110 protein-coding genes, 1 other RNA gene, 1 pseudogene and 1 other annotated feature (2 of these 113 cut by a window edge) are annotated in these 115,343 nt (G+C 52.0%); of the genes and pseudogenes, 41 read left to right on the top strand and 71 right to left on the bottom strand.

Features of this window, described 5'->3' with window-relative positions:
* From htpG to FDW92_RS18110, 6 genes are all read right to left on the bottom strand, one after another.
* Positions 1 to 985, bottom strand: the 5' portion of a protein-coding gene (htpG, locus tag FDW92_RS18135) for a molecular chaperone HtpG (RefSeq protein WP_042310038.1). Its footprint begins 890 nt before the window's first position; only the first 985 of its 1,875 coding nucleotides appear in the window; it begins with the start codon at positions 983 to 985; its stop codon lies beyond the left edge, outside the window.
* A 110-nt stretch (positions 986 to 1,095) separates the two neighbouring features.
* Positions 1,096 to 1,701, bottom strand: coding sequence for a recombination mediator RecR (gene recR, locus FDW92_RS18130; protein ID WP_003021767.1), 606 nt, complete (start codon positions 1,699 to 1,701; stop codon positions 1,096 to 1,098).
* The gene (locus FDW92_RS18125) at positions 1,701 to 2,030 is read right to left on the bottom strand and encodes a YbaB/EbfC family nucleoid-associated protein (protein WP_003021764.1); all 330 of its coding nucleotides are present in this window, start codon (positions 2,028 to 2,030) and stop codon (positions 1,701 to 1,703) included. Before FDW92_RS18125 ends, recR begins: the two co-directional genes overlap by 1 nt.
* Before the next feature lie 57 nt (positions 2,031 to 2,087).
* Positions 2,088 to 4,013 (bottom strand): DNA polymerase III subunit gamma/tau, encoded by a 1,926-nt coding sequence (gene dnaX, locus FDW92_RS18120; protein ID WP_042310043.1) that lies wholly within the window; start codon positions 4,011 to 4,013, stop codon positions 2,088 to 2,090.
* Positions 2,691 to 2,755 (bottom strand) — a sequence feature (DnaX frameshifting element). Its footprint overlaps the gene before it by 65 nt.
* Positions 4,014 to 4,130: 117 nt before the next feature.
* Complete coding sequence (gene apt / locus FDW92_RS18115; protein ID WP_006685676.1) at positions 4,131 to 4,682, bottom strand: adenine phosphoribosyltransferase; 552 nt, start codon at positions 4,680 to 4,682, stop codon at positions 4,131 to 4,133.
* Positions 4,683 to 4,959: 277 nt separating this feature from the next.
* A complete protein-coding gene (locus tag FDW92_RS18110) occupies positions 4,960 to 5,337 on the bottom strand; it encodes a DUF454 family protein (RefSeq protein WP_042310044.1) in 378 nt (125 codons plus the stop codon).
* Positions 5,338 to 5,406: 69 nt separating this feature from the next.
* Here FDW92_RS18110 and priC point away from each other — a divergent pair, with 69 nt between their 5' ends.
* Positions 5,407 to 5,934, top strand: a complete 528-nt coding sequence (priC, locus tag FDW92_RS18105; protein ID WP_042310045.1) for a primosomal replication protein N'' — start codon at positions 5,407 to 5,409, stop codon at positions 5,932 to 5,934.
* Between the two features lie 14 nt (positions 5,935 to 5,948).
* Entirely contained in the window at positions 5,949 to 6,110 is a 162-nt protein-coding gene (gene rsmS / locus FDW92_RS18100) for a pleiotropic regulatory protein RsmS (RefSeq protein ID WP_064507026.1), read from the top strand.
* A 75-nt stretch (positions 6,111 to 6,185) separates the two neighbouring features.
* Here the strand turns inward: rsmS and mscK are convergent, their stop codons facing one another.
* Together mscK and acrR are read right to left on the bottom strand one after the other, a co-directional pair.
* Positions 6,186 to 9,551: a mechanosensitive channel MscK gene (mscK, locus tag FDW92_RS18095; RefSeq protein WP_042310047.1), complete on the bottom strand. Its 3,366-nt coding sequence runs from the start codon at positions 9,549 to 9,551 to the stop codon at positions 6,186 to 6,188.
* A 127-nt stretch (positions 9,552 to 9,678) separates the two neighbouring features.
* A complete protein-coding gene (gene acrR, locus FDW92_RS18090; RefSeq protein WP_042310049.1) occupies positions 9,679 to 10,329 on the bottom strand; it encodes a multidrug efflux transporter transcriptional repressor AcrR in 651 nt (216 codons plus the stop codon).
* Between the two features lie 141 nt (positions 10,330 to 10,470).
* Between acrR and acrA the strand changes: the two genes are divergently transcribed.
* From acrA to FDW92_RS18060, 6 genes are all read left to right on the top strand, one after another.
* The gene (gene acrA, locus FDW92_RS18085) at positions 10,471 to 11,664 is read left to right on the top strand and encodes a multidrug efflux RND transporter periplasmic adaptor subunit AcrA (RefSeq protein ID WP_038638348.1); all 1,194 of its coding nucleotides are present in this window, start codon (positions 10,471 to 10,473) and stop codon (positions 11,662 to 11,664) included.
* A gap of 22 nt (positions 11,665 to 11,686) precedes the next feature.
* A complete protein-coding gene (gene acrB / locus FDW92_RS18080; RefSeq protein WP_038638345.1) occupies positions 11,687 to 14,836 on the top strand; it encodes an efflux RND transporter permease AcrB in 3,150 nt (1,049 codons plus the stop codon).
* A 487-nt stretch (positions 14,837 to 15,323) separates the two neighbouring features.
* Positions 15,324 to 15,698, top strand: coding sequence for an Hha toxicity modulator TomB (gene tomB, locus FDW92_RS18075; protein WP_003021733.1), 375 nt, complete (start codon positions 15,324 to 15,326; stop codon positions 15,696 to 15,698).
* Between the two features lie 27 nt (positions 15,699 to 15,725).
* Positions 15,726 to 15,944, top strand: a complete 219-nt coding sequence (locus FDW92_RS18070) for an HHA domain-containing protein (protein ID WP_002892050.1) — start codon at positions 15,726 to 15,728, stop codon at positions 15,942 to 15,944.
* Positions 15,945 to 16,125: 181 nt separating this feature from the next.
* Positions 16,126 to 16,677: a maltose O-acetyltransferase gene (gene maa, locus FDW92_RS18065; RefSeq protein ID WP_042310052.1), complete on the top strand. Its 552-nt coding sequence runs from the start codon at positions 16,126 to 16,128 to the stop codon at positions 16,675 to 16,677.
* A 116-nt stretch (positions 16,678 to 16,793) separates the two neighbouring features.
* Positions 16,794 to 17,264, top strand: coding sequence for a YlaC family protein (locus tag FDW92_RS18060; protein WP_042310054.1), 471 nt, complete (start codon positions 16,794 to 16,796; stop codon positions 17,262 to 17,264).
* A 73-nt stretch (positions 17,265 to 17,337) separates the two neighbouring features.
* Here FDW92_RS18060 and ykgO read toward each other — a convergent pair whose 3' ends face one another.
* Together ykgO and FDW92_RS18050 are read right to left on the bottom strand one after the other, a co-directional pair.
* On the bottom strand, positions 17,338 to 17,478 hold the full coding sequence (gene ykgO, locus FDW92_RS18055; protein ID WP_005125190.1) for a type B 50S ribosomal protein L36: 141 nt from the start codon (positions 17,476 to 17,478) through the stop codon (positions 17,338 to 17,340).
* A gap of 1 nt (position 17,479) precedes the next feature.
* Positions 17,480 to 17,740, bottom strand: coding sequence for a type B 50S ribosomal protein L31 (locus FDW92_RS18050; protein WP_038638331.1), 261 nt, complete (start codon positions 17,738 to 17,740; stop codon positions 17,480 to 17,482).
* 187 nt (positions 17,741 to 17,927) lie between these two features.
* Here FDW92_RS18050 and FDW92_RS18045 point away from each other — a divergent pair, with 187 nt between their 5' ends.
* The gene (locus FDW92_RS18045) at positions 17,928 to 19,481 is read left to right on the top strand and encodes an EAL domain-containing protein (RefSeq protein ID WP_042310056.1); all 1,554 of its coding nucleotides are present in this window, start codon (positions 17,928 to 17,930) and stop codon (positions 19,479 to 19,481) included.
* A gap of 51 nt (positions 19,482 to 19,532) precedes the next feature.
* Here the strand turns inward: FDW92_RS18045 and FDW92_RS18040 are convergent, their stop codons facing one another.
* Complete coding sequence (locus FDW92_RS18040; protein ID WP_042310059.1) at positions 19,533 to 19,886, bottom strand: DUF1428 family protein; 354 nt, start codon at positions 19,884 to 19,886, stop codon at positions 19,533 to 19,535.
* Between the two features lie 64 nt (positions 19,887 to 19,950).
* Positions 19,951 to 20,580, bottom strand: a complete 630-nt coding sequence (locus FDW92_RS18035) for a membrane protein (RefSeq protein WP_042310061.1) — start codon at positions 20,578 to 20,580, stop codon at positions 19,951 to 19,953.
* A gap of 87 nt (positions 20,581 to 20,667) precedes the next feature.
* On the opposite strand from FDW92_RS18035, the gene FDW92_RS18030 reads away from it, so the two are divergent.
* Positions 20,668 to 22,095 (top strand): PLP-dependent aminotransferase family protein, encoded by a 1,428-nt coding sequence (locus FDW92_RS18030; RefSeq protein ID WP_042310062.1) that lies wholly within the window; start codon positions 20,668 to 20,670, stop codon positions 22,093 to 22,095.
* A gap of 59 nt (positions 22,096 to 22,154) precedes the next feature.
* On the opposite strand, the gene FDW92_RS18025 is transcribed toward FDW92_RS18030, so the two are convergent.
* From FDW92_RS18025 to FDW92_RS18010, 4 genes are all read right to left on the bottom strand, one after another.
* The gene (locus FDW92_RS18025; protein WP_042310063.1) at positions 22,155 to 22,373 is read right to left on the bottom strand and encodes a hypothetical protein; all 219 of its coding nucleotides are present in this window, start codon (positions 22,371 to 22,373) and stop codon (positions 22,155 to 22,157) included.
* A complete protein-coding gene (locus tag FDW92_RS18020; RefSeq protein WP_038638313.1) occupies positions 22,370 to 22,621 on the bottom strand; it encodes a hypothetical protein in 252 nt (83 codons plus the stop codon). Before FDW92_RS18020 ends, FDW92_RS18025 begins: the two co-directional genes overlap by 4 nt.
* Before the next feature lie 378 nt (positions 22,622 to 22,999).
* Positions 23,000 to 23,227 (bottom strand): DUF2188 domain-containing protein, encoded by a 228-nt coding sequence (locus tag FDW92_RS18015; protein ID WP_024183738.1) that lies wholly within the window; start codon positions 23,225 to 23,227, stop codon positions 23,000 to 23,002.
* 217 nt (positions 23,228 to 23,444) lie between these two features.
* A complete protein-coding gene (locus FDW92_RS18010) occupies positions 23,445 to 24,065 on the bottom strand; it encodes a recombinase family protein (RefSeq protein WP_072202902.1) in 621 nt (206 codons plus the stop codon).
* A 464-nt stretch (positions 24,066 to 24,529) separates the two neighbouring features.
* Between FDW92_RS18010 and FDW92_RS18005 the strand changes: the two genes are divergently transcribed.
* Positions 24,530 to 25,336 carry a chaperonin gene (locus tag FDW92_RS18005; protein WP_137400671.1) on the top strand — a complete coding sequence of 269 codons (807 nt, stop codon included), beginning with the start codon at positions 24,530 to 24,532 and terminating at the stop codon, positions 25,334 to 25,336.
* A gap of 52 nt (positions 25,337 to 25,388) precedes the next feature.
* On the opposite strand, the gene FDW92_RS18000 is transcribed toward FDW92_RS18005, so the two are convergent.
* From FDW92_RS18000 to ffs, 7 genes are all read right to left on the bottom strand, one after another.
* Entirely contained in the window at positions 25,389 to 26,168 is a 780-nt protein-coding gene (locus tag FDW92_RS18000; protein ID WP_042310064.1) for a nucleotidyltransferase, read from the bottom strand.
* On the bottom strand, positions 26,165 to 26,674 hold the full coding sequence (locus FDW92_RS17995) for an SLATT domain-containing protein (protein ID WP_042310065.1): 510 nt from the start codon (positions 26,672 to 26,674) through the stop codon (positions 26,165 to 26,167). Before FDW92_RS17995 ends, FDW92_RS18000 begins: the two co-directional genes overlap by 4 nt.
* Before the next feature lie 181 nt (positions 26,675 to 26,855).
* A complete protein-coding gene (locus FDW92_RS17990; RefSeq protein ID WP_080395567.1) occupies positions 26,856 to 27,212 on the bottom strand; it encodes a hypothetical protein in 357 nt (118 codons plus the stop codon).
* Between the two features lie 26 nt (positions 27,213 to 27,238).
* The gene (locus FDW92_RS17985) at positions 27,239 to 27,802 is read right to left on the bottom strand and encodes a hypothetical protein (RefSeq protein ID WP_042310068.1); all 564 of its coding nucleotides are present in this window, start codon (positions 27,800 to 27,802) and stop codon (positions 27,239 to 27,241) included.
* Between the two features lie 895 nt (positions 27,803 to 28,697).
* Positions 28,698 to 29,207: a hypothetical protein gene (locus FDW92_RS17980; RefSeq protein ID WP_042310070.1), complete on the bottom strand. Its 510-nt coding sequence runs from the start codon at positions 29,205 to 29,207 to the stop codon at positions 28,698 to 28,700.
* A gap of 663 nt (positions 29,208 to 29,870) precedes the next feature.
* The gene (locus FDW92_RS17975) at positions 29,871 to 30,941 is read right to left on the bottom strand and encodes a site-specific integrase (protein ID WP_042310076.1); all 1,071 of its coding nucleotides are present in this window, start codon (positions 30,939 to 30,941) and stop codon (positions 29,871 to 29,873) included.
* 109 nt (positions 30,942 to 31,050) lie between these two features.
* Positions 31,051 to 31,147: signal recognition particle sRNA small type (gene ffs / locus FDW92_RS17970), an RNA gene on the bottom strand.
* An 84-nt stretch (positions 31,148 to 31,231) separates the two neighbouring features.
* On the opposite strand from ffs, the pseudogene FDW92_RS17965 reads away from it, so the two are divergent.
* Positions 31,232 to 31,621 (top strand): annotated as a pseudogene (locus FDW92_RS17965) (MGMT family protein).
* 31 nt (positions 31,622 to 31,652) lie between these two features.
* Here the strand turns inward: FDW92_RS17965 and FDW92_RS17960 are convergent.
* Positions 31,653 to 32,222 (bottom strand): YbaY family lipoprotein, encoded by a 570-nt coding sequence (locus FDW92_RS17960; RefSeq protein ID WP_042310078.1) that lies wholly within the window; start codon positions 32,220 to 32,222, stop codon positions 31,653 to 31,655.
* Between the two features lie 211 nt (positions 32,223 to 32,433).
* Here FDW92_RS17960 and tesB point away from each other — a divergent pair, with 211 nt between their 5' ends.
* Entirely contained in the window at positions 32,434 to 33,294 is an 861-nt protein-coding gene (gene tesB / locus FDW92_RS17955; protein ID WP_042310080.1) for an acyl-CoA thioesterase II, read from the top strand.
* Positions 33,295 to 33,366: 72 nt separating this feature from the next.
* Here tesB and amtB read toward each other — a convergent pair whose 3' ends face one another.
* The 5 genes from amtB to decR all read right to left on the bottom strand — a co-directional run bounded on the left by amtB (position 33,367) and on the right by decR (position 39,288).
* Positions 33,367 to 34,653: an ammonium transporter AmtB gene (gene amtB / locus FDW92_RS17950; RefSeq protein WP_042310082.1), complete on the bottom strand. Its 1,287-nt coding sequence runs from the start codon at positions 34,651 to 34,653 to the stop codon at positions 33,367 to 33,369.
* Between the two features lie 31 nt (positions 34,654 to 34,684).
* A complete protein-coding gene (gene glnK / locus FDW92_RS17945) occupies positions 34,685 to 35,023 on the bottom strand; it encodes a P-II family nitrogen regulator (RefSeq protein ID WP_006685697.1) in 339 nt (112 codons plus the stop codon).
* A 218-nt stretch (positions 35,024 to 35,241) separates the two neighbouring features.
* Positions 35,242 to 37,020 (bottom strand): SmdB family multidrug efflux ABC transporter permease/ATP-binding protein, encoded by a 1,779-nt coding sequence (locus tag FDW92_RS17935; protein ID WP_042310086.1) that lies wholly within the window; start codon positions 37,018 to 37,020, stop codon positions 35,242 to 35,244.
* The gene (locus tag FDW92_RS17930) at positions 37,013 to 38,785 is read right to left on the bottom strand and encodes a SmdA family multidrug ABC transporter permease/ATP-binding protein (RefSeq protein WP_042310089.1); all 1,773 of its coding nucleotides are present in this window, start codon (positions 38,783 to 38,785) and stop codon (positions 37,013 to 37,015) included. Before FDW92_RS17930 ends, FDW92_RS17935 begins: the two co-directional genes overlap by 8 nt.
* Positions 38,786 to 38,829: 44 nt before the next feature.
* Positions 38,830 to 39,288, bottom strand: a complete 459-nt coding sequence (gene decR, locus FDW92_RS17925) for a DNA-binding transcriptional regulator DecR (RefSeq protein ID WP_003831023.1) — start codon at positions 39,286 to 39,288, stop codon at positions 38,830 to 38,832.
* Between the two features lie 116 nt (positions 39,289 to 39,404).
* Between decR and FDW92_RS17920 the strand changes: the two genes are divergently transcribed.
* A complete protein-coding gene (locus tag FDW92_RS17920) occupies positions 39,405 to 40,460 on the top strand; it encodes a PLP-dependent cysteine synthase family protein (RefSeq protein ID WP_227255150.1) in 1,056 nt (351 codons plus the stop codon).
* A 50-nt stretch (positions 40,461 to 40,510) separates the two neighbouring features.
* Here FDW92_RS17920 and cof read toward each other — a convergent pair whose 3' ends face one another.
* Complete coding sequence (gene cof / locus FDW92_RS17915; protein WP_042310091.1) at positions 40,511 to 41,329, bottom strand: HMP-PP phosphatase; 819 nt, start codon at positions 41,327 to 41,329, stop codon at positions 40,511 to 40,513.
* A 100-nt stretch (positions 41,330 to 41,429) separates the two neighbouring features.
* Between cof and FDW92_RS17910 the strand changes: the two genes are divergently transcribed.
* Positions 41,430 to 43,130, top strand: a complete 1,701-nt coding sequence (locus tag FDW92_RS17910) for an SgrR family transcriptional regulator (protein ID WP_137400670.1) — start codon at positions 41,430 to 41,432, stop codon at positions 43,128 to 43,130.
* Between the two features lie 64 nt (positions 43,131 to 43,194).
* A complete protein-coding gene (gene queC / locus FDW92_RS17905; protein WP_003021638.1) occupies positions 43,195 to 43,890 on the top strand; it encodes a 7-cyano-7-deazaguanine synthase QueC in 696 nt (231 codons plus the stop codon).
* Between the two features lie 103 nt (positions 43,891 to 43,993).
* On the opposite strand, the gene fadM is transcribed toward queC, so the two are convergent.
* The 9 genes from fadM to bolA all read right to left on the bottom strand — a co-directional run bounded on the left by fadM (position 43,994) and on the right by bolA (position 54,412).
* The gene (fadM, locus tag FDW92_RS17900; protein ID WP_042310094.1) at positions 43,994 to 44,392 is read right to left on the bottom strand and encodes a long-chain acyl-CoA thioesterase FadM; all 399 of its coding nucleotides are present in this window, start codon (positions 44,390 to 44,392) and stop codon (positions 43,994 to 43,996) included.
* Between the two features lie 102 nt (positions 44,393 to 44,494).
* The gene (locus FDW92_RS17895) at positions 44,495 to 44,869 is read right to left on the bottom strand and encodes a helix-hairpin-helix domain-containing protein (protein WP_042310096.1); all 375 of its coding nucleotides are present in this window, start codon (positions 44,867 to 44,869) and stop codon (positions 44,495 to 44,497) included.
* 146 nt (positions 44,870 to 45,015) lie between these two features.
* On the bottom strand, positions 45,016 to 46,890 hold the full coding sequence (gene ppiD, locus FDW92_RS17890; RefSeq protein ID WP_042310097.1) for a peptidylprolyl isomerase: 1,875 nt from the start codon (positions 46,888 to 46,890) through the stop codon (positions 45,016 to 45,018).
* 267 nt (positions 46,891 to 47,157) lie between these two features.
* The gene (hupB, locus tag FDW92_RS17885; RefSeq protein ID WP_003021629.1) at positions 47,158 to 47,430 is read right to left on the bottom strand and encodes a nucleoid-associated protein HU-beta; all 273 of its coding nucleotides are present in this window, start codon (positions 47,428 to 47,430) and stop codon (positions 47,158 to 47,160) included.
* A gap of 209 nt (positions 47,431 to 47,639) precedes the next feature.
* The gene (gene lon, locus FDW92_RS17880; protein WP_038638272.1) at positions 47,640 to 49,994 is read right to left on the bottom strand and encodes an endopeptidase La; all 2,355 of its coding nucleotides are present in this window, start codon (positions 49,992 to 49,994) and stop codon (positions 47,640 to 47,642) included.
* 184 nt (positions 49,995 to 50,178) lie between these two features.
* Positions 50,179 to 51,453 (bottom strand): ATP-dependent protease ATP-binding subunit ClpX, encoded by a 1,275-nt coding sequence (gene clpX, locus FDW92_RS17875; RefSeq protein WP_003831013.1) that lies wholly within the window; start codon positions 51,451 to 51,453, stop codon positions 50,179 to 50,181.
* 126 nt (positions 51,454 to 51,579) lie between these two features.
* Positions 51,580 to 52,203 (bottom strand): ATP-dependent Clp endopeptidase proteolytic subunit ClpP, encoded by a 624-nt coding sequence (gene clpP / locus FDW92_RS17870; RefSeq protein ID WP_032939995.1) that lies wholly within the window; start codon positions 52,201 to 52,203, stop codon positions 51,580 to 51,582.
* A 246-nt stretch (positions 52,204 to 52,449) separates the two neighbouring features.
* The gene (tig, locus tag FDW92_RS17865; RefSeq protein ID WP_003021622.1) at positions 52,450 to 53,748 is read right to left on the bottom strand and encodes a trigger factor; all 1,299 of its coding nucleotides are present in this window, start codon (positions 53,746 to 53,748) and stop codon (positions 52,450 to 52,452) included.
* Positions 53,749 to 54,094: 346 nt separating this feature from the next.
* Complete coding sequence (bolA, locus tag FDW92_RS17855) at positions 54,095 to 54,412, bottom strand: transcriptional regulator BolA (protein ID WP_042310099.1); 318 nt, start codon at positions 54,410 to 54,412, stop codon at positions 54,095 to 54,097.
* Positions 54,413 to 54,718: 306 nt separating this feature from the next.
* Between bolA and FDW92_RS17850 the strand changes: the two genes are divergently transcribed.
* The 8 genes from FDW92_RS17850 (at position 54,719) to FDW92_RS17815 (ending at position 63,593) form a co-directional block, all read left to right on the top strand.
* Complete coding sequence (locus FDW92_RS17850) at positions 54,719 to 55,297, top strand: lipoprotein (protein WP_003021617.1); 579 nt, start codon at positions 54,719 to 54,721, stop codon at positions 55,295 to 55,297.
* Positions 55,298 to 55,341: 44 nt separating this feature from the next.
* Entirely contained in the window at positions 55,342 to 56,817 is a 1,476-nt protein-coding gene (ampG, locus tag FDW92_RS17845; RefSeq protein ID WP_038638261.1) for a muropeptide MFS transporter AmpG, read from the top strand.
* 460 nt (positions 56,818 to 57,277) lie between these two features.
* Positions 57,278 to 58,234: a cytochrome o ubiquinol oxidase subunit II gene (gene cyoA, locus FDW92_RS17840; protein WP_042310101.1), complete on the top strand. Its 957-nt coding sequence runs from the start codon at positions 57,278 to 57,280 to the stop codon at positions 58,232 to 58,234.
* A gap of 10 nt (positions 58,235 to 58,244) precedes the next feature.
* Positions 58,245 to 60,236 (top strand): cytochrome o ubiquinol oxidase subunit I, encoded by a 1,992-nt coding sequence (gene cyoB / locus FDW92_RS17835; RefSeq protein WP_042310102.1) that lies wholly within the window; start codon positions 58,245 to 58,247, stop codon positions 60,234 to 60,236.
* On the top strand, positions 60,226 to 60,840 hold the full coding sequence (locus FDW92_RS17830; protein WP_003831007.1) for a cytochrome o ubiquinol oxidase subunit III: 615 nt from the start codon (positions 60,226 to 60,228) through the stop codon (positions 60,838 to 60,840). The genes cyoB and FDW92_RS17830 overlap by 11 nt, the downstream gene beginning before the upstream one ends.
* On the top strand, positions 60,840 to 61,169 hold the full coding sequence (locus FDW92_RS17825; RefSeq protein ID WP_003831006.1) for a cytochrome o ubiquinol oxidase subunit IV: 330 nt from the start codon (positions 60,840 to 60,842) through the stop codon (positions 61,167 to 61,169). Before FDW92_RS17830 ends, FDW92_RS17825 begins: the two co-directional genes overlap by 1 nt.
* 11 nt (positions 61,170 to 61,180) lie before the next feature.
* The gene (gene cyoE, locus FDW92_RS17820; protein WP_003831005.1) at positions 61,181 to 62,071 is read left to right on the top strand and encodes a heme o synthase; all 891 of its coding nucleotides are present in this window, start codon (positions 61,181 to 61,183) and stop codon (positions 62,069 to 62,071) included.
* 157 nt (positions 62,072 to 62,228) lie between these two features.
* A complete protein-coding gene (locus FDW92_RS17815) occupies positions 62,229 to 63,593 on the top strand; it encodes an MFS transporter (RefSeq protein ID WP_042310104.1) in 1,365 nt (454 codons plus the stop codon).
* A 79-nt stretch (positions 63,594 to 63,672) separates the two neighbouring features.
* Here FDW92_RS17815 and FDW92_RS17810 read toward each other — a convergent pair whose 3' ends face one another.
* Positions 63,673 to 64,164: a YajQ family cyclic di-GMP-binding protein gene (locus FDW92_RS17810; protein ID WP_003831002.1), complete on the bottom strand. Its 492-nt coding sequence runs from the start codon at positions 64,162 to 64,164 to the stop codon at positions 63,673 to 63,675.
* Positions 64,165 to 64,338: 174 nt separating this feature from the next.
* On the opposite strand from FDW92_RS17810, the gene panE reads away from it, so the two are divergent.
* Genes panE through FDW92_RS17795 form a run of 3 tightly spaced genes read left to right on the top strand, consistent with a single transcriptional unit; the run spans position 64,339 to position 66,888 of the window.
* A complete protein-coding gene (panE, locus tag FDW92_RS17805) occupies positions 64,339 to 65,250 on the top strand; it encodes a 2-dehydropantoate 2-reductase (RefSeq protein WP_038638233.1) in 912 nt (303 codons plus the stop codon).
* Positions 65,213 to 65,803, top strand: coding sequence for a protein deglycase YajL (yajL, locus tag FDW92_RS17800; RefSeq protein WP_042310107.1), 591 nt, complete (start codon positions 65,213 to 65,215; stop codon positions 65,801 to 65,803). Before panE ends, yajL begins: the two co-directional genes overlap by 38 nt.
* Before the next feature lie 32 nt (positions 65,804 to 65,835).
* Complete coding sequence (locus FDW92_RS17795; RefSeq protein WP_042310108.1) at positions 65,836 to 66,888, top strand: hypothetical protein; 1,053 nt, start codon at positions 65,836 to 65,838, stop codon at positions 66,886 to 66,888.
* Between the two features lie 100 nt (positions 66,889 to 66,988).
* Here the strand turns inward: FDW92_RS17795 and thiI are convergent, their stop codons facing one another.
* Positions 66,989 to 68,437 (bottom strand): tRNA uracil 4-sulfurtransferase ThiI, encoded by a 1,449-nt coding sequence (thiI, locus tag FDW92_RS17790; protein WP_038638226.1) that lies wholly within the window; start codon positions 68,435 to 68,437, stop codon positions 66,989 to 66,991.
* A gap of 208 nt (positions 68,438 to 68,645) precedes the next feature.
* Here thiI and xseB point away from each other — a divergent pair, with 208 nt between their 5' ends.
* Genes xseB through yajO form a run of 4 tightly spaced genes read left to right on the top strand, consistent with a single transcriptional unit; the run spans position 68,646 to position 72,706 of the window.
* Entirely contained in the window at positions 68,646 to 68,888 is a 243-nt protein-coding gene (xseB, locus tag FDW92_RS17785) for an exodeoxyribonuclease VII small subunit (RefSeq protein ID WP_038638224.1), read from the top strand.
* Positions 68,889 to 69,788 carry a (2E,6E)-farnesyl diphosphate synthase gene (gene ispA, locus FDW92_RS17780; protein ID WP_042310111.1) on the top strand — a complete coding sequence of 300 codons (900 nt, stop codon included), beginning with the start codon at positions 68,889 to 68,891 and terminating at the stop codon, positions 69,786 to 69,788. It begins immediately after the preceding gene.
* 24 nt (positions 69,789 to 69,812) lie between these two features.
* The gene (gene dxs, locus FDW92_RS17775) at positions 69,813 to 71,675 is read left to right on the top strand and encodes a 1-deoxy-D-xylulose-5-phosphate synthase (RefSeq protein ID WP_042310113.1); all 1,863 of its coding nucleotides are present in this window, start codon (positions 69,813 to 69,815) and stop codon (positions 71,673 to 71,675) included.
* A 56-nt stretch (positions 71,676 to 71,731) separates the two neighbouring features.
* On the top strand, positions 71,732 to 72,706 hold the full coding sequence (yajO, locus tag FDW92_RS17770) for a 1-deoxyxylulose-5-phosphate synthase YajO (protein WP_042310115.1): 975 nt from the start codon (positions 71,732 to 71,734) through the stop codon (positions 72,704 to 72,706).
* Between the two features lie 57 nt (positions 72,707 to 72,763).
* Here yajO and pgpA read toward each other — a convergent pair whose 3' ends face one another.
* From pgpA to nrdR, 6 genes are all read right to left on the bottom strand, one after another.
* Positions 72,764 to 73,282 (bottom strand): phosphatidylglycerophosphatase A, encoded by a 519-nt coding sequence (gene pgpA / locus FDW92_RS17765; protein ID WP_042310116.1) that lies wholly within the window; start codon positions 73,280 to 73,282, stop codon positions 72,764 to 72,766.
* A complete protein-coding gene (thiL, locus tag FDW92_RS17760) occupies positions 73,260 to 74,237 on the bottom strand; it encodes a thiamine-phosphate kinase (RefSeq protein ID WP_042310118.1) in 978 nt (325 codons plus the stop codon). Before thiL ends, pgpA begins: the two co-directional genes overlap by 23 nt.
* Before the next feature lie 75 nt (positions 74,238 to 74,312).
* On the bottom strand, positions 74,313 to 74,732 hold the full coding sequence (gene nusB, locus FDW92_RS17755; protein WP_000801129.1) for a transcription antitermination factor NusB: 420 nt from the start codon (positions 74,730 to 74,732) through the stop codon (positions 74,313 to 74,315).
* A gap of 19 nt (positions 74,733 to 74,751) precedes the next feature.
* Positions 74,752 to 75,222: a 6,7-dimethyl-8-ribityllumazine synthase gene (gene ribE / locus FDW92_RS17750; RefSeq protein WP_003021575.1), complete on the bottom strand. Its 471-nt coding sequence runs from the start codon at positions 75,220 to 75,222 to the stop codon at positions 74,752 to 74,754.
* Positions 75,223 to 75,312: 90 nt separating this feature from the next.
* Positions 75,313 to 76,416, bottom strand: a complete 1,104-nt coding sequence (gene ribD, locus FDW92_RS17745; protein ID WP_042310120.1) for a bifunctional diaminohydroxyphosphoribosylaminopyrimidine deaminase/5-amino-6-(5-phosphoribosylamino)uracil reductase RibD — start codon at positions 76,414 to 76,416, stop codon at positions 75,313 to 75,315.
* A gap of 3 nt (positions 76,417 to 76,419) precedes the next feature.
* Positions 76,420 to 76,869, bottom strand: coding sequence for a transcriptional regulator NrdR (gene nrdR, locus FDW92_RS17740; RefSeq protein ID WP_016152032.1), 450 nt, complete (start codon positions 76,867 to 76,869; stop codon positions 76,420 to 76,422).
* A 154-nt stretch (positions 76,870 to 77,023) separates the two neighbouring features.
* On the opposite strand from nrdR, the gene FDW92_RS17735 reads away from it, so the two are divergent.
* Together FDW92_RS17735 and FDW92_RS17730 are read left to right on the top strand one after the other, a co-directional pair.
* A complete protein-coding gene (locus FDW92_RS17735) occupies positions 77,024 to 77,563 on the top strand; it encodes a DUF3251 domain-containing protein (RefSeq protein ID WP_042310122.1) in 540 nt (179 codons plus the stop codon).
* Positions 77,564 to 77,861: 298 nt separating this feature from the next.
* Positions 77,862 to 78,725 (top strand): nucleoside-specific channel-forming protein Tsx, encoded by an 864-nt coding sequence (locus tag FDW92_RS17730; protein WP_003021561.1) that lies wholly within the window; start codon positions 77,862 to 77,864, stop codon positions 78,723 to 78,725.
* A 44-nt stretch (positions 78,726 to 78,769) separates the two neighbouring features.
* Here the strand turns inward: FDW92_RS17730 and FDW92_RS17725 are convergent, their stop codons facing one another.
* The 7 genes from FDW92_RS17725 to queA all read right to left on the bottom strand — a co-directional run bounded on the left by FDW92_RS17725 (position 78,770) and on the right by queA (position 85,484).
* A complete protein-coding gene (locus FDW92_RS17725; RefSeq protein ID WP_042310124.1) occupies positions 78,770 to 79,462 on the bottom strand; it encodes a YafY family protein in 693 nt (230 codons plus the stop codon).
* A 23-nt stretch (positions 79,463 to 79,485) separates the two neighbouring features.
* Entirely contained in the window at positions 79,486 to 79,851 is a 366-nt protein-coding gene (locus FDW92_RS17720) for a VOC family protein (RefSeq protein WP_042310126.1), read from the bottom strand.
* 169 nt (positions 79,852 to 80,020) lie between these two features.
* Entirely contained in the window at positions 80,021 to 80,992 is a 972-nt protein-coding gene (secF, locus tag FDW92_RS17715) for a protein translocase subunit SecF (protein WP_038638190.1), read from the bottom strand.
* A 10-nt stretch (positions 80,993 to 81,002) separates the two neighbouring features.
* Positions 81,003 to 82,850 (bottom strand): protein translocase subunit SecD, encoded by a 1,848-nt coding sequence (gene secD / locus FDW92_RS17710; protein WP_071888113.1) that lies wholly within the window; start codon positions 82,848 to 82,850, stop codon positions 81,003 to 81,005.
* A 27-nt stretch (positions 82,851 to 82,877) separates the two neighbouring features.
* Positions 82,878 to 83,210 (bottom strand): preprotein translocase subunit YajC, encoded by a 333-nt coding sequence (gene yajC / locus FDW92_RS17705; protein ID WP_003021544.1) that lies wholly within the window; start codon positions 83,208 to 83,210, stop codon positions 82,878 to 82,880.
* A 22-nt stretch (positions 83,211 to 83,232) separates the two neighbouring features.
* Positions 83,233 to 84,360, bottom strand: a complete 1,128-nt coding sequence (tgt, locus tag FDW92_RS17700; RefSeq protein WP_003021535.1) for a tRNA guanosine(34) transglycosylase Tgt — start codon at positions 84,358 to 84,360, stop codon at positions 83,233 to 83,235.
* 53 nt (positions 84,361 to 84,413) lie between these two features.
* Positions 84,414 to 85,484 (bottom strand): tRNA preQ1(34) S-adenosylmethionine ribosyltransferase-isomerase QueA, encoded by a 1,071-nt coding sequence (gene queA / locus FDW92_RS17695; RefSeq protein WP_038638182.1) that lies wholly within the window; start codon positions 85,482 to 85,484, stop codon positions 84,414 to 84,416.
* Positions 85,485 to 85,574: 90 nt separating this feature from the next.
* Here queA and acpH point away from each other — a divergent pair, with 90 nt between their 5' ends.
* A complete protein-coding gene (gene acpH / locus FDW92_RS17690) occupies positions 85,575 to 86,156 on the top strand; it encodes an ACP phosphodiesterase (RefSeq protein ID WP_042310128.1) in 582 nt (193 codons plus the stop codon).
* A gap of 168 nt (positions 86,157 to 86,324) precedes the next feature.
* Positions 86,325 to 86,927: a peroxiredoxin gene (locus FDW92_RS17685; RefSeq protein ID WP_003021524.1), complete on the top strand. Its 603-nt coding sequence runs from the start codon at positions 86,325 to 86,327 to the stop codon at positions 86,925 to 86,927.
* A 52-nt stretch (positions 86,928 to 86,979) separates the two neighbouring features.
* Here the strand turns inward: FDW92_RS17685 and FDW92_RS17680 are convergent, their stop codons facing one another.
* The 5 genes from FDW92_RS17680 to FDW92_RS17660 all read right to left on the bottom strand — a co-directional run bounded on the left by FDW92_RS17680 (position 86,980) and on the right by FDW92_RS17660 (position 94,348).
* Positions 86,980 to 88,377, bottom strand: coding sequence for a DUF3999 domain-containing protein (locus FDW92_RS17680; RefSeq protein WP_042310130.1), 1,398 nt, complete (start codon positions 88,375 to 88,377; stop codon positions 86,980 to 86,982).
* A complete protein-coding gene (locus tag FDW92_RS17675) occupies positions 88,374 to 91,031 on the bottom strand; it encodes a DUF2339 domain-containing protein (protein WP_137400668.1) in 2,658 nt (885 codons plus the stop codon). The genes FDW92_RS17680 and FDW92_RS17675 overlap by 4 nt, the downstream gene beginning before the upstream one ends.
* Before the next feature lie 136 nt (positions 91,032 to 91,167).
* Positions 91,168 to 93,036 carry an amidohydrolase gene (locus FDW92_RS17670; RefSeq protein ID WP_042310134.1) on the bottom strand — a complete coding sequence of 623 codons (1,869 nt, stop codon included), beginning with the start codon at positions 93,034 to 93,036 and terminating at the stop codon, positions 91,168 to 91,170.
* Positions 93,037 to 93,057: 21 nt separating this feature from the next.
* Positions 93,058 to 93,603, bottom strand: coding sequence for an antibiotic biosynthesis monooxygenase (locus tag FDW92_RS17665; RefSeq protein ID WP_042310136.1), 546 nt, complete (start codon positions 93,601 to 93,603; stop codon positions 93,058 to 93,060).
* 103 nt (positions 93,604 to 93,706) lie between these two features.
* Positions 93,707 to 94,348, bottom strand: a complete 642-nt coding sequence (locus FDW92_RS17660) for a hydrolase (RefSeq protein WP_042310138.1) — start codon at positions 94,346 to 94,348, stop codon at positions 93,707 to 93,709.
* Between the two features lie 273 nt (positions 94,349 to 94,621).
* Here FDW92_RS17660 and FDW92_RS17655 point away from each other — a divergent pair, with 273 nt between their 5' ends.
* Complete coding sequence (locus tag FDW92_RS17655; protein WP_042310140.1) at positions 94,622 to 95,524, top strand: LysR family transcriptional regulator; 903 nt, start codon at positions 94,622 to 94,624, stop codon at positions 95,522 to 95,524.
* Here FDW92_RS17655 and malZ read toward each other — a convergent pair.
* The 5 genes from malZ to phoB form a co-directional block, all read right to left on the bottom strand.
* Positions 95,518 to 97,332, bottom strand: coding sequence for a maltodextrin glucosidase (gene malZ / locus FDW92_RS17650; RefSeq protein ID WP_042310143.1), 1,815 nt, complete (start codon positions 97,330 to 97,332; stop codon positions 95,518 to 95,520). The genes FDW92_RS17655 and malZ overlap by 7 nt on opposite strands.
* A gap of 139 nt (positions 97,333 to 97,471) precedes the next feature.
* Complete coding sequence (gene proY, locus FDW92_RS17645) at positions 97,472 to 98,845, bottom strand: proline-specific permease ProY (RefSeq protein WP_042310145.1); 1,374 nt, start codon at positions 98,843 to 98,845, stop codon at positions 97,472 to 97,474.
* A 79-nt stretch (positions 98,846 to 98,924) separates the two neighbouring features.
* Positions 98,925 to 100,244, bottom strand: a complete 1,320-nt coding sequence (gene brnQ, locus FDW92_RS17640; RefSeq protein ID WP_038638153.1) for a branched-chain amino acid transporter carrier protein BrnQ — start codon at positions 100,242 to 100,244, stop codon at positions 98,925 to 98,927.
* Positions 100,245 to 101,375: 1,131 nt separating this feature from the next.
* Entirely contained in the window at positions 101,376 to 102,671 is a 1,296-nt protein-coding gene (gene phoR, locus FDW92_RS17620; RefSeq protein ID WP_042310177.1) for a phosphate regulon sensor histidine kinase PhoR, read from the bottom strand.
* Between the two features lie 50 nt (positions 102,672 to 102,721).
* A complete protein-coding gene (gene phoB, locus FDW92_RS17615; RefSeq protein WP_042310178.1) occupies positions 102,722 to 103,411 on the bottom strand; it encodes a phosphate response regulator transcription factor PhoB in 690 nt (229 codons plus the stop codon).
* A 190-nt stretch (positions 103,412 to 103,601) separates the two neighbouring features.
* Here phoB and sbcD point away from each other — a divergent pair, with 190 nt between their 5' ends.
* The 3 genes from sbcD to araJ all read left to right on the top strand — a co-directional run bounded on the left by sbcD (position 103,602) and on the right by araJ (position 109,290).
* Positions 103,602 to 104,804: an exonuclease subunit SbcD gene (gene sbcD / locus FDW92_RS17610; protein WP_042310180.1), complete on the top strand. Its 1,203-nt coding sequence runs from the start codon at positions 103,602 to 103,604 to the stop codon at positions 104,802 to 104,804.
* Positions 104,801 to 107,947, top strand: a complete 3,147-nt coding sequence (gene sbcC / locus FDW92_RS17605; protein WP_042310182.1) for an exonuclease subunit SbcC — start codon at positions 104,801 to 104,803, stop codon at positions 107,945 to 107,947. Before sbcD ends, sbcC begins: the two co-directional genes overlap by 4 nt.
* A gap of 173 nt (positions 107,948 to 108,120) precedes the next feature.
* Positions 108,121 to 109,290, top strand: coding sequence for an MFS transporter AraJ (gene araJ, locus FDW92_RS17600; protein WP_042310183.1), 1,170 nt, complete (start codon positions 108,121 to 108,123; stop codon positions 109,288 to 109,290).
* 6 nt (positions 109,291 to 109,296) lie between these two features.
* On the opposite strand, the gene mak is transcribed toward araJ, so the two are convergent.
* Positions 109,297 to 110,205 (bottom strand): fructokinase, encoded by a 909-nt coding sequence (gene mak, locus FDW92_RS17595; protein WP_042310184.1) that lies wholly within the window; start codon positions 110,203 to 110,205, stop codon positions 109,297 to 109,299.
* 91 nt (positions 110,206 to 110,296) lie between these two features.
* Here mak and rdgC point away from each other — a divergent pair, with 91 nt between their 5' ends.
* Positions 110,297 to 111,208 (top strand): recombination-associated protein RdgC, encoded by a 912-nt coding sequence (rdgC, locus tag FDW92_RS17590; RefSeq protein ID WP_003021479.1) that lies wholly within the window; start codon positions 110,297 to 110,299, stop codon positions 111,206 to 111,208.
* Positions 111,209 to 111,258: 50 nt separating this feature from the next.
* Here the strand turns inward: rdgC and ppnP are convergent, their stop codons facing one another.
* The 5 genes from ppnP to FDW92_RS17565 all read right to left on the bottom strand — a co-directional run bounded on the left by ppnP (position 111,259) and on the right by FDW92_RS17565 (position 113,944).
* Complete coding sequence (ppnP, locus tag FDW92_RS17585; RefSeq protein ID WP_038638136.1) at positions 111,259 to 111,543, bottom strand: pyrimidine/purine nucleoside phosphorylase; 285 nt, start codon at positions 111,541 to 111,543, stop codon at positions 111,259 to 111,261.
* A 71-nt stretch (positions 111,544 to 111,614) separates the two neighbouring features.
* Complete coding sequence (locus FDW92_RS17580) at positions 111,615 to 112,292, bottom strand: AroM family protein (protein WP_042310187.1); 678 nt, start codon at positions 112,290 to 112,292, stop codon at positions 111,615 to 111,617.
* Positions 112,293 to 112,539: 247 nt separating this feature from the next.
* Entirely contained in the window at positions 112,540 to 112,731 is a 192-nt protein-coding gene (gene yaiA, locus FDW92_RS17575) for a protein YaiA (RefSeq protein WP_042310190.1), read from the bottom strand.
* A gap of 26 nt (positions 112,732 to 112,757) precedes the next feature.
* Positions 112,758 to 113,303: a shikimate kinase AroL gene (aroL, locus tag FDW92_RS17570; protein ID WP_042310192.1), complete on the bottom strand. Its 546-nt coding sequence runs from the start codon at positions 113,301 to 113,303 to the stop codon at positions 112,758 to 112,760.
* 185 nt (positions 113,304 to 113,488) lie between these two features.
* The gene (locus tag FDW92_RS17565) at positions 113,489 to 113,944 is read right to left on the bottom strand and encodes a YaiI/YqxD family protein (protein ID WP_042310194.1); all 456 of its coding nucleotides are present in this window, start codon (positions 113,942 to 113,944) and stop codon (positions 113,489 to 113,491) included.
* Between the two features lie 273 nt (positions 113,945 to 114,217).
* Here FDW92_RS17565 and proC point away from each other — a divergent pair, with 273 nt between their 5' ends.
* On the top strand, positions 114,218 to 115,027 hold the full coding sequence (proC, locus tag FDW92_RS17560; protein ID WP_038638118.1) for a pyrroline-5-carboxylate reductase: 810 nt from the start codon (positions 114,218 to 114,220) through the stop codon (positions 115,025 to 115,027).
* Positions 115,028 to 115,044: 17 nt separating this feature from the next.
* Here proC and adrA read toward each other — a convergent pair whose 3' ends face one another.
* Positions 115,045 to 115,343, bottom strand: the 3' portion of a protein-coding gene (gene adrA, locus FDW92_RS17555) for a diguanylate cyclase AdrA (RefSeq protein WP_052511195.1). 817 nt of this gene lie beyond the right edge of the window; the window shows 299 of its 1,116 coding nt (coding positions 818–1,116); its start codon lies off the right edge, out of view; it ends in the stop codon at positions 115,045 to 115,047.

Here is a 115,343-nt window from a genome sequence, read left to right as displayed (position 1 = left end):
CGTTGGAATCTATCAGGCCGCGCACAAAGCGCAGATAGTTCGGCATAAACTGCTCGGCGTCGTCCATGATGAACACACGCTGAACGTACAGTTTCAGACCATGCTTGTGATCGCGGTTCCACATATCCCACGGCGCCTGCGACGGAATGTACAACAGGCTGGTGTATTCCTGCTTACCTTCCACACGGTTGTGGCTCCAGGTCAGCGGGTCAGTGAAGTCGTGGGCAATATGCTTGTAGAATTCGTTGTACTCGTCGTCTTTGATTTCCGACTTGTTACGGGTCCACAGCGCCTGCGCCTTGTTGATCTTTTCCCAGGAAACCACGGTCTCACCGTCTTTCTCTTCGGATTTTTCGATCTCGACCGGCAGCGCTATATGGTCGGAATATTTGCTGATGATGGAACGTACGCGCCAGTCATCAAGGAACTCGTCTTCGCCTTCGCGCAGATGCAAAGTGATTTCGGTGCCGCGATCGTCTTTGGTGATGTCGGCAACGGTGTATTCACCTTCGCCCGCAGATTCCCAGAACACGCCGTTCTCAGGCTTGTCGCCCGCAGCGCGGGTACGTACGGTCACTTTATCAGCCACGATAAACGCCGAGTAGAAGCCAACTCCGAACTGACCGATCAACTGACTGTCTTTCGCCTGATCGGAGCCCATGGATTCGAGGAAAGATTTGGTACCGGATTTCGCAATGGTCCCCAGATGATCGATGACGTCATCGCGGTTCATCCCCACGCCGTTATCAGCAATGGTCAACGTACGCTTATCTTTATCGAAGGAAACACGCACGCGCAGTTCACCGTCACCCTCGTACAGATCCGGGTTAGACAGTGCACGGAAACGCAGCTTGTCTGCTGCATCTGAGGCGTTAGAGATAAGCTCACGCAGGAAGATTTCTTTATTGGAATACAGAGAATGGATCATCAGGTGCAGAAGCTGTTTTACTTCTGACTGAAAACCACGAGTTTCTTGTCCTTTCATGTAGATCTACCTCAACAATGCCATTTTCAATGGTAAAAACACGTTGAGGGTGAAATGGGGACAAGCGGGAAAGATTTCAAGCGGAAGCCGCCGTCGCGGCCTCCGTTTGTTCAGAATTTAATCTTGTGACGCCCAGCCAGAGAGTGCGACAGCGTGGTGCCGTCGACCATTTCCAGCTCGCCGCCGACCGGTACGCCATGGGCGATACGGCTGGCTTCAACGCCATACTGCATGCAAAGCTCAGCAATATAGTTGGCAGTCGCCTCTCCTTCGACCGTGGGATTGGTCGCGAGGATCAGTTCGTTGATTTGCTCAGACGCCAGTCGCTGTTCAAGGCGATCCAGCCCGATATCATCAGGGCCAATACCGTCCAGCGGCGACAGGTGCCCCATCAGCACGAAGTAACGTCCAGAAAATTGGCCGGTTTGCTCAATGGCATAGATGTCCGCCGGACTCTCCACCACGCAAATCTGACCATTTTCCTGACGACGCGGGTTCGAACAGATGTTACAGACGTCCTGCTCTGTGAAGGTGCGGCAATCGGCACAGTGGCCGATTTCCGACATCGCCTTCGTTAACGCCTGCGCCAGACGCATCCCGCCGCTGCGATCGCGCTGAAGTAGCGTGAACGCCATGCGCTGCGCAGACTTCGGGCCAACGCCCGGCAGACAGCGCAGTGCTTCCATAAGCTGAGTTAACAGCGGGCTGGTTTGCATCAGAACGGCATCTTAAAGCCAGGCGGCAGCTGCATTCCGGAAGAAACAGAAGCCATCTTCTCTTTCTGCGTCTCTTCAATGCGACGCGCCGCGTCGTTGAATGCCGCAGCAACCAGGTCTTCCAGCATCTCTTTGTCGTCTTCCAGCAGGCTTGGATCGATCTCCACGCGACGGCAGTTGTGCGCGCCGTTGATAGTCACTTTTACCAGACCCGCACCAGATTCGCCGGTCACTTCCAGCTTGGCGACTTCTTCCTGCATCTGCTGCATTTTTTCCTGCATCTGCTGGGCCTGTTTCATCAGGTTACCCAGACCGCCTTTACCAAACATAGGCTTCTCTCTCAATCACGTTAAGGGATGACGACCGTCCAACCATCAGGCTGACGATCAAATGGGGCGAATACTCTCTTCGTCCAGGTCTGCATCGAAAAAACGACGCAACGTCTGAATGTTATTATCCGCAATAATCGACTCACGCGCCTGCGCGAGTTTCTCTTCATAAATGGCCTGACGCCACTCCAGCGGCGTGCGCACCGCTGGATTATCATCTTCAACGATGGTCAATTCAACCGTTGACCCCGTTAAGGTACTCAATGCTTCGGCCAGTTTTTGCTGCGCGCCGCTGGAATTAAGGTGCCGTTGTGTGGAACGCAGGTGCAGGCAAACCACGTTGCCATTCTCTTCTTTCCAGGCATTAAGCGCCACCTGCTCCACCAGTTTAGGCAGCGAAAGCTGGCTCACCTGAGCAGCCCAGGGATCGCGCTCAATGGCTTCTGCCGCCAGTTTTGCCGCCAGTTCCGGCGTTTTTTCATGCTCAAGAGCTTTTTTCAGTGCTTTCGGCGTGGCAACGACTTCTTTGACTTCGGCTACGGGATTGGTCGTTTTCCAGCGATACGCTTCCTTCTTCGCTGGCGCTTTTTCCAGCGCAGAAACGGCCGGACGCGCCTGAACACGTTCCGACACCGAAGCCAGTCTTTCCAGCGCAGCATTATTCACCGGCCGCGCGCGGGAAGCGGCTGCCGGTTCACTCTTTTTTGGTTTGGTTGCTCCCTGAGCGCGTTGCAGTTGGCTGCGCGCCGCCAGCACCTGGCTGGTGGCATCGGAGAGCGGCACATTCTGTTGCTGTTGCGCTGGCGCAGGCTGCTGCACCTGCGTCGGGGTCATCACCGCAGTGGGCGCGACGGGGGCAAACGACTGGCGTGGGACTTCAGGCTCCGGCAGCGGCATGCGCGGATGAAAAGCCAGCGCACGCAGTAGCGTCATTTCGACACCCATTCGTCTGTCTGGTGCATACGGCAGTTCTTTGCGCCCAATTAATAGGGTTTGATAGTAAAGCTGTATATCGGTTGGCGGGACGATTCGCGCCAGTTCGCGCATACGCTGTTCAATGGCGGCCATATCGCTGCCGAGAGCAGCGGGCGAAAGTTGTACCATAGCAATGCGATGCAGCAAAGCCGACATCTCAACCAGCAGCGCTTCCCATTCAATACCCCGTGCGGCGGCATCGTTCACCAACGTCATAACGCGTTCGCCGTCAGCCGCGACAACCGCTTCAACCAGCGAGAGTGCCTGGTTATCGTCCAATGTGCCGAGCATGGTGCTGACCGCGTCGGTCGACACCAGACCATCGCCGCTGGCAATCGCCTGATCGGTCAGACTCAGCGCATCGCGCAGGCTGCCGTCCGCGGCGCGGGCCAGCAGTTGCAACGCGCGTGGCTCATGGGCGATATGCTCTTCTTTGAGGATATGCTCAAGCTGATGGCGAATTTGTTCAACATCCAACGCTTTAAGATGGAATTGCAGACAGCGCGACAGGATAGTCACCGGCAGCTTCTGCGGATCGGTGGTCGCCAGCAGGAATTTAACGTGCGCAGGCGGCTCTTCGAGTGTTTTCAGTAAGGCGTTAAAGCTGTGGCGCGACAGCATGTGCACTTCGTCGATCAAATAGACCTTGAAGCGACCGCGTGCGGGCGCGTACTGAACGTTATCCAGCAGATCGCGAGTGTCTTCGACTTTGGTGCGTGAGGCGGCATCGATTTCAATCAGATCGACAAAACGCCCCTGCTCGATTTCACGGCAGTTATCGCACACGCCGCACGGCGTGGCGGTGATGCCGGTTTCACAGTTTAGTCCCTTCGCCAGCAAACGGGCGATAGAGGTTTTCCCGACGCCACGGGTGCCGGAAAACAGATAAGCATGATGAATACGCCCTAACGACAAGCCGTTCGCCAGTGCCGTCAGCACATGTTCCTGGCCGACGACGTCAGCAAAGGTTTGGGGGCGCCATTTTCGGGCTAAGACCTGATAACTCATTGGCAGGCTCTGAAAGGCTGGAGGGTGGATTCACAGGAGGATAATGCTAACACAACCTCGCAGCGACGGCGAGGTTGTGTGTCTCGGTATTACTTCAGCCGAGATGAGATAGCCGACTTAGTGTCCCGGGAACGGAACCAGGCTATAACAGGTCAGCCCCTGTTTTTCCAGGCGCTGTTCGCCGCCCAGGTCAAACAGGTTAATGATAAAAGCAGCATCGGTCACTTCGCCACCCAGACGGCGGATCAGTTTCACGGTGGCTTCAATCGTGCCGCCGGTTGCCAGCAGGTCGTCCACAACCAGTACCTTATCGCCCGGTTTGATGGCATCAACGTGGATTTCCAGCTGATCGGTGCCGTATTCCAGCTCATAGCTCTCGGCGATCACTTCACGCGGAAGCTTGCGGGGTTTACGTACCGGAACAAAGCCGACGCCCAGACCCAATGCTACCGGCGCGCCAAACAGAAAGCCACGCGCTTCGGTGCCAACCACTTTAGTGATACCCGCATTTTTGTAGCGTTCAACCAGCAATTCAATGCTGAGGGCGTAGGCTTTCGGGTCTTCCAGTAAGCTGGTGACATCGCGAAAAAGAATGCCCGGTTTCGGGTAGTCGTGGATGCTTTTGATGCTATTTTTGAGAAACTCAAGCTGCTGTGCAGTCGCGGTCATAAGTTTGTGCCTGATTAATTCGGTATTACTTCACGGCGCACTATACACTTCATCCTTCAAGCTACCTCTTTGTTGGCTGCCTTCATTCATCCCAGTCACTTACTGATGTAAGCTCCGGGGATTCATTCAGTTGCCGCCTCGACGTACCTTGAATGATTTTGTGTCTATATTAAGGGCCAGGGTTACATTTGCTTAACCTTTGACCACCTGCGCCTGTGCTCGAAAACGGTCGAATTTACTGGCTGTGAGAGACAATTGCAACAGCGATTATTGCGCTTTACTGCTTTTGTTGTTTTTCATCAATCACCGGGATCCGCCACATAAAAATCAGTAAACAGGCGAGAATAACCAGCAGCAGGCCGCGTACCCACATCATATTGACCAGCCACAGTGAAATACCAAACGTCACCAGGATCAACAAAATAGCGCGCGGCTTTGCTCCCGGCGGCATCGCACGGTGTTTTTGCCAATGGCGCAGATACCCGCCGAACCACGAACGATACAACAGCCAGTCGTGAAAACGCGGCGATGAGCGGGCAAAACACCAGGCAGCCAGCAGGATAAACGGCGTCGTGGGCAATAGCGGCAATACAACGCCCAACGTTCCTAATACTACCGCTAGCCAGCCAATGATGATTAGAATAATGCGTTGCATAATATGAGTACTTAACACAGAGAATCGCTACTTTAGCATAACAGTTCTCATTTTCATCGGAGTGTTGTCGTGAAAACCGTCATGCTGCTACAGACGCTCGAAAACCAGCTTAACCGCCTGCGACAGCGTTGTGCCCCGTTGGCGCATCATACAACGCTTAGCGCCCGCTTTGACAGGCATCTGTTTCACACTCGCAGTACGTTACTGCAGGCTTGTCTGGATGAAGCAGAAGAAAATCTTAAGGCCCTACGCCGCGCGGTTGATCAGCAACAACTACCACAAATTAGCTGGCTTGCGGAACATCTTGCCTCACAGTTAGAGGCGATTTCACGCGAAACCACCAGCTGGTCGCTCAGAGAGTGGGACTGCGCCTCTCCCGGTCTGGCGCGTTGGCAGCGCAAGCGGGTTCAACACCAGGAGTTTGAACGCCGGCTGGTTGAAATGACGCGTGAACGCAAAGAGCGCCTGGCTCAGGCTACTGGCTTTGAAGAACAGCAAAAACTGCATCGTGAAGTAGAAGCATTCGAAGCGCGACTCGCGCGCTGTCGTCATGCACTGGCAAGAATAGAAAATGTGCTGGCGCGTTTAACCCGTTAATACCCGGAGAATTTATGTCATTAGAGAACGCCCCGGACGAGGTCAAACTGGCCGTCGACCTGATTGTTTTACTTGAGGAAAATCAGGTTGCGCCTGAGACCGTGCTGAAGGCGCTAGAGATTATTAAACGGGATTACGAAAGGAAGCAGCTCTCTTCTTCTAAAAAAGCGCTATAGCTGAAATGCCTGATGGCGTTGCACTTATCAGGCCTACGAATGAATCAAAGCTCGCAGGCCTGATGATTTTTTCTATTAACCTACCGAAGGCGTCGGATCGTCACCCTTGATGATGTCACGCTTAACCTCGGTCACAGTGTCCCCTTTCGCATTATGCAGGTGCACTTCGAGCTGGTTAAAGGCGATATCAATGTCATTTTCACGGCACAAACGATCGACCGCACGGTTAAGTTCGTCAACCGTATGGCTACGATCGCGCAGTTCACGCACGTATAAACGCAGCTCATGATCCAACGTGCTGGCACCAAAGGCGGTAAAGAACACCGCTGGCTCCGGATCGTGCATCACTTTCGGATGTTCCATCGCCGCCTGCAGCAGCACTTTCTTCACTTTCTCCAGATCCGAACCGTAGGCCACACCAATGCGGATCACCAGACGCGTAGTGGTATCGGAAAGCGACCAGTTGATCAAACGCTCCGTCACAAAGGCTTTGTTCGGGATGATCACCTCTTTGCGATCAAAGTCGGTAATGGTGGTGGCACGGATACGGATCTTGCTGACCGTTCCCGAGAATGTTCCGATGGTCACGGTATCGCCGATACGTACCGGGCGCTCAAACAGAATAATCAGACCGGAAACAAAGTTACCGAAAATCTCCTGCAAACCAAAACCAAGACCAACCGACAAAGCTGCGGCCAGCCACTGTAGTTTATCCCACGAGACGCCGAGCGAACCGAAGACCGTCATCGCACCGATAGCGATGATCGCATAGTTAAGAATGGTGGTAATCGCATACGACGCCCCCTGGCGCATTTTCAGTCGCGAGAGTACCAGCACTTCCAACAGGCCGGGTAAGTTGCGGATCAGCGCCCATGCGACCATTGACGCAATAATCGCAAACAGCAGACTGCCCATGGTGACGCTTTTCACCACTGCGGCCCCCGCTTCTGTAGCGTTATAATGCCAGAGCGTAATGCTGTCGAGGTAACTGAACACGGTGATCAAATCGGACCAAATTGCCCAGAACAGAACACCAAACAAGGCAACCATCACCAGCATGGTGATACGCAAGGTTTGCTGGTTAACCTGCTCCAGCGCAATGGTCGGCTCTTCTTGCGGTTCTGCGCCTTCAGCCCCTTCTTTCACCAGGTTCTGACGACGCGCTAACGCACGACGCCAGGCGATGCGCCGCGCCGCTACGCTCAACCCGCGAAGTACCGTCTGATACAACAAGTTCCAGACAATAACCAGATAAACCGTTTCAATCCAGCGCCCCGACAAGCGCAGCGTGGTATAGAAATACCCTGTCGCCGTCAGCACCATCAATGCGATAGGGATAATAGACAGCACGGTAATGGTGACCAGACGCAGACCATGCGACTCTTTGTCACGCCAGCTTTCACGGCACATTGGCCATACCAGGAAGGCGATCAGCAACAGATTGAGGAAAATGACGGACTGACCAAGCACATCATCCATCAAATTGAGCGGTGACAGTTCAGCAACAACCGACCAGAAGTTAAGCGGTAACAACGCCAGGCTAATACGCACAATCTGGCGACGCCAGTGGCTGGTTTGCTTTGCAGGCATGCCAAAATGGCGTATCGCCACGCCATCTTTTTCCAGCACCTTCCAGCACAGACCAAACACCAGCCAGAAGACGGTCATCTTTTTACTGAACGCCCACAGCAGGTCGCTGATATTCAGCTGCATGGTAAGCAGAATCAGACCCACGGCGAGGATAATCAGACAGGCCGGCAGCGCTCTGATGAGATCGATCAGTATTGCTTTTGGCGTATTGAGCTGACTGTCATTACGCAGGTTGCCTACCGCAGCGGCTAATTTCGCCTGATATTCTTTCAGCCATTTCAAACGCCAGCGGATTAACCCGGCGATGAGCAGCAGCGGCAACCCTGCGAGGAATGCAATAAATACCGCTGGCCAGGCTTTTTCCCAGTTCACGGTGATTTTCATCGATTTAAACTGGTCTTTCAGCGTTTGCGGGAAGGCTTTGATCCAGTCCCAGTCCATTGGGCGGTTACTGTTAACCCAAAAAATTTGCTGGGTGAGGATCCCTTTCAGGTTTTTTGACACGCTCATCAACTGCTGCTGGTTGATTTGCAGGTTAATCGCCATCATCAACTGGTTACCCAGTTGCTTATTCAGTTGATCCAATAGCTCCCGGCGCATATCCACGACCTGCAGCAGGGCATCATGAACTTCACCGTTGACTTCGCTGCTGTGCCCTTCTTCCAGTTTGGCGACAAACGCATCATTCTGGAACAGGGCGTCACGTTGCTGATTGACCTCGAACTGCTCCAGACGCAAATCGGCGATCCGGTTGGTCATATCGGCAAGCTCATCTGCCGACGGCAGCGTTTGTTGCTGCTGGTACAGAATACGTGACAGCAGCAGACTGCCTTTCAGGACAGCGATCTGCTCTTTAATATTGCGTTCGGATTGCAGCGCGCGATCGAGCCAGTTTTTGACCTTAATGTTTTGCTGCATCAGGTTATTGCCGTTTTCGGTCGCGGCGATTAGACGCTGGCTAAGCTGATGGTTGACGTCCAGTTCCTGCTTCACTAACGGATTAGACTGAATACGCTCAGCTTCGTCAGGCGATACCGCTTCCTGCGCCGTCTTTTCGGTTAACGTCAGTCGTTTGCTGTTTACCGCTTCTTGCAGGAGCTGGAGCTGGTGTTCAAGACGATTGCTGTTTGCCGTCACGTAATCGCGTTGTTTTTGCAAGGTGTCCTGCAAAATCGTATTACCTTCAAGGCTTTTACGTTGTTGGTCGATCTGCGCGTTCAGGAGCGCCTGCTGTGCCTGCAGCAGGACCTGCTGGCTGGGGCGCAACGCCGCCTCACCCACGTTATTACCATCAAGCCGATTGCGGATTTGCTGCATTTGCTGCGACGCGGTGTACATCGCATTTTGCACGCGCTCTGGCTGAGTCTGCAGTGATACCAGTTGGCTGTTATAAGCGGCCAAATCGTTTTGCGCGCTTTGCAGGTCATCCAATACCTGCGCCACGCGCGACTCCAGCTGGCGTAAGGAGAGCGTACTCAGCGTTTTTCGCGTTTCATCGTCATTATCAACATCGCTGAGCGAATTTAACGCATCCATTGCCTGACGCATTTTTTCCGGCGCCTCGGCAACTTTCTGCCGAAGCTGTACGGTCTCATCTTTCACGCGATCGATTTTATCCAGCGTGGCGATGGTATCGGTCAGATCCTGCTGAACCAGCTTATCCTGCGCGGAGAGATCTTTTTGTTTATTCAGCGCGTCCAGCTGGCTCTGAATATCCGCTTTCGTCGGCAGATCCCCACTCTGTTGCGCCCGTGCAAATGCTGACGACTGGCAAGAAAGCAATAGAATGAAGAAAAGAAAGGTAATAGCAATAAGATGCTGTGAACGTTTATAGAGCTGCAACATAGTCATGAGAATGAACGTTTCTGAACCGGAAAAGTGACCGGAAATAGTCAAGCGGCAAGAATATCACGGCTGTGAGCGGCAGAATAGCAGCAGGCAAAACGACCAGGATAATTCCTGGTTCAGACAGCAAAAGTTAGCAGGATTTCGCCACATTAACCCGCAGGCTTGGGCAGAGAAGACACATCTCCAGCAGCACTGCGACGTATTCACGCGCTTCTTTTTTCAGATCAAAAGATTCAGGGGCAAATAACCAGTTCTCTATAATTCCGGTAACATAGCTACGCAGCAGCACCGCCACGCGCCGCGTGTTCAGATTTTCCGGCAGCATGTTGGCATTCATGCAGTGCCGCAATGTTTGTTCGATACGGTCGTAATTCTCAATACACAGACTGCGTTGAGCTAGCTGAACAGTGGCCATTTCCCCGACAAATTCGCATTTGTGGAATATAATTTCCAACAACAAACGTCTGCGTTCTTCTGTCACGGTAGCTTCAAGAACGTAAATTAAAATTTCTCTTAATACTGATAGTGGATCGTCGGGGAATTTTGCTTGATACTCAGTCTCTAACTCATCAATGTTAGGTTTTGCTAGCTCCCAAATTTCACTGAATAAATCCGATTTGTTTTTGAAATGCCAATAGATTGCGCCGCGCGTGACACCAGCGGCTTTTGCGATCTCCGCAAGCGAGGTGGATGATACCCCTTGTTGCGAAAACAAACGCAGAGCAACATCGAGAATGTGCTGTCGTGTTTCCTGTGCTTGTTGTTTGGTTTTTCGTGCCATAGGTCAGTGAATTTACAGGCGTTAGATTTACATACATTTGTGAATGTATGTACCATAGCACGACGATAATATAAACGCAGCAATGGGTTTATGGGCTTTAAGCCATTGATCAATTTGAAATCGGACACTCGAGGTTTACATATGAACAAAAACAGAGGGTTAACGCCTCTGGCAGTCGTTCTGATGCTCTCAGGCAGCTTAGCGCTAACAGGATGTGACGACAAACAGGCCCAACAAGGGGGCCAGCAGATGCCAGAGGTTGGAGTTGTTACGCTCAAAACTGAACCTCTACAGATAACAACCGAACTCCCGGGTCGCACCAGTGCGTATCGCATTGCTGAAGTTCGTCCTCAGGTTAGCGGCATCATCCTGAAACGTAATTTCACGGAAGGTGGTGACATCGAAGCGGGTGTATCTCTCTATCAGATTGATCCTGCGACTTATCAGGCCGCTTATGAGAGCGCAAAAGGCGATCTGGCCAAAGCACAAGCCGCAGCAAATATCGCTCAACTGACGGTTAAACGTTATCAGAAACTGTTGGGTACTAAGTACATCAGTCAACAGGATTACGATAGCGCGCTGGCAGACGCACAGCAGGCGAACGCCGCCGTCGTCGCCGCGAAAGCCGCAGTAGAAACTGCACGCATCAATCTGGCCTATACCAAAGTGACGTCGCCGATCAGCGGCCGCATTGGTAAGTCATCCGTTACGGAAGGTGCTCTGGTGCAAAACGGTCAGGCGACCGCACTGGCTACCGTTCAGCAGTTGGACCCTATCTATGTGGACGTGACGCAGTCAAGTAACGACTTCCTGCGCCTGAAACAAGAGTTGGCCAACGGCACGCTGAAGCAAGAGAACGGTAAAGCGAAAGTCGAGCTGGTGACCAATGACGGCATTAAGTTCCCGCAGGCCGGTACGCTGGAATTTTCCGATGTTACGGTAGATCAAACCACCGGTTCGATTACGTTACGCGCAATCTTCCCTAACCCGGATCACACCTTACTGCCGGGAATGTTCGTCCGTGCTCGTCTGGAAGAAGGGACTAACCCAACTGCATTACTGGTTCCGCAGCAAGGCGTTACCCGCACACCGCGTGGTGATGCCAGTGCCTTGGTTATTGGTGCAGATAACAAAGTTGAAATGCGTCAAATTGTCGCCGCACAAGCGATTGGCGATAAATGGTTAGTCACTGATGGACTTAAGCCGGGCGACCGCGTGATTGTCACAGGGTTGCAAAAAGTACGTCCTGGCGCGCAGGTAAAAGCCCAGGAGATTACCGCGGATAATAACCAGCAAGCCGCAAGCGGTAGCCAACCTGAACAGTCCAAGTCTTAACTTAAACAGGAGCCGTTAAGACATGCCTAATTTCTTTATCGATCGCCCAATATTTGCGTGGGTGATCGCCATTATCATCATGTTGGCAGGGGGGCTCGCGATCCTCAAATTGCCGGTAGCGCAATATCCGACTATTGCACCGCCAGCAGTGACGATCTCCGCGACCTACCCTGGCGCTGATGCCAAAACAGTACAGGATACTGTTACGCAGGTTATCGAACAGAATATGAACGGTATCGATAACCTGATGTACATGTCCTCAAACAGTGACTCCACGGGTACCGTGCAGATCACCCTAACCTTCCAGTCTGGTACTGATGCGGACATTGCGCAGGTACAGGTGCAGAACAAACTGCAGCTGGCTATGCCATTACTGCCGCAGGAAGTACAGCAGCAAGGGGTTAGCGTTGAGAAGTCATCCAGCAGCTTCCTGATGGTCGTCGGTGTTATCAACACCAATGGCACCATGACGCAGGAGGATATTTCCGACTACGTTGGCGCCAACATGAAGGATGCCATTAGCCGTACTTCAGGCGTGGGCGACGTTCAGCTGTTCGGTTCGCAGTACGCAATGCGTATCTGGATGGATCCAAACAAACTGAACAATTTCCAGCTGACACCGGTTGATGTCATCAACGCAATCAAAGCGCAAAACGCCCAGGTTGCAGCCGGTCAGTTAGGTGGTACGCCGCCGGTGAAAGGCCAGCAGCTTAACGCGTCGATCATCGCGCAGACCCGTCTGACCTCCGCCGATGAGTTCAGCAAAATTCTGCTGAAAGTAAATCAGGATGGTTCCCAGGTTCGTTTGCGTGACGTGGCGAAAGTAGAGCTGGGCGGCGAGAACTACGACATCATTGCGAAGTTCAACGGTAAACCAGCATCCGGTCTGGGTATCAAGCTGGCGACAGGCGCTAACGCCCTGGACACGGCAAATGCTATCCGCGACGAACTGAAGAAGATGGAACCGTTCTTCCCGTCAGGTCTGAAGATCGTTTACCCATATGACACCACACCGTTCGTGAAAATCTCTATTCACGAAGTGGTGAAAACGCTGGCGGAAGCAATCATCCTCGTGTTCCTGGTCATGTATCTGTTCCTGCAGAACTTCCGCGCGACGTTGATTCCGACTATCGCCGTACCGGTAGTGCTGTTGGGTACGTTTGCCGTCCTTGCGATTTTCGGCTTCTCGATAAACACCCTGACGATGTTCGGGATGGTGCTCGCCATCGGCCTGTTGGTGGATGACGCCATCGTGGTGGTCGAGAACGTTGAGCGTGTTATGGCGGAAGAAGGACTACCGCCGAAGGAAGCGACACGTAAATCAATGGGCCAGATTCAGGGCGCGCTGGTGGGTATCGCGATGGTGCTGTCAGCGGTATTTATCCCGATGGCATTCTTCGGGGGGTCTACCGGTGCAATTTACCGTCAGTTCTCCATCACCATTGTTTCCGCGATGGCGTTGTCAGTACTGGTGGCATTGATTCTGACCCCTGCTCTGTGTGCGACCATGCTCAAACCGATTGCTAAAGGCGATCACGGAGAAGGTAAAAAAGGCTTCTTCGGCTGGTTTAACCGCATGTTCGATAAGAGCACGCACCATTACACCGACAGCGTGGGCGGTATTCTGCGCAGTACCGGTCGTTATCTGGCGCTGTATCTGATCATCGTCGTGGGCATGGCCTATCTGTTCGTTCGTCTGCCAAGTTCGTTCCTGCCAGATGAAGACCAGGGGGTATTCCTGTCCATGGCTCAGCTGCCAGCGGGTGCAACGCAAGAGCGTACCCAGAAGGTGCTGGACGAAATGACGGATTACTATCTGACGAAAGAAAAAGCGAACGTTGAATCGGTATTCGCCGTTAACGGCTTCGGTTTTGCGGGTCGTGGTCAGAATACCGGTATCGCGTTCGTCTCGCTGAAAGACTGGAGCGAACGCCCAGGTAAAGAGAATAAAGTTGAGGCGATTACCGAGCGTGCGATGGGCGCATTCTCGCAGATTAAAGATGCAATGGTCTTTGCCTTCAACCTGCCAGCGATTGTGGAGTTAGGTACCGCCACCGGTTTTGACTTCCAGTTGATTGACCAGGCAGGTTTGGGCCATGAAAAACTGACCCAGGCACGTAACCAGCTGTTTGGTGAAGTTGCGAAACATCCTGATCTGTTAGTCGGCGTACGTCCTAACGGTCTGGAAGATACGCCGCAGTTCAAGATCGATATCGATCAGGAAAAAGCGCAGGCGCTGGGTGTTTCCATTAGTGATATTAATACAACGCTGGGTGCAGCATGGGGCGGAAGCTACGTGAATGACTTCATCGACCGTGGTCGTGTGAAGAAAGTTTACGTCATGTCTGAAGCGAAATACCGTATGTTGCCGGAAGATATTGGCAACTGGTACGTCCGCGGCAGCGATGGACAGATGGTCCCATTCTCCGCCTTCTCTACCTCACGTTGGGAATATGGTTCACCGCGTCTGGAACGCTATAACGGTCTGCCTTCCATGGAGATCTTAGGCCAGGCCGCACCGGGTAAAAGTACCGGTGAAGCGATGGCAATGATGGAGCAACTGGCCAGCAAACTGCCATCCGGTATCGGTTATGACTGGACAGGTATGTCCTATCAGGAACGACTGTCTGGCAACCAGGCCCCTGCTCTGTATGCCATTTCACTGATCGTCGTCTTCCTGTGCCTGGCGGCATTGTACGAGAGCTGGTCTATTCCGTTCTCCGTAATGCTAGTGGTACCGTTGGGGGTTATCGGCGCATTGCTGGCGGCAACGTTCCGTGGCCTGACTAACGACGTTTACTTCCAGGTAGGCCTGCTCACAACCATTGGGTTGTCGGCGAAGAACGCGATACTTATCGTCGAATTCGCCAAGGACTTGATGGATAAAGAGGGCAAAGGACTGATTGAGGCAACGCTGGACGCGGTCCGCATGCGTTTACGTCCGATCCTCATGACGTCACTGGCCTTTATTCTGGGCGTAATGCCGCTGGTAATCAGTTCCGGCGCAGGTTCCGGCGCGCAGAACGCCGTTGGTACTGGCGTAATGGGCGGGATGGTGACGGCAACCGTGTTGGCTATCTTCTTTGTTCCGGTGTTCTTTGTGGTGGTACGCCGCCGCTTTAGCCGCAAAAATGAAGATATTGAGCATAGCCACTCAGTCGATCATCATTGATACCTCTCTAAAGATAAGGCCGCGCAAGCGGCCTTTTTTCTGGAAAAATCATAAAATCCACTTATTGCGATTCTGTTTATTTGCTCCAGCTTAAATAAGCGATATAATCCCTGTAGCCTTAAAGGCTATTCTTAAAAAGTTTTGAGAGTTCTTATTTACGTTAATAAATATTAAGATTATTCCTGGCTATCGGTCGATCTTGTCGGTTGTTGCCTGTTGTTGCTATAGCTAATCAAGATAACCCGATGATTGCCCGAAGAATAAAGAATTTGTCCGATTTCGAATAACTGCATTTATCTGTTAAAATGTAAAAATGACGCTACATCATAATTTTGCATAATTGTAATTTTTCGTGATATGACGATGAAATCTTTTTTAGAGTAGATTATAGTTAAATCATCAGGAGTCGCGGGCAAGTTCCAGGTAGTTTGTTGTATCCATCCCGAAGGTGTTCGGTTAGTTTAAGCCACGAAGAAGGGGATGCGTTATGGATGAATACTCACCCAAAAGACATGATATCGCGCAGCTTAAATTTCTCTGCGAAACTCTGTATCATGACTGTCTTGCAAACCTTGAACAAAGTAACCATGGCTGGGTTAACGACCCTACCTCTGCAACCAGCTTACAGCTCAATGAACTGATAGAGCATATTGCAACCTTCGCACTTAATTATAAAATTAAGTACAATGAGGACAATAAGCTGATTGCGCAGATAGATGAATACCTGGATGACACTTTTATGTTGTTCAGCAGTTATGGTATTAATACGCAGGATCTGCAGAAATGGCGGAAATCAGGTAATCGACTGTTTCGCTGTTTTGTCAATGCCACCAGGGCTAATCCTGTTAGTTTGTCTTGTTAAAAATTATTACAATCATAGGTAAGAGTTATGTCTGATAAACCATTAACTAAAACAGATTATTTGATGCGCCTGCGACGCTGCCAGACAATTGACACGCTTGAGCGCGTTATTGAAAAAAATAAATATGAATTGTCCGACAACGAACTGGCTGTATTTTACTCAGCAGCGGATCACCGCCTTGCTGAATTGACCATGAATAAGCTCTACGACAAGATACCAACTTCCGTTTGGAAATTCATACGCTAATTGTTCTCAAGGTTAAGTCAGGTATAGCGGTACATTTGTCTGACTGACCATTTTCGCATTTACAATGGTTATTTAATTCAAATCACGTGACTACGATCACAGCGAAGTAACGGGAACGTTCCCCTTATTTGCATTGCGTTTTACTGTGCTGAAATGTTCATCAGTACACAGGGAATTCGTAATGAGTAAAGAAAAGCAGAAAATGATCGCCGGTGAACTCTATCGCCCGGCAGATGAAACGTTGCGCGACGACCGACTACGCGCTCGTCAGTTGACCCATCGCTATAATCTTACTGCGCCAGACGCAAAAAGTGAGCGTCAGGCCATCCTGCATGATCTGTTGGGTCAAAGCGAGGGCGCGTATATTGAACCCTCTTTCCGCTGTGATTACGGTTATAACATCTACCTCGGTAAAGAATTTTACGCCAACTTCGACTGCGTCATGCTTGATGTCTGTCCAATCCATATTGGCGATAACTGCATGCTGGCACCCGGCGTCCATATCTACACAGCCACGCATCCGCTGGATGCGACCGAACGCAACAGCGGTCTGGAGCTGGGAAAACCCGTCACTATTGGCAACAACGTCTGGATAGGCGGACGTGCAGTAATAAATCCAGGCGTAACGCTCGGAGATAATGTCGTTGTAGCATCTGGCGCGGTGGTGACGAAAAGTGTTCCGGCAAACAGCGTAGTCGGCGGTAATCCCGCGAGGATCATCAAAACACTGTGATCTTAAATGTAACTGTTATGCTAAATTGTGGTTAATCTGTTACTTTCTTCAGAAGGTGTCCCCTTTTAAAATAGGGCGATCCCTCCTGAATTTTGCAGATATCACGAAGGCAAGAGATGACAGAAATACAGCGCCTGCTTACCGAAACAATCGACGACTTAAATATTCGCGAGAAGCGCGACAACAAACCGCGCTTTAGCATCAGCTTTATTCGCAAACATCCGGGGCTGTTTATCGGTATGTATGTGGCGTGGTTTGCTACGCTGGCGGTAATGCTACAGTCAGAAACGCTGGTCGATTCGGTATGGCTGCTGGTAGTGCTGTTTGTCATACTTAACGGCTTTTTCTTTTTCGACGTGGCGCCGCGCTATCGCTATGAAGACATCGACGTCCTGGATTTCAGAGTTTGCTATAACGGTGAATGGTACAACACGCGTTTTGTTCCCTCCTCACTCATCGACTCTATTTTGCACTCCCCTTCAGTTGATAGCGAACATAAAGCACAGCTGCAAAAGATGATTTCACGTAAAGGCGAACTCTCGTTCTACGATGTGTTTACGCTCACCCGCCCGCAGGCCAGCCAATAATTTCGCCGTTACCATAAAAAAGTGCGTCACTGTGAAGGAAACGCACTTTAATCCCTGAATGCTGGCAATGAAACTAACGTCTTTTTTTACGGCCCTGTACCGCTTTAAATCGCGGATTCGTTTTACAGATAACATACAAGCGCCCTTTGCGTTTCACTATCTGGCAGTCAGGGTGCCGCTGTTTTGCGCTGCGAAGCGAATTGAGTACCTGCATTTTAACCTCGCTTAGCGCCAATAAAATGACCAAAGCGTTTCTGGAAGCGCGCTGCGCTACCTTCGTTATCAAAGGTCTTTTGTTTTCCGGTGTAGTATGGATGTGACTTAGAGGAGATATCGAGGGTCACATACGGGTACGTTTTCCCCTCGAACTCAATCTCACGTTCGGTTTTGATGGTCGAACCGACCTTAAAATATTCATTGGCACTGGTATCGTGAAACACCACGGTACGATAAAAAGGATGGATATCCGGTTTCATGGCAACCTCAATTGTTACGTTATAACATAACCATAAAAATACACCACTCTTGTTTAAATCACAACCTGATTTACGCTACGGACAAACAAACGGGATGATAAGTGGCCCTAAATATATGATGCCAATCGAATAGCTTTTTCGGCTTTCAGATATACTTTCCTTACGCTGTGTTAATAAGGATATCATTGTGACAACACGACATCTGATAAGCCTGGTAACCGGGGTGCTGTTTCTTTCTATTCTCGCGCCCGTAGGTTTAAGCTTGTGGCTGGCACATCGTCAGGTCGAAACAAAATTTATCGATGAACTCGATATGTTCTCAACACGAGTCGCATTGCGCACGGAACGCGTCGGCGAGCAGGCCAGGAAAGCATTACGCCACATAGAATCCTTTCAGGGGGTGCCTTGTAGTGACGAGCATCTGCTGGAAATGCGTCGCTTGTCATATAGCTATCGCTATATTCAGGAAGTGCTGTATCTCAAAGACAATGTTCCGCAATGTTCATCTCTGGAAAAAAACAGCCAGGCTGCCGCATTTCCACCAGCAATGAAAGTCACGCCGGATGGATATCGCGCATGGCTTACTACGCAAAATGATTTGGGCATCAAGCGTTTTATGGCAGCTTTAGGTAGCGAGCATTATGTTGTGATGGTCGATCCGGGCTCTTTTATTGACGTCATCCCGTTTGGCTCATGGCCGATAGAAGTCACAATCATTGGCACCGCACGCAACGTGGTGGTTGCCAGTAGCGCCGCGCTGCCATCAGACGTTTTGCAACACGTGAAACAAGAACATTCGATCACTCATTTTCAGAAAGGTAGCAGTATTTTTAATGCTCGCCCCTTCCCCGAACTGGGCATCACGATCGTCACCTGGGCATCTACCCTACCCTTACAAAAAACCTGGCACCGACAGGCCCTGATCTGGGTCCCGGCAGGGATTATCATCGGCCTGCTTACCGCCGCCTTTATTCTGCGCATTTTGCGCCGCTTACAGTCCCCCCATCACCAGTTGCAGGATGCCATCCAGAATCGGGATATCAAGGTCCATTACCAGCCGATTATCTCACTCACAACGGGAAAAGTGGTCGGGGCAGAAGCGCTGGCCCGTTGGCAGCAGGCCGATGGGAGCTATTTGTCGCCCGAAATTTTTGTCGCGATGGCGCAGGAGACCGGACTGACAAAACCCCTCACGCGTTTGATAATTGAAAGCGTATTTGACGATTTAGGAAAATGGCTGCGTCAACATCCGGATCAGCATATCTCCATTAACCTTGAGTCAGCCGATCTGGCTTCTGAAACGCTTCCCGCTCTGTTAGGCCAGAAGGTAAAGCACTGGCAGCTTAAGCCTGCGCAAATCGCGCTGGAACTGACCGAACGCGAGTTTGCCGATCCGAAAAACAGCGCGCCGTTTATTGCTAAATATCGTCAGGCGGGACACTCGATATACATCGATGACTTTGGGACCGGCTATTCCAGCCTGAGCTATTTACAGGATCTGGATGTGGACATCCTGAAGATAGATAAATCCTTTGTTGATGCCCTGGAGTACAACAACGTGACGCCGCATATCATTGAGATTGCCAAAACGCTGAAGCTGGAAATGGTGGCAGAAGGTATCGAAACTGAAAATCAGGAAGCCTGGCTACGACAACATGGCGTGCAGTATGGTCAGGGCTGGCTTTACAGTAAGGCACTGCCAAAAGCGGAATTTATTCTGTGGGCTGAAAAACGGCTTTAACAGGGCTGTTGATGTTGAGATGGCTGGCGGCACGCCGCACAGCCAGTCACATCACTCGTCCATAATGGGCGCAAATCCACCGTAGATCATTCGCTTGCCATCAAATGGCATAGATTCACCGAATTCCTTCATACGGGGATCGGACATCATCTTCTGATTCGCCGCATCGCGGACCTCTTTGGATGGGTATTCAATCCAGCTGAATACCACCTCTTCATGATCCTGCGCTTTCACTGCCATGCGAAAATCGGTCAATTTGCCGTCGGGGACATCATCAGCCCAGCACTCCACCACGCGTAATGCGCCGAACTCCTTGAAAAGCGGAGCTGCTTTTGCCGCCATCGCAATGTACGCCTCCTTATTTTCAGCGGGTACGGCAACCACAAAACCATCAACATACTTCATGAGAAAAACCTCCGAAGTTTACTGCGCAGCAAGCCGATTCTGGCCGCGTCAGTCGAGGTTAAGTTTAGTCGCCAGCGGACGATCGTGCCCCAGACTCACTCCTGACACGAATGCGCGACTGTGGCTGGTGGCGGAACCACGGCAGGCAAATCTGAATTAACGGCCCAATAGCCAGCGCATACAACACCGTGCCAACCCCCACGGTCCCCCCCAGCAGCCAGCCGATAAGCAACACTGACACTTCGATTGCGGTGCGAATGCGTCGTACTGGCCATCCGGTACGTGCGTGAATACCGGTCATCAGACCGTCCCGTGGGCCCGCGCCAAAACCAGCGCCAATGTATAAACTGGTGGCTAATGCATTCAGTATCACCGCCATCACCAGCAGGCCGCTGCGCGCCAGCAGGGATTCAAATCCCGGGATCACCACCAGCGCGGCATCTGCAGCCAGCCCAATCATAATGACATTGCTCAGGGTGCCAAATCCGGGACGCTGGCGTAGCGGTATCCACGCCAGCAGCACCAACACGCCTACGACAATAATCACCACGCCGATATTCATCGACAGTAAATTGGCCACGCCCAGATGAAATACGTTCCACGGATCGGCCCCTAAATCGGCACGAACAAACATGGCTGTCGACACACCGTACAGCGCCAGACCGATATACAGCTGAAGTAAACGACGCAGCATGCTTTTTCCCTCTCATTCTCAGATAGCTTTCATCTTCCCCGTAATTGGCACTATGATTAATGTCCAGTTTTCAAAAAGTGGACTGCTATGTCATCTCGCCGTTATGGAAGTCAGTCTTTGCAGCGCCTGCTCGGCCACTGGCAGGAAAGCCCTTCGCGAACGCCCCTCTGGCGACAGCTGGCAGAAGCGCTACGTCTATTGATTCTCGATGGTCGTCTGGCGCTGGATAGCCGCTTGCCCGGCGAGCGTGAACTCGCTGCCGTTCTGGAAGTGAGCCGAACCACCGTTGCCAGTGCTATGGCACAACTGCGTGAGGAAGGCTATCTGGAGAGCCGTCATGGGAGCGGTTCACGGGTTATTCTGCCGGAACACATTCGCCATGTGCCAACGCGAACCAGCGCTGGCACTGCGCTTGATTTGTCCACGGCAGCGCTCAGTGCCGGTCCCGAAATTCATCAGGCTTATCAGCAAGCGTTGTTCGCGATGCCGCAGCATCTGCTGAGTTCCGGGTATCTGCCGCAGGGGCTGGCAGCTTTACGTGAATCCATCGCCCGGCATTATTGCGAGCGCGGACTCCCCACGCAGCCCGATGAAATAATGGTGGTGAATGGCGCGGTCAGCGGTCTGGCGCTGATCCTGCGTTTGCTGACAGGTCCTGGCGATCGCGTCGTCGTTGATCACCCCACTTATCCGCTGGCGATTGCCGCTATTCAGGGCGCGTCCTGTCGGCCTGTTGGCGTGTCGCTACCCGAGCAGGGTTGGGATACGGCCGGTCTGGTCGCCACCATCGCGCAAACGGCGCCCAGAATGGCCTATCTGATGCCAGACTTTCATAACCCGACCGGGCGCTGCATGGACGCCGCAACACGCCAGGTTGTCGCAGATATTGCCGAAAGAACGCGTACCACGTTGGTAGTCGATGAGACGATGGTGAACCTGTGGTACGACGCCCCACCCCCACCGCCGCTTGCCGCATTCAATCGTGATGCTCCGATCATTTTGCTGGGATCGGCAGGGAAAAGTTTTTGGGGTGGATTACGTTTGGGTTGGATTCGGGCCTCGTCACGAACGATTGCCGCCCTGGTACAAACCCGCGACACCTTCGATTTGGGCTCTCCGGTACTTGAACAACTCGCCACCCGTTGGTTGTTGGATAACGCTGAGCGCTTTCTGCCTGACAGAAGACGGTTGCTGACATCGCAGCGCGACCTGTGTTCCAGTCTGATGCATACACATTTCCCGGAATGGCAGTTTACCCAACCACAAGGAGGACTCTCTTTCTGGGTCGAACTGCCCGATACGCTGGCGACTCTCTTTGCCACGCGCGCCGAAAGCGCGGGGATTCAGTTAGGAACCGGTACGCGCTTCGGCCTCGATGGCGCATTCGATCGTTTTTTGCGCATGCCCTTCACATTGCCGGATGATACAGCACGCGCCGCCTTCAGGGTGTTGCAACCCATTTGGGATAACCTACGTTTGCAGGCCAGCAGCGGGAAAATGCGCAAAATAATTTAAGCGACGAGCCAAAGGACTCGCCCTTGTATGCCGTAACGGACAAGGAAGTCCGGGCAATATTACAACTGCGGAGGAACCGGAAAACCTTTCAGGGAAATCACAAAATTCTCACCGTCCTTCTTAATTTTTGCCCCGGCATCACACCAGTCGGAAGCAATACGGAAGAACTCATCGCTACCGACATTCCAGCTCAGGCGAACATGTTTCACATAGCCGGAACGCAGCAATTCACAGGCTTCGCCGTAATTACAGGCGGTTGAGAGCGATTGTTGTTTCATTTTTTCTTCTTCAGTAATCTGCGCAATGCTTTGATTTCTTTAGGAGTCAGTGCGTCAACGACGGATTCTTCCGTATGCTGGCTGTCGATATCCTCAGCGGAGACTCCCGCCTCTTCAACGGCGGAAAATGCTATCAGCAGCAGCTTTTCCGTCGCGACACTTAAATTTTCATTATGCACTTCGGCGTAATGACGAAGTTTTTCTTTCAGCGCTTCATCAATTTTGACATTCAGTACAGCAGTCGACATTGTAAAAAATCCTTGTGATCGGCGACGGTAAAAGCGCCAAACAACATCCCCGAAACACATTGACAGCATTTGATGACAATAAAATGACGATACGGTGACAAAGAAAAGAAGATAAACAGAAAGGAAATTGCCGGACGGCAGAATTGGGTGGGGGCCCTGCCATCAGCCATTAGTACTAAATTGTGTTGGTTAATCAATTGGTTATCATGTTAGTACTACAACAGTACTGTACCACTCTAGATAGTACCGTCCAGCACAAAATCTTGCAAGGTAACGTGCCGTCATGGTTGGAGACATGACATGCACTTTTCGAAATTTATAGTGTCGGAAGTGCCTACCCGATGTACATAAAAAAGGGGCGACAAGCCCCTTATTCAATTACTTCTTATCCTTTGGTGGACAAGGATCGTTACCATGCGAATCTTTTTTTGCGATCCTGCCATCCTTGTTATGGATCACAAGCTCACTTTTTTGGTTTGTAGCAATCCCTCTTGCAGCGTCCACCGCAGATTGCTTTGTTGAGTGAACGGAGGTCGCTTTACTGTTTCCTGCCCCCTTAACGGCCCAACCTCCATCATGAGGAACAACATGCTGATCTTTACCCATTATCGAGCCCTCTATTTCCATGGAAACATCAGCATATAGCGACAAAACCAACTACTCAATACTACATATTGTGTTTAAATTGATTTTAATCACAAAACGTGGATAGATATCGAAAGGATTCTTTCACTACGAAACTGTAAGTACCCTTCCTTAACCCTATACCGCTATATTCGTTAACAATCTGGCAGTGCTGGCCTACTCTGCCCTTTGTTACCCACTATTCTGCTGTAAGAGATGAGTTTTTAGCCACCTTTGCGATAGTAGCCCTTGAACAACCGATCAAAGCCTGAATTTTGCTCCAGCTTTTACCGTCAGACAGTAATTCTTGTACTTTATGATGCAGGCTCTCATCAACTGGGCGACCACGATATTTTTTCTCTCTCTTGGCCTTTTCAATACCCTGCTTTTGTCGTCTGCGGCGATCTTCGTAGTCCTTGCGACTGATTGCCGCCAGCATATCGAGCATCATAGAATTCATTGCTTCAAACATACGAGCGGTGAACTCATCCTGAACATGTAAAAGCTGATGGCTCGTAGGCAAATCTAACGATACAACCCTGATCCCTTTAGATTCGATGAGTCCTCGTAAGGTTTTCCAGTCCTCTGCGGTAAGTCGGCTTATACGATCTATTTGCTCACAGAGCAGAATATCGCCACGTTCCGCGATATCTAAGAGTAAAAATAATTGAGGCCGCTGTAGGCTTGCACCTGATTCATTTTCTTTAAAGTACTTTGATATTTTCAGATCATGCGAATGAGCAAATGCCTCCAACTCTTTCAATGCCCTATCCGCATCTTGCTCTTTCGTCGAAGCTCTTAGATATGCCCATACACGCATGATAGTCACCATCAGTCTGTTTTATGTGGTTCATTATATATGGTCTGTTTTAGGTTGTAAAATCCATTTAATGAACCATTTTGAATGAGATCTGTGTAGGTCTGCTAGAGGTATACCTAAAAACACATTTTCCATCGTTCATTTTTTATGCAATGCAGAATTTGTGAAAAGTTCGGTACTGAGTTCTGAGTACACGGCATTTGGTCGGCGGGGTTGAATCTGACCATACGAACGAGATTTCAAATTGTGCAGAAAAAAACTGACTGTACTTTTATCTGAGTAAACGATCCCTTTAACTTTTTTGTCAAAAAATTTGTGGGCAGGGATTAGATTATTTTGTGCTCTAAAGTCGAGTACCTTAGCCACATTCTTAAACACAGAGGCTGTAAAGCAGATGAAGATTGAAATGCATACGTTATCCATTTGCGATAAAATCAGTCAAGATTGCTCTTCCGAGGTTTCTTATGGGTAAAATTTCCGAACGTTTGAGACATGCAAGAATTAATGAGGGGCATTGCGTCATTTGCGGTTCATATGGTCTATTGAGTAAGGATCATGTGCCACCTCGTTGTGCAACAACTATTCAACCAATGTTTCAAAAAACGGTATCTGAACATTATTCATCTGATGAAATAAAACCGATAAATGCCCACGCCGGAGCGACATTCAAAACCATATGCAAGAATTGTAATGGCAACATACTCGGAAGTTTGGATCATGAGATCAAAGTTCCCATCGAAGATTTTATAAATCTAATTCGGCAATATTTAGCTGGTGTTCATTTTTACGGAAATATTATCTCAACGCCTTTCAATGCAATACCGTTTTTGCGTGCAATGGTAGGTCATCTTCTTGCAGCAACATCTGTAGAAGTTTGCAAAAATGGCCCTATTGATAGTGAATTCTACACACCATTAAGGGAATTTGTCTTAGGAAAAAATAAAAATATAGAAGCTACTCATGATTTCTATTATTGGTTTTACCCTAACAAAACACAGATAACCGCTCAACTGACATCATTTTTCAATGATGGACATTTATGTCATTGTAGTTGTATGCACTTCTTTCCTATGGCCTTTCTGATCACATTTAAAAATGAAGGTACATATCCGGAACATGCGTCAAAGTTAACAGTTGATGACAAAAAGCTATATTTTAACATGACTCAAGGAAATTTAGACTATGTCTCATTTCCGTTCACTCCACTTAGAGGAAATCAAATGATGCTAATGACAGATGCTTTCACTTCAGCAAGTTATCCTCAAAAGTAACATAAATTATAAAACACAAAAAAAATTGTGCTTTATAATTAAATTTTTAGAATTACACTTCAGGTAAAATCTTTTTTATTTCAGTTTCAGCAGAGTAATGCCATCCGCCACTTTCATACGCCTTAACAGAATTTACTGTATTTTTTAATTTATTTACAGCATTTTGCTTCCACTGAGGAGACCAGTAGGAACAGTTAAGTTGTCCAACTGCATGATAAAAATAATCTTTGATGTTATAGCAAAATAGAAAATTCATACTTACTATATTTTGTTCAAGCTCATATGATTCAAAAACATATCCCGCATTTGCATTCCAATATTTTAATATCCGTATCAATGGTTTTATCAAAGAATAATTATTTCTATTTTTATCAGTTAATTTACTATTAAAATCATTAGGGTTAGTACTAATCCATGTTTCGAAATTATTTGCTGGTGCAGGGATTTGATATCCATAAATTGTATTATAAACAGCAGGAACCAACTCAAAAGTAATATGATGAAGGTTAAGTTTAATTGTTGGGTGACTTTGTTTTCTTTCAGAAGAAGAATAATAGCATTCAACAAAATTTTTGAGGCGATTTAAATACGTCTGCGGTTGATGCCCCGTATTACTGAATACAACCATATAATCCACATCAGATTGCGGATCATATTTTCTCGGCAACATTGTATAACGGGTATTAGAACCAAACGCAAAATGGCTTATAACAACATTATTATCAAAATAGTATCCAAGTCTTCTTTGCAATGTGCTAATCGAAGTTGTTATAGTACTATCCTTCAAGATAGCATTTTTGGATATAGTATCCAAATAGGATTGAACGCTCATTTCTTTTCCTTGTCGATGGCGTATTGAGAAAAACCATTATTAACATCTGATTGTGTTTTTTCGTATGCCCATCGCGGTATCGTAGGAGAGCTAATGTTTAGTTGATTTCTTCGATCAGAAAAAACTTTTATTTTTTCCTTTAAATCATTTTCAGACAAAGTTACTTCAATTAGCTCAATCTCACGAAAAAGACGAACATCATTTTTAAGATTATTATATTCTCCAGCTGCTGATTTATGATGACCAGCTCGCTTACTCGGATTGAGGGCAGTATTAATTGCTGTTAAGCATGTAAGTACAAAAGATATAAAAATAGTAATATTTGTCATGTCCTTTAAGGCACTAAGACCAGCTATAGCTGATAATATTGCTATAGGTATCCCAATGAATAAATTACATTTTTCCCATGGTGAGGACGCATTATAATGTGATTTTGATGAATAAAGAGCATCCTCTTCGATACGCGAACATTCATCTTTGATTTTTTCAATAAGTTGGCTACTCATATTATTCTCAATGATAAATTTTATGTAGCCTACAACATTCCTTTAAAAAATGTAAGGTTAAGGTGAAAACGCCATGCAGAAAAACTTCATAATCAATTGATTTTAATAGTTTTTAAAGACAGGCACACCTTCGTTCTGGTAAAGATGAAGGCCGCTTTCGCGACCTTGTTAAAGACAGTATTCATTGAGAACGATCAAGTACCATGTACGTTGGTTGGCACATGCTTCCACGTTCATGTAACCAGTAATAATCAAGATCCGCAACACGCATATCCAACCCCGAATCCACACGATTGATCTGTAACCGCAGCCCTACAGTATCTTTGTACGATAAACCAGATTTAACATTGTACTTGTACTTAACCCCGCTTTCTTCTTCAAAAGATTTGAGATAAGGGGTGATTTGCTTCTGGATTTCTTTCAGACAAATAACTTCATTACCAATAACAAAGGGCTTTTCTGGTTTCCCATCGGGAATCGTAGTCGCAATTGCAGTTAATGGGATCGTCGTTAAGAGTACTGACAATATTCTTATCATCATTTCTTCCCCCTGATACAAGATTACTATTTCGAGCAAATCTGTGTAATTGTTCCATTATGGTTAAAATCAACGAGAATTACTTTTATGGTACTATCATTAAGCACCGATACAAAATAGTTACTTGATGAATTCCCATACTTTCGTGATCCATCTTCTGCGGTTTCATTGAATTTAGCAGTATCAGTACTGTCTTTATCACCAGGAATTGGCATTCGACTGATCAACTTATCATCTGAGATAGTATATTCAACTAAAATACTTTTATCTGAATAGTAACCAGAATTATTTTTTGTTCCTTGTCGAGTTTGGGTTATCGCATCAAACTTATCGCATTTATAAACATCGGCTTTTTTCGTTTCCGTACTGCTAGTCGTTGAAGCCTTAGCATTAATATCAGTGCTTATATCTTGTGAAACGACACCGGAACCAATTCCTATTGAGACAACAAAAACAATAAAGCTGATGACTAACGCTGCAATCGAAGTACGAAACTTTCCCCGACCTTTATTTCTGAAATGGTGTGACACTTTCCTGAAAGTAAGTACTGCAAGGATCACACAAATGATGAAAACGACAAGCCCGGCCATAAAATCCCTCAAAGGTTGTGTATCAAAGGTAATCAGAATATCACTTCACAACACATCGATCGATAAAAACGATCGATAATTCAATTTTTGATCGATAAAAACTATCAATATCTATTAATACCTGACAAATCAATAGGTAAAAACGATCAGACGTTGGTCAGTACTTCGAAAGCACCTGGAGTACTGTTTGGACTTACCGTTTAAACGCCCTCAGAAAGCCGTTAAGGCCGTTTGATTGCTTATGGATTGGGAATAACTGCCTCTAGTTAAAATCGGGTTCAGGGGCTTCATGTACGTTTTGTCCGAAACACCATCATGAAGGGTGGCTAATCGGATCGGGGTCGCTTCGCTCTGGTCAGTACTGATAGTGCTTTTCCAGTAACTGGAAGTGCAGGTAATTGGGTGGACTTGCCTCAATCAAGTTCTTTTGCAGTAAGGGCTTAAACAGCCCGATAACCCCCAACAAGGAGCAAGGCGACGCGTAGGTACTCATGAAGACTTTAGGCCGTAGGCCGACCCAAATCATTTTGATAAAGTCGGTTTGTCAGTACTGTTATCTGTCTGAGCAAAGCGAGTAGTAACGCCTTGCGTTGTTTCGAGTACTACGAGAAAAACGCAACGTTACGATCTAATTTTTGGTTCTTAAAGAGACTAACGAGCAAAGCGAGTTAGGCTCTCTAGAGACTTAATATAAGTAAGGCATTTACGAGATCTAATTATTTTAATATAAGGGGTACTTAATCAGGATCGTGCAAAAAACAACCAAAAAGAGCCAAAAAACATACTACAGAAGTGTTTTTTTAGGTTGCTATGACCTTAATTAAGTCGTTTCAATCTCTGATTAACCCGTATTAGTACGATGCAGCCTGAGTTAGTACCCCACTATCATACTAATTTAGGATGGATATATTTTTTTTATGAGATCCGAAAGTTCTTTCTTCGTTGGATTACTCTCTAATAAGTGAGTCAACTTGTACAATTCTTCACCAGTAAGATATTCTCCGCCTTTTGGGTCATCGGTGCGAATCGGTGTACCATCTTTAAACATCCCCCATAGCTCTTTTGATACACCTGTTAATACTTTCTTATAATCGTTCACCCTCGATTTAGAATAATTATTACCTTCGAATAGTTCACTACTATCTAGCATTGATTTAGTTTTGTCTTTGCTAATATCACCCATCATGGTTAATAGTATAAGTATATTCTTTGTCACCATGCCTTTTTTAGAACCTTTTGATTCAGTCAAAGTCCTAATATGTTTCTTGATAACGTTTTGTGCAGCACTGGTTAGCTGATTTAAATTTTTAACCCCTGCCAGGTGACTACGAAGGTCGTTATTCTGATGTACCTTTTCTTTCCGCCCACGTGGTTTTAGTTCATGTGGTTCTTTCTTTTTTGTCATGATTAACACTCCTCTAAATTAAAAATCTTCTCATGGTTAACCTCCTACGGCTGCTGTTTATGTTCGATTGGCTATATGTTAACGGGCAAAATTGCCCCAATCAAGGAATAGTTGCAAGTTTTTCTTGACAATTTCATTACTATTAAAATCAAAAAATCATATATCATTTAGGCACTATCTTTGTACTTTCTAAACGATACATCCTTCGATTAAGTCGCAGGTATCTTTGTACTTCTTTACTGATACATTCATTAATTATGTCAAATGTTCTTTTGTACTTTCCAAGTGGTACAGACATTTATGCAACAGTACGATCCAATGGAATACTGGACTATTAAAGATAAAAAAATATCTATAAATCATTGCAAATACGTTACCTTGCAAGATTTTGTGCTGGACGGTACTATCTAGAGTGGTACAGTACTGTTGTAGTACTAACATGATAACCAATTGATTAACCAACACAATTTAGTACTAATGGCTGATGGCAGGGCCCCCACCCATTTCAGGGTAAGTACTTGATAGCTATACGCTAAAGTACTGAAGTCTCTCCTCCATAGCCTTAGTGGTACAAAAACTGTGTATCACCAGTAGGCTGCACGATGTCCCTTATGCTCTCCCGTCACTAAGCAGGCTCTCAGCGAAGAGGCTGCTTAGTACGAATCAAATATGTTCTAATAGGTCATATAGTTGAGATACCGCGACTGATTTACCATATCTTCTGTATGTGATTGAATTATCTGCATGTCCTAAGAATGCAGCAGCATAGTGCTCCACTACACCAGCGTTTTTTAACTTAGTGGCAATGTAATGTCGCAGTGAATGAAACTCTGGAACCCCTAATTTTTTGCGATAACCGCTAAACCAGCGAGTGAAGTAGTGGCTGTATGACCCTTTATAGAAAGTTAACTGCGGGAACAGTCTGCCCTTCTGTTTCTGTACATACACCAAAAATCCTATATCTATCAATTTTTGATGAATTGGTATTGTACGTTTACTGTTCTCCGTTTTGACCACCTGTCCATCATGACGATCATCAATCCTGATGCACCATCTTCCCTCATTTTTTAATATATCACCATGATATAGTTGACAAATTTCATTAGCCCTCATCCCCGTAAATCGACCAAGCAAAATAATCCATATCTTCCAGTCAGGTAATGTACTGATTCCATTCTCTAGGCATCTGATCTGAGCAGAGGTATATGCCTCTCGCTTTTGGGAAACTGGCTCGCGATCCTTTTGGAGCAATCCCTCAAAGGGATTTTGAAAATCATAGTCAGTACGGTGTTTCAGCCATCGAAAAAACCCACTGATTTTCTTAACATATTTGTTCTTTGTAGGAATCGCGACATCCAGCCCGCTAATGAATTCAGCAGCCCTACTACGCTTAAACACCTGCTCAGTGAAGCTAAAGTACTTATCAATACAGCGTTTGATAGAAGAAACTTCCCTTTCACAAACTTCACGGCTTTTAAACTCAACGTACTGCTCAGCATGTAGTTTTAGCTCGCTAAGCGACAAGTCTGAATTAGGGGATTGGATCAAATCGATTGTAGTCGTGGACGTCTCAGTAATCAGCCAAGGGCGATCTGCAAAGCGTAAAGATCGCTTTGTCGCTTCAGTCTTTGAACGAGTACCTAACGAACGACGAAACTCACGGCGTTTACCACAGGGTAAGACGTTAACTTTCCGGTAGTACCAGATCCCATGACGGGAGAGCATAAGGGACATCGTGCAGCCTACTGGTGATACACAGTTTTTGTACCACTAAGGCTATGGGGGAGAGATTTCAGTACTTTAGACATTATCTATCAAGTACTTACCCTGAAATGGGTGGGGGCCCTGCCAGCTACATCCCGGCACACACGTCATCTGCCTTGGCTGCTTCCTTCCGGACCTGACCTGGTAAACAGAGTAGTGTTGCGGGAGAACCAACAGAGCCCCCATTGAGAGCGTTGTTAACCAACGCGCAGGCGCATTATCACTGCTGTACCCTGTAAATGCAACCCATCCAGCATCGGATGCTGTTTTCTTGCGCAATGCGGCTTCACTCACTCGCCATTCAGGATTATGCTGAAGGATTAGCGCAGGAATAAATGATGGATATACAAGACACTTTCCCCCAACGCGTCTGGCAAATTGTCGCGTCAATCCCCGAAGGATTCGTCACCACCTATGGCGATGTCGCCAGACTTGCCGGATCGCCGCGCGCTGCGCGCCAGGTGGGCGGCGTGCTTAAGCGTCTCCCCGAAGGTAGTTCCCTGCCCTGGCATCGGGTCGTCAATCGCCACGGTGCTATTTCACTGACGGGCCCCGATCTGCAACGACAACGTCAGGCGTTGCTGGCAGAAGGCATTGTCGTTTCCGGCAGCGGGCAAATCGATTTACAGCGCTATCGCTGGGTGTACTAACCCTCTCCTCATGGAGAGGGTTACGACTGCCTTAATACTGCGTGGGAGCAGGAACGGCAGAAGACGGGGTCACCTGGGTTGGTGAGGTCGAAGGCACCGTGGTGGTTGCGCCGCCGCCAGCATTAAGCGGGACTGCGGTCTGCTGCACGGGAACCAAAGTCAGGTCGGCTTTCGTCCCGCCCTGATTGATAACCGTCTGAACGGTATCGGTAATAAAGACCAGTTTGCCATTCACCGTAATTGCCGCACTCAGCAGAATACGCGCGTTGGGCTGAATATCTGCCGGGTTAAACGGTAATACGAAGCTGAATGGCGCTTGCTTACCTTCAGTACGCACCGCTTTTTGCGACAGCACTTTTGACGGCGCATCGGCCAGCGACGCATCCGACAGCGTGACGGTCAGCACCGCATCCGGTGGCAGGGCCACTTTCTGGCGGATCCATACCGTACCAGAGACATTGGGCTGCTGAATTTTAGACTGTGTGTCAGAAATTGACGTATTAGGGCTTGGCGCAGGTGTCTGAATATCTGCACTTTTATCGGCGCAGGCTGCCAGAGAGACTGCAACCGCTAAACCACTTACCATGTGCACGAGTTTCATTAAATTCTCCTTATCATCTATGCACCAGCGAGAACTTTCCTCGCCAGAAGAGTGGTTAACAAAAACATAACGTGATTAAGTGTGGCACAAGACAGCTGTTTTTGCCTGTAATAGGCCCGTAATTCAGACAATTGCACCCATCGGACCACTTTTAAAATTGCGTTATACTCTGCCTAACTCGCGCGACATCGATATCACCTGGAGAGCTCCTATGAGTCTGGCACTCAAAAATTTGCTGACATTGTTAAATCTGGAAAAAATTGAAGAAGGGCTCTTTCGCGGCCAAAGTGAAGACTTAGGATTACGTCAGGTTTTTGGCGGACAGGTTGTCGGTCAGGCGCTATATGCCGCGAAAGAAACTGTCCCGGAAGAACGTCTGGTGCACTCCTTTCACAGCTACTTTTTACGCCCCGGCGATAGCCAAAAACCCATCATTTATGATGTAGAAGTCCTGCGTGATGGTAACAGTTTCAGCGCGCGCCGCGTTGCCGCAATCCAAAACGGCAAACCCATTTTTTACATGACCGCCTCCTTTCAGGCACCGGAAGACGGATTTGAACATCAGAAAACGATGCCAGATGCGCCGGGTCCCGATGAGCTGAAATCAGAAACAGAAATTGCACGCTCAGTGGCGCATCTTCTGCCGCCACTATTGAAAGAAAAGTTTATCAACGACCGTCCGTTAGAAGTCCGCCCGGTAGAGTTTCATAACCCCTTAAAAGGTCACGTCGCACCTCCGACCCGTCAGGTATGGATCCGCGCCAACGGTCAGTTGCAAGACGATCTGCGCGTCCATCAGTATCTTCTGGGTTATGCCTCTGACCTGAACTTCCTGCCCGTCGCGTTGCAACCGTACGGGATTGGTTTCCTGGAAAAAGGGATTCAGATCGCCACCATTGACCACTCAATGTGGTTCCATCGTCCGTTCAATATCAATGAATGGCTGCTGTATAACGTCGAAAGTACTTCCGCCTCCGGTGCCAGGGGCTTTGTGCGCGGGGAATTCTATACCCAGGATGGCGTGCTGGTCGCTTCTACCGTACAGGAAGGGGTAATGCGTAATCGCAATTGATGCCTTATCCGGCCTACAGACTACATCGTTGTAGGCCGGATAAACGTTAGTGCCATCCGGCATATTGAGAAATCAGGCGTTGTAGGCGTTCTCGCCGTGACTGTTCACATCCAGACCTTCGCGTTCCTGCTCTTCTGGTACGCGCAGACCCACCGTCATATCCGCCAGCTTATAACCGATGAAGGCCACCACGCCGGACCAGACGATGGTAATCGCCACGCTTTCCAGTTGCACCAGCAGCTGATGCCCCATGGTCACGCCCTCGGCAAACCCCACGCCCCCCAGCGAGCTGGCGGCAAAAACCCCGGTCAGGATACAGCCGACAATGCCGCACACGCCGTGAACGCCAAACACGTCACACGGATCGTCCACGCGCAGAAAACGCTTGAGCATCGTCACTCCCCACAGGCCCGCCAGACCGGCTACCACGCCAATAATCAACGCCCCGCCGACACCGATATAGCCACAGGCAGGCGTGACGCCAACCAGACCCGCAACGGCCCCAGAACAGGCCCCCAGCAAAGACGGCTTCCCGCGCAGCGCCCATTCCCCGAAGATCCACCCGAGGATGGCGGCAGCGGTGGCGACCACGGTATTGACGAAAGCCAGCGCAGCGATTTCATTCGCCATGCCCGCAGAACCGGCGTTAAAGCCAAACCAGCCAATGTAGAGAATGGCGGTGCCGGTGAAAACCATCGGCAAGTTATGCGGTTTAAAGGCTTCTTTACCAAAACCGACGCGTTTGCCAATCAGATAAGCACCCACCAGACCGGCAATCGCCGCGTTGATATGTACAACCGTCCCGCCGGCAAAATCCAGTGCGCCGTGAGAAGCCAGCAAACCGCCGCCCCAGACCATATGGGCTATTGGGATGTAAGACAGCGTTAACCACACCACCACAAAAATCAGTACCGCCGAGAAGCGAATACGCTCAGCCAGCGCCCCAACGATAAGCCCAACGGTGATACAGGCGAAAGAGCCCTGAAAAGCAACGTGAATGTACTGGTAGAAGCTCCCCGTGACCGCCGTCAACGCGATGTTCTTCAGCAATACCCAGTTGAAGTTGCCGAAGAAATTATTCCCTTCGCCAAAGGCCAGAGAGTAGCCATAAACCACCCATAAAATACAGACCAGGGCAAATGTCACCGTCACCTGAGTCAGCATCGACAACACGTTCTTACCGCGAATCAAACCGCCGTAAAACAGCGCAATGCCAGGAATGGTCATAAACAGCACCAGCGCGGTACAGATCATCATAAAAGCGTTATCCGCTTTGTCCGCGACCGCCGGTGCCGCCATCGCCAGGCCCGGCAACAGCGCCAGTGAAGCAATACCCGTTTTCATCGTTGCTATCTTCATTTTTTGGTTTCCTATCACTGTGTGCCAGACGTTACAGTGCGGCTTCGTCAGTTTCGCCGGTACGAATACGAATCACGCGTTGCAGCTCGGCGACAAAGATTTTGCCGTCGCCAATTTTTCCGGTGTAGGCCGCCTTGCTGATGACATCGATCACTTCATCCAGTTGGTCGTCGGCAATCGCCACATCAATCTTCACCTTGGGCAAAAAATTGACGCTATATTCAGCCCCACGGTACAGCTCGGCATGACCTTTCTGTCGGCCAAACCCCTTCACTTCGGTGACGGTCAGCCCCTGAATACCAATAGACGACAAGGCTTCGCGGACGTCTTCCAGTTTGAACGGTTTGATTACCACGGTAACCAGCTTCATAGATCCCCTCCAGTCAGAATTCAGTAGTGGCTGCAGATACACCAGATGAATACTGCAAGGGGTGTGCCAGGAATGAAAATGGCAGGATGGTTCGGGCTAACCGAGGGGCGTTGGGGAAGAAAAAGAAAAAACGCACTATAACGGTGCATAGTGCGTTACATTTTTGCACCAGATTGTTGATTGCCGTCCGGCCTACGATACCGGGTTGGTCTCAGCTATCAGGCAATAATGGAATCCTCTTGCGTACTGGCTGCCAGCTCTTCGCCCGCCAGCTGCAGTTGATACATCTGCCAGTAACGGCCTTGTGCCGCCAGTAATTGCTGGTGCGTACCTCGCTCAACCGCCTGTCCACGGTGCAGCACCAGAATGGTGTCCGCATCGACAATCGTCGATAAGCGATGCGCAATCACCACCAGCGTGGTGTGTTCACGCACTGCCGCCAGCGCTTGCTGAATCGCCTGTTCCGTGCCGGAGTCAATACTGGCCGTGGCTTCGTCGAGGATCAGTACCTGCGGCGTTTCAACCAACACCCGCGCCAGCGCCAGCAGCTGTTTTTGCCCAACGGAGAGATTATTGCCCTGCTCGCCCAGCCGGGTATGAATCCCCTCGCTCAGGCCGCGCGCCAGCTCCGCCAGTTGCACGGTCTCCAGCGCCTGCCATACCCGCGCTTCTGAGATATCGCGGCCCAGCGTGACGTTTGCCAGGAAGGTATCCGCCATCACCACCGGATCCTGCTGCACCATCGCGATGCCCTGGCGTAATACACCATGGCTCAGCGAAGACAGCGGTCTCCCATCAAGGCGGATTTCCCCCTGCGTCAGCGGGTAGTATCCCATCAGCAGGCTGGCCAGCGTACTTTTGCCGCTGCCGGTGTGCCCGACCAGGGCCACAAAGCTACGCGAAGGCACGGACAGACTGATGTTTTGCAGCACCAGATTGTCGTCACGATAGGCAAATGAAACGTTATCTACCTCGATATCCCCACTCTTTAGCGGCTGGTCATCATCACCATAGCGTTGACGTGGCCCATCCATCAATTCGAACACACGTTCACCGGCGACAACCGCCTGCTGCAGCATTGACTGCTGAGTCGTCAGCTCGATAAGCGGCTCGTTCAACCGCCCGAGATAGCTAATAAACGCATACAGAACACCAACTTCGATGGAGCTGCCAGAGGTAAAGCTGAACAGCATCAATAAACCGCAGAGGATCAGCGCCGAGAAAAGGCTAAGCAACGGACGCAGCAAAAAACCATCCAGGCGCAGGGTCTGCATCCGTGCCATATAGTGCGAACGGCTGGCCTCGCCCATTCTTTCGCCAAATCGCGCCTGCTGACGGAACTGCTGGATAACACTCATGCCGTTGATGACTTCGTTAAAGCCATCGTTAATATCCGCCAGATAAGCGCGCACCCGGCGCACAATCGGGGTGCTGTAACGTTGATAAATCACCATCACCACCAGCACCGCCGGGAAAATGATCATCGCGACCAGCGCCATGCGCCACTCCAGGCTGAACATCGCCACCAGCATCGCGCCGATCAAGGCCGCACTGCGTAGAACCGTTGCCACAACCGTCACATACAGGTCACGAATCACTTCCGTGTCATTGGTCACACGTGAGATAAGCTGCCCGACGGGCTGAGTATCAAAGGCGCTGAGCGGCTGGCGCAGCGCAGCGTCCATCACGTCGGTACGCAGCTGTTGCACCACGCCCACGGCGGCCTGATTAAACAACAGCGACTGTGCGTAATGCAGACCCGCCGCCAGCAGCTGCAATCCCACATACGCCGCAACCAGCCCGGCGACCATCGCCAGCGGCAGGTTGTTTTTCGCCACCATGTTATCGATAAAATAGCTAATCAGCAGCGGGCCGCTAACCTCCGCCGCCGCGGCCACCCACAGCATAACAACGGCGATAGCCAGCTGTTTTCGCCACGGCGAGCCGTACGCCAGCAGCCTTTTCAGGGTCGGCCATAGTTGTCCAAAACTACGCATTCGCCGCCTCCTCGTTGATCTCTGGCGCATCGGACAGCGCCGCTTCCAGTTGCTGATAGCGGTACATATCGCGATACCAGCCAGGCTGCTGCACTAACGATTCATGTTCACCGCGCTGAGCAATATGCCCATGCTGCATCACGATAATCTCGCTGGCTTCCGTCAGGGCCGATAAACGGTGGGCGCTGATAATCACGGTTCTGCCTTCGCCCCACTGGCGCAGATTATGCAGGATCTGATGCTCGGTACGACCATCTACTGCCGACAGCGCATCATCCAGAATCAGAATTTCAGCGTTCAACAGCAACGCACGGGCAATAGAGATTCGCTGTTTTTGCCCACCGGACAGCATCACCCCGCGTTCACCCACCTCGGTGTCATAGCCCTGAGGAAGACGTAAAATATCCTCATGAACGCTGGCAAGGCGCGCCACATGCTCGATCTCTTCTTGCGTGGCCTGCGGGCGTCCTAAGGCGATGTTATTGGCGACGGTATCGGAAAACAGGAATGGCGTCTGGCTAACCACCGCCAGTCGGCTGCGCCAGCTATCCAGCTGTAAGCGCGTTAACGGGATATCATGAAAGCGCACATCGCCCTGGGTGATATCAAAATGACGCTGGATCAGCGACAGCACCGTACTTTTTCCCGCGCCAGTCGGACCACAGATGCCCAGCATCTGTCCAGGTTTAAGCTGGAAATTCACATTTTCCAGCGCCGGGTGGGTGGTTTGTGGGTAGCAAAACTCGCGAATCGCCACCGCCAGCTCGCCGCGTCCTTCCGGCACCGGTTCAGTACCGTCATCCACCACCGGCGCTTCTGCCAGCATGGCGCGAATTCGGCTATACGCGGCGCTGCCGCGTTCGACGATGTTAAACATCCAGGCCAGCGCCAGCATCGGCCAAATCATCAGACCGAGATACATCATAAAGCTGGTGAGCTGCCCGAGCGTCAGCGAGCCGTGAACCACCATCCAGCTTCCCCCGGCAATCGCCAGCAGGTTAGCCATACCAATGGCGATATAAATCGTAGGATCAAAGCGGGCGTCAATGCGCGCCACCCGCAGGTTTTTCTTACCGGTATCTTCAGCATCTGCGGCAAATAATGCCGACTGCCGATCCTCCAGCCCAAAAGCCTTGATCATACGAATACTGGTCAGGCTTTCCTGAGTACGATCGTTGAGGCTGGAAAACGCCGCCTGCGCCAGCTTAAAACGGTGATGGAGTCGATCACCGTAACGTTTGATCATCAACGCCATCACCGGCATCGGCAGCAGCGCAATGAGCGTCAGTTGCCAGCTTATCTGCGTTGACATCACGATCAGCACCGCACACCCCATTACCAGCGAATCCACCAGCGTCAGCACGCCTTCGCCAGCGGCAAACACCACTCGATCGACATCGTTGGTGGCACGCGCCATCAGATCGCCCGTACGGTGACGCAGATAAAATTCTGGATGCTGGCGACTCAACTGACGGTAATAATCTTCCCGCAGCTCAACCGCCAGTTGGTAGGATGCGCCAAACAGCAGCACACGCCAGACATAACGCAGCAAATAAACCACCACGGCAATCAGGGCAATTGTCCCCACCCACATCAGCAGCCGTTCGGTGGTGAAGCGTTGAGTCGTCACGCCATCCACAATGATCCCGACCACTTTCGGCGGAATAAGCTGAAGGATAGCGATGATGATAAGCAAGGCCACTGCCCCGAGGTAGCGACGCCACTCCCGGCGGAAGTACCAGCTTAATTGAGCAAATAATCGCACGCGTTATGTCCTGACAAGATTTCCGGCAATGAGCGCCGGAAGAATTATTCAATCGGTAGAGCAGTTGTGTATTTAATCTGTTCCATCGCAAAGCTGGAGGTAACATCAGACAGGCCCGGCACGCTGTTCACCAGGCGCTTATAAAATTCATCGTAGCTTTTCATATCGGCGACCTGGACCCGCATCAGGTAGTCATACTCCCCTGCCATACGCCAGAATCCCAGAACTTCCGGCATTCCGGTGACTTCGGTGACAAAGCGGCAATACCATTCGCTGCTGTGGTGCTGAGTTTTGATCAACACAAACGCGGTTAAGCCCAACCCCAGTTTTTCGGGATCCAGCAGGGCGACTCGCCCCAGCAGGATACCATCATCTTCAAGCCGTTTGAGGCGTTTCCAGCAAGGGGTGGTCGTCAGATTAACGGCATCTGCTAACGCCTGCAAAGAAAGGGTGCAGTCCTGTTGCAGTAAGCCGAGCAGCTTACGGTCAATTTTGTCTAACATATCCACTCCACAGAGAAGAATTTTCTCCTTACATTCTATTTTAAAGGCTAAATGGCAACAATTTTTTCCGTGCTTTTCGCTATTCTGGGCACAAAATGACAAATGGATATCTTTTAATGATGAATAGCCCCTGGGTTAAAAACGCCATCAATGAAATCAACGCGGATTATCAGCGTTCTGCGGATACGCATCTCATTCGTCTGTCGCTCCCGGCGTTTCCGGGCATTCAGCTCTATTTAAAAGATGAGAGCACACATCCGACCGGGAGCCTGAAACATCGTCTGGCGCGCTCACTGTTTCTGTATGGACTGTGCAATGGCTGGATCAAAGAAGGCAGCACCATCATCGAGTCATCATCCGGCTCAACGGCGGTCTCCGAAGCTTATTTTGCCCGTCTGTTAGGCTTACCGTTTATCGCCGTTATGCCTTCGTGTACTGCGAAACGTAAAATTGAACAGATTGAGTTTTACGGTGGGCGTTGTCATTTTGTGGAAAGCGCCTGCGAAATTTATGCGGCTTCTGAACAATTGGCTCGTGAGCTGAACGGCCATTACATGGATCAGTTCACTTACGCAGAGCGTGCCACCGACTGGCGTGGTAACAACAATATTGCCGACAGTATCTTTCGTCAGATGCAATGCGAGCCCAATCCTGTTCCCCGGCATATCGTAATGAGCGCCGGAACCGGCGGCACCTCGGCAACCATTGGCCGCTATATTCGTTGTCAGGGCTACGATACTCGTTTGATGGTGGTGGATCCGGAAAACTCGGTCTTTCTGCCCTTCTGGCAAAATCGCGATGCAACATTACGCAGCCCGGTAGGTAGCAAAATCGAAGGTATCGGTCGCCCACGCGTAGAACCGTCTTTTATTCCTGATGTGGTCGATGAAATGCTGCGCGTGCCGGATGCCGCAAGCGTGGCTACCGCGCACTGGCTGGAAACACAGCTGGGCCGTAAAGTTGGTGCCTCAACCGGTACCAACATGTGGGGAGCATTACAACTTGCCGCCCGTATGCGCGACGCAGGAGAAACGGGATCGCTGGTGACGCTGCTGTGCGACAGCGGCGAACGTTATCTGGAAACCTATTACAACCCGCAGTGGGTCGACACGCACATCGGTGATTTAACGCCGTGGAAAGCGGAGCTGGCTCAACTCCTGAAAACCCACTAATCAGACAAAAAAAAGCCAGACGCGAAGTCTGGCTTGCTGGAAGGGATCTCTCATTCGGGGGAATAAGGTAGATGCGGATTGTCCAGCCAATGCGTCAAAAAGTGTGATACTGCCTGATTGCGGCAATGCCCAATCACCGATAGATGAGGCAGTTCAGCAATCAGTTGCGGCATCGCGTTACCCATAATCAGGCCGCGCCCTACGCTGCTTAACATTTCGCGATCGTTCATGGCATCGCCAAACGCCATACACTCAGCCATTGAATAACCTAAGTGGTTGCTTAATACCGCCAGCGCAGAACCTTTATTACAACCCAGCGGCAGTACCTCGAGGCAATCAACTGCGGAGAAACAGAGATTCGCCTGCTCACCCAGCGCCTCATTGAGTTGAATACGCAGACGGATCAGCGAGTCATGATCGCCGCAGAAACAGATCTTCGTGACCTGGTGGGCAGGAATACGTTTCACATCCACGATCTGATAACGAAATCCGCTATACACATGTGCCTGAAGCAGCGCTGGAATTTCTTGTCCGGTGAACCAACCGTTGTCATTAAAGACATGCATGCTGGCCGTGGTGTCCCACTTCTGGTGCAACACAGTATCCGCAACATTCGGATCCAGATCCTGGCGGTACAGCACATCACCCTCGATCGTGTGAATACGCGTACCGTTACCGGTGATCAAAAAGGCGTCCAGCGAAATGGAACCCAGAATATGGCGCATCTCCAGCACATGACGACCGGTGGCAAATGTCAGAGTGATATCACGTTCACGCAGGCGCGCCAGCGTTGAAAGCGTTTCATCACCTAAATGGTGATTCGGCATCAAAAGGGTGCCATCCATATCAAATGCAGCCAGACGAGCCATCTCTTTCTCCACACTGTGAGGCGGTTAACTTGTGATTCAGTATCACCTGAGATATACGGAAGTAATAGTGAATAGATAAAATGAATTGTTCCGGGTTTCTATGCGACTACTGAATCGGCTTAATCAATACCAACGCCTGTGGCAACCGTCGAACGGCGAACCACAGTCTGTGACCGTGGGCGAACTGGCTGAGCGCTGTTTTTGCAGCGAGCGCCACGTGCGAACCCTGTTAAAACAAGCGCAGGATGCAGGCTGGCTGGAGTGGCACGCCCAGTCAGGGCGGGGTAAACGCGGGCAGCTATGTTTTTTGGTTACGCCAGAATCGCTACGTAATACCATGATGGAGCAGGCGCTGCAAAAGGGGGAACAGCTTAACGTGCTGGAGCTGGCCCAGCTGGCGCCGGGGGAATTAAGAGCCCTGCTACAGCCATTTATGGGCGGTCAGTGGCAAAACGACACGCCAACCCTGCGTATCCCCTATTACCGTCAACTTGACCCTTTGCACCCCGGATTTCTCCCTGGCCGCGCAGAGCAACATCTCGCCGGGCAGGTATTTTCTGGCCTGACCCGGTTTGACACGTATACGCAACGCCCCTGCGGTGATTTAGCTCACCACTGGAATATCTCCGCCGACGGCCTGCGTTGGGATTTCTATATTCGCTCCACCCTGTACTGGCATAACGGCGATGCCGTCAGCAGCACGCAGTTACATCAACAACTGTTGAGGCTACTTGAGCTGCCCGCGCTGAATAAGCTGTTTATCAGCGTAAAGCGCATTGAGGTGACGCATCCCCAGTGTCTGACCTTTATTCTGCATCGTCCCGACTTCTGGCTGGCGCACCGGCTGGCAAGCTACAGCAGTCACCTGGCGCATCCTGAGCACCCGTTTGTGGGTACCGGCCCGTTCCGGTTGACGTTGTTTACCCCTGAGCTGGTGCGTATCGAGAGTCACGATCACTACCACTTGAGTCATCCACTCCTGAAAGCCATTGAATACTGGATAACCCCGCAGCTTTTCTCCCAGGATTTGGGCACCAGCTGTCGCCATCCGGTGCAAATTGCAATTGGTAAACCCGAAGAGCTGCCCATGTTAAGCCCGGTGAGCAGCGGTATAAGCCTCGGTTTTTGCTATCTCACGCTCAGAAAAAGCGCACGTCTGAATACCATGCAGGCCCGCCGACTGGTCAACATTATCCATCGCTCTTCCCTGCTCCAAACGCTGGAGGTAGATGAAAACCTGATAACCCCGAGCAATGCGCTGCTGCCTGGATGGACGATCCCGCAATGGGATGAGTTGAACGAGGTAGCGCTACCGGAAAAACTGACGCTGGCCTATCACCTGCCGGTAGAACTGCACGCCATGGCTGAACAGCTTCGCCTGGCGCTGGCGCTGCTCGGCTGTGAATTAACGCTTATATTTCATAATGCTAAAAACTGGGACGGTAATCATCCTTTAGCTCAGGCCGACCTGATGATGGGTGACAGGCTGATTGGCGAAGCGCCTGAATATACCCTCGAACAGTGGTTACGCTGCGATCAGCTCTGGTCACATGTCTTGAATGCCCCTGAATACACGCATTTGCAGACCACTCTGGATGCCCTGCAAGTCCAGGCCAATGAAGACGATCGTCACGCGGCGTTACAGCAAGTGTTCGCCACGCTGATGCATGATGCCACGCTGACTCCGCTGTTCAATTATCACTATCGTATTAGCGCGCCACCGGGCGTGAACGGCGTGCGTCTGAATCCTCGCGGCTGGTTTGAGTTCACCGAAGCCTGGTTACCGCCCCCTTCAGCATGAAGAAGCTGGTGGACACCACGTCCAGGCGCTACCATATGGGTTTCGTTATCTGTCAGGAAAAGCCATGAAACGTGCCGTTGTTGTATTCAGTGGAGGTCAAGACTCCACGACCTGTCTGGCGCAAGCGCTACATCAGTATGATGAAGTGCACTGCGTGACCTTTGATTATGGTCAGCGTCATCGCGCTGAGATTGATGTCGCACGTGATCTGGCCTTAAAACTCGGCGCGCGTGCGCACAAAGTGCTTGATGTCACGCTGCTTAGCGAACTGGCCGTCAGCAGCCTGACCCGCGATAACATTCCGGTGCCGGATTACGAACCGGATGCGAACGGCATTCCCAATACCTTTGTGCCCGGGCGCAATATTCTGTTTTTAACGCTGGCGGCGATTTACGCGTATCAGGTGCAAGCAGAGGCGGTCATTACCGGCGTTTGCGAAACCGACTTCTCTGGATATCCGGACTGTCGCGATGAGTTCGTCAAGGCCCTGAACCATGCGGTGAGCCTGGGGATGGCAAAAGATATCCGCTTTGAAACTCCGTTGATGTGGATCGATAAAGCCGAAACCTGGGCGCTGGCCGATTACTGGGGCAAGCTGGACCTGGTACGTGAAGAAACGCTGACCTGCTATAACGGCATCAAAGGTGACGGTTGTGGTCACTGCGCGGCCTGTAATCTGCGCGCCAACGGTCTGAACCATTATCTGGCGGATAAACCGGCGGTAATGGCGGCGATGAAGCAGAAAACCGGTCTTAAGTAATACGTTAGGTTTTGCCGGATGGCGACGCGGGGGTCTTATCCGGCCTACGGGACTGACCACCATTGTAGGCCCGGTAAGCGCAAGTACCACCGGGCATTTTCCGCTACTTCACCATCAGCTCCAGTTTTTCGCGCAACTCCCCTTCCAGCGGTAGTGCTTTTTGCGTTTTCAAATCAATACAGACGAAGGTTATCAACGCATCTGCCACCACCTGTCCTTCCGGCTCCAGGGTGATAGTCTGGTTCAACACGCCGCTTTTGCCATTTAATTGCTGCACCTGACTGGTAATAGTCAGCAGGTCGCTCAGCACCGCCGGGCGACGGTAGTTGATATTAATATTCACAACCACAAAAGCGATGTTGTGAGCGGTCATCCACTGAAAACTGTCGCTGTTTTCCAGTCCATCCCAGCGTGCTTCTTCCAGAAACTCAAGATAACGAGCATTGTTGACGTGCTGATAGACATCAAGATGAAAACCACGAACTTTGATTTGTGTTTGCATAGCGCAGGAACCTTACATTTTTATAGGAATATATTCAGGGTAGTGAGGCCATAACTGGTATGACCTCTCTAGTGTGGCAAATATTGGCCACTGCGCAAGTTATTAAAGTGTTAAAACTGCCAAATTACGCTCTACCAAAGAACTGCCCATCCCCGGCACCTGCTTTAAATCATCGACCGTTTTAAATGGCCCATACTCCTCACGATAGCTGACAATCGCCTGGGCTTTTTTCAGTCCGACCCCATTCATCACTCGCGCTAAATCCTCCGCAGAAGCGCTATTGATGCTTACCCTGGTGCCTTCATCATCGCTTGCTTTAGCGGGTTGCGTAGCCTTGCTTTGCGCCGCCCCTGAGGCATCCGCTTTGGTTTGAGTCGCGTGGCTTTTGGCAACAGGCTCTGCAGCCAATGCGCTTTGGGCCATACCGGCGCAGGTCAATGAAAGGGTGATAAGCAGGGCTTTGATTCCATGTTTCATACTGTTTTCTCCGTGTTTGTTAACAGTGGAATCACGATAGCGAGGTGCAGAACAGCAGACAAACGGCAAATATCAGAAATGGAAAAGGCCGCGAAAGCGGCCTTTGGTTAATACAACTTTTTGCAATTTTATGCGAGCTGCCTCGGTTATTGCTGCTGTTCCAGCGCGTCACCGATTTTAATTTTTGCGGCTTTACGCAGATTGCTCATCAGCGCTTCAAAGGTAATTTGCGCGTTGTTCTGAGTAATCCCCTGAACCATCGCTTTCTTCTGCGCTTCAGGCATAGAACCCGCTTTCACTTCGTCCAGCGCAAGCAGAACAACGTTGCCCTGCATATCGTTTGCCACGCCGTAACTCGGTTTGTCTTTTGCTGGCAGGCTCAGACCAAAAGCTGCCTGGCTCAGAGGATCCTGACCCGTGCGGCTCAGCGTTTTCGCCTCACCAAAGCTCAGACCTGCTGCTTTCATCGCTTCATCGCCTTTACCGGCTTTCAGGTCTGCCAGCAGTTTATCGGCATCCAGCTTCGCCTGTTGCTCTGCTTTATTGTGCTTAACAAGCGCAGTAACCTGCTCTTTCACTTCAGCCAGTGGCTTAACGGCTTCGGCTTTGTGCTCTGCAATACGCAGCACAAATGCGCGATCGCCATCCACAGTAATGATGTCCGAGTTACTGCCAGGCGTACCGTTCTCGCCAACCAGACCACCATTGAAAATGATGTCAGCGACCGGTTTGAAGTTCAGCTCTTCCGGCAGGCTGTCACGGCTAAACCAGCCCGTTTCAACCGCTTTCATACCAGCAGCCTGCTCCGCACCCGCCAGAGATTCGTTATCGTTGCTGGCTGCATCGCTCACTTTCTGCTGTAGCGCATAGTACGCATCCAGCGCTTTTTCCTGCTTCACTTTCGCCGCAATGTCGTCACGGGCTTCGCTCAGCGGTTTAACCTGCGCAGGCTGTACGTCGTCAAGACGAGCAATGAGGAAACCAACGGAAGATTTAATCACACCGGACAGCTGACCTTTGTCTTTCAGGCCAGCATTTTTCAGCTCATCCGGAGTGGTGGAATCTTCCAGCCAGCCCATATCGCCACCTTTACGGGCAGAGATGATGTCGGCTGATTTTTCTTTCGCCAGCGCAGCGAAATCAGCGCCTTTGCTCAGCTCATCCAGTACCGCTTTGGCTTCATCTTCCGTTTTAGTCTGAATGATGCTGTAGCGGTTACGCTGCGGCTGAGTGAACTGGTCCTGATGCTGGTCATAGTAAGACTGAATATCAGCATCGCTGGCCGTCTCCTGCAGTGCAGCAGCGTCCAGCATGATGTAGCTCACGCGGAACTGTTCCGGCGTCATAAAGTTGTTTTTATTCTGCTCGTAGTAGCTGGCAACTTCCTGCTCGGTAACGGATTGCTTCGCGGCAAGCGCGTTAACGTCAATCGTCGCCTCGCGAACGATACGCTGCTGTGCGACCAGCGCCGCCAGCTCGTCGGTTTCGCCTTTCAGCATGAAGTCCGTACCGGCAACGCCATTGATCAACTGCTGAGTAGTGAGCTGGTTACGTAATGCCTGAGCGTACTGGTCGGCGGTCATTCCCATTTGATTCACAATCGCGTTGTAGCGGTTGTTATCAAATTTGCCGTCCACCTGGAAAGCAGGCGTGGCGAAAATAGCCTGTTTAATCTGATCGTCGCTGATATTGAGCTTCAGCTCGCGGGAGTACTGATCCAGCAGCGCTTCGTCTACAAGACGATTCAGCACCTGCTGACGCAGCGTTTTCATATAGCCTTCATTCGCCGCCAGCTCAGAGTATTGATCGCCCAACTGCTGCTGCATGCGGTTACGTTCGCTATTGAACGCATTCTCGAATTGCCCGCGGCTGATCTCCTGGCCATTCACTTTGGCGGCGTAATTGTTGCCCCCGCCAATCAGGTAACCACTCACGCCGGTCAAAATGAACGACACGATAATGATACCGAAAATAATCTTGAGCACGAGACTGTTAGCAGCCGTGCGTAAGCTGTCCATCATGGTGTAACCACACTCCGCTGTAGATGACTATACGCGTTATCCTTCAAGCCGCCTGCGCGTTGTTACAACCACGGCGGCAAGGATGTTGAGTATATATGCTTCACGCAGCATAGCGTTTCCTGAACGCTGCGCACAAAGGTCTATTGTGACAAGAAAATGGGGCAATTGTCAGCCCACAACGCGTAGAAAGTACCGGAATCACAAATAAAAAAGGCACATCAGTTGATGCGCCCTTGTACTTCGTCACATCCCCAAAGGGGAAATCACTTAGTTTACCGCGTCTTTCAGTGCTTTACCTGCACGGAAGCCCGGTACTTTAGCCGCGGCGATGGTGATCTCTTTACCTGTTTGCGGGTTGCGACCAGTACGGGCAGCACGCTCTTTAACGGCAAAAGTACCAAAACCTACCAGCGCTACGTCATCACCTTCCTTCAGGGATTCGGTAACAGAAGCAATAATTGCATCTAATGCACGTCCAGCCGCAGCTTTAGAGATATCAGCCCCTGCAGCAATTTTGTCGATCAGTTGAGATTTATTCACTCTTCTCTTCCTCTTTTATAATTTATATCGCACCTGAATCCTTCAAAGTGCGACCGCGCAGCAGTTATATCAGGCCTGCCATGCCCTTACAACACCCGTTAATGATGGCAAGCCTAATCCGTCATCTAAATTAGCTATACAAAAAAAGGCTGGCAAGTCCGAAATGGTCTGCCAGCCCTGTTTTTATTAGTGCTCTTTGCGCGAGGTCACTATTTTGCGGTCACAACCTGCATTCCAGACGGTTCATTTTGCAACGCAAGAGTCAAAACCTCCTCGATGCGTTTCACCGGATGGATGTCCAGATCGGCAATCACGTTGTCCGGAATCTCTTCCAGGTCACGTTTGTTTTCATCTGGAATTAAGACCGTCTTAATGCCGCCACGGTGCGCCGCCAGCAGTTTTTCTTTCAAACCACCGATTGGCAGAACCTGACCACGCAGGGTGATCTCGCCGGTCATCGCCACATCGGCGCGTACCGGGTTACCAGTCAGACAAGAAACCAGCGCGGTACACATGGCAATACCGGCACTTGGACCATCTTTCGGCGTCGCCCCTTCAGGTACGTGAACGTGGATGTCGCGTTTTTCGTAAAAGTCCGGATTAATACCCAGTTTTTCCGCTCGCGCGCGCACCACGGTCAGTGCAGCCTGAATAGACTCCTGCATTACCTCACCCAAAGAACCGGTGTAGGTCAGCTTGCCTTTACCCGGTACGCAGGCGGTTTCGATGGTCAGCAAATCGCCGCCCACTTCCGTCCACGCCAGACCGGTCACCTGACCAACGCGGTTTTCGTTGTCCGCGCGACCATAGTCAAAGCGCTGTACGCCCAGGTAGTCGTGCAGGTTGTCGCCATTGATCACAATATGTTTCAGTGATTTGTCGAGCAGCAGCTGCTTCACCGCTTTACGGCACAGCTTGGAGATTTCGCGCTCCAGACTACGCACGCCAGCTTCACGGGTGTAGTAACGAATAATGCCCACAATGGCGCTATCGTCGACCGTCAGCTCGCCTTTTTTCAGCGCGTTACGCTCAATCTGTTTCGGCAACAGGTGACGTTTAGCAATGTTCAGCTTCTCGTCTTCGGTATAACCAGACAGACGGATCACTTCCATACGATCCAGCAACGGCGCCGGAATATTCATGGAGTTCGAGGTCGCAACAAACATTACGTCGCTGAGATCGTAATCCACTTCCAGGTAGTGATCGCTGAACGCCACGTTCTGCTCTGGATCCAGCACCTCAAGCAGTGCGGAAGCCGGATCGCCTCGCATGTCGGAAGACATTTTGTCGATCTCATCGAGCAGGAACAGCGGGTTTTTAACGCCCACTTTGGCCATTTTCTGAATCAGTTTACCCGGCATTGAACCAATATAGGTCCGGCGGTGACCGCGAATTTCAGCCTCATCACGCACACCGCCCAGCGCCATACGGATGTATTTACGTCCGGTCGCTTTGGCGATGGACTGCCCCAGAGAAGTTTTACCTACCCCCGGCGGCCCAACCAGACACAGGATTGGCCCCTTGATTTTGTTCACACGGCTTTGAACCGCGAGATACTCAAGGATACGGTCTTTGACGCGTTCCAGACCGTAATGGTCAGTATCGAGGATTTCCTGCGCCTGACGCAGGTCTTTTTTGACCTTGCTACGCGCATTCCACGGTACCTGTACCATCCAGTCGATGTAGCCACGCACTACGGTCGCTTCCGCCGACATCGGAGACATCATTTTCAGCTTCTGCAGTTCTGCTTCCGCTTTCTCTTTTGCCTCTTTCGGCATTTTCGCCGCGTCGATTTTACGTTTCAGCGCTTCGTTTTCGTCCGGCGCGTCGTCCATCTCGCCGAGTTCTTTCTGAATGGCTTTCATCTGCTCGTTCAGATAGTACTCGCGCTGGGATTTTTCCATCTGCTTCTTCACGCGGTTGCGAATGCGTTTCTCAACCTGCAGCAGATCGATTTCGGATTCCATCATCGCCATCAGATATTCCAGACGTTCGTTAACGTCGGACATCTCCAGCACGGACTGCTTGTCAGCAAGCTTCAGCGGCATGTGTGCAGCGATGGTGTCCGCCAGACGCGCAGGATCGTCAATGCTGTTCAGCGACGTCAGCACTTCTGGTGGGATTTTCTTGTTCAGCTTGATATAGCCTTCGAACTGGCTGATAGCGGTACGCACCAGCACTTCCTGTTCGCGCTCATCAATGGCTGGCGAGTCAAGGTACTCCGCTTTCGCAGAGAAATGCTCGCCGTTGTCAGACAGCGCAGAAATACGCGCGCGCTGTAACCCCTCGACCAGCACTTTTACGGTGCCGTCAGGCAGTTTCAGCATCTGCAAAATAGAGGCCACGGTCCCGACGGTGAAAAGATCGTTTACACCCGGCTCATCCGTTGACGCTTCTTTCTGTGCGACCAGCATGATTTTTTTATCATGGTCCATAGCCGCTTCCAGACAACGGATAGATTTTTCCCGCCCTACAAATAAGGGTATGACCATGTGCGGATAAACCACCACATCGCGCAACGGCAATACGGGGATTTCAATGCGTTCAGAACGCTCAGGATTCATAGAGCTCTCTCTTAGTTTAGTGTCCGCCAGGTAATCAGGTGGTACGACTGTGCTTCACACCACCTTTAACATGTATGTCAGTATATGGGGATGTTTCCCACACATTCAACGCCATGTTTACGGAAAAATAAAAGGGGAGATAAAATCCCCCCTTTTTAATTAAATGTCTGTATGAATTGATGAATTATTCGCCAGATGCCTGCTGTGCTTCCGGCTTACCGTAAATCAGCAATGGCTTGCTCTGACCGCCAATCACCGACTCATCGATCACCACTTTTTCGACGTCTTCCATAGAAGGCAGATCGTACATGGTGTCGAGCAGCGCGGCTTCAACGATAGAACGCAGACCACGGGCACCGGTTTTACGCGCCATCGCTTTCTTGGCGATAGCATCCAGCGCTTCCTCACGGAACTCCAGATCGACACCTTCAAGGTTGAACAACGCCTGGTACTGCTTGGTCAGGGCGTTTTTCGGCTCTTTCAGGATCTGGATCAGCGCTTCTTCACTCAATTCGCTCAGCGTTGCCACCACCGGCAGACGACCGATGAACTCAGGGATCAGACCAAATTTGATCAGATCTTCCGGCTCCACCTGCGACAGCAACTCACCTTCGCTGGCTTTATCAGACTGCGCTTTTACCGTCGCGCCAAAACCAATGCCTGAGCCGGTTTCAACACGGTTAGCAATTACTTTGTCCAGACCAGCGAACGCGCCGCCGCAGATAAACAGGATCTTAGAGGTATCAACCTGCAAGAACTCCTGCTGCGGATGTTTACGCCCGCCCTGTGGCGGAACGGCCGCCACGGTGCCTTCAATCAGCTTCAGCAGGGCCTGCTGTACGCCTTCGCCGGAAACGTCGCGGGTAATGGACGGGTTGTCAGACTTACGAGAAATCTTGTCGATTTCATCGATATAGACGATCCCGCGCTGCGCTTTCTGCACGTCGTAGTCGCACTTCTGCAGCAGCTTCTGAATAATATTTTCAACATCTTCACCCACATAACCGGCTTCGGTCAGCGTGGTGGCATCGGCCATGGTGAACGGAACGTCCAGCAGGCGCGCCAGCGTTTCAGCCAGCAGCGTTTTACCGGAACCCGTCGGGCCAATCAGCAGGATGTTACTTTTGCCCAACTCGACGCCATTGCTGGTGTCGCCGTTGCGCAGACGTTTGTAATGGTTGTATACCGCGACCGCCAACACTTTCTTCGCCTGTTCCTGACCGATAACGTAATCGTCCAGGTGATTGCGAATTTCATGTGGCGTCGGCAGCGCACTGCGTTCACGGTGCGGTGCTACTTCCTTAATCTCTTCGCGAATGATGTCGTTACACAAATCGACACATTCGTCGCAGATATACACGGATGGACCGGCAATCAGCTTCCGCACTTCATGCTGGCTTTTGCCGCAAAAAGAGCAGTACAACAATTTGCCCGAGCCATCTTTGCGTTTATCTGTCATGGGTCAAAACCTCTTCTTTGTTCTTTGTGCCGCACACGACGACGCAAATGCCATTCTCAGGCGCAAGACGCTAGTCAGCGTTGTGCCGCTCCAGGTAATTATAGCGGCACACCTGCGCACTGGGCATTAATTACGATGGGTCAAAATCGAGTCGACCAGACCGTACTCTACCGCTTCAGAAGCGGAGAGGAAGCGATCGCGCTCGGTATCACGTTCAATCTGCTCAAGAGATTGACCCGTATGATGCGCCATAAGTTCGTTCATGCGCCCTTTTACCTTCAGGATTTCGCGGGCATGAATTTCAATATCCGTTGCCTGGCCCTGGTAACCGCCCAGAGGCTGATGGATCATGACGCGAGAGTTAGGCAGGCAAAAACGTTTGCCTTTCGCCCCGGCAGTCAGCAGGAACGCGCCCATTGAGGCCGCCTGGCCCATACAAATGGTGCTAACGTCCGGCTTAATAAACTGCATGGTGTCATAGATAGACATCCCGGCAGTGATCACCCCACCAGGGGAGTTGATGTACAGGTAGATATCTTTTTCCGGGTTTTCTGCTTCCAGGAACAGCATCTGCGCCACAATCAGGTTAGCCATATGGTCTTCAACCTGGCCAGTCATAAAAATGACGCGTTCCTTAAGTAGACGAGAATAGATATCAAAAGAGCGCTCACCACGTGAGGTCTGTTCAATGACCATCGGCACCAGCGCCATATGGGGTGCAAAGTTATCTCGTTCGCCGCTGTATGACATTTCCGTCTCCTGGATAAAATTTGAAAAAACCTGCTGTGCTGATTGTAACCTTATGGACGGATTATCAGCTAGTCCCTCAGTAATGGGTACGACATCGCCATAATTCAAGCATAACAATCTTTTGTTGTAACGCTAACACTGAAACGCTGTTTTCGCACTCTTCCCATGCAAAATGCGTGACAAAAAAAAACCCGCCACCAAAAGGTGACGGGCTTGCGTACGAAATTCGCGCTAAAAAGCGACGAATTACGCCTGCTGGTTCATCAGCTCGTTGAAGGAAGTGGCTTTTTCAGTCACTTTCGCTTTCGCCAGAACGGCTTCAACAGCTTGTTCTTCCAGAGCGACGTTACGCATGTTGTCCATCAGCTCTTTGTTTTTGCTGTAGAACTCAACAACTTCTTTCGGATCTTCGTAAGCAGAAGCCATCTCTTCGATCAGGCCTTTAACGCGATCTTCGTCAGCTTTCAGCTCGTTGGTACGAATGACTTCGCCCAGCAGCAGGCCCACAACTACGCGACGCTTAGCCTGTTCTTCGAACAGTTCACGCGGCAGTTCCAGAGCTTGTTTTTCGTTACCGCCAAAGCGCTGAGCAGCCTGACGACGCAGAACGTCGATTTCGCTGTCGATCAGAGCAGCCGGTACGTCGATGTCGTTAGCTTTTACCAGACCTTCGATCGCCTGAGACTTAACGCGGTTACGCACTGCGCCTTTCAGCTCGCGTTCCATGTTTTTACGTACTTCGGCGCGCAGACCAGCTACGGAACCATCTTCAACGCCGAAACGCTTGATGAATTCTTCAGTCAGTTCCGGCAGTTCGCGTTCTTCAACTTTCTTCAGGTTGATAACGAACTTAGCAGCTTTACCCTTCAGGTTTTCAGCGTGGTACTCTTCCGGGAAGGTCACGTCGATAGTGAACTCTTCGCCAGCTTTGTGGCCTTTAACGCCTTCTTCAAAGCCCGGGATCATACGACCCTGGCCCATCGCCAGTACGAAGTCAGACGCTTTGCCGCCTTCGAACTCTTCGCCGTCTACAGAACCGGTGAAGTCGATGGTTACACGATCTTCTGCATCAGCAGCGCCGTCTTTGTCTTTCCAGGTAGCCTGCTGCTTACGCAGGGTGTCCAGCATTACATCAACGTCAGCGTCGGTGACTTCAACAACCGGTTTTTCAACTTCGATTGCTTCCAGGCCAGTCAGCTCAACTTCCGGGTAAACTTCGAACTCTACCGCGTAAGTAAAATCTTCACCCAGCTTGTATTCACCCGGAACGTAGTTCGGTGCGCCAGCCGGATTGATTTTTTCTTTGATGATCGCGTCAACGAAGTTGCGGCTCATCAGGTCGCCCAGCACGTCCTGACGCACGGAAGCGCCATAACGCTGAGCAACAACATTCATCGGTACTTTTCCTTTGCGGAAACCGTCAATACGCACTTTCTTCGCTACGTTGACCAGCTCGCTTTTCACAGCGGTCTCGATGCTGTCAGCAGCGATAGTAATCGTTACACGGCGGCCAAGGCCTTGAGTGGTTTCAACTGAAACTTGCATCTTGTTACCTCAAAAAATCACAGTGCTCGGTCAACTCTTCTCCGCAAGCACAGGTTGTTGGCTTCGCGGAACTGGGATGTTCTCATAAGCAATCACATTCCCTGTCGTCAGAATCATCCCGAAGACATTCCGAAAAATAAGACGCGCATTATAGCGGCATCACTTTTATGAGTCGAGAACGGTTATCGCGCGTTGCTGCGGCTTTTTTCACAATTCCCGGCTAATTTTTGTCTGAATACTGTACGACAGCCCCAGAATGCAGACAAAACAAAACGGCCCGCAGGCCGTTTTCACATATTCTGTAGCAACATACTGGAAAAGCGTCGGTTGTTGCAAATCCGTTTTTCTACGCGATGCTCCCGGCTCCACGACAAGGAGGCGACGCAAAGATCGTGTCCTGCAACGCTTCCCACTCCTTAATGGTATAGGTATGCAGGGCTAACGCATGTACGGTAGTGGAGAGTTCCGCCGTTAACGTGCCGTAAATCATCCGATGACGATTAAGAAAACGTTCACCTGTAAAGCGATCGCTAACCAGCACAACCTTAAAGTGGCTTTCAGAACCAGCCGGGACATTGTGACGATAGCTTTCATCCACAACTTCGAGGAATACGGGTTCGAACGCTGCCCTTAATTTTTCTTCTATTTGCTCACGAATCATCATGAAATTTTTCCTCCGACAACGCTGAGATGTCACCCATCCCTTTAAATACTAGCCGCTTTTACCGTTTTCATTACACCTTAGCAACAAAAAATTAGCGCTTATCTGATTTTCTCAGCCAAATGGATGAAGTTCACTAAATCCTCACTTCGATTTATGGCAAAAAGTCCGTTTATGGTCTTCATAAAGTCATAAAACGGACAACACAATGAATTTACATGCGTTACCCACTTCCCCTCATCGTTGGCGATGTTATGATGGCTGGAATTTTCTCTAACCACACAATTTAGATTCGCTGAGAGCCCTGGCATGTTTAAAAAAATCCTCTTCCCGTTAGTTGCAATGTTTATGTTGGCAGGATGCGCAACGCCGCCAACCACCATTGAAGTCTCCCCCAAAATCACCCTGCCGCAGCAGGATCCGAGCCTGATGGGCGTGACCGTGAGTATCAACGGCGCCGACCAGCGTCAGGATCAGGCGCTGGCAAAAGTCACCCGCGACAACCAGCTGGTTACCCTGACTGCTTCTCGCGATCTGCGTTTCCTGCTGCAAGAAGTGCTGGAAAAACAGATGACCGCGCGTGGTTATATGATTGGTCCGAACGGTGCAGTAAACCTGCAAATCATCGTTAGCCAGCTGTATGCGGACGTGTCTCAGGGTAGCGTGCGTTACAACATCGCCACCAAAGCAGACATCGCCATTATCGCGACCGCCGCTAACGGTAATAAGATGACCAAAAACTACCGCGCAAGCTACTCTGTTGAAGGCGCGCTGCAGGCCTCCAACAAAAATATTGCTGATGCCGTTAACAGCGTCCTGACCGACACCATCGCTGATATGTCTCAGGACACCAGCGTTCACGATTTCATCAAGCAGAACGCTCGTTAATTTCTGCCCTTATGGCCCGGCGTTCGTCGGGCCTATAGAAGCCCATGTCCAGTCATTACTTACGTATTTTTCAGCAACCACGTTCAGCTATCCTGCTCATTCTGGGGTTCGCCTCCGGATTACCGCTCGCACTGACATCCGGTACTCTCCAGGCGTGGATGACGGTCGAGAATATCGATCTTAAAACCATCGGTTTCTTTTCTCTGGTCGGCCAGGCCTACGTATTTAAGTTCCTCTGGTCTCCATTAATGGACCGCTATACGCCGCCGTTTTTGGGCCGACGTCGCGGTTGGCTACTGGCGACCCAGCTACTGCTATTGATTTCTATCGCCGCGATGGGCTTTCTGGAGCCGGGTACGCAGCTACGCTGGATGGCCGCGCTGGCGGTAGTGATCGCGTTTTGTTCGGCATCGCAGGATATCGTCTTTGACGCCTGGAAAACCGACGTATTGCCCACCGAAGAGCGTGGCGCAGGTGCAGCAATCAGCGTGCTGGGTTACCGTTTAGGGATGCTGGTTTCCGGTGGGCTGGCCCTGTGGATGGCCGATCGCTGGCTCGGCTGGCAGGGAATGTATTGGCTGATGGCGGCGCTGCTGATCCCTTGCATCATCGCGACCCTGTTAGCGCCAGAACCGACAGATGCTATTCCGGTGCCTAAATCGCTGGAACAGGCAGTTGCGGCTCCGCTGCGAGACTTTTTTGGCCGGAACAATGCCTGGCTGATCCTGCTCCTGATCGTGCTGTATAAACTCGGTGATGCCTTCGCGATGAGTCTGACCACTACTTTTTTAATCCGCGGTGTCGGATTTGATGCGGGTGAAGTCGGCGTGGTGAATAAAACGCTGGGGCTGCTGGCAACCATTGTTGGCGCGCTGTACGGCGGGATCCTGATGCAGCGTCTCTCGCTGTTCCGCGCATTGTTGATTTTCGGTATTCTGCAAGGGGCATCAAACGCAGGTTACTGGCTGCTGTCCGTCACTGACAAACACATGTTCAGTATGGCCGCCGCCGTTTTCTTTGAAAACCTGTGTGGCGGGATGGGCACCGCGGCGTTTGTCGCCTTATTAATGACGCTATGCAATAAGTCCTTCTCAGCGACTCAGTTCGCCCTGCTCTCCGCGCTTTCAGCCGTTGGCCGCGTGTACGTAGGTCCGGTAGCGGGTTGGTTTGTCGAAGCGCACGGGTGGCCAACGTTTTATCTGTTCTCCGTGTTTGCCGCACTGCCCGGACTCCTGCTGCTGCTGGTTTGCCGCCAGACGCTGGAACATAGCTGGCAAAATGAAAGCTTTATTCCGCGCACGGAATTTCGTGGTGCGTACGGTCTGGCATTAATGACGCTGGTCGCGGGCTGCTGTTTGCTGGCAGTTTGGCTATTGTTGCTGACCCTGAATGCACTGGACTACACCAATTTCTCCTTCCTGCCGGAACTGCTTGAAATCTCGGTAGTAGTCGCGGTCTGCGGAGTGGTATTCGGCGGATTGCTGGATTATCTGGCATTGCGTAAAACCCGTCTGGCGTAATTTTTCACATTAATTGAGCCGTTGTAATCACCCTGCGTAATTATAACGGCTAAATAAACAACAACTGATAAAAAATATTATTTGTTATTTTGTGCGCCATAGAATTTGGAAATTATTGACGCCTTTTATACATGCTATTTTCCTTACTCGATTCAGCCATGAAAAATTTATTTTTTGTTCTGTAATTGTCTTTTTATTGATAATCAATTGTTAATTAATTGTTTTATTTTGGTATTGGTTATACCAATTGCCCTCCGCACGTCCCTCACCTGCCTGCTTTCGTTATAACGTGATGTTGCAACAGGTTCTTAAAGCCAACTCGACATATATTGCAACATATGTGACACGCTCGGCAGAACCCAGTAACACAGATCCAATGATGTTTACAGTAATGTAACCTTCCCGTAAAATGACCTCACACTTTAAACGCCACCCGGTCCCGTGGAATTGAGGTCGTTAAATGAGACTCAGGAAATACAATAAAAGTTTGGGATGGTTGTCATTAATTGCAGGCACTGCGTTACTCAGTGGCTGTAATTCTGCGCTGCTTGACCCTAAAGGACAGATTGGACTGGAACAACGTTCATTGATACTGACGGCATTTGGCCTGATGTTGATCGTCGTTATTCCTGCCATCTTGATGGCTGTTGGTTTTGCCTGGAAGTATCGTGCAAGCAATAAAGATGCGAAGTACAGCCCGAACTGGTCACACTCCAATAAAGTGGAAGCTGTGGTCTGGACGGTGCCGATCTTAATCATCATTTTCCTTGCTGTGCTGACCTGGAAAACCACCCACGCTCTTGAGCCAAGCAAACCGCTGGCGCATGACGAGAAGCCCATTACCATCGAAGTGGTTTCCATGGACTGGAAATGGTTCTTCATCTATCCGGAACAGGGTATCGCTACCGTGAATGAAATCGCCTTCCCGGCGAATACTCCGGTCGAATTCAAAGTGACGTCCAACTCCGTGATGAACTCCTTCTTTATCCCACGTCTGGGTAGCCAGATTTATGCCATGGCCGGTATGCAGACTCGACTGCATCTGATCGCCAACGAAGTCGGTACTTATGATGGTATCTCCGCAAGCTATAGCGGACCAGGCTTCTCCGGTATGAAATTCAAGGCTATTGCAACAAAGGACCGCGCCGAATTCGACCAATGGGTTGCTAAAGCTAAACAGTCTCCGAACACCATGAACGACATGGCAGCGTTCGAAAAAGTGGCTGTGCCAAGCGAATACAACCAGGTGGAATACTTCTCCAACGTGAAACCTGATTTGTTTAAAGATGTTATTAACAAATTTATGGCTCACGGTAAGAGCATGGACATGACCCAACCAGAAGGTGAGCACAGCGCACACGAAGGTATGGAAGGCATGGACATGAGCCACGCGGAATCCGCCAACTCAAGGGGTTGAGAAGAATACGATGTTCGGAAAATTGACACTTGATGCAGTTCCGTTCCATGAACCAATCGTCATGGTTACGATCGCTGCCATTATCATCGGTGGTGCGGCCTTACTCGGCCTTATCACTTACTTCGGTAAGTGGACCTACCTGTGGAAAGAGTGGCTGACTTCGGTTGACCACAAACGCCTTGGCATCATGTATGTCATCGTCGCAATCGTGATGTTGATTCGTGGCTTTGCCGATGCCGTAATGATGCGTAGTCAGCAAGCGCTGGCTTCTGCAGGTGAAGCGGGTTTCCTGCCACCTCACCACTACGACCAGATCTTCACGGCTCACGGCGTGATTATGATCTTCTTCGTGGCAATGCCATTTGTTATCGGTCTGATGAACCTCGTGGTTCCACTGCAGATTGGCGCGCGTGACGTTGCATTCCCGTTCCTGAACAACCTGAGCTTCTGGTTCACCGTTGTTGGCGTAATCCTGGTTAACCTGTCTCTGGGCGTCGGTGAATTCGCGCAGACCGGTTGGCTGGCGTATCCGCCTCTTTCGGGGATAGAGTACAGTCCAAGCGTCGGGGTCGATTATTGGATATGGGCCGTCCAGTTGTCCGGTATTGGTACAACCCTGACCGGTATCAACTTCTTTGTGACCATCATTAAGATGCGTGCGCCAGGAATGACCATGTTCAAGATGCCGGTATTTAGCTGGGCATCTCTGTGCGCGAACATCCTGATTATCGCTTCGTTCCCAATTCTGACGGTTACCGTCGCGTTGCTGACCCTGGATCGCTATCTGGGCACCCATTTCTTTACCAACGATATGGGCGGCAACATGATGATGTACATCAACCTGATTTGGGCCTGGGGCCATCCGGAAGTGTACATTCTGATCCTGCCAGTATTCGGGGTATTCTCCGAAGTCGCAGCAACCTTCTCGCGTAAGCGTCTGTTTGGTTACACCTCGCTGGTGTGGGCAACCGTGTGTATCACCGTTCTGTCGTTCATTGTTTGGCTGCACCACTTCTTCACCATGGGTGCAGGCGCAAACGTAAACGCCTTCTTCGGTATTACCACCATGATTATCGCCATCCCGACCGGGGTGAAGATCTTCAACTGGCTGTTCACCATGTATCAGGGCCGTATCGTATTCCACTCAGCAATGCTGTGGACGATTGGCTTTATCGTCACCTTCTCAGTCGGCGGCATGACCGGCGTACTGCTGGCGGTTCCGGGTGCCGACTTCGTACTGCACAACAGTCTGTTCCTGATTGCGCACTTCCATAACGTTATCATCGGCGGCGTGGTATTTGGTTGCTTCGCGGGTATGACCTACTGGTGGCCAAAAGCGTTTGGCTTCACGCTGAACGAGACCTGGGGTAAACGCGCCTTCTGGTTCTGGATCATCGGCTTCTTCGTGGCATTTATGCCGCTGTACGTGCTGGGCTTTATGGGTATGACCCGTCGCCTCAGCCAGCAGATTGACCCGCAGTTCCATCCGATGCTGGTTGTTGCCGCCTGTGGCGCCGCGCTGATTGCACTGGGTATCCTGTGCCAGTTCATTCAGATGTACGTGTCTATTCGCGACCGCGAGCAGAACCGTGACCTGACCGGTGACCCATGGGGTGGTCGTACGCTGGAGTGGGCAACCTCTTCCCCGCCTCCGTTCTATAACTTTGCCGTTGTGCCGCACGTTCACGAGCGTGATGCCTTCTGGGAAATGAAAGAAAAAGGTGAAGCGTACAAGCAGCCTGCGCACTATGAAGAGATTCATATGCCGAAGAACAGCGGTGCCGGTATCGTCATTACCGCCTTCGCAACACTGTTTGGTTTCGCCATGATCTGGCATATCTGGTGGCTGGCGATTGCAAGCTTCGCAGGCATGATCATTAGCTGGATTGTGAAAAGCTTTGATGAAGACGTGGATTACTACGTGCCGGTCCCGGAAGTCGAAAAACTGGAAAACCAGCATTTCGATGAGATTACTAAGGCAGGGCTGAAAAATGGCAACTGATACTTTAACGCACGCGACTGCCCACGCGCACGAACACGGGCACCACGATGCAGGCCAGACCAAGATCTTCGGATTCTGGGTCTACCTGATGAGCGACTGCATTCTGTTCTCAATTCTGTTTGCAACCTATGCCGTTCTGGTGAACGGCACCGCAGGTGGCCCGACAGGTAAGGACATTTTTGAACTGCCGTTCGTTCTGGTTGAAACATTCCTGCTGTTATTTAGCTCCATTACCTATGGCATGGCGGCGATCGCCATGTATAAGAACAACAAGAGCCAGGTCATCTCCTGGCTGGCGTTGACTTTCTTGTTCGGTGCCGGATTCATCGGGATGGAACTCTATGAATTCCATCACCTGATTGTTAACGGTATGGGCCCGGATCGCAGCGGCTTCCTGTCTGCGTTCTTCGCGCTGGTCGGCACGCACGGTCTGCACGTCACCTCCGGTCTTATCTGGATGGCGGTGCTGATGGTGCAAGTTGCCCGTCGCGGCCTGACCAGTACTAACCGTACCCGCATCATGTGCCTGAGCCTGTTCTGGCACTTCCTGGATGTGGTGTGGATCTGTGTGTTCACTGTTGTTTATCTGATGGGGGCGATGTAATGAGTCATTCTAACGAGAGCGGCGGCGCATCCCATGGCAGCGTAAAAACCTACATGACAGGTTTTATCCTGTCGATCATCCTGACGGTCATTCCGTTCTGGATGGTAATGACAGGTTCTGCCTCTCCGGCCGTCATTCTGGGAACTATTCTGGCAATGGCAGTGGTACAGATTCTGGTGCACCTGGTGTGCTTCTTGCACATGAATAGCAAATCTGATGAAGGTTGGAACATGACGGCCTTTGTCTTTACTGTGCTAATCATCGCCATTCTGGTTGTGGGTTCCATCTGGATTATGTGGAACCTTAACTACAACATGATGATGCACTAAGAGCGGCGATTATGATGTTTAAGCAATACCTGCAAGTTACGAAACCAGGAATCATCTTTGGCAACCTGATCTCGGTGATTGGGGGGTTCCTGCTGGCCTCGAAAGGCAGCATCGACTATCCCCTGTTTATCTACACGCTGGTTGGGGTGTCACTGGTTGTGGCGTCGGGTTGTGTATTTAACAACTATATCGACAGGGATATCGACAGGAAGATGGAGAGGACCAAAAACCGCGTGCTGGTTAAAGGTCTGATTTCTCCTGCCGTCTCGCTGGTATACGCCACCTTGCTGGGTATCGCTGGCTTTATGCTGCTGTGGTTTGGCGCCAACCCTCTGGCCTGCTGGCTGGGGGTGATGGGCTTCGTGGTATATGTGGGCGTCTATAGCCTGTATATGAAGCGCCATTCCGTTTACGGGACGCTGATTGGCTCACTCTCCGGCGCTGCGCCGCCGGTGATTGGCTACTGCGCCGTAACCGGTGAGTTCGATAGCGGTGCGCTGATTCTGCTGGCTATTTTCAGCCTGTGGCAAATGCCGCACTCTTACGCGATTGCGATTTTCCGCTTTAAGGATTATCAGGCTGCCAATATCCCGGTACTGCCGGTGGTAAAAGGCATTTCGGTCGCGAAGAACCATATCACGCTGTATATTGTGGCATTTGCTATCGCCACGCTGATGCTAACCCTGGGCGGCTATGCAGGTTATAAATACCTGATTGTTGCTGCGGCGGTGAGCGTCTGGTGGTTGGGCATGGCGCTGCGCGGTTATAAAGTGGAAGATGACAGAGTCTGGGCGCGCAAGCTGTTCGGCTTCTCCATCATCGCCATTACCGCACTTTCCGTGATGATGTCCGTCGACTTTATGGTGCCAAACTCGCAGAACCTGCTGACTTACGTTTGGTAAGAATCTGCTTATATGAAAAGGGTGCTCTGGCACCCTTTTTTATTTGTTGTTTTGCTTCCCCCCTCTCCTCACACTCACAACATTTGTTAATGAAGCGCATATTTACCCGGCCCTCTTCCCGCTTTACACTAGGCGCGAAATTAATACAGAGGTGGGAATGAACGATTACAAAATGACGCCCGGTGAGTTGCGCGCCACCTGGGGTTTAGGGACCGTATTTTCGTTGCGCATGCTTGGCATGTTTATGGTCCTGCCGGTTCTGACCACGTATGGTATGGCACTACAGGGTGCCAGCGAAGCATTGATCGGACTTGCTATCGGTATTTATGGCCTGGCGCAAGCCATCTTCCAGATCCCCTTTGGTCTGCTTTCAGACCGCATCGGCCGTAAGCCGCTTATTGTCGGCGGACTGGCGGTATTTGTTGTCGGTAGCGTGATTGCCGCCCTCTCAGATTCAATCTGGGGAATTATTCTCGGTCGGGCCCTCCAGGGCTCTGGCGCGATTGCCGCCGCCGTAATGGCGCTGCTGTCCGACTTAACCCGCGAGCAAAACCGAACCAAAGCAATGGCGTTTATTGGCGTCAGCTTTGGTATCACCTTCGCCATTGCGATGGTACTGGGGCCGATCGTTACCCACGCGCTGGGGCTACACGCGCTGTTCTGGATGATCGCGGGCCTTGCGACCACAGGTATCGTGCTGACTATTTGGGTCGTTCCCAATAGCACGACCCACGTACTGAACCGCGAATCAGGCATGGTAAAAGGCAGCTTCAGCAAAGTGCTGGCGGAACCAAAACTGCTGAAGCTCAACTTCGGCATCATGTGTCTGCACATTTTACTGATGTCCACTTTCGTCGCCTTGCCAGGTCAGTTGGCGAAATCGGGCTTCCCCGCCGCCGAACACTGGAAAATTTATCTGGTGACGATGCTGCTGTCCTTTGTTTCCGTGGTGCCGTTCATCATTTACGCCGAAGTGAAACGCCGAATGAAACGCGTGTTCCTCGCCTGCGTGTTACTGATTCTTGTCGCAGAAATTGTATTGTGGAGCGCAAACATTCGTTTTTGGGGGCTGATTGCGGGCGTGCAGATATTCTTCCTCGCCTTCAACCTGATGGAAGCCCTACTCCCCTCGCTTATCAGTAAAGAATCTCCGGCGGGCTATAAAGGTACGGCGATGGGCGTTTACTCCACCAGCCAGTTTCTTGGCGTGGCAATTGGCGGCTCGCTGGGCGGTTGGGTAGTCGACATGTTTGATGGTCAGGCGGTATTCCTGGCCGGCGCGCTTCTGGCGGCAGTGTGGTTGTTGGTGGCCAGCACAATGAAAGAACCGCCGTACGTTAGCAGCCTGCGCGTGGAAATCCCACCGGAGATTGCCGCGGATGACACCCTGAAGCAGCGCCTTCTGGCTAAAGAAGGGATAAGCGAAGTATTAATTGTGGCGCAAGAGCATTCGGCTTACGTAAAAATCGACAGCAAAGTGACCAATCGATTCGAAGTTGAGCAGGCGATAAGTCAGGCGTGAAGATTGCAGGATGGCGACGTCTTATCCGGCCTACAAATAGCGTGTGCTACCTGTAGGCCGGATAAGCGGGCATTACGACTTAATCGCGGAAGTTCTTAAACTGGAACGGCTGGCCGAGGTCGCCCCCACGAACCAACGCCATGACGGATTGCAGATCGTCACGTGCTTTACCGGTTACACGGATTTCTTCACCCTGAATCTGCGCCTGCACCTTCAGTTTGCTGTCTTTAATCAGCTTAACGATTTTCTTTTGCACCGCGCTTTCGATGCCCTGCTTCAGCTTCGCTTCCACAAACCAGGTTTTACCGCTGTGCACGAAGGTTTCCGGTACGTCCAGCGATGTGCCTTCAATACCGCGTTTCAGTAGCTTGGCACGCAAAATATCCAGCAGTTGATTGACCTGGAAATCAGACTCGCTCAGCACCTTAATCGTCTTATTTGACTCATTCAGCTCAAAAGTCGCTTCAACGCCACGAAAATCAAAGCGTGACTCTACTTCGCGGCTGGCGTTATCCACCGCGTTACGGGCTTCCTGAAGATCAACTTCAGAGACAATATCGAAAGATGGCATCTTTTCCTCTCCCTTCATTTTTGATGCGAAGCATAATACCTGCAAAGTTACCCAACAGACAGCGCTATACTAGGCTGTATCCTTTAATTGTACGCGGAACTGTTACCTGCGAACAATAAAGGGGTACGGCCGATATGGATTAACACCTGGTGCTGTTGCAGGTGAGGAGGAAGAATGAAAATTACCGTACTGGGATGTGGAGCGTTAGGACAGCTGTGGCTTACCACGCTGTGCAAACATGGACATGAGGTGCAAGGGTGGCTACGCGTGCCACAGCCCTACTGCAGCGTGAACCTGATCGACACGGATGGATCAGTTTTTAATGAATCCCTGACGGCAAACGACCCCGACTTTTTGGCAAAAAGCGACCTGTTACTGGTTACACTTAAAGCCTGGCAGGTTTCTGATGCGGTAAAAGGTCTGGCCGCAATTCTGCCTGAAACTACCCCCATTTTGCTGATTCACAACGGTATGGGGACGATTGAAGAGCTGCAAAACATTAAACAGCCTCTGCTGATGGGCACCACCACCCACGCGGCACGTCGCGACGGAAATGTCATCATTCATGTCGCTCAGGGCACAACGCGCATCGGTCCGGCGCGTGAGCAGGACGGTGATTTCAGCTATCTGGCTGAAACACTGCAAGAAGTACTACCGGATGTCGCCTGGCATAATAATATTCGTGCCGAACTGTGGCGCAAACTGGCCGTAAACTGCGTCATTAATCCGCTGACGGCGCTCTGGGACTGCCCAAACGGCGAACTGCGTCAGCATCCGGAAAAAATAGCGCTAATCTGTGAGGAAGTAGCAGCGGTTATTGAACGCGAAGGCCACCACACATCAGCGGATGATTTACGCTATTATGTCGAGCAAGTCATTGACAGTACGGCAGAAAATATCTCATCAATGCTGCAGGATATTCGTGCCATGCGCCATACAGAGATCGACTATATTACCGGTTACCTGTTAAAACGCGCCCGTGCACACGGCATCGCCGTCCCGGAAAATGCCCACCTGTTTGAAATGGTAAAGAGAAAGGAAAGTGAGTATGAGCGCTCAAGCACTGGTTTGTCTCGCCCCTGGTAGTGAAGAGACCGAAGCAGTCACCACTATCGATCTGCTGGTTCGCGGCGGAATTAAGGTCACTACTGCAAGCGTCGCCAGCGATGGCTGCCTGACGATTGTGTGCTCACGCGGAGTGAAACTGCTGGCTGACGCACCGTTGGTTGAAGTTGCTGACGGCGATTTCGACATCATCGTATTGCCCGGCGGAATTAAAGGCGCGGAGTGTTTTCGCGACAGCCCTCTGCTTATCGAAACCGTGAAGCAGTTTCATCGTTCCGGACGTATTGTCGCAGCCATTTGCGCCACTGCCGCCACCGTACTTGTCCCACACGATATCTTCCCCATCGGAAATATGACGGGTTTCCCGGCGTTGAAAGACAAAATCCCCGCAGAACAATGGCAAGACAAGCGTGTCGTGTGGGATCCGCGCGTCAACCTGCTTACCAGCCAGGGACCGGGAACATCGATTGATTTTGGTTTAAAAATCATTGATCTACTGGTAAGCCGCGAAAAGGCTCATGAAGTGGCGTCACAGCTGGTGATAGCTGCGGGAATTTATAACTACTACGAGTAACTCTTCAGGCCACACGCAGACAAGGAATTATGATGAAAGGATATCTGAGCACATTGGCTTTACTGCTTCTTTCCAGCCACGCCAGCGCAACGCAGCTTGAAATAAAGAACCTTGAGTATCGCTATCCCAATAGCACTGAGATGCAGTATCGCGTGCCGTGGTTTACCTCAACGGATAATCCCCAGGTTGCAAAACGCATTAACGATTACATTTTCGCAAGCTTTATCAATCAGCTACCGGGAAATAATCCGCAAACCACAGTAAATCAGTTTGCAAATTCAGAGATGAATCCCACCGCAAATATTGACTACACGGTTGAGTATCGCGATGACAAAATCCTGTCACTGAATATAACAGTCGAGGGATGTGGAGCATATTGCGAGTCCTACAATGTGCCGGTAAATTTCGATTTAGCCAGCGGCGCAGCAATTACCCTTAGCGATCTTTTCTCCCGCTCCACGATGGCCGAATTAAACACCCGCATCAGAAAAGATATCCGCAGCCAAATTGATACCTTTGTTGCCGCACAGAAGGAAGGTGGAGATTCTGGCTATGCCGAATTCTACGCCTCGTGCGCAACCTACACTGACGGGTTGTACTACATCGACAAATTCTCCCTACAAAAAGATCATCTGGCTTTCCTGAACGGACGCTGTAGCAACCATGCCAACCGCGCGGGCGATGAACTGGGCGATTTCACCACGAAAATACCTACTGAAGAACTGCATAATCAGTTCACGCCATACGGCCAGTATCTGACTGGTGCAAAGAGTACAACACCGGTTGAGCCCACGCCCGGCATTGACGGCAAGGTCATGTACGGCACGCTGGGAAAAAGCATGCGTATTGTGCTGAAGGTGGACTGTAATTACGGTGATTTTTTTGAAGGGGCTTACTTTTACCAGAAATTTGGCGCGCCGATTGAATTAACCGGTAAGTGCGACACAGCCGACAATCGACATTATGAACTGAAGACGTCTGCCGCTGAACAATCGGAAGAGAAGATAACGCTGGAATTAAAAGACGGTGTCTATCAGGGCGTCTGGGAGTCGAACGGGAAGACACTTCCCGTGCGTTTTGAATAATATCGTTGTATTGCCGGATGGCGGCGTAACCGCCTTATCCGGCCTACAAAATGATACAGTCTGTAGGCCGGATAAGCGGCAGCGCCATCCGGCAAAGGAACTACGGGCGATACACCTTCACGTTTTCAAAGCCCTGCTCGCGCAGATACAGCGCCTGCAGGCGGCTCATCACCCCGCGTTCACACCACAGCAGCCAGGTTTTACTCTGGTCTAAATCGCCGAATTTGGTGCTCAGCTTGTAGAACGGCAGTGAAACCACGTCCACACCTTCCACCTTCAGCGGTTTGTCATCCTGTTCATCCACAGAACGGATATCCAGAATCACGTCGTTTGAGCCGAAACCACTCACGGTTTCCACTTCCACCACGGTCTGCTGAGTCTGCTGGGCGATATCGCGAATATCAATATTGTTCGCTTCTTCGACCACTTTATCGAGGATAGAGAAATCGAAGTTTTCTTCTTCGGCCTCAATCTTCGCTTTAATCGCCTTCACCGTTGGGCTTTTTGAAATTACGCCGCAGTATTCCGGCATGGTACGCGCAAAGTCCTCGGTACCAATTTCACGCGCCAGGTTGATGATGTGCTCTTTATCATGAGAGATAAGCGGGCGCAGGATCAGGGTATCCGAAACGTTATCAATCAGGCGCAGGTTGGTCAGCGTCTGGCTGGATACCTGGCCCAACGCTTCACCGGTTACCAGTGCCTGTACGCCGTAGCGCTCAGCGACTTTCGACGCCGCGCGTACCATCATACGCTTGAGGACCACGCCCATCTGGCCGTCGTCGACTTTCTCCAGGATCTCACCCACCACCGGCTCAAAGTTGATCGCGACAAAACGCACGCGATGCGAGCTACCGTAGCGGTTCCACAGATAATGCGCCACCTGACGAACGCCGATTTCATGCGCGGCGCCGCCGAGGTTAAAGAAGCAATAGTGTACGCGGCAGCCGCGACGCATCAGCATGTAGCTGGACACCCCGGAGTCGAAACCACCGGAGATCAGCGACAGGACGTCTTCCTGCGTACCAATCGGGAAACCGCCAATACCTTCATAGCGGCCTTTAACCAGCAGCAGACGATCATTTTCGATTTCAAGATTTACCGTAACATCCGGTTTCGTCAGCTTCACGCGCGCGGATTCAATATGCTGGTTCAACCCGCCGCCAACATAACGTTCCACCTCAATGGAGCTAAACTCATGCTTACCGCGACGCTTAACGCGTACGCAGAAGGTTTTACCTTCCAGTTGATCGCGATACTGCACCAGCGCTTTCTCGAAAATATCGTGCATGTCGGTAAACGGCACGTCTTCAACTTCGAGAATATGGTGGATACCCGGAATACGGGTCAGCGCGTCGCGAATATCCAGGCGCTGGCTTTCATCTTTAGCGCGAACCTCAACGTGATCCCAGTGACGGACAACGGCAAGGTCTTCATCGTAGTGCTTTAAAACGTTACGAATGTTCCCTGTCAGAATTTTTATAAAGCGCAAACGCACAGATTGGCTTTTGATGGTGATTTCTGGGAACAATTTAATGATAAACTTCATGGCGGCAATGGTTCTTTGGCAAGTCTGAATGACTTGTAATGGAAAAAAATACAGCAGCCCATACCCTGCGGCTGCATCCAGGCGCGCAAGTATACCACTATCATGGTCATCCTGTGCACATCGCCTTACCATTGCGCGTTATTTGCTTATCAGTGCGAGTCCGTTACCATAGTCTTGTGCTGCCAATACAGAGAGTCAGACATTCATTATGCCGAAGAAAAATGAAGCGCCAGCCAGTTTTGAAACAGCGCTGAGCGAGCTGGAACAGATTGTTACCCGCCTGGAAAGCGGCGACCTGCCGCTGGAAGAAGCGCTGAACGAATTCGAACGTGGCGTACAGCTGGCGCGTCAGGGACAAGTCAAATTGCAACAGGCTGAACAGCGCGTACAAATCCTGCTGTCAGATACCGAAGACGCCGCCCTTACGCCTTTTACACCGGATAATGAGTAAATGGATTTTACGCAGCAGCTACAGGCTTGCGTTGAGCAGGCCAACCAGGCACTGAGCCGTTTTATCGCGCCACTGCCCTTTCAGAACACTCCCGTGGTCGAAACCATGCAATATGGCGCATTATTAGGCGGTAAACGTCTGCGCCCATTCCTGGTGTATGCGACCGGTCAGATGTTTGGCGTCAGCCTGAGTACGCTTGATGCTCCCGCTGCCGCCGTCGAGTGCATCCATGCCTATTCGCTGATGCATGATGATTTACCCGCGATGGACGACGATGACCTGCGCCGCGGTCTGCCAACCTGCCACGTAAAATTTGGCGAGGCAAACGCGATTCTGGCCGGAGATGCGCTGCAAACGCTGGCGTTTTCTATTATCAGCGACGCCCCGATGCCGGAAGTATCTGACCGTGACCGCATCGCGATGATCTCTGAACTGGCCCAGGCCAGCGGTATCGCCGGTATGTGCGGGGGCCAGGCGCTGGATCTGGAAGCGGAAGGTCAGCAGGTTGCACTGGATGCGCTGGAGCGTATTCACCGCCATAAAACCGGGGCGTTGATTCGCGCCGCCGTGCGTCTGGGGGCATTAAGCGCAGGCGATAAAGGGCGAGAATGCCTGCCAATTCTCGACAAATACGCAGAAAGCATCGGTCTGGCCTTCCAGGTTCAGGATGACATACTGGATGTGGTAGGCGATACTGCAACATTGGGTAAACGTCAGGGTGCTGACCAGCAGCTTGGCAAAAGTACCTATCCTGCACTTCTGGGTCTTGAGCAAGCCCGGAATAAAGCCCGGGATTTAATCGAGGATGCCCGCCAGTCGCTAAATTTGCTGGCCGCGCAGTCACTCGATACCTCGGCACTGGAAGCGCTAGCGGACTACATAATCCAGCGTGATAAATAAACCAACATATCCCATGAGCTTGCGATGAGTTTTGATATAGCCAAATACCCGACCCTGGCGCTGGTCGACTCCACCCAGGAGTTACGCCTACTGCCAAAAGAGAGCCTGCCAAAGCTTTGCGACGAACTGCGCCGCTATTTGCTCGACAGCGTGAGCCGTTCCAGCGGGCACTTCGCCTCTGGTCTGGGCACGGTGGAACTTACCGTCGCGCTGCATTACGTCTATAACACCCCGTTTGACCAGTTAATCTGGGATGTGGGACATCAGGCTTATCCGCACAAAATTCTGACCGGACGCCGCGATAAAATCGGCACCATTCGTCAGAAAGGCGGTTTACATCCGTTCCCGTGGCGCGGTGAGAGCGAGTATGACGTACTGAGCGTTGGGCACTCTTCAACGTCTATTAGCGCTGGCATTGGTATTGCGGTTGCCGCCGAGAAAGAAGGCAAAGATCGTCGTACCGTTTGTGTGATTGGCGACGGCGCTATCACCGCCGGGATGGCGTTTGAAGCGATGAACCATGCGGGTGATATTAAGCCCGATATGCTGGTTATCCTCAACGACAACGAAATGTCGATTTCAGAGAACGTCGGCGCGCTGAACAATCACCTGGCGCAACTGCTCTCTGGCAAACTCTACTCCTCGCTGCGCGAAGGCGGGAAGAAAGTCTTCTCCGGCGTACCACCGATTAAAGAACTGCTCAAACGTACCGAAGAACACATTAAAGGCATGGTGGTGCCGGGCACGCTGTTTGAAGAGCTGGGCTTTAACTATATCGGCCCGGTGGACGGGCACGACGTGCTGGGACTCATCACCACGCTGAAGAACATGCGCGATCTTAAAGGTCCACAGTTCCTGCACATCATGACCAAAAAAGGTCGTGGCTATGAGCCAGCGGAAAAAGACCCGATCACATTCCATGCCGTACCCAAATTCGATCCATCCAGCGGCTGTCTGCCGAAAAGCAGCGGCGGCCTGCCAAGCTATTCAAAAATCTTCGGGGACTGGTTGTGTGAGACCGCAGCGAAAGACAATAAGCTGATGGCGATCACCCCGGCGATGCGCGAAGGCTCCGGTATGGTGGAATTCTCACGTAAGTTCCCGGACCGCTACTTCGATGTGGCGATTGCCGAGCAGCACGCAGTGACCTTTGCAGCAGGTCTGGCGATTGGCGGCTACAAGCCGGTCGTGGCTATTTACTCTACCTTCCTGCAACGCGCCTACGATCAGGTGCTGCATGATGTGGCCATCCAGAAACTGCCGGTACTGTTCGCCGTTGACCGGGCTGGTATTGTTGGCGCTGATGGGCAAACCCACCAGGGAGCGTTCGATCTCTCCTTCCTGCGCTGCATCCCGGAAATGGTCATCATGACCCCGAGCGATGAGAACGAATGCCGCCAGATGTTGTTTACCGGCTATCACTATAACAACGGGCCATCGGTCGTGCGCTATCCACGCGGTAATGCGGTGGGCGTCGAGCTGACGCCGCTGGAAAACCTGCCAATCGGTAAAGGCATCGTGAAACGTCACGGGGAAAAAGTGGCCCTTCTTAACTTTGGCACCCTGATGCCGGAAGCTGCTCAGGTCGCAGAGTCGCTGAACGCCACGCTGGTCGACATGCGCTTTGTGAAACCGCTGGATGAGACGTTGATCCTCGAAATGGCGGCCCAACACGAGGTGCTGGTTACCATTGAAGAGAACGCCATTATGGGCGGCGCAGGCAGTGGCGTAAACGAAGTGCTGATGGCCCATCGCAAGCCCGTTCCGGTGCTGAACATTGGCCTGCCTGACTTCTTCATCCCGCAAGGCACTCAGGATGAGGCTCGCGCCGATCTGGGTCTTGATGCCGCTGGCATTGAGGCTAAAATCAAGGCCTGGCTGGCATAATCCCCTCCCCGCTCCTGCTATGCTTAATGAATAACACGCTAAGCAGGAGCGAATGAATGCAATACAACACTTTAGGAAAAACCGACCTCCGGGTCTCCCGCCTTTGCCTGGGCTGCATGACGTTTGGCGAACCCAATCGCGGTAATCACGCCTGGACGCTGCCTGAAGAGAGCAGCCGCCCGATAATCAAACACGCCCTTGAAGGCGGCATTAACTTTTTCGATACCGCCAACAGCTACTCCGCTGGCAGCAGCGAAGAGATTGTCGGCCGTGCGCTGCGTGATTTTGCCCGCCGCGAAGATGTCGTGGTCGCGACCAAGGTTTTTCACCAGGTGGATGATTTAGCGGAAGGATTATCCCGCGCACAAATCCTGCGCTCAATCGACGACAGCCTCAGACGCCTGGGCATGGACTATGTGGACATCCTGCAAATTCACCGCTGGGATTACAACACGCCAATCGAGGAAACGCTGGAAGCCCTCAACGACGTAGTAAAAGCCGGTAAAGCTCGCTATATCGGTGCCTCGTCGATGCACGCTTCGCAGTTTGCTCAGGCGCTGGCCTTACAGAAGCAACACGGCTGGGCGCAGTTCGTCAGCATGCAGGATCACTACAACCTGATCTACCGCGAAGAAGAACGCGAAATGCTGCCGCTCTGCTATCAGGAAGGTGTCGCGGTGATCCCGTGGAGTCCGCTGGCGCGTGGTCGCCTGACCCGCCCGTGGGGAGAAACGACCGCACGTCTGGTTTCCGATGAAGTCGGTAAAAATTTATATAACGAGAGCGATGAAAACGACGCGCAAATTGCCGCGCGGCTGGCTGGCATCAGTGAGGAACTGGGCGTTACGCGGGCGCAGGTCGCGCTGGCATGGCTGCTGAGCAAACCAGGTGTGGCTGCGCCCATTATTGGCACATCGCGCGAGGAGCAATTGGATGAATTGCTCAATGCGGTGGATTTAACGCTGAAGCCGGAGCAAATTGCCGAGCTGGAAACACCGTACAAACAGCATCCGGTGGTGGGATTTAAATAAGCGCGATTGTAGATTGTAAGCCGGATAAGGCGTTTACGCCGCCATCCGGCAAACCCGTTAAATGATACCTATCGGCCAGTGATGGCCGATAAAATACAAAATTCCGGCAGAGAGTATCCCGGCGACAATATCGTCGATCATGATCCCCGTCCCGCCATGCACATTGCGATCGAACCAACGAATTGGCCACGGTTTCCACATATCCAGAATACGGAAAATCACAAATCCGGCGGCAACCCATTGCCAGTCGAGGGTCGGTAGCGCCATCAGAGTTATCCACATGCCGACAAATTCGTCCCAGACAATGCTGCCGTGATCGTGCACGCCCATGTCTTTCGCCGTTTGATGACACAGATAAACGCCGATACAGATAGATAGCATGACCACCAGCGAATACAGCTGCCATGGCAGAAATGTCATTAAATACCAAAAAGGGATCGCCGCCAGCGATCCCATGGTGCCAGGAATAATTGGACTCAGCCCGCTACCAAAACCGGTGGCCAACAGGTGCCACGGATTACGCATACTCAGGCGGCTTTTGGCGACATCTTTTTTAAGGCGCGGCAAAATGGTCATATCCTTTCCAGTCGAACGTGACGGGTTTTCCATCGCGCGTAAAGTGAACGCCTTCTACATCCGCACTCATCTGACCGATGCAGCTAAACGAGGTCCCGAGATGTGCCAGCGCGACGTCCAGCGCGCCACGGTTGATTTCCGGTACGGTAAAGCATAACTCATAATCTTCCCCCCCCGAGAGCGCCCAGCGCAACGCCTGTTCCGGCTCAACGTGTTGGGCGAATGCCGTGGAATAAGGCAGCGCGTCGACGTTAACCCGTGCGCCGCAGCCGCTGGCATTGACGATATGCCCCAGATCGGAAATCAGGCCGTCGGAGAGATCGATAGCCGCACTGGCCAGATCGCGCAGGGCTTGCCCCTGTAAAATACGCGGGGTTGGGCGCAGGTGGCGTTGCAGCAGATACTCCGCGTCTTTTGGATCAGTCACCTGCAAGCGGTCCTGCAAAATCGCCAGCCCCGCCGCACTATCGCCCGGCGTGCCGGTCACATAAATCCAGTCTCCCGGTTTTGCCCCGGAACGTTTTAAAGCACGCCCAACGGGAACGTAGCCATGAATACCCAACGTCATCGACAGCGGTCCACGCGTGGTATCACCGCCAATCAGCTGCATATCGTAGTAATTAAGGAGTTCAAACAGGCCATCGCTGAAAGCTTCAAGCCAGGCTTCATCAACGTCAGGTAACGTCAGTGCCAGCGTCAACCACGCAGGATCGGCACCCATCGCCGCCAGATCGCTCAAATTCACCGCCAGGGCTTTCCAGGCCAGATCGGTAGGATCAATGTCGGGGAGGAAGTGATTGCCTGCCACCAGCGTATCGGTACTGATCGCCAATGTCTGTTTTTCAGGGATGTTCAGGAGTGCGCAATCGTCGCCAATACCGGTTTCGACATCAAGACGAGACGTTCTTACGCGATCAAAATAACGGGCAATCAGGGAAAATTCGCCGCATGCCATACGTTATGCCTCAGCAGAAAAAAAGAAAAAGCCGGGGACAGCGGAAACACGTTCCACTCTCCGCCGGCCTCGGGATTACTTTTTGTTGGGGCGAATCACAGGTGCTGCTTTATCCAGTACGCCGTTAACGAATTTATGGCTGTCTTCGGCACCGAAGGTTTTCGCCAGTTCAATCGCTTCGTTGATGGCCACTTTGTACGGCACATCGCTACGCTTAGACAGTTCAAACAGCGCAATACGCAGTACGGCTTTTTCAACCTGACCCAACTCTTCCAGCAGACGAGACAGGTAAGGCTTCATTAATCCATCCAGGTACGCGCTGTTAGTCGCCACCCCGGACAGCAGTTCACGGAAATACAGAACGTCGACATCTTTAACGTCCTGTTCCGCCAGGAACTGGTATTCAACATCAGCGATGTCGTTCTGGGACAACTGCCAGGAGTAGAGCGCCTGGACGGCACACTCACGGGCGCGGCGACGAGCAGCAGGTTTCACGGATTTCCCCTTACAAAAATCAGGCCTTAATGGCTTTCAATACATTAATCATTTCAAGCGCAGTCAGTGCAGCTTCTGCGCCTTTGTTGCCGGCTTTCGTGCCAGCACGTTCGATGGCTTGTTCAATACTTTCGGTGGTCAGAACACCGAAGGCTACCGGAATGCCACTGTCCTGAGCGACATGCGCCAGGCCATTGCTTGCACCGCCAGCCACATATTCGAAGTGCGCGGTACCACCACGGATCACCGTACCTAGCGCAATCACAGCATCGTATTTACCGGTTTTCGCCAGTGCGTCAGCCGCCAGCGGCAGCTCATATGCGCCTGGAACCCAAACGACGGTAATGTTTTCATCTTTAACCTGGCCAATACGTTTCAGGGCGTCGATCGCACCTTCCAGCAGGCTATCATTGATAAAGTTGTTGAAACGCGCAATGGTGATGGCGACGCGAGCGTCCGGAGTAGCAACGTTAGCTTCAATAATGTTCATATTCTTCCTTCGGGTTCGATTTATGGCCCCGTAAGGGGGGCGGATTTTATCATAATATTCTGGGCGCTGCTTCCTCTAATTCAGAAAGCCTCACGCAGTGGTTAAATGCAGGCAAACGTCCGGGCCCACCTGGCGTATCTCGTTGAATTTGAAATGGGGGGCGTCGGCCAGTTTCTCAAGCCCTGGCAGCACACATAATCCTCGCGCATCACTGCCTAACAGTTTAGGCGCAACATACACGATTAGCTCATCCACCAAACCGGCCTGTAATAACGCGCCCGCAAGCGTTGGGCCAGCTTCCACCCAAATACTGTTAATTTGCTGTTTGCCCAGTTGCATCATCAACACGACCAAATCCAGATGTCCGTTATGTTCCGGTACCTTAATACTGCGAACTGACTCCGGCCAACTGCGGGTATCGTCTTTCGTTCGGATAATCCAGGTTTCTCCCGGCTGTTGCACAATACGGTGCTCCGGCGTGACCTGATTCTGGCTATCAAGGACAATGCGGATCGGCTGGCGCAGATTTTCCTGCGGGTAACTCGCCTGAGTTGACTCCCCAAGCTCCGACCAGCGCACGGTAAGCTGAGGATCGTCGGCCAGTACCGTCGCGCTGCTGGTTAAAATGGCATGGCTTTGCGCGCGCAGCCGTTGCACATCGCGGCGCGCCTGCGGCGAGGTGATCCACTGGCTTTCCCCGCTGGCCATCGCCGTACGACCATCGAGCGATGCGCCAAGCTTAAGCTGCAGATATGGGAAACCTGTACGCATGCGCTTGAGAAAGCCTTTATTAAGCTGCTCAACCTCGCTCATCATCAACCCGTGGCTGACGTCAATGCCCGCCTGCTGCAAGCGATAGAGGCCACGACCTGCTACCTGCGGATTCGGGTCCTGTATAGCGGCCACCACGCGCGCTACGCCCGCCGCAATCAACGCATCGCAGCACGGCGGCGTACGCCCATGATGACTGCAGGGCTCAAGCGTCACGTAGGCGGTTGCCCCTTGCGCTTTTTCTCCGGCCATGCGCAGGGCATGGACTTCGGCATGCGGCTCACCCGCGCGGTGATGATATCCTTCGCCGACGATCTCCCCATCCTTAACAATCACGCAGCCGACGTTGGGATTTGGGTGAGTAGTGAAACGTCCGCGCGCAGCAAGCTTCAGCGCGCGCGCCATGTACAATTCATCCTGCATGGCTTAGTCCTGTAGGCGAGCAATCTCTTCGCCAAATTCTTTGATATCTTCAAAACTGCGGTAAACCGACGCAAAGCGGATGTAAGCGACTTTATCGAGCTTTTTCAGTTGCTCCATTACCAGGTTGCCGATCATCTTACTCGGCACCTCACGCTCGCCAGTCGCTCGCAGTTGTGATTTGATATGGTTTAACGCCATTTCGACGTCATCTGAGCTGACCGGACGTTTCTCCAGCGCTCTGAGCATGCCGCTGCGCAGCTTATCTTCATTAAAGGGTTCACGCACATCGTTGCTCTTCACAACGCGCGGCATGACAAGTTCAGCCACTTCAAAAGTGGTGAAACGTTCGTTACAGACCAGACACTGCCGACGGCGGCGTACTGAGGAGCCCTCGCCTACAAGACGAGAGTCAATTACCTTAGTGTCTACGGCGAAACAGAATGGGCAATGCATACGGCGTCCTGTACCTCAGTGGTTAACAGCAATCTATTTTACCCTGAACTGACGTGACAACAAAGGCGCAGCGCTTTTGAGACAAAGGATCGATGCCTTCGTGCTCTGTGCACACTACCATTATGCTATCGCGACAATGAAGGAAGTAATCACAATGACAAGACGTTACCTAAGAATTCTCCTGGTGGGAAGCCTCTTTAGTCTTAGCGCCTGCGCGCAGCAAAGCGAAGTACGCCAGATGCATCAAAGCGTAAGCACGCTAAATAAAGAGATGACGCAGCTTAATCAGGAAACGGTAAAAATTACGCAACAAAATATGTTGAATGCCAAGTCGACCAGTGGCGCCTATCTGTTGCCGGGCTCCAAAACCCCTGCCCGGCTGGAGAGCCAGATCGGCACGTTACGTATGTCTTTGGTGAATATTGCGCCGAACGCCGATGGCACAAGGTTAACGCTACGTATTCAGGGCGAGTCCAATACGCCCTTGCCCGCCTTTAGCGCCACCGTAGAGTACGGGCAAATTCAGGGCACCACGGAGAATTATCAGGAAGTGAACGTTCAAAACCAACTGGTCAACGCCCCGGCAAGTATTCTTGCCCCTAGCGACGTAGACATTCCGTTGCAGATAACTGGTCTCTCCCCCGACCAGTTGGGATTTGTTCGCATCCACGACGTCCAGCCTGTTAGCCAATAAACTTTTTTGCGGAACGTTTTGTGCGTTCCGCAACATCACTCCGCTCCATTTTGTTACTCCCCTGACATAACCAATATTTCTGTTAAAACTTGGCAACATTCATGGGAGCCAGTACAATTCGCCGCCTAAAGTACGCAAACGTGAACGCAATCGATTACGTAAATGATAGAACTGTGAAACAAGACATATTTTTGTGAACAATGATTTTTATAATAGGCTCCGAAGAATTACGAAATATTTAGAAACGCAATTTGCGCATTTTTCACTCCCGAAAGGGATTTCAAACAGTGGCATACATATGAAAAAAACATTACTTGCAGCCGGTGCGGTGCTGGCGCTCTCCTCGTCTTTTACTGCCAACGCAGCAGAAAATGACAAACCGCAATATCTGTCCGACTGGTGGCACCAAAGCGTCAACGTGGTGGGCAGCTACCACACCCGTTTCTCCCCGAAACTGAACAACGACGTGTATCTGGAATACGAAGCGTTTGCCAAAAAAGACTGGTTCGACTTCTATGGCTACATCGATATTCCGAAAACCTTTGACTGGGGTAACGGCAACGATAAAGGTATCTGGTCTGACGGTTCCCCGCTGTTTATGGAAATCGAACCACGTTTCTCCATCGACAAGCTGACCGGTGCTGACCTGAGCTTTGGACCGTTCAAAGAATGGTACTTCGCCAACAACTACATCTACGATATGGGTGACAACAAAGCCAGCCGCCAGAGCACCTGGTATATGGGTCTGGGTACCGATATCGACACCGGTCTGCCGATGGGTCTGTCCCTGAACGTGTATGCTAAATACCAGTGGCAGAACTATGGCGCATCCAACGAAAACGAGTGGGATGGTTACCGTTTCAAAGTGAAATACTTTGTGCCGATCACCCAGGTTTGGGGCGGTCAGTTGACCTACATCGGCTTCACCAACTTCGACTGGGGCTCAGATTTGGGTGATGATCCGAACCGCACCAGCAACTCTATCGCTTCCAGCCACGTGCTGGCACTGAACTACGATCACTGGCACTACTCCGTAGTCGCGCGTTATTTCCATAACGGCGGCCAGTGGAAAGGTGGGGATACCCTGAACTGGGGCGAAGGCGACTTCAGCGCGAAATCAACCGGTTGGGGTGGTTACCTGGTCGTAGGTTACAACTTCTAATCCCGACATTTATCGCAGACAAGCCAGCTTAACCGCTGGCTTTTTTACGGCTGGTCTTCACAGCGTACTTTACGTAAAAAGTCACTTAGCGAGCGATCTGCCGATTCACGAAAATGCCTGTCGAGCGGTGTGATATTCAGACAGCGATCAACGCGAAAGCAGCGATAATCGTCACGCTTCTCGCACCAGGCAACCAGTAACCAGTGCTCGCCCCAGAAAAATAATCCCAGTGGCCGAACGTCACGCCAGGAGAGATTCCCGGACTCGTCGCGATAATGCAGCGCCAGTACCTGTTGCGCCGAAACCGCGCGATGTATGAGATCGAAGGCACTACGTGAATGTGGCTGATTACCAAAATCTGGCGCAAAAATCCGCGTTTGCTCGGCCCTGCGGCGACTCTCTGGCGGCAATATCGCCAGCACTTTTTCCTGCGCCGACTCCAGCGCCTGTGAAAGTGAATCCCCGCCCCATGTTTTCAGCAACCGAATCGCGACCATCAATGCTTCTGATTCGCGATGCGTTAACATCAACGGCGGCAGATCAAACCCGGCCATTAAGCGGTATCCGCTGCCCACTTCGCCTTCAATGGGCACGCCGGATAAAGAGAGATCGCGGATATCGCGATAAATCGTCCGTTCAGAAACGTCAAGACGTTCTGCCAGCAGCGCCGCCGTTGTCACTCGTCTGCCCCGCAGGATTTGTACGATCTGAAACAAGCGGTCGGCGCGTCGGGTCATTTTAATCCTCAGTCCTGAAAATATTACGCGGGTTGATGTAAACCAACACGATTGCCTTCACTGTCAGTAAATAGCGCAATCGTACCAATGTCCTGCCCCAGTTCGAGCGGGCCAAACACGCATTGACCACCAGCAGTGGCAACACGTTCAAGCGTGGCAGCCAAATTGTCCGTATGCAGATAAATAATAGCGCCCTGCGCTGAAGGCGAAATACCGTCAAATTTAGCCAGCGCTCCGCCGGGAGCAGGATCCTTATGCGGGAATACGGCCAACTCAGCGCAGTCCATATTCTCCCGACGCAAAGAAACCTGCATCACTGGCTCATAAAAAGCGATGGCGCGATCCATTTGTAGCACGGGGATTTCAAACCAGTTAATTACGTTGTTCATACTTCCTCCTGCCTGTGTGGGTAATCTCAGAAGGACTATAAGACAGGGCTACTGACAGCATACTGTCAGTAGTGTGACGACAGAAAAAGATAATGGCCTACCGTTAAATCACAGGCAAAAAAAATCCCGACCTTGCGATCGGGATTCCACTATCTTCACTCTTAATGGGTTAAGGCAGAATTGACGGCTGATCCGCCCCTTCTTTCTCGACCTTCTGCTGCAGCATGTGCTCACGCTTCATACCCAGCTTCAGCGCCAGCGCCGATGCTACGTAGATAGAAGACGCAGTACCGATGGAAACACCGATAAGCATGGTCAGCGAGAAGCCTTCCAGTACCGGACCACCGAACAGGAACAGCATCAGAATAACCATCAACGTCGTACCGGAGGTAATCAACGTACGGTGCAGCGTCTGAGTCAATGACACGTTAAAGATTTCGTAAGGCGTACCGCGACGAATTTTGCGGAAGTTTTCACGAATACGGTCAGAGACGACGATACTGTCGTTCAGCGAGTAACCGATTACCGACATCAGCGATGCAACGATAGTCAGGTCAATCTCGATATGGAACAACGACAGGATCCCAAGTGTAATGATTACGTCATGCGCCAGCGCGATAACTACCCCTGCCGCCAGTCTCCACTCAAAGCGGAAACCGACGTACACCAGGATTGAGATCAGCGCCGCCATCAGCGCCATTGCACCGGTTTGCGCCAGGTCTGCACCCACGCTCGGCCCCACGAATTCAATTCGCTTCACCGCGGCGTTTTGGTTGGTGGATTCGTTAATCACACTCAACACTTTGCTGCCCAGCACCTGACCGCCGTCTGCGCCTTCAGTTGGCGGCATACGTACCATAATGTCGTGGCTGCTGCCGAAATTCTGCAGAAGCGGATCAACAAAGCCCGCTTTCTCCAGCGCATCGCGCATCACGTCCATTTCCGCTGGTTTTTCCAGCGTGATTTCAATGACCGTACCACCAGTGAAATCGAGACCCCAGTTAAAGCCGCGCACGCCCATAATCACAATGGCCGCGATCAGCAGAAAACCTGAAATGCCGAAAGCCCAGTAGTCCCAGCGCATAAAGTCCCAGACTTTACGGCCGTGGTTCAATTGTTCAACAGTATATTCCTGTGCCACTTCGCACTCCTCAGATTGACAGCTTTTTGACGCGCTTGCCGCCATACAACAGGTTTACGATGGCACGTGTACCGACAATTGCGGTAAACATCGACGTCGCTACCCCAATACCGGTAGTAATCGCGAACCCTTTAATTGCCCCAGTGCCGACTGCGTACAGGATAATGACCTTAATCAGCGTCGTAATGTTCGCATCGAAGATGGAGCTAAATGCGCCGGCATAACCTTCATTGATGGCCTGCTGCACCGAACGACCGTTACTCAACTCTTCTTTGATACGTTCGTTGATCAGTACGTTAGCATCGACCGCGACGGCAAGGGTTAAGACGATCCCCGCAATCCCCGGCATACTCAGCGTGGCTCCCGGCAACAGCGACATAATGCCGACAATCAGCACCAGGTTAGCGATCAGCGCACTGGTCGCAATCAGACCGAACTTCTTATAGAAGAAGATCATGAACAGGATAGACACCACCAGACCGGCCAGACAGGCTTCCAGACCCTGTTTGATGTTCTGCATACCCAGGGTTGGGCCGATGGTACGTTCTTCAACAATCTGAATCGGCGCGATTAGCGCACCGGCACGTAACAGCAGAGAAAGCTGACGCGCTTCGTTCGGGTTGTTGATACCGGTGATACGGAAGCTGTTGCCCAGGCGAGACTGGATGTTGGCGATGTTAATCACCTCTTCCTGTTTCACCAGCACTGCGCGACCGTTAGCATCTTTCTTACCGCTGTCTTTGTACTCCACGAACAGGGTCGCCATCGGCTTACCGATGTTGTCCTTAGTGAAGTTGGACATGATGTTACCACCCGCGCTATCCAGCGAGATGTTAACCTGCGGCTGATTGTATTCGTCCTGGCTGGAAGTGGAATCGGTGATATGGTCACCGGTCAGGATCACGCGTTTGTACAGCACAACCGGCTGGCCTTCACGAGACTGTTTCACTTCCGAATCACCCGGCACGCGCCCGGACGCCGCAGCAGACTGGTCAACGTTGGTATTTACCAGACGGAATTCCAGCGTCGCGGTTGCGCCCAAAATTTCTTTCGCACGCGCGGTATCCTGAATACCCGGCAGTTCGACGACAATACGGTCAGCGCCCTGACGTTGTACCACCGGCTCAGCAACACCCAACTGGTTCACACGATTACGCAGAATATTGATGTTCTGCTGTACCGCATATTCACGGGCTTCGCTCAGGCGCGCATCGGTCATCACCGCACGCAGAGCATTACTGCCCTGGCTGGAAATAACCAGATCCTGGTGACGCTTGCTCAGATAAGAGATAGCTTCATCACGGGCGCTGCTGTCACGGAAGGTGATGCTCAGGCCGTAGTTATCTTCTTTACGAACGGTAGTATAAGGAATGCCTTTTTCACGCAGATCGCTGCGCAGGCTATCGATATTTTGTTCCTGCAACTTACTCAGCGCGGTGTCCATATCCACTTCCATCAGGAAGTGAACGCCGCCACGCAGGTCAAGACCGAGTTTCATCGGTTCTGCGTGAATGGCTGCCAGCCAGCGCGGTGTTGCCGGAGCAAGGTTAAGCGCCACGACGTATTGATCGCCCAGCACGCCCATCAGTACTTCACGTGCGCGCAGTTGGGTATCAGTGGAGTCGAAGCGCGCAAGAATAGCACCCTCTTCCAGAGCCACAGACTTAGGTGTGATTTTATCTTCTTGTAACGTTTTCTGGACCTGGATCAGCGTTTGCTCACTGGCGGCGGCACCGCGCACGCCAGTGATTTGAACAGCCGGATCCTCACCATACAGGTTGGGAAGTGCGTAAAGCAGGCCGACGACAATGACGACGACCAGCATAATGTACTTCCACAAAGGATAACGGTTTAACACGGCAGTTCCCTTTGGGAAAACAATAAATTACAGCGCCTTCATGGTGCCTTTCGGCAGAACGGCAGCTACGAAATCACGTTTAATAACCACTTCAGTGGTGTCGTTCAGCGCGATAGCGATGTAGCCAGATTCTGCTACTTTGGTCACGCGACCCACCAGACCACCGTTGGTCAGGACTTCATCGCCTTTCGCAATGGAGTTCATCAGGTTCTTGTGTTCTTTGGTACGCTTTTGCTGTGGGCGCAGGATCATGAAGTAGAAAATCAGACCAAACACCACCAGCATCAGAATCAGAGACATCGGGCTGCCCTGCGCCGGAGCACCTGTTGCCGCTACCGCATCAGAAATAAAAAAGCTCATTCAAATTCCCTCATTATTAAAATTAATCAACGTTCACAGGTGGAACTGGTCGACCCTGACGTTGGTAAAAATCGGTCACGAAGCTCTCTAATTTACCCTCTTCAATAGCCTTGCGTAAACCCGCCATCAAACGCTGGTAGTAGCGAAGGTTATGAATCGTGTTGAGACGCGCGCCCAATATTTCGTTGCAACGGTCGAGATGATGCAAGTAAGCGCGCGAATAATTGCGACAGGTGTAGCAATCACACTCAGCATCGAGCGGACTGGTGTCGCTTTTATGTTTCGCGTTACGAATTTTTACCACGCCGTCAGTCACAAACAAATGACCATTACGGGCATTTCGCGTTGGCATCACGCAGTCAAACATATCGATACCACGACGCACACCTTCAACCAGATCTTCTGGTTTGCCGACGCCCATCAGGTAACGCGGTTTATCTGCCGGAATCTGTGGGCAAACATGCTCCAGAATGCGGTGCATATCTTCCTTCGGCTCACCGACAGCCAAACCGCCGACAGCGTAGCCATCAAAGCCGATATCTACCAGACCTTTGACGGAGATATCACGTAAATCTTCGTAAACGCTGCCCTGAATGATGCCAAAAAGCGCATTTTTGTTGCCGAGACTGTCAAAACGGTCGCGACTGCGCTTCGCCCAACGCAGAGACATCTCCATTGAGCGTTTAGCATAGTCCCAGTCGGCCGGGTACGGTGTACATTCGTCGAAGATCATCACGATATCGGAACCGAGATCGTATTGAATCTCCATTGACTTCTCAGGATCGAGAAAAATCGGATCGCCGTTGATCGGGTTGCGGAAATGCACGCCCTGCTCGGTAATCTTGCGGATATCGCCCAGACTGAAAACCTGGAAGCCGCCGGAATCGGTAAGGATTGGCCCTTTCCACTGCATGAAATCGTGCAGATCGCCATGCAGCTTCATGATTTCCTGACCCGGGCGTAGCCACAGGTGGAAAGTGTTGCCGAGGATGATCTGCGCGCCGGTGGCTTCAACTTCTTCCGGCGTCATGCCTTTTACGGTGCCGTAAGTACCGACCGGCATAAATGCAGGCGTTTCCACTACGCCACGATCAAAAACCAGGCGGCCGCGACGCGCGCGACCGTCTGTGGTGTCCAGTTCAAATTTCATCTTAACTCCTGCGTCAGAAAAACAGTCCGACGTTAAATACTCATGCCGGAAATTTATTCCCCGACACGCTCAGAAATAGCCTGCGGATTGTACGTGATAAACATCGCATCTCCGTAACTAAAAAAGCGATATTCCGCTTTTACCGCTTCATGATAGGCGTGCATGGTGTTTTTATAACCAGCAAACGCAGAAACCAGCATGATCAGCGTCGATTCCGGCAGGTGGAAGTTGGTGACCAGGGCATCAATCACCTGGTATTTATAGCCTGGATAAATAAATATCTGCGTATCGCCGAAGAACGGCGCAATGAGATCGTTTTTGGCAGCCTGCGCCGCGCTTTCCAGTGAGCGAACGGACGTTGTGCCCACGGCTATCACGCGGTTGCCACGCGCTTTCGCCGCCAGCACCGCGTCAACCACATCCTGCGGCACTTCCGCATATTCAGAGTGCATAATGTGGTCTTCGATGGTGTCTACGCGCACCGGCTGGAAGGTACCCGCGCCGACGTGCAACGTAACGAACGCCATTTCAATGCCTTTATCGCGCAGTTTCGCCAGCAGCGGCTCGTCAAAGTGCAGCCCCGCGGTCGGCGCAGCGACGGCACCCGGTTTTTCACTATACACGGTCTGGTACAGCTCGCGGTCGGCGTCTTCGTCCGGGCGGTCAATATACGGCGGCAACGGCATATGGCCGATGGCGTTGAGGATATCAAGCACGCTGCGTTCGTCGTCAAACGCCACTTCAAACAGCGCGTCGTGACGGGCGACCATCGTCGCTTTGATACTTTCATCGTCGCCCAATAGCAGCTCGGCACCCGGCTTCGGCGCTTTCGAGGCGCGAATATGCGCCAGAATACGTTTATCATCCAGCATGCGTTCGACCAGCACTTCAATCTTGCCGCCGCTGGCTTTACGGCCAAACAGACGCGCAGGAATAACGCGGGTATTGTTAAAGACCAGCAAATCGCCAGGGTTGAGCTTATCGAGCAAATCGGTGAAAGTACCGTGCGTCAGCGCGCCCGTCGGCCCGTCCAAAGACAGCAAGCGGCAGCTACTGCGCTCAGCTTGCGGATAGTGGGCAATCAGGGATTCGGGTAGTTCAAAGGTGAAATCGGTAACGCGCATGACACTGACTCAGACTAAAATAAGAGGCGGGTAGTCTAGTGCCGGGGCGTTCTCCCTGCAACCTTTACCCCTCTGGATAAACGTTTAACTATGAATTTTCTTGCACATTTGCATCTCGCTCATCTTGCCGACAGCTCGCTTTCCGGCAATCTGCTGGCCGATTTTGTTCGCGGTAACCCGGCAGCCAGTTTTCCCCCTGACGTGGTGGAAGGCATCTTCATGCACCGTCGTATCGACGTGATGACCGATAACCTGCCGCAGGTGCGTGAAGCCAAAGAGTGGTTTCGTAGCGAAACGCGCCGCGTCGCGCCAATTACGCTGGACGTGATGTGGGATCACTTTCTGTCGCGCAACTGGTCGGAAATCTCCCCAGACTTCCCATTAGCGGAATTTGTGCGCTATGCCCGCACCCAGGTGACCACGATTTTGCCGGAATCGCCGCCGCGCTTTATTAACTTAAACAACTATATGTGGTCAGAAAAATGGCTTGAGCGCTATCGTGACATGGATTTTATCCAGAACGTCCTGAACGGCATGGCCAGCCGCCGTCCGCGTCTCGATGCCCTGCGCGACTCATGGTATGACCTGGATACGCATTATGATGCGTTAGAAGAGCGTTTCTGGCAGTTTTATCCGCAAATGATGGAACAGGCGCGACATAAAACCCTTTGATGGTAACCCGCATAACACGCCGGATAAGCAGTAGCGGTCATCCAGCAACAGATTGATAGACAAAACCTGTCTCATTGATTGCCAGCGCCTCTTTGTCTTATTCTCAAACACTCTCTATACTGGCCCGCGTTGCGTTCCAAAAAACCCTTAACATTGCAGGAGAATTATATGGTACTGGTAACTCGTCAGGCTCCGGATTTCACAGCAGCTGCGGTACTGGGTAGCGGTGAGATCGTTGAAAACTTCAACTTCAAACAGCATACCAACGGTAAAACCACCGTTCTGTTCTTCTGGCCGATGGACTTCACCTTCGTTTGCCCGTCTGAACTGATCGCATTCGACAAACGTTACGAAGAATTCCAGAAGCGCGGCGTTGAAGTTGTTGGCGTTTCTTTCGACTCTGAATTTGTCCACAACGCATGGCGCAACACCCCTGTCGACAAAGGCGGCATCGGTGCGGTGAAATACGCAATGGTTGCTGACATCAAACGCGAAATCCAGAAAGCCTACGGCATCGAGCACCCGGAAGCGGGCGTTGCTCTGCGTGGTTCTTTCCTGATCGACGCTAACGGCGTTGTTCGTCACCAGGTGGTTAACGATCTGCCGCTGGGTCGTAACATCGACGAAATGCTGCGCATGGTTGACGCGCTGCAGTTCCACGAAGAGCACGGCGACGTTTGCCCGGCGCAGTGGGAAAAAGGGAAAGAAGGTATGAACGCGTCTCCGGACGGCGTGGCAAAATACCTGACCGAGAACGTTTCCAGCCTGTAATTGGCATGAATCGATCGATAAAAGGCCCGCAATGGGGGCCTTTTTTATTGGTTTATATCTGATTACCCTTTTTCACTTCACGCCAGATTCGCCACGCCATCAGCGCCAGGACGGCGACGCCAAGGATTAACGCCCCCCACACCAACAGCGTTTTCCACTGGCTTTGTTGCTCAGCTACTGAAGTTGCCGTCAGCCGCCCCTCACCGCCCAGAGTAACTGGTTCATCCTCCAAAGCCTGAGGCATTTTGTCAGGATCGTTGTGCTTACGTAACGCCTCTGGGATCAGCATCGCCAGACTGACGCTCGCGGGTTCCGCCGCTTTGTTCCCCCATGCCAGGATAAACGGGCTTTGGCCTTGTGCGTTAAAAATCACTTTATAGCTGTCGCGCTCCCCTCTCAGTACGGGTAAGGTGTCAGGCAAACGCGCCTGAAGCGTCGTCATCCGGACCGCCTCAACTAACTCACCGGAGAGCGGAATATTATCCGAATACTGATTTTCCAGATTGTAGAGAACCGTTCGGGTTAAAGGCTGCCAGGCGTCTTTTTCTGCTTTGCGCCATTCAAGTTCAACCGGCAATACGCCTTCGTTATCCAGTGAAATCTTTAATGAGGTCAACGGTTGCGGCCTGGACCAGCGCCAAATCGCCTGGTTTTGGGCAATTTTCTCCGCTTCAGCATCCATCGAAACAGGCCGGGTAAGCAGAGGCTCCTCACGGGTTATCGCACTCACGCCGGTCAGATTTAACGCAGGACTTTGCGAATCAAGAATCAGCAACAGCCAGGGGACGCCATCAGCAGACATGCGCAAATCATCGACGCCTAAGGTGTCCATTTTCAACCGGTCGTCGCTATGCGTCAGATCCATCAGCGGCGCATTTCCTGTCATCAACCTCCAGTCACGCAAATCACGGCTGTAATAGAGCGATGCCGTTCCCTGCCAGTTTTTCGCAGGCGCATCCCAGTTCAAACGCAACTGGGACAGCAATGGCGTCTCTTTGACATCGTCTGGCAAGGCAATTAAATAACTCTGCCCGATGGATTGCAGGTTTTCACTTTCGAAGCGAATTTCAATGCCATTTTTAGCACGAAGCAGGACCGCTGGTCTTTCATCATCTTGCTTTGGCGTCACCTGTTGCACCGTAGAATCAAACGGAAAAAGGCGCAGAGGAATCGTTCTCGGGGTCGTTGCCTGCGCTTTTTCTGCCAGTAGAGTGAAAGGCACCACATCGCCCTGGCGGTTGAACACTCTGATATCACGTAAGTCCGGCCAGACCGCCTCGTGATATACTTCTAATGGCAGAGGGAGGCTATACCATTGCTCTGAACCCGGCGTTAAGAGCTTCACGCCCTTCGCGTAGTCTGCTGGCGCATCCGTAGCCGTATTACTGCCCCACGCCGCGCTGGTTGCTCCTAACAGAGCACTCCAGAGAACCGCTTTAATCCATTTCATTTTTCTTCTCCAGCTTTGGGCGGTAAAGGTGAAAAATACCCGATAATCAGCACCAGAATGGCGACGCCGATAAACGCGACCGCGCGCGCCAGGCCACCGTCTCCCGCACTATCCACCAACATCAGTTTAATTATGACTATCCCCAGCAAAACGGCGCCACACAACCATCTCTGCCGCGAGCGACGCCGGGTTGCCTGCAGCATCACCACCAATGCCGCCAGCATCCAGAACAGAGCAAAACAGGTTTGAATCAGCCGCGAATCCCACAGGGCGTGTACATTCCACGCAACGTCGCCATACCAGGACAATGCGCGCAGTAGCAGGCCATTAAGCCACCAAAAACCGAGCGCCATCAGCGCCACAACCGGCCATGGGCGGCACACCGAAAGCTGCACCGGGAAATAGCGTTCAGACACGCGATAAAACACAACCAACCCTAGCAGGGCAAAAGCTGCGCCCTCTTCCAGCGGGTTGAGCAACGGCAGATATGTCTGACGATAAACCACGCCATCCTGTAAATTCGTCAGCACGAGCAGACCGACCAGTACCAACGCAACAGGAACCATCGCCTGAACAGAATATAAAGCCGGCCAGATACGAAATGGCCAGAGCCTGCGCTGAACAGCTTGATAAACCAGGAAAATCAGCAATCCGCCAGCCGCCATCATCAGGCCGCTTCCCCACGCGTCTCGCCCCCACGGTAGCGCCTGGGCGAACCAGAACAGCTCAACCGCCAGCGCCAGTACAATCATCCAGAAGAACGACAAATGTGCCAGCCGGGAAAGCGTTGGCGGTAATATCGGTGCGTCACGCCAGAGCAGCGCCACTGCAACAATTAGCGCCGCACACCAGGCCAGATTCGGCCAGCCCGCGGCAAAAATCTGCTGCAAAGAGATCTGATACATCAGCATCACCAGCATCGTCGGCCACAACAGCCATTTACTGGCATCCAGCTCCCGCCATGCCAGGCGACCAGCAATCGTTCGCCAGCCCCAGACCGATACCGCCATTAATGCCAACACGCCAGACAGCACCCACCGATCCTGTTTCAGGATGAGTTGCGATGCCGCAACAAGTGCAATAATCCAGAAAAGCAAACCACCCGCGAGAAGTCCCCAACTGCCCTGTATCCGAATGTTGCGCCATAGCCATGCGGCAGCCAGCCAACTGAGGCTAAGCACGGCAAATATCAGCATCACTGAGAGCGCAGTTATGCCGTTCGCCAGCGCCCATAGCGCGCTGCCCACGGCCAACACGAGCAGCGCCGTACCGCTATAACTCATGCGTCGTTGCTGCTGTTGGATACCCAGCCAGAGGATCCCAAGTCCCTCCAGCGACCAGGCCATCGTCGTCCAACGGGCTGAAAGCGCCAGCGGGATAGCCAGGGTGGTAAATGCGCCGCCAAGCGCCAGGGCGGACAATACCAGCGGTCTTCCCAGAGAAGATGAGCGCCGCAACGCAAGCGTCGCCAACACCAGATAGAAACCACCGTAGCCCAGCGCGCTGAGCGCCGGACCATATGCCATATGCCGGGTAATGGCATACTGCATGCCAAAACCTACCAGCGGAGGGGCAAACAGCAGCACGCCATCAATAATCTGTTTGCCTTTTTCCTGCGCCCGAAGCGACAGCGCCACGCTCAGCACACCAAAAATAAGGGTGTTGGCGATCAGGAACAGTTGGCAGCTCAGGTAATACTCAGGTCGATAGTCCTCCAGCCCCCACAAACCGCCAACGCCAAAGGTAAACAACAGGCCGAGCAGATTCAGCTCCCGCCAGTGCTGCCAGATGCTGATAGCGAGAATACCGACCGAGAGCAGAAGATAGAAAGAGAAGAGCGCGACATGACTGCCGCCGCCGGAGGAAAGCAGCAGCGGCGCGAGATAGCCGCCAAGGCTGGCCAGCATCGCCAGGCTGAGTGCCTTTTGCAAAATAGCCAGACCCACGCTCGCCGCGCAAATCGCCACCAGCAGCGCAAATGCCAGCGTCATTGGCAGCATTTGCCACAGCCGGAACGCGCCAAAGACGGTGAGATAGAGTGCTCCCGTAGCCCCGCCCTGAAGGATCAGCGCATAGACCGGTTGCTTACGCCGCAACCGCCAGCCCAGCGCTAACAGGACAATAGCAAACAACGCGGTCGCCACCAGGCGCAGCTCAAGCGGGAACAGAGAATGTTCGACGGTGTAACGCAGCAGGAAAGAAAGCCCCAGGAACAGGAGCAATATGCCGAGCTTTGCCAACGGGTTGCCCTGCATAAACCAGCGCACCAGCGATGATATCACCCCGCCAAAAGCAGAAGGTCGCTCGACGCTGGGCGTGGAAATTACCGCTTTATCCGGCGTCTGCTGTGAAGACCACGGGCTAACGTGTTCAAGGGTCGGTTCAGTGTCTGGTTCCGGCGCCACGCTGCTAATCGCAGCCGTTTTCGCATCGACAGGAAGACTCTTTGTTGCAGCCGTTGGCGCATCGGCGATGGCCTGTACCACAGACTCCGGCGCCACACCGCGCAGCTCAAGTTCCTCTACCCGACGGCGCAAGGCCGCCAGCTCAGAACGTACCGCCGCACTGCGTCTGTATGCCACGATAGCGAGACCAGGAACCACTACCAACGCAAAGAATAAAACAATGCAGCCAAGGGTTAGCAGCTCATCCATGTTTCCACCTTCACTGTGTAAAGACAGAACAGAATGACACAAATTGTTGCAGCTGTGCCATATCTGTTAACACTATGACCCGCTTTTCAGAAAATACAATCAGCCCCTGCGTTTGGCCAAGGGCTGTGAGGAGGGATTAAAACGCGAAGCAGGAACACCCCAGCGCGCCCCAGAAAGCCCGATCATCTGACACCGGAATCCCCGACTTACGCGCGATATCATGCTGATGACCGTGTACACCGCAGCTGCCGCAGCACTGGTGCATCTGTACCATTGCGCCAATTTTCGCCGCAGCAGGCGGCGCTGAGCGATAGTGTCCCGGCACCTTCACCACCGGCGACCAGTCGGGCACAACCGGAATGGCAGGCGGTGCCAGCGGAGTGAAATGCCCGGCTGCGTACACGACTTTACCATCGACAATAGTCATCACCGACTCAATGCCTTTGATCTCTTCTTCCGGCACGCTGAAGTAATCTTTAGACAGCACCACCAGGTCGGCCAGTTGATCTTTCTCGATACGCCCTTTCTTACCCTGTTCGCTGGAGAACCAGGCGCTACCGGCCGTCCACAGTTCCAGCGCCACATCGCGCGGCAGGCGATTGTTATCATCATACATCGCCATACCACCAACGGTACGGCCAGAAACCAGCCAGTACAGCGCGGTCCACGGGTTGTAGCTGGCCACGCGGGTGGCGTCAGTCCCCAGCCCTACCGGAACATCAGCCGCCAGCATTTTCGCCACCGGCGGCGTATGTTTGACCGCGTCTTTGCCATAGCGATCGACAAAATATTCGCCCTGGAACGCCATACGGTGCTGAACCGCTATCCCGCCGCCCAGCGCTTTTACGCGCTCGATATTGCGTTCGGTAATCGTTTCGGCGTGATCGAAGAACCAGTGCAGACCATTGAACGGGATATCGCGATTCACCTTCTCGAACACATCCAGCATGCGGCTAATGGATTCATCATAGGTGGCATGCAGACGGAACGGCCAGCGGTGCTCCACCAGGTGGCGAACCACGCGCTCCAGCTCATCTTCCATACCTTCCGGCAGATCCGGGCGTGGTTGCAGGAAGTCTTCAAAATCAGCGGCCGAGAAGACCAGCATTTCCCCAGCCCCATTAGCACGGTAGAAGTCGGTGCCCTGTCCAGGCTTGAGCATATCGGTCCAGCGTTCAAAGTCCTCCAGCTCCTGCTTCGGACGCTGGGTAAACAGGTTGTAGGCTATGCGCACCGTCATCTGCTTGTTGGCGTGCAACTGCTCAATGATCTCATAATCTTCCGGGTAGTTCTGGAAGCCGCCACCCGCATCGATGGCGCTGGTCAGTCCCAGGCGGTTCAGCTCGCGCATAAACTGGCGGGTCGAATTGACCTGCATTTCCAGCGGCAGCTTTGGCCCTTTCGCCAGCGTCGAATAAAGGATCATAGCGTTGGGTTTGGCGATCAGCATTCCAGTCGGGTTGCCGTTGCTATCACGCACAATCTCACCACCTGCCGGATCCGGCGTCGCTTTGGTGTAGCCGACGGCTTTCAATGCGGCGCGATTCAGCAACGCTCTGTCGTACAGATGCAGAACAAATACCGGCGTATCTGGCGCGGCTTCATTCAGTTCTTCCAGAGTTGGCATGCGCCGTTCGGCAAACTGGAATTCGCTCCAGCCCCCCACCACGCGCACCCATTGCGGCGACGGTGTTCTGTCAGCCTGCTCTTTGAGCATGCGTAGCGCGTCCGCCAGCGACGGTACACCTTCCCAACGCAGTTCCAGGTTGTAATTCAGACCACCGCGAATCAGGTGCAGGTGCGAATCGTTCAGACCCGGGATCACCGTATGTCCTTGCAGATCGACAATCTGCGTCCCTTCGGCGGCCAGGCTCATGATCCGATCGTGGTTACCGGTCGCCAGGATCTTCCCGTTGGCGATCGCTACCGCCTCGACCTGTGGGCTTTGTTTGTCGAGAGTATGAATTTTTCCGTGAGTGAGAATCAGTGTGGCAGTTTGCGACATAACAATCTCCTGAAAAACCGGTCAGGCTTTTTTCAGCCATCCGGCAAACAGACGGGTTACGATGGGCATCCAGAACCAGACCACCAGCGCAACCACACACGCATCATTGATAAGATGCAGGAGTAACGAGCCCTTCATTGCAGGCAGCACAATGCCGGTCAACCACGGCACCAGGTTAGTGCTGGGAAAAATCACCAGCAGAGTGATCAGGAACTGTTTCCAGCGTCTGGGTTGCCGTACATGGGGCGCGGGCGGCGTAAACCAAAACGCCGCTTCGGTACGAATTTCGGTTTTATCACCTTCCGCCAGCAGCGGAGCTATCTCTTCCACCAGCACACGGCGCGTATCGGACTGGGTCCAGTTGTACAGATGCTCCAGCGTGTCGAAGCGGATAATAATGTTCCACAGATTCTCGCCATCCGTAGGACGAATCACATTCGCTCCGAGATGACCGGGAAACTCGGCCGCCACCGGCATGATTTTCCCCAGCCATTGCTCATACCGCTGCGCCTGCTCAGGCTGCAGGGTATGGGTAATCACCAACGTCACATGTTTGTTCTGCGCCATGAAGGATTCCTTGTTGAAGGAGAATGGCGGGATAGCCCGCCATCAATATCAATACACGAGATCTATAACGATGCATTCAGGCAGCATGAAGGATGCCGTGTATTCAGGCTTTACGTTCCGGCGCGCCGTGCACCATGGTATAGGCGTAATCCACGCCCATACCGTAGGCGCCGCTATGCTCGCGTACCAAATCCATTACGGCGTCGTAGGTTTCTTTGCGGGACCAGTCGCGCTGGTACTCAAGAAGAACCTGTTGCCAGGTTACGGGGACTGCGCCCGCCTGCACCATCCGGTCGATGGAACGCTCGTGGGCATCCACAGACGTGCCGCCGGAAGTATCGGTCACCACATACACTTCATAACCCGCTTCCAGTGCCATCAACGCCGGGAAAGTCAGGCAGACTTCGGTCCACAGCGCGGAGATAATCAATTTCTTGCGTCCGGCCGCTTCCACGGCTTTCACAAACGCCGCATCTTCCCAGGAGTTCATAGAAGTGCGTTCAATAGGTTTCACATCAGGGTGAACCGCTAACAATTCCGGCCAGATATAGCCGCTAAAACTTTTTGTTTCCACAGAGGTATATATCACCGGAACATTAAATATCTTGCCGGCTTTCGCTAATGCCACGGTATTATTTTTCAAAGTCTGGCGATCAATATTTGCCACACCAAATGACATTTGCGGCTGATGATCAATAAAAATCAGCGTAGAGTTTTGAGGATCAATCAGTTCCCGAATAGACATAATACACCTTCTTAATCAATGAGTTAAAAGGCAACGGTCTGTATCTGCCGTCAGCAGCAGGATCCTGAATCAGAAAGCTTGTTGAGTATAGCGGGAAATTTCTAACGAGTTATTAAAGAAAACTAACCATCCTGTGAAACTATTAATTCTGTGTTGCGATATATCCTAAACAACATCAAAAAAATGCGCATGACTCATCTAATTTATTCACTGGCATTGTTTTTCTTCATTAGGTACAACAGAGTAGTTTATTTTTCAGGATATTTTCTGCTTATGCGCATCAATCTGGATGTTTTGCTCATCCTCGACGCACTCGACAAACAGGGTTCATTTGCCGCAGCAGCCGAATCGCTGTTTAAAACCCCTGCGGCACTCAGCTATATGATTCAAAAGCTGGAAAGCGATTTGAATATCGAGCTGCTTGACCGCTCCGGGCACCGGGCGAAATTTACCGACACCGGGCTGATGATGCTGGAAAAGGGACGTTTGCTGCTGAGTGCGGCCAAAGATCTCGAAAAGCAGGCGGTACAGCTGAGTTCAGGCTGGGAAAAAGAGCTGGCGATTGCGCTGGACGACTCTTTTCCTTTCGCCGCGCTGCTGCCCATTATTGATGAATTTCACGCGCTGAATAAGCAAACCCGTCTGAGTTTTACCCACCATACGCTGGCGGGCTCCTGGGAGGAGCTGACCCATAATGGCGCAGACATCATTCTGGGGGCGATTAATGAACCGCCAACGTCAGCCGCCTGGTCCTACAAAATGCTCGGCACGCTGGATAATGTATTTGTCGTGGCACCCGAACATCCGCTGGCCGCCGCGCCGGACGGCCTGACAAACGAACAGCTGTGCCTGCATCGGGCCATTGTTATCAGCGACAGCGCCCGCTTTTGCCATCCGCTACAAACCAACCTGATGGAGGAGCAGGCGCAGATTCGCGTCGATGACTTCCACAGTAAAGTGATGTTATTGCGAGCTGGCATGGGCTGCGGGTTTCTCCCCCGCCACATTGCCAGCCCGTGGCTTGCCACAGGCGAACTTGTGGAAAAAAGGGTCATCTCATTTCGCCAAAAAGATGTGGCCTATATGGCATGGCGCAACAGCCGCGACGGGCTGGCGCAGCGCTGGTGGCGAGAAACGCTGCTGGCAAGCCCGGAGATTGCACGCTTGTATCAATGACCCATCCACACCGAGGCGGAGATAGCCGGCAGCGTCAGGATATCGTCAGCGAGCAGGCCGTTACCCTCCTGGTGCTGCCATTGAGCGACACGCAGTAGTGGCGAGACTGGCAGGACCACTTCGCAGGCGTGGCCACGGTTAATCGCCACCAGCACGCGCTGGCGGTTGAGTACCCGCACAAACACCACCACGTTATCCTCGGCGTAAATCACCTGACAACCGCCATGGCGTAACGCCTGGCTTTGATGGCGTAATTTAGCCAGCCGCTGATACAGCGCCAGCAAGGTAGTGTCCTGTTTTTCAGCTTGCCACGGGAACGGCTTACGACAGAACGGATCGTTATTGCCGTCCAGCCCCACCTCATCACCATAATAAATACACGGCACGCCAGGCCAGGTAAACAGCCACACCACCGCCAGCGGTAAACGCGCCACGTCTTTGCCAAGCAACGATTTAAAACGGGCGGTATCGTGGCTGTCGAGTTGATTGAACATCCGCAGTTGCTGCTGATGCGACAGACCCGCGCGGTAGTTATCCATCCACGCCATACAGGTTTGGGCATCAATAGATTGCGGGTCGTACGAGATATCAGTATTGGCCAGAAATCCCCAGATGGGGAAAGTAAAACCGCGATAGTTCATGGCGGCATCTTCCGCATCCGCCTGCAACCACTGACGCGCATCACCAAAATGTTCACCCACAACATACGCTTCAGGCTGGGTTTCTTTTGCCGCCTGCGTAATCCCCGCCACATGGTGCAGGTTGTTGCGCGCCCCGCCGCCCTCTCCCAGCATATGCACGACATCAAGACGCCAGCCGTCCATACTCCACGGCGCTTTCAGCCAGTGACGAACGATACTGTCTTCCCCGCGATAAATTTCATTGATCAGGCTTTGCGAACAAAAATCCAGCTTGGGTAGGCTGGCATAGCCCAGCCAGTCCAGCGCCACACCGTCGGCAGAGAAATGATACCAGTCACGCCAGGGGGAGTGCGGGTTGTAACACGCTCCATCCGTCCCACGGTTATGCCGATCAAACCAGGGGTGTGAATCGCCGCTATGGTTAAAGACACCGTCCAGAATCAGACGCATGCCCTGCTGTTGCGTGTTGTGGCGCAAGCGCAGCAGCGCGTTGTCGCCGCCAAACTGTGGATCAACATGACGGTAATCTTCGGTATCGTATTTATGCACGCTCGGCGCGGTAAACACCGGGTTCAGATACAGCGCCGTAACCCCTAACGTTTTCAGATACGGCAGCTTTTCGCTGATGCCGTCCAAATCGCCGCCATAAAATGTCGATCCTCCGGCCTGAGCGGTCAGTGGTTCATCCCACTCGCGACGCACGATGTCATGCCCGGCTGCGTGGTGATAATAGACGTTTTGAGCCGACTCACTCGACTGGCTGCGGGCAAAGCGGTCCGGGAAAATCTGATAGAAAATCTGGTCAGCTACCCACTGCGGACCGTTATCCGGCACATCAACAGCAAACTGCTCCAGACGCGCAGGTGGAAAACGACTGAATCCCTGCGGGGTAAACCACAGCTGACGATCGGGCCACAATAATTTAAAACTATAGCGCCGACGAGGTTGGCCGCTGGCAAGATCGATCGCCGCCCGCCACGCGGTTACGCCCGGCTGCGGCTGGCTGCGCAGCTTGTGCATACCCAGCGAAATTTCTTCGTTATCGTTTTCTGCACGTAGCGTCACCCGCTGAGGTGGATTTTCCCCCGCCAGCCATAATGTAATCGACAGTTGATCTTTGTTTTGCTTAACAAATGGGGCAACCGGAAGGTGCCAGGCGTTCAACATCACGTATCCCCTTTGATGAAAATGAAGCCACCTTGCCATAGCAAAGAGCAGGATCACTCATCATCTTAACGTTTATTGGGGGAGGAGTTCGGGGGAGGAGAAAATTGCCGGGCGACGCGATGCGTTACCCGGCAAAAAATTACTGTACTTCAGCCAGTTGACGCTCGCGACGGCGTTTAAATACCCAGCCCACCAGCAGCAGGGCAATCCACGCGAAACCAACGTACAGTGAAATGCGGGTATCCGGATGGTAGCCGATAAGCGCGATGATAAAGACGAGGAAAATCAGGCCAACAACGGTCGTTGTCACCCCCCCAGGTACTTTAAATTTCAGCGCCTTGACCTCTTCCGGCGGCAGACGACGGCGGAAGGCAATCTGCGACAGCAGGATCATAATCCACACCCATACCGTGGCGAAGGTCGCCAGTGAGGCGATCACCAGGAAGACGTTTTCCGGCATGATGTAGTTAAGATAAACCGCAAACAGCAGCGCGATAGTCATCACCATCACCGTGACCCACGGCACGCCACGGCGCGAGGTCTTAGCGAACATTTTCGGTGCGCTCCCCTGCTCTGCCATACCGTGCAGCATACGCCCCACGCCGAAGACGTCAGAGTTGATAGCCGACAGCGATGCGGTCAATACGACAAAGTTGAGGATCCCGGCGGCAAAGGTAATGCCCATATGCTGGAACGTCAGGACGAACGGACTCCCGTCGGTGCCAACCTGGTTCCACGGGTAGATAGACATAATGACAAACAACGTCCCCACGTAAAACACGAGGATACGCATCGGTACGGAATTGATAGCGCGCGGAATAGATTTTTCCGGGTCTTTCGCTTCACCTGCGGTAATCCCGATAATCTCAATCCCACCGTAGGCGAACATCACCATTTGTAGCGACATCACCATGCCGAGCCAGCCGTTGCTGAAGAAACCGCCGTTGCTCCACAGGTTATGGATACCGGTAGGTTGTCCGCCGTTGCCAATACCCCAAATGATGATGCCGAACCCGGCGACAATCATGATGATAATGGTGGCAACTTTAAAGAACGAGAACCAGAACTCCAGCTCGCCAAACACCTTCACACTCATCAGGTTGATGGCGCAAATAATCAGCACCACGCTGAGGACCCAAATCCAGTGCGGAACGGCAGGGAACCAGACCCCCATGTAAATGCCGAAGGCAGTAACGTCGGCAATGGCGACAATCAGGATTTCAAAACAGTAGGTCCAGCCGGTAATGTAACCCGCCAACGGCCCGAGGTTTTCCTGCGCGTAGCGCGAGAAAGAGCTGGCTGCGGGATTATGCACAGACATTTCGCCCAGCGCGCGCATGATGATATATGCAGCAGCGCCGCCGATAATATAGGCCAGCAACACGCTCGGCCCCGCCATTTTGATCGCGTCGGCCGAGCCGTAAAACAGCCCGGTGCCAATTGCCGAGCCTAATGCCATAAAGCGAATGTGCCGGGTGCTCAGCCCACGCTTTAGCTTGTTATTACTTTCCATCGATTCCTAACCTGTTAACACAATAAAAAAACCACGGGGCCATATTAATAGCCCCGTGGTTAAAACTTATTGTCAGTGATTAGTGCGCGCTGGAGGTCACTTGTCGACCCGCGGCGCGATCCCAGATAATTGCCAGGATCACCATCACGACTGTTGGCATCAACCACGCCAGCCCTTGTTCCGCCAGCGGTAAACGCTGGGTCCAGGCCGGTAACACGTCGCCAATTGCAGAAGCTTTAATGCCATCAAGGATACCAAAAATCAGGCTGATAAACATCGCAGGTGCAATGACGCGGGAAGAATTATGCCACCATGAGCGGGTAAAACTTAATACAACCAGTGCGATACATGGCGGATAGATAGCCGTCAGCACCGGAATAGAGATCTGAATCAGATGGCTCAGCCCCAGATTAGAGACCACCATCGAGAAGCCGCCGAGGATAAATACCAGCGTACGATAAGACAGAGGAACGTACTGGGCAAAGAACTCTGCGCACGCACAGGTCAGGCCAACCGCAGTCACCAGACAGGCGATGAAAATCAGCGCCGCCAGCAGGAAGCTTCCTGCGCCGCCAAAGGTGTGCTGAACATACGCATGCAGAATCGCCGCGCCGTTAGCTGACTGATCGACCAGAATCGCACTATCGGAACCCAGACGGAACAACGCAAGGTACAGCAGCGTTAAGCCCACACCCGCCATCAAACCTGCCCAAACGGTGTAACGGGTCAGCAGACGCGACTCGGTAACGCCACGCGAGCGGGCGGCGTTAACAATAACAATACCAAATACCATCGCGCCCAGCGTATCCATGGTCAGATAGCCATTTACGAAACCATTCGAAAATGCTGCGGTTTGATAGGCTTCCATCGCATTGCTGATCGGGCCTGCCGGCCAGACAATCGCGGCGACAGACAGTACTACCAACGCGAGAATTTTCAGCGGAGCAAGGAAGTTGCCGACGGTATCCAGCAGTTTGCCCGGATACAGAGACACCAGAATAACAATCGCAAAATAGACCACGCTGTAGATGAACAGCGGCAGCGCGGAATCACCGGTCAGCGGCGCAATCCCGACTTCGAAAGAGACCGTTGCGGTACGCGGCGTCGCGAACAATGGACCAACCGCCAGATAGCAAACGGTAGCCAGCAGCAACCCAGCAACCTTACCGATAGGCGTACTCAGGCTGTCCACACCGCCACCGACTTTCGCCAGCGCGACAACGGTAAGTACCGGCAAACCAACGGCGGTAATCAAAAAGCCAAAAGCCGCAGTCCAGACGTGTTCGCCTGCCTGCAAACCAACCATTGGAGGGAAGATGATGTTACCTGCACCAACGAACAGTGCAAATGTCATAAATCCCAAAGCGATAATATCGCGCGATTTTAACTGATGGGTCATAAAGTCTTACTGCCTGTGGATGTGGTGTTGAAAACAATAAATTTTTGCCTTTCCCTGGGGGACAATACAGCGGCATTTTTGCTCAATTCCAGCGGGAAACACTCCCGACCTGGCGCGGCGAAGAATAGTTTTTCGATTTACCGCGTAAATGCAGTCGGTATGACAGCATCTGGAGCGCAATTTAAACGCTTATAACGTTTTAAAGCAAGGTGGGATCCAAAAACCAGAACAATATAGCGATATGAAAATTCTGGTTAGCACAAAACACCATTTCATGGAAAAAGGTATGGGTAATAGTTCGAACAAAAAACAATCAAACGTCGCAAAATTCAGGATGTAACTATTGACCACATAAAAAAATCAGCTCGCGCATAGTGCAGCTCCGTGAACGCCTCAGTTTCAGAAAGCATCAACTTGTGCACTCTCAGAGCAAGGGTTCCGTTCACCTTATGTTCATCTTTTCTCTGAAACACCGGTTCCTGTGAACGTGTAAAGGGCGTTCTCCGCCACGCCCTTTACAATCCCGGCTGCCGGCGGGAAAATTGTTGCTGTGCAATACCCTCCGCTTATTCCTTCAGGCTATCGGGCCGGGCGCGAGGTAGCGTCCCTGCAAAGCGCGCCCTGAGCCAGCATCCATGCTGGCTCTCCCGGCCTTACGGAAACACGTCGGCAATTTTCAGCCGCACCTGCCCACACCTGACCTCCTGCACTTTTATTTGAATATATTTGAATATATTTGAACAAAAAAAAGATTTTGCTGGAAGTCAGAGCGTTGAAGCGATGACCCGGTCCGGCTGAAAATCGATGAGGCGTTGACGGCTGACCGGGTCTGCCCGCAGGGATGCGGGCAGAGGGGATGGCCTGCAGGGACGCAGGCTCGGCCCCGACCCGACAGGCAGACGGCATAAGACGAATAGCTCGCGAAGCGACGATTTTCCCGCCGGGAGCCAGGGATGCAAGGGAGGCGGCGGTGAGCCTCCCTTGCACGTTCACGGGTATAGCGATATCAGAGAAGCAATGCACATAAGGTGAACGGAAACTTATTCAGGGCAAAACATTCTCCATACATGCTTAACGGAACGGAATTTAACTCGCGCTGTTTTTTTGGAAAGATTATCTTACGAATACGGGTTAATCGTTACTTTTGGTCATTAAACGTTCCGGGATGACGAAACTAAATCGCGTCCCTTTGCCCGGCATACTTTCGATATTCAGGCGGCTATCGTGATGTTGCAGAGCATGTTTCACGATAGCCAGACCCAGTCCACTCCCGCCCGTTTGTCGGGATCGCGCTTTGTCCACACGATAGAAGCGTTCGGTCAAACGAGGAATATGCTCCGCAGCAATACCTGGCCCATTGTCCTCGACGCTAAATTCCGCCCCGGAGGCAATATGCTGCCAGCGCACGGTGATGTGCGTACCCGCGGGGGTATGATTCACCGCGTTATACACAAGATTCGAAATAGCGCTACGCAGTTGATCCTCATTTCCACGCACGCTCAGGCGGCTATCAATATCAAAAGTAAACGTATGATTATTCTGACTCAGCGTTTGCGCCTCGTGTTCAACCACGCGCAGCATCATCGGCACGTCCACCTTCTCATTGAGCAGCAGCGCTGGCGCGGCCTCTATTTTCGACAGCGTCAGCAACTGCTTCACCAGCCCTTCCATGCGGTACGTTTGCTCACGCATGGTATGCAGCGCTTTTTCGCGCGTCGTTCCTTCCAGTGGATGCTCCTGCATCATTTCCAGGTAACCTTGTAGCACCGTCAGCGGCGTACGCAACTCATGGCTGGCGTTGGCAAAAAAGTTACGCCGCGAACCTTCCAGTTGGTGCATCTGGGTAACATCGCGCGCGACCATCAGCAATTGCTTATCGGTATAGGGCATCACGCGAATTTCCAGATGCCGCCCGGTATTAAGCACCAGATTGATTGGCCGACTAAAATCACGCGTTTTCAGATATTGCGTGAATTCCGGGTAGCGCAGCAGGTTAAGAATATTTTGCCCGCTATCGTCCGGCCAGCGCAGTCCCAGAACCTGCTGGGCCAGGCCGTTACACCAGAAAATGCCGCCCTCTTCAGTCGTCAACACCACCGCATCGGGTAGCGATTCCGCCCCACTGCGAAAACGTTTAATCAGATTACCCAGTTCCCGGCGGCGCTTTTTGTTGCGCAGCTGCATTTGATGCAGCCCGTACAGCAACGGCTCCCAACTTCCGCGCCCCGGCGGCGGGGTCATGCTTCTGTCGACCCATAACCACCAGGACAAGCGTAATAAATTCCAGAAATGCCAGACAAGCAGGCCGGTTACCGACGCCAGCAAAAACCAGGGCAGATAACCAAAAAAAGCGCTAAGGATAAACGCCGGAATGCAGCAGAGGATCAGCTCCAGTACCAGCCTTTTCCATGACAATCGTTCTAGCAAACGTCTTACTCCATTAACAGCCTAATCCATCAGGCCTATATTCATGTCAGTCAGAAGCGGGTCGAAAAACGATATCCCGTCCCACGAACCGTCTGCACCATACGATCGTGTCCACTGTGCTCCAGCGCTTTACGCAAGCGGCGGATATGCACATCCACTGTCCGGTCTTCCACGTACACATTGGTACCCCAGACATGATTGAGTAATTGCTCACGACTATAGACGCGTTCAGGGTGGGTCATAAAGAAGTGCAACAGTTTGAATTCTGTCGGCCCCATATCCAACGGATCCTCGCCGGTCATCACGCGATGCGAGGTTGGGTCAAGGCTCAGCCCCTGCATCTCAATAACTTCTTCCACCGCCATGGGGGAAATACGACGCAGAACCGCTTTAATACGCGCCACCAGCTCCTTGGGAGAAAACGGCTTAGTAATATAATCATCCGCACCCGTTTCCAGACCCCGGACGCGATCTTCCTCTTCTCCCCTTGCCGTCAGCATCATGACGGGAATATCCCGCGTCATCGCTTCGCGCTTGAGATGTTTAATAAACTGTAGGCCCGAGCCGCCGGGTAGCATCCAGTCAAGCAGGACGAGAGCCGGCCAGGGTTCATTGAGTTGGTTCACAGCACTGTCATAGTCTTCGGCTTCTACGGGTTGAAAACCGTTTTGCTCGAGCACGAAGCAGACCATTTCACGAATTGGAGCTTCATCTTCTACGACCAGAATACGTCTCGCCATGATTTGCCCTGTTTATAATTAAATCGTTTGCCATCAATACGGTGCCATTATGCGTCAGTTTTATGACAGATTTATGAAAAGATAGTCCAGGTTTAACGCAGCCCCGCGAATTATGACAGCCCTAAAACAAGATATTACCGTCCTTGCAGGGTTATAATCCCCGCCACTGTTTTATCGTCATGGAACTCTTATGCGCATCCTTCACACGTCTGACTGGCATCTGGGCCAAAATTTCTACAGCAAGAGCCGTGCCGCTGAACACCAGGCCTTTCTCGACTGGCTGCTGGAAACGGCACAATCCCAGCAGGTGGATGCCATTATTGTGGCGGGCGATATTTTCGATACCGGCTCACCGCCAAGCTATGCCCGTGAGCTGTATAACCGTTTTGTCGTTAATCTGCAGCAAACCGGCTGTCATCTGGTGGTACTGGCCGGTAACCACGACTCCGTCGCCACGCTCAACGAATCCCGCGATATTCTGGCGTTTCTCAACACCACGGTGATCGCCAGCGCAGGCCATACGCCGCAGGTACTGTCGCAACGCGACGGCACGCCGGGTGCGATCCTGTGTCCGGTTCCTTTTTTACGCCCGCGCGACATCATTACCAGCCAGGCAGGGCTGACCGGACAAGAGAAACAGCAGCATTTGCTATCGGCTATCACCGACTATTACCAACAGCAATATCATGACGCCTGTACGCTGCGCGGCGACCAGAATCTACCCATCATTGCGACCGGGCATCTGACCACCGTTGGCGCCAGTAAAAGTGACGCTGTACGTGACATTTATATTGGTACGCTGGACGCCTTTCCGGCGCAAAACTTCCCCCCAGCCGATTACATCGCGCTGGGACATATTCACCGGGCGCAGGTTATCGGCGGGACCGAGCATATTCGCTACTGCGGTTCGCCAATTGCGCTCAGTTTTGACGAGTGCGGCAAAAGCAAATGCGTCCATCTGGTGAGCTTCGAAAACGGCAAGCTGAGCGCTGTTGAACACCTCACCGTACCGGTCACCCAGCCGTTGGCGGTGCTGAAAGGTGATTTAGCCGCGATTACCGCCCAACTAGAGCAGTGGCGCGGTGTGCAGCAGGAACCGCCAGTCTGGTTAGATATCGAAATCACCACCGATGACTATCTGCACGACATGCAGCGTAAGATTCAGGCATTAACCGAAGATTTACCGGTAGAGGTGTTATTGGTGCGCCGTAGCCGGGAACAGCGCGAACGTATTATGGCGAATGAACGACGTGAAACGCTAAGCGAGCTGAGCGTGACGGACGTTTTTGACCGCCGCCTGGCGCTGGAAGAACTCGAAGAACCGCAACGCGAGCGCCTGAATCAACTGTTTAGCACCACCTTACACACGCTTGCCGGGGAGACCGAAGCATGAAAATTCTCAGCCTGCGTTTGAAAAACCTCAATTCTCTGAAAGGAGAATGGAAAATCGATTTCACGGCTGAGCCCTTTGCCAGCAATGGGCTGTTCGCCATCACTGGTCCAACGGGCGCGGGAAAAACCACCCTGCTGGACGCCATTTGTCTCGCGCTGTATCACGAAACGCCGCGGCTCAATACCGTGTCGCAGTCGCAAAACGATCTGATGACCCGCGACACCGCCGAGTGTCTGGCCGAGGTCGAGTTCGAGGTCCGGGGCGAAGCCTATCGCGCATTCTGGAGCCAGAACCGCGCGCGCAATCAGCCTGAAGGCAATCTACAGGCGCCGCGCGTAGAACTTGCCCGCTGCGCCGACGGTAAAATTCTTGCCGATAAAGTCAAAGACAAGCTGGAAATGACCGCCGAACTTACCGGACTGGATTACGGTCGTTTCACCCGTTCGATGCTGCTGTCTCAGGGGCAATTTGCCGCATTTCTCAATGCCAAACCGAAAGAGCGTGCCGAACTGCTGGAAGAGCTGACGGGGACTGAGATCTACGGCCAAATTTCCGCCATGGTGTTTGAAAAACATAAAGCAGCGCGTACGGAGCTGGAAAAACTGCAAGCGCAGGCCAGCGGCGTGGCTCTGCTCGCTGCGGAGCAGGTGCAGTCCCTGACAGAGCGTTTGCAGGTACTTACTGACGAGGAAAAACAATACCTTGACAGCCAGCAGACTCAGCAACAGCATCTCAACTGGCTCATTCGGCAAAATGAGCTACAGGCAGAAATCAACCGTCACCAACAGACGTTACAGGCCGCTAAACAAGCGCAGGAAGACGCACAGCCACAGCTGGCGGCGCTGAGTCTGGCGCAACCGGCCAGAGCGTTACGCCCACACTGGGAGCGAATCCGGGAACAAACGGCTACGATAGCGCGTACGCGGCAGAAGATTCAGGAAGTGAATGCTCGCTTACAAAGCAGCTTAGCGCTGCGCGGGCGCATCCGGCAGCAGGCGCACACGCAGTCGACCGCCTTGCTCGCCGGACAACAGACGTTAACCGACTGGCTGAACGAACACGATCGCTTCCGCTTGTGGGGCAGCGAACTGGCTGGCTGGAAGGCCCTGCTGGCGCAACAGTCCGACGCCAGCGCCCAACTACGCCAGTGGCAGCAATTACGGGAAAACGACACGCGTAAACTGGATGCGCTGGCGCTTTCCACGCTGACTCTTTCGCCGCAGGAGGTCACGGCGGCGCTGGCGCAACATGCGCAGCTCCGTCCGTTACGCCAGCGTCTGAGCAATCTGCATGGGCAAATCGCCCCGAAGCAAAAGCAGCTGGCGCAGTTACGCGCCACGCTTGTGCAGCGTCAACAAGAGCTGACTCAGCGCAACGCAGTGCTTGCCGAAAAACGTCAGCGCTATAAAGATAAAAATCAGCAACTTACCGATGTGAGGATCATTTGCGAGCAGGAAGCCCGCATCAAAGATCTGGAAAGCCAGCGGGCATTATTGCAATCCGGCATGCCATGCCCGCTGTGCGGCTCCACCACGCATCCGGCGATTGAGCGCTATCAAACGCTCGAACTGAGCGTAAATCAGGCACGACGTGAAGCGCTGGAAAAAGAGGTTAAAACCCTGGCTGATGAGGGTTCAACGTTACGCGGTCAGCTTGAGGCAATAACCCAGCAACTTCAACGGGATGAACGCGAAGCACAGACGCTTTCTCAAGAGGAGCAAGCGCTTACTCAAGAGTGGCAGACAGTCACCACCAACCTTAACGTGACGCTGCAACCGCAGGATGATATCGCCCCGTGGCTGGCCGCCCAGGAAGAACACGAACAACAACTTCACCAGTTGAGCCTGCGTCATACCCTGCAGGCGCAAATCACGGCGCATACCGAGCAGATTACCCAGCTCCAGCAGCAAATTGACCAGCGCCAGGCGACGTTAACCGCCGAGCTAGCCCGCCATGGACTATCCCTTCCGGCAGAGGATGAAGTCGCTTCGTGGCTGAGCGAGCGGGCGAGAGAAGCGCAAATGTGGCAGCAGCGCCAGAACGAACTCACCGAGTTACAGGCGCAGATAGCTCAGCTCACGCCGTTGCTGGAAACGCTGCCTGAGAGCGATACACTTTCTGCAGGTACTGAGAGTCTGTCGCTGGAAAACTGGCGACAGGTCCATGACGATTGCCTGTCTTTACAGGGCCAGTGGCAAACCTTGCAACAGCAGGAGACGCAGGACGTACAGCGCGCCGCAGAAATTCAGGCACAGTTTGATGCCGCACTGCAGGCCAGCCTCTTTGCCGATCGTGACGCCTTTGTTGCCGCTCTGCTGGATGAAGAGACCTTTAGCCGTCTGGAGCAGTTAAAGCAATCGCTGGAAAACCAGCAACAGCAGGCACAAACGCTGCTTAATCAGGCTCAGCAGGCGCTGGCGAGCCATCACCAGCAGTTGCCAACCGGGGCGGATCTCACGCTCACAGCACAACATCTTCGCGACGCGCTGGCGCAGCTCACCCAGCTGCTACGGGAAAATACCACTCGCCAGGGTGAAATTCGCCAGCAGCTCAAACAGGATGCTGAACATCGTCAGCAGCAACAGGCGCTGATGCAGGAGATTGAAAAGGTCACGCAGCAGGTTGATGACTGGGGCTATCTGAATGCGTTGATCGGCTCGAAAGAGGGAGATAAATTCCGCAAGTTTGCCCAGGGGCTGACGCTGGATAACCTGGTGTGGCTTGCCAACAACCAACTCACTCGTCTGCATGGTCGCTATCTGTTACAGCGTAAGGCCAGCGAAGCGCTGGAGCTGGAAGTGGTTGATACCTGGCAGGCCGATGCCGTGCGCGACACCCGTACGCTTTCCGGCGGCGAGAGTTTCCTCGTGAGTCTGGCGCTGGCGCTGGCGTTATCCGATCTGGTCAGCCACAAAACGCGAATTGACTCTCTGTTCCTCGATGAAGGTTTCGGCACGCTGGACAGCGAAACGCTGGATACCGCGCTGGACGCGCTCGATGCGCTGAACGCCACCGGCAAAACCATTGGAGTGATCAGCCACGTTGAAGCGATGAAAGAACGTATTCCGGTGCAGATCAAGGTTAAAAAAATCAACGGTCTGGGGTACAGCAAACTCGACAAAATATTTGCAGTTGATGCCTGATAGCTTCACAAGCCGGATCGGCGCCATTCGGCACGAATATGTAGCACAATATTGCATACTCAAAGACGGATATGAAATGGCATTCCACTTCGCTTATCCGCAAGCTATCCCTATTTGCGGCGAACGTTCGCCGCTATGACGCACATCCGGCGTCTTTCTTGTTGGCAGGTGGTATGAAAAAAGTCGTTTTCTCGTTAGCGCTGGGGACATTTGGGCTGGGCATGGCCGAGTTCGGCATCATGGGAGTACTCACCGAGCTGGCGCGGGACGTGGGCATTTCCATCCCGGCCGCGGGTCATATGATTTCGTTTTACGCTTTTGGCGTAGTGCTGGGCGCGCCGATTATTGCGCTCTTTTCCAGCCGCTTTTCGCTAAAACATATTCTGCTGTTTTTGGTCACGCTATGCGTGATTGGCAACGCCATCTTCACCCTCTCCTCCTCGTATTTTATGCTGGCGGTGGGCAGGCTGGTTTCCGGCTTCCCGCACGGCGCATTTTTTGGCGTTGGGGCAATTATTCTGTCGAAACTGGCACGCCCAGGAAAAGTCACCGCCGCCGTCGCGGGCATGGTTTCAGGGATGACCGTTGCCAATCTGATTGGCATTCCCGTCGGTACCTGGCTGAGCCAGGAATTTAGCTGGCGCTATACGTTCCTGTTGATAGCCGTCTTTAATATCGCCGTTATTGTCTCGATAGCTTTTTGGGTGCCCAACATCAGCGATGAAGCGAAAGGGAATCTGCGCGAACAATTTCACTTTTTGAAAAGCCCCGCCCCGTGGCTGATCTTTTCCGCCACCATGTTTGGCAACGCCGGGGTTTTCGCCTGGTTCAGCTACGTTAAGCCGTACATGATGTACATCTCCGGTTTTTCCGAAACGCTGATGACCTTCATCATGATGCTGGTGGGATTGGGGATGGTATTAGGGAATCTGTTGAGCGGTCGGCTATCTGGCCGCTATACGCCGCTGCGCATTGCGGTAATAACCGACTTCATCATTGTGCTGGTTCTGCTGCTGCTTTTTGTCTTTGGCGGTATCAAAGCCGCATCGCTGACCTTCGCCTTTATTTGCTGCGCGGGCCTGTTTGCTCTGTCGGCACCGCTGCAAATTTTGCTGCTGCAAAATGCTAAAGGAGGTGAGCTACTGGGCGCGGCAGGCGGGCAAATTGCCTTTAACCTCGGTAGCGCAATTGGCGCCTGGTGCGGCGGTATGATGCTGACGCTGGGCTTTGCCTACAACTATGTGACGCTGCCGGCTGCGCTGCTGTCTTTCTCCGCCATGTCATCGCTGCTGATTTACGGTTACCTGAAGCGCGGCGTGCAACAAGTTGCACCCGCGACGTAAAACAGATTACGCCTGCGGCCACAGCCAGGCCGCACCGCGTACACCGCTGGAATCCCCGTGTAGCGCCTTGCGTAGAGGCGTTTCGCACTCGCCGCCAAAGACAAACTGCTTCATCAATGTTGGAACGTTTTGATATAGCCTGTCGACATTACTCATTCCCCCACCCAGTACAATGACGTCCGGATCGAGAATATTTATCACATGCGCCAGCGATTTCGCCAGACGCAGCTCATAGCGGCTCAATGCCTGCTCCGCCACAGCATCCCGTACGTTAACCAGATCGATAATGTCGCTGCCCTTGAGCGACTTACCGCTCAGACGCTGGTAGTCGGTGGCAAAACCGGTCCCGGAAATAAAGGTTTCAATGCAGCCTTGCTTGCCGCAATAGCAGGGTACTTCCTGGCGATAACGCAGCTCATCTTCGTCCATCCACGGCAGCGGATTATGCCCCCACTCGCCCGCGGTACCGTTGCCACCCGTGTGCGCCCGACCATTCAACGCCACACCCGCGCCGCATCCGGTGCCAATAATTACCGCAAACACGGTTTGCGCCCCTGCCGCCGCGCCATCCACCGCTTCAGAAACCGCCAGGCAATTGGCATCATTCGCCAGGCGCACTTCACGCTTCAAACGCATACTTAAGTCTTTATCAAAGGGTTGCCCGTTAAGCCAGGTTGAGTTGGCATTCTTGACTACCCCAGTGTAAGGCGAAATTGAACCGGGGATCCCCATCCCCACGGTTCCCGTTTGCCCGGTAGCCAGCTCCGCCATCTCCACCAGCGCGGCAATGGTTTCTATCGTTTGCCGATAATCCTCACGCGGTGTGGGCAGGCGATGGCGAAAAAGCTGCTCGCCTGCATCGCCAAGCGCAATAACTTCCGTTTTTGTACCGCCCAAATCGATACCTATACGCACTGTTTGCTCCTCTTCCCGATTAACAATGCAAGCATAGCGACAATTCGCTATCATGCCCGCTGGATTTAACGACAAGGCCGTGGAAATTATCATGCTGTGGTTCAAAAATTTAATGGTTTACCGTCTTAGCCGCGATGTTTCTTTGCGTGCCGAAGAGATGGAAAAACAGCTGGCATCAATGACGTTCACCCCTTGCGGTAGCCAGGATATGGCAAAAATGGGCTGGGTTCCGCCGATGGGATCGCACAGCGATGCATTAACGCATACCGCCAATGGCCAAATTATTATCTGCGCCCGCAAAGAAGAAAAAATTCTGCCGTCGCCGGTTATCAAACAGGCGCTGGAAGCCAAAATATTCAAACTGGAAGCTGAGCAAGGTCGCAAGCTTAAGAAGACCGAAAAAGACTCGCTGAAAGATGAAGTTCTGCACTCATTGCTGCCGCGCGCTTTTAGCCGCTTCAGCCAAACGATGATGTGGATCGACACCGTCAACGATCTGATCATGGTTGATTGCGCAAGCGCGAAGAAAGCGGAAGATACGCTGGCGCTGCTGCGTAAGAGCCTCGGCTCGCTGCCGGTCGTTCCGCTGACGATGGAAAACCCGATTGAGCTGACGCTGACCGAATGGGTTCGCTCCGGTACAACGGCACAGGGCTTCCAGTTGCTGGATGAAGCCGAACTGAAAGCGATCCTTGAAGACGGCGGCGTGATCCGCGCGAAAAAACAGGATCTGGTCTGCGACGAAATCGCCGTACATATCGAAGCGGGCAAACTGGTCACCAAGCTGGCGCTCGACTGGCAGCAGCGCATTCAGTTCGTGATGTGCGACGACGGCTCGATTAAGCGTCTGAAGTTTAGCGACGAGTTGCGCGATCAAAACGAAGATATCGACCGCGAGGACTACGCTCAGCGTTTTGATGCCGATTTCATCCTGATGACGGGGGAACTGGCGGCGCTGATTAAAAGTCTGGTGGAAGGATTAGGCGGCGAAGCACAACGTTAAACCGTGTTTACCGAATGGCGGCTCAATGTCGCCATTCGTCATTTTTACGCTTACAGGTAGCGGCAAAGATAGGATGTTGGCTCTGCCACCTGCAGATGAAACTCGCTACTGCCTGGTACATTAAACACGTCCCCTGCGGCATAGACTTTCCACTCAGTTTCCCCTGGCAACAGCACGTTAAGTGCGCCGCTGACGACCGTCATCTCTTCAGGCGCCGCAGTACCAAAGGTGTATTCACCTTCGGCCATCACGCCAACACTGGCACGGCCAGTACTGCTGCTGGTAAAACCGATGGATTTTACTTTGCCGGAAAAGTATTCATTACTTTGAAGCATACAACTGGCCCTATCTTGTGATTAAGTTAACAACCAATATAGGGGGCAGGCGTTCCACCTGTCACGCAAAATTACGCGAGCAATTCCGAAGCCAGTCGGGCGATCAGCACATTGGACAGCAGAACCGGGACATCCAGCGATTTTTGCAGTAAATCGCGATGACGTTGATTAAAGCCCAGACAATCCAGCATGATCACATCTGCACCTTGCTCAAGCAATTCTTTACCGGCATCAATCAGTTGTTGTTCGGAACCGTGAATCGGATTCGCCACGGCATACACTGGCGGCGTTTGTAACACCTGCCATTTTTGCGTCTGGGCTTTGAGCAATTCCGTGACGGGGACAATAACCCCAACCTGATGCCCTTCCACAATCGAGGCGACCAGCGGAGGAATGATACGTAAAGGTTCCAGCAGCATACTCTTGCGGGCGGTCAGGCGGGCAATTGAGGCCGTACTCATCAGCAGGATCACGTCAAAGCCCTGATTGTCGAGCACTTCAACAATACCCTGCAGTGAGCGTTCCACTTTCTGGCGCGAAACATGGGCAAGTTGATGGTCGCAGAGCAGCGTTAAGAGCGGCTCGTCACCGGGAGAGACCCCGTACTCGGCCATCACATCCTCTCGCCGCATCTGTCCCAGCAGACTGTGGTGAGTAATGTGCTGCTCATCAATATATTCCGTCAGGAGCGGTAACACCTCATTCATCGGCACCACGCCAATCGTGAGGATAGCCAACGACGTACCCATTTTTTGCTCCACCGTCTTCTTACTTTGCTGTGAATTCCCGAATCATTGCCGGGCGCTGACCTGTGCTACAAACGCTCAAAAGCGTAGCAGCAGATCGGCGGTCTATTTTGTAAAGATTCCAAATCATTCCAGTACTGTATTGTTATTGTTTAATTTTCGATTTTTACTGTATATCGCGATATTTAAAAAAATGTGATGTACGCCCGTACTGGGCCTTTTCAGACACCTGCCCGGGCGGTGTCCGACATCAGGTTTTGTCGGGATCCTCATAGCGCTTTTTAGCATCCATGGCTTCCTGAGCGGAAGGATGCTCACTGATCAACGAATTCGGTTCTGGGTGATCGGCACGAAGTTGATACCAGGTTACCGTCTGGCCTGGCGTCCCCTTTTCAACCGTTACAATGGTCGCCTGACGCGGATAAGGTGGTTTTGTCGGCATAGCTCTTCCTTTTGTCTGAATGAGCTTTAAGTATAGACACCACCCTGTAACCGTGGCGCTGCCTGCGACAGTATCCCAAGAATGTCGTCCACTACCTGCGAAGGCGGATTGGTCGCATCAATAATATAATGCGCGGCCTCACGGTACAGAACATCGCGCTGGGCAAGCACTTCCTCTACTTCCTCAGTCAGCGGCTTGCCGGTTAAGGTTGGGCGCAACCCCTCTTCAGGTGTGGCCTCCAGACGATCTACCAGTACCGATACTGGCGCGCTTAAATAGATAACCACGCCGTGGCTACGCATGTAGTGACGATTAAATTCGGTTAGAATGATACCGCCACCGGTCGCGACAACCGTTGTCGGAGCCGTGACGGCCTGCAGAGCGGCTGTTTCCTGGGCACGAAACCCTTCCCATCCTTCTCTTTCGACAATTTCCGCCACGGTCATCTGTACGTGCGATTGCAACCAGCGATCGGTATCAACAAACTGGTAATCGATAGCCTTCGCCAGCGCCATACCGGTTGTCGTTTTACCACACCCCCGGGGGCCAACAAGAAAAAGAGGTTGCGTCATCACAGAATTTCCCCAGAGAGCCGCCGACAAGCGGGATCTGATGCTATTAAAGATATAATCATATCATCAAACTAGTACACCACCAAAACGTAAAGAAAAAATTACAGAAAGAGTGATGTCGTCAATTAACCCCTACTATAACAAGAATTCACAGGGATGAAAGTGTAAGAAATAAATTACAGGTGTTATTTTCTGCGCTGAACTTCCAGCCACCACTTATCCAGCTCAGCCGCAAAATGCTGCCGGTCGCGGGGAGAAAGGCTATCTGGTCCCCCGGTCTGGATGCCGCTGGCACGTAGCGTATCCATAAAATCACGCATCATCAGACGTTCGCGGATCGTCGCTTCGGTATAACGTTCGCCGCGTGGATTAAGCGCTGCTGCCCCTTTTTCAATGGCTTCAGCAGCCAGTGGAATATCCGCCGTTATCACTAAATCACCGGCGCTACATTGTCGCACAATCTCGTTATCAGCGACGTCAAACCCGGCGGGAACGCGTAATGTACGAATAAAACGCGAAGACGGGACGCGCAAACTCTGGTTCGCCACCAGAATAAGCGGCATCTGCATGCGCTCAGAGGCGCGGTATAAAATTTCTTTAATCACGTTCGGACACGCGTCGGCATCCACCCATATTGTCATAATCTCTCCCCACTCGTGTGTAATCGCGCATTGTCTCGTGCTTTTACTTGCAGGCAAAGTGCTGTTTCTCCTTCTGCACATATTCATTCCGCGCTAAGCTTAGCTTTCCCAGATTTACCCTAAATAATTCGGGTTGCAGGCAGGCGGCAAGAGAGTGAGTCCCGATGAGCTTACTCTGGTAAGTGATTCGGGTGAGCGAACGCAGCCAACGCACATGCAACTTGAAGTATGACGGGTATAAAACAATGAATATCATCCATAGGGAGTGACAAGATGGACAAAAAAATTGGTTTTATCGGCTGCGGTAATATGGGCAAAGCAATTCTTGGCGGCATGATCGCCAGCGGCCAGGTTCTCCCGGGACAAATCTGGGTCTATACCCCTTCCCCTGATAAGGTCGCTGCGTTGCACGACCAGTACGGTATTAATGCAGCGCAGTCTGCGCAAGAAGTTGCCCAAATCGCCGACATTGTTTTTGGGGCCGTAAAACCAGGCATCATGATTAAGGTGCTGAGTGAAATCACCTCCAGCCTGAACAAAGACTCTCTGGTTGTCTCGATTGCCGCTGGCGTTACCCTCGATCAGCTCGCCCGCGCACTGGGTCATGACCGCAAAATCATTCGCGCAATGCCAAATACCCCGTCACTGGTTAATGCCGGAATGACCTCCGTCACGCCGAACGCCTTAGTAACGCCGGAAGATACGGCCGACGTACTGAATATCTTCCGCTGCTTTGGCGAAGCCGAAGTGATTGCAGAATCGATGATTCACCCGGTGGTCGGCGTCAGCGGTTCTGCACCGGCCTATGTCTTTATGTTTATCGAAGCGATGGCGGATGCTGCCGTTCAGGGGGGAATGCCCCGTGCGCAGGCTTATAAATTCGCAGCGCAAGCGGTAATGGGCTCGGCAAAAATGGTGCTGGAAACGGGTAAACATCCAGGGGAACTGAAGGATATGGTGTGCTCGCCAGGCGGAACCACTATCGAAGCGGTGCGTGTCCTGGAAGAACGTGGTTTCCGTTCATCAGTGATTGAAGCGATGGTTAAGTGCATGGAACAGTCAGAAAAACTCAGCCGATCCTGAGTTAATATCACCGGACGTCAGGCCGCCGCTTCAGTGCGGTTACGTCCGGAATTCTTTGCTTTGTAAAGCGCCATATCTGCTGATTTTAACCATTCCCGATAATGCTCAGTTTCAGAAGTCAGCGGCGCTACGCCAACGCTAATACGCAAGGCAACCTGCGGAGCGCAGGATAAACGCAACTGACTAAGTCGTTCATGCACGCGCGACATGGCCGCAATTGCGCTGGTTGCCGGCGTGCCGCACATAATCACCGCAAACTCATCACCACCAAAGCGCCCGATCACATCGCTGCCGCGTAAAGTCATCTGCAGCTGAC

It is taken from the genome of Citrobacter sp. wls706 (assembly GCF_005281305.1).
GTDB classification, from domain to species: Bacteria; Pseudomonadota; Gammaproteobacteria; order Enterobacterales; family Enterobacteriaceae; genus Citrobacter; species Citrobacter werkmanii.
The sequence above is the reverse complement of the archived record's forward strand: the minus strand, read 5'-3'. Positions and strand labels throughout refer to the sequence as shown.

Coding starts and splice junctions, on each gene's coding strand:
- FDW92_RS18020 (WP_038638313.1), bottom strand. CDS start 22,621: ATGTCGACTGCTGTACTGAATGTCAAAATTGATGAAGCGCTGAAAGAA.
- FDW92_RS17665 (WP_042310136.1), bottom strand. CDS start 93,603: ATGGCGCAGAACAAACATGTGACGTTGGTGATTACCCATACCCTGCAG.
- acrB (WP_038638345.1), top strand. CDS start 11,687: ATGCCTAATTTCTTTATCGATCGCCCAATATTTGCGTGGGTGATCGCC.
- dnaX (WP_042310043.1), bottom strand. CDS start 4,013: ATGAGTTATCAGGTCTTAGCCCGAAAATGGCGCCCCCAAACCTTTGCT.
- brnQ (WP_038638153.1), bottom strand. CDS start 100,244: ATGACCCATCAGTTAAAATCGCGCGATATTATCGCTTTGGGATTTATG.
- maa (WP_042310052.1), top strand. CDS start 16,126: ATGAGTAAAGAAAAGCAGAAAATGATCGCCGGTGAACTCTATCGCCCG.
- FDW92_RS18035 (WP_042310061.1), bottom strand. CDS start 20,580: ATGCTGCGTCGTTTACTTCAGCTGTATATCGGTCTGGCGCTGTACGGT.
- FDW92_RS18025 (WP_042310063.1), bottom strand. CDS start 22,373: ATGAAACAACAATCGCTCTCAACCGCCTGTAATTACGGCGAAGCCTGT.
- FDW92_RS17990 (WP_080395567.1), bottom strand. CDS start 27,212: ATGATAAGAATATTGTCAGTACTCTTAACGACGATCCCATTAACTGCA.
- tomB (WP_003021733.1), top strand. CDS start 15,324: ATGGATGAATACTCACCCAAAAGACATGATATCGCGCAGCTTAAATTT.
- ppnP (WP_038638136.1), bottom strand. CDS start 111,543: ATGCTTCAAAGTAATGAATACTTTTCCGGCAAAGTAAAATCCATCGGT.
- tig (WP_003021622.1), bottom strand. CDS start 53,748: ATGCAAGTTTCAGTTGAAACCACTCAAGGCCTTGGCCGCCGTGTAACG.
- FDW92_RS17725 (WP_042310124.1), bottom strand. CDS start 79,462: ATGACCCGACGCGCCGACCGCTTGTTTCAGATCGTACAAATCCTGCGG.
- FDW92_RS17975 (WP_042310076.1), bottom strand. CDS start 30,941: ATGTCCCTTATGCTCTCCCGTCATGGGATCTGGTACTACCGGAAAGTT.
- fadM (WP_042310094.1), bottom strand. CDS start 44,392: ATGCAAACACAAATCAAAGTTCGTGGTTTTCATCTTGATGTCTATCAG.
- FDW92_RS17565 (WP_042310194.1), bottom strand. CDS start 113,944: ATGACAATATGGGTGGATGCCGACGCGTGTCCGAACGTGATTAAAGAA.
- FDW92_RS17985 (WP_042310068.1), bottom strand. CDS start 27,802: ATGGCCGGGCTTGTCGTTTTCATCATTTGTGTGATCCTTGCAGTACTT.
- nrdR (WP_016152032.1), bottom strand. CDS start 76,869: ATGCATTGCCCATTCTGTTTCGCCGTAGACACTAAGGTAATTGACTCT.
- araJ (WP_042310183.1), top strand. CDS start 108,121: ATGAAAAAAGTCGTTTTCTCGTTAGCGCTGGGGACATTTGGGCTGGGC.
- FDW92_RS18015 (WP_024183738.1), bottom strand. CDS start 23,227: ATGGGTAAAGATCAGCATGTTGTTCCTCATGATGGAGGTTGGGCCGTT.
- ykgO (WP_005125190.1), bottom strand. CDS start 17,478: ATGCAGGTACTCAATTCGCTTCGCAGCGCAAAACAGCGGCACCCTGAC.
- FDW92_RS18000 (WP_042310064.1), bottom strand. CDS start 26,168: ATGAGCGTTCAATCCTATTTGGATACTATATCCAAAAATGCTATCTTG.
- FDW92_RS18050 (WP_038638331.1), bottom strand. CDS start 17,740: ATGAAACCGGATATCCATCCTTTTTATCGTACCGTGGTGTTTCACGAT.
- panE (WP_038638233.1), top strand. CDS start 64,339: ATGAAAATTACCGTACTGGGATGTGGAGCGTTAGGACAGCTGTGGCTT.
- FDW92_RS18040 (WP_042310059.1), bottom strand. CDS start 19,886: ATGAAGTATGTTGATGGTTTTGTGGTTGCCGTACCCGCTGAAAATAAG.
- dxs (WP_042310113.1), top strand. CDS start 69,813: ATGAGTTTTGATATAGCCAAATACCCGACCCTGGCGCTGGTCGACTCC.
- acrA (WP_038638348.1), top strand. CDS start 10,471: ATGAACAAAAACAGAGGGTTAACGCCTCTGGCAGTCGTTCTGATGCTC.
- FDW92_RS17895 (WP_042310096.1), bottom strand. CDS start 44,869: ATGAAACATGGAATCAAAGCCCTGCTTATCACCCTTTCATTGACCTGC.
- FDW92_RS17720 (WP_042310126.1), bottom strand. CDS start 79,851: ATGAACAACGTAATTAACTGGTTTGAAATCCCCGTGCTACAAATGGAT.
- queA (WP_038638182.1), bottom strand. CDS start 85,484: ATGCGCGTTACCGATTTCACCTTTGAACTACCCGAATCCCTGATTGCC.
- ribE (WP_003021575.1), bottom strand. CDS start 75,222: ATGAACATTATTGAAGCTAACGTTGCTACTCCGGACGCTCGCGTCGCC.
- FDW92_RS18110 (WP_042310044.1), bottom strand. CDS start 5,337: ATGCAACGCATTATTCTAATCATCATTGGCTGGCTAGCGGTAGTATTA.
- FDW92_RS17920 (WP_227255150.1), top strand. CDS start 39,405: ATGATGAATAGCCCCTGGGTTAAAAACGCCATCAATGAAATCAACGCG.
- aroL (WP_042310192.1), bottom strand. CDS start 113,303: ATGACGCAACCTCTTTTTCTTGTTGGCCCCCGGGGGTGTGGTAAAACG.
- FDW92_RS17825 (WP_003831006.1), top strand. CDS start 60,840: ATGAGTCATTCTAACGAGAGCGGCGGCGCATCCCATGGCAGCGTAAAA.
- yajL (WP_042310107.1), top strand. CDS start 65,213: ATGAGCGCTCAAGCACTGGTTTGTCTCGCCCCTGGTAGTGAAGAGACC.
- FDW92_RS17655 (WP_042310140.1), top strand. CDS start 94,622: ATGCGCATCAATCTGGATGTTTTGCTCATCCTCGACGCACTCGACAAA.
- FDW92_RS17680 (WP_042310130.1), bottom strand. CDS start 88,377: ATGAAATGGATTAAAGCGGTTCTCTGGAGTGCTCTGTTAGGAGCAACC.
- FDW92_RS17660 (WP_042310138.1), bottom strand. CDS start 94,348: ATGTCTATTCGGGAACTGATTGATCCTCAAAACTCTACGCTGATTTTT.
- rdgC (WP_003021479.1), top strand. CDS start 110,297: ATGCTGTGGTTCAAAAATTTAATGGTTTACCGTCTTAGCCGCGATGTT.
- FDW92_RS18060 (WP_042310054.1), top strand. CDS start 16,794: ATGACAGAAATACAGCGCCTGCTTACCGAAACAATCGACGACTTAAAT.
- FDW92_RS17730 (WP_003021561.1), top strand. CDS start 77,862: ATGAAAAAAACATTACTTGCAGCCGGTGCGGTGCTGGCGCTCTCCTCG.
- pgpA (WP_042310116.1), bottom strand. CDS start 73,282: ATGACCATTTTGCCGCGCCTTAAAAAAGATGTCGCCAAAAGCCGCCTG.
- decR (WP_003831023.1), bottom strand. CDS start 39,288: ATGTTAGACAAAATTGACCGTAAGCTGCTCGGCTTACTGCAACAGGAC.
- cyoE (WP_003831005.1), top strand. CDS start 61,181: ATGATGTTTAAGCAATACCTGCAAGTTACGAAACCAGGAATCATCTTT.
- FDW92_RS18005 (WP_137400671.1), top strand. CDS start 24,530: ATGGGTAAAATTTCCGAACGTTTGAGACATGCAAGAATTAATGAGGGG.
- FDW92_RS18030 (WP_042310062.1), top strand. CDS start 20,668: ATGTCATCTCGCCGTTATGGAAGTCAGTCTTTGCAGCGCCTGCTCGGC.
- FDW92_RS17815 (WP_042310104.1), top strand. CDS start 62,229: ATGAACGATTACAAAATGACGCCCGGTGAGTTGCGCGCCACCTGGGGT.
- clpP (WP_032939995.1), bottom strand. CDS start 52,203: ATGTCATACAGCGGCGAACGAGATAACTTTGCACCCCATATGGCGCTG.
- apt (WP_006685676.1), bottom strand. CDS start 4,682: ATGACCGCGACTGCACAGCAGCTTGAGTTTCTCAAAAATAGCATCAAA.
- tgt (WP_003021535.1), bottom strand. CDS start 84,360: ATGAAATTTGAACTGGACACCACAGACGGTCGCGCGCGTCGCGGCCGC.
- proY (WP_042310145.1), bottom strand. CDS start 98,845: ATGGAAAGTAATAACAAGCTAAAGCGTGGGCTGAGCACCCGGCACATT.
- thiI (WP_038638226.1), bottom strand. CDS start 68,437: ATGAAGTTTATCATTAAATTGTTCCCAGAAATCACCATCAAAAGCCAA.
- malZ (WP_042310143.1), bottom strand. CDS start 97,332: ATGTTGAACGCCTGGCACCTTCCGGTTGCCCCATTTGTTAAGCAAAAC.
- sbcC (WP_042310182.1), top strand. CDS start 104,801: ATGAAAATTCTCAGCCTGCGTTTGAAAAACCTCAATTCTCTGAAAGGA.
- proC (WP_038638118.1), top strand. CDS start 114,218: ATGGACAAAAAAATTGGTTTTATCGGCTGCGGTAATATGGGCAAAGCA.
- FDW92_RS17995 (WP_042310065.1), bottom strand. CDS start 26,674: ATGAGTAGCCAACTTATTGAAAAAATCAAAGATGAATGTTCGCGTATC.
- FDW92_RS18125 (WP_003021764.1), bottom strand. CDS start 2,030: ATGTTTGGTAAAGGCGGTCTGGGTAACCTGATGAAACAGGCCCAGCAG.
- cyoB (WP_042310102.1), top strand. CDS start 58,245: ATGTTCGGAAAATTGACACTTGATGCAGTTCCGTTCCATGAACCAATC.
- sbcD (WP_042310180.1), top strand. CDS start 103,602: ATGCGCATCCTTCACACGTCTGACTGGCATCTGGGCCAAAATTTCTAC.
- FDW92_RS17960 (WP_042310078.1), bottom strand. CDS start 32,222: ATGAAACTCGTGCACATGGTAAGTGGTTTAGCGGTTGCAGTCTCTCTG.
- FDW92_RS18010 (WP_072202902.1), bottom strand. CDS start 24,065: ATGCGTGTATGGGCATATCTAAGAGCTTCGACGAAAGAGCAAGATGCG.
- FDW92_RS18070 (WP_002892050.1), top strand. CDS start 15,726: ATGTCTGATAAACCATTAACTAAAACAGATTATTTGATGCGCCTGCGA.
- FDW92_RS17795 (WP_042310108.1), top strand. CDS start 65,836: ATGAAAGGATATCTGAGCACATTGGCTTTACTGCTTCTTTCCAGCCAC.
- acpH (WP_042310128.1), top strand. CDS start 85,575: ATGAATTTTCTTGCACATTTGCATCTCGCTCATCTTGCCGACAGCTCG.
- FDW92_RS17850 (WP_003021617.1), top strand. CDS start 54,719: ATGTTTAAAAAAATCCTCTTCCCGTTAGTTGCAATGTTTATGTTGGCA.
- xseB (WP_038638224.1), top strand. CDS start 68,646: ATGCCGAAGAAAAATGAAGCGCCAGCCAGTTTTGAAACAGCGCTGAGC.
- cof (WP_042310091.1), bottom strand. CDS start 41,329: ATGGCTCGTCTGGCTGCATTTGATATGGATGGCACCCTTTTGATGCCG.
- tesB (WP_042310080.1), top strand. CDS start 32,434: ATGAGTCTGGCACTCAAAAATTTGCTGACATTGTTAAATCTGGAAAAA.
- ribD (WP_042310120.1), bottom strand. CDS start 76,416: ATGCAGGATGAATTGTACATGGCGCGCGCGCTGAAGCTTGCTGCGCGC.
- glnK (WP_006685697.1), bottom strand. CDS start 35,023: ATGAAGCTGGTTACCGTGGTAATCAAACCGTTCAAACTGGAAGACGTC.
- ampG (WP_038638261.1), top strand. CDS start 55,342: ATGTCCAGTCATTACTTACGTATTTTTCAGCAACCACGTTCAGCTATC.
- FDW92_RS17810 (WP_003831002.1), bottom strand. CDS start 64,164: ATGCCATCTTTCGATATTGTCTCTGAAGTTGATCTTCAGGAAGCCCGT.
- yajO (WP_042310115.1), top strand. CDS start 71,732: ATGCAATACAACACTTTAGGAAAAACCGACCTCCGGGTCTCCCGCCTT.
- rsmS (WP_064507026.1), top strand. CDS start 5,949: ATGTCATTAGAGAACGCCCCGGACGAGGTCAAACTGGCCGTCGACCTG.
- FDW92_RS17735 (WP_042310122.1), top strand. CDS start 77,024: ATGACAAGACGTTACCTAAGAATTCTCCTGGTGGGAAGCCTCTTTAGT.
- lon (WP_038638272.1), bottom strand. CDS start 49,994: ATGAATCCTGAGCGTTCTGAACGCATTGAAATCCCCGTATTGCCGTTG.
- ispA (WP_042310111.1), top strand. CDS start 68,889: ATGGATTTTACGCAGCAGCTACAGGCTTGCGTTGAGCAGGCCAACCAG.
- yajC (WP_003021544.1), bottom strand. CDS start 83,210: ATGAGCTTTTTTATTTCTGATGCGGTAGCGGCAACAGGTGCTCCGGCG.
- recR (WP_003021767.1), bottom strand. CDS start 1,701: ATGCAAACCAGCCCGCTGTTAACTCAGCTTATGGAAGCACTGCGCTGT.
- FDW92_RS17670 (WP_042310134.1), bottom strand. CDS start 93,036: ATGTCGCAAACTGCCACACTGATTCTCACTCACGGAAAAATTCATACT.
- FDW92_RS17980 (WP_042310070.1), bottom strand. CDS start 29,207: ATGACAAAAAAGAAAGAACCACATGAACTAAAACCACGTGGGCGGAAA.
- FDW92_RS17580 (WP_042310187.1), bottom strand. CDS start 112,292: ATGGGTACGTCGTTGGCTATCCTCACGATTGGCGTGGTGCCGATGAAT.
- FDW92_RS17830 (WP_003831007.1), top strand. CDS start 60,226: ATGGCAACTGATACTTTAACGCACGCGACTGCCCACGCGCACGAACAC.
- thiL (WP_042310118.1), bottom strand. CDS start 74,237: ATGGCATGCGGCGAATTTTCCCTGATTGCCCGTTATTTTGATCGCGTA.
- yaiA (WP_042310190.1), bottom strand. CDS start 112,731: ATGCCGACAAAACCACCTTATCCGCGTCAGGCGACCATTGTAACGGTT.
- FDW92_RS17675 (WP_137400668.1), bottom strand. CDS start 91,031: ATGGATGAGCTGCTAACCCTTGGCTGCATTGTTTTATTCTTTGCGTTG.
- FDW92_RS17935 (WP_042310086.1), bottom strand. CDS start 37,020: ATGCGTAGTTTTGGACAACTATGGCCGACCCTGAAAAGGCTGCTGGCG.
- FDW92_RS17910 (WP_137400670.1), top strand. CDS start 41,430: ATGCGACTACTGAATCGGCTTAATCAATACCAACGCCTGTGGCAACCG.
- acrR (WP_042310049.1), bottom strand. CDS start 10,329: ATGGCACGAAAAACCAAACAACAAGCACAGGAAACACGACAGCACATT.
- queC (WP_003021638.1), top strand. CDS start 43,195: ATGAAACGTGCCGTTGTTGTATTCAGTGGAGGTCAAGACTCCACGACC.
- mscK (WP_042310047.1), bottom strand. CDS start 9,551: ATGACTATGTTGCAGCTCTATAAACGTTCACAGCATCTTATTGCTATT.
- FDW92_RS17685 (WP_003021524.1), top strand. CDS start 86,325: ATGGTACTGGTAACTCGTCAGGCTCCGGATTTCACAGCAGCTGCGGTA.
- amtB (WP_042310082.1), bottom strand. CDS start 34,653: ATGAAGATAGCAACGATGAAAACGGGTATTGCTTCACTGGCGCTGTTG.
- ppiD (WP_042310097.1), bottom strand. CDS start 46,890: ATGATGGACAGCTTACGCACGGCTGCTAACAGTCTCGTGCTCAAGATT.
- cyoA (WP_042310101.1), top strand. CDS start 57,278: ATGAGACTCAGGAAATACAATAAAAGTTTGGGATGGTTGTCATTAATT.
- clpX (WP_003831013.1), bottom strand. CDS start 51,453: ATGACAGATAAACGCAAAGATGGCTCGGGCAAATTGTTGTACTGCTCT.
- phoB (WP_042310178.1), bottom strand. CDS start 103,411: ATGGCGAGACGTATTCTGGTCGTAGAAGATGAAGCTCCAATTCGTGAA.
- bolA (WP_042310099.1), bottom strand. CDS start 54,412: ATGATGATTCGTGAGCAAATAGAAGAAAAATTAAGGGCAGCGTTCGAA.